We start from the raw sequence: 110,658 nt of genomic DNA on the forward strand, positions 1-110,658 counted from the left end.
CCACGAGCTTTTTCTTCTGGCGCGTTATCGATCTGGTCGAATGCACGAGCAGAACCACCGTAGGTTTTAGCCAGAACGGTAGTGATTGCAGCGGTCAGGGTAGTTTTACCATGGTCAACGTGGCCGATAGTACCAACGTTGACGTGCGGTTTTGTACGTTCAAATTTTTCTTTAGACACGGCTATATTCCTTACTATAGTGCTCTCCCCTCTGGAGAGAGCACGGGACTTAGGTTTTAATCCTGTGGATTACTTACCACGGGCTTCAATAACGGCCTGAGCAACGTTGTTAGGCGCATCATCATACTTCAGGAATTCCATGGTGTATGATGCACGACCTTTGGTCAGAGAACGCAGCTGAGTTGCATATCCGAACATTTCAGACAGCGGAACTTCAGCGTGGATCTTAACGCCAGTTACTTCGGATTCCTGACCACGCAGCATACCGCGACGACGGCTCAAGTCACCGATAACGTCACCGGTGTTCTCTTCAGGAGTTTCTACTTCAACCTTCATGATTGGCTCAAGCAGAACTGGTTTTGCTTTCTTAAAGCCTTCTTTAAAGGCAATAGACGCAGCCAGTTTAAACGCCAGTTCAGAGGAGTCAACGTCGTGGTAAGAACCGAAGTGCAGACGGATACCCATGTCAACAACCGGATAGCCAGCCAGAGGGCCCGCTTTCAGCTGTTCCTGGATGCCTTTATCAACGGCTGGGATGTATTCGCCAGGAATTACACCACCTTTGATGTCGTTGATGAACTCGTAACCTTTCGGGTTAGAGCCCGGCTCCAGTGGGTACATGTCGATCACAACGTGACCGTACTGACCGCGACCACCAGACTGCTTAGCGTGTTTACCTTCAACATCGGTAACTTTCGCGCGAATCGCTTCGCGGTAAGCAACCTGAGGTTTACCCACGTTCGCTTCAACGTTGAATTCACGCTTCATACGGTCAACGATGATGTCCAGGTGCAGTTCACCCATACCAGCGATGATGGTCTGGTTAGATTCTTCATCAGTCCATACGCGGAATGATGGGTCTTCTTTCGCCAGACGGCCCAGAGCCAGACCCATTTTTTCCTGGTCAGCTTTGGTTTTTGGTTCAACCGCGATGGAGATTACCGGCTCAGGGAATTCCATACGCTCCAGAATGATCGGGTGATCCGGGTCACACAGGGTGTCACCAGTGGTCACGTCTTTCAGACCGATAGCTGCAGCGATGTCGCCCGCACGAACTTCTTTGATCTCTTCACGTTTGTTAGCGTGCATCTGTACGATACGGCCAAAACGTTCACGCGCCGCTTTCACGGAGTTCAGGATGGTATCACCAGAGTTAACCACACCAGAGTAAACGCGGAAGAAGGTCAGGTTACCCACGAATGGGTCGGTAGCAATTTTGAACGCCAGTGCAGAGAACGGCTCGTCATCACTTGCGTGACGCTCAGCCGGAGTATCTTTACCGTCGTCCAGGATGCCGTTGATCGCAGGAACGTCAACCGGGGATGGCAGGTAGTCAACTACCGCATCCAGCATCGCCTGAACACCTTTGTTCTTGAACGCAGAACCACAGGTTACCAGGATGATTTCGTTGTTCAGAACGCGCTGACGCAGAGCTTTTTTGATCTCTTCTTCAGACAGTTCTTCACCACCCAGGTATTTCTCCATCAGCTCTTCAGAAGCTTCAGCAGCGGATTCGATCAGGTTCTGGTGCCATTCGTCAGCCAGGTCCTGCATCTCAGCCGGGATATCTTCGTATTCGAAGGTAACGCCCTGGTCTGCATCGTTCCAGTTGATGGCTTTCATTTTCACCAGGTCGATAACGCCGGTGAAGCCTTCTTCAGCACCAATTGCCAGCTGCAGCGGAACAGGGTTCGCGCCCAGACGGGTTTTGATCTGGCCAACAACTTTCAGGAAGTTAGCACCCATACGGTCCATTTTGTTAACGAACGCGATGCGTGGAACTTTATATTTGTTCGCCTGACGCCATACGGTTTCAGACTGTGGCTGAACACCACCAACTGCGCAATAAACCATTACCGCGCCGTCAAGAACACGCATGGAACGTTCTACTTCGATGGTGAAGTCAACGTGGCCCGGGGTGTCGATGATGTTTACGCGATGCGGTTCGTACTGCTTAGCCATACCTGACCAGAATGCAGTAGTCGCTGCGGAGGTGATGGTAATACCACGCTCCTGCTCCTGTTCCATCCAGTCCATGGTGGCTGCGCCGTCATGAACTTCACCGATTTTATGGTTTACACCGGTGTAGAACAGAATACGTTCGGTAGTAGTGGTCTTACCGGCGTCGATGTGCGCACTGATACCGATGTTACGGTAGCGTGCGATGGGTGTTGTACGAGCCATTTGATTCCTCGTTTGTTTCTTTAGGCGTTCAGTTAAGTTACCCAGAGCGGGCAGCTTCTCTGAAGCGCCCGCCTGGTGACTAATACTCCGAAGGGATTACCAACGGTAGTGTGCGAACGCCTTGTTGGCTTCTGCCATACGGTGAACGTCTTCACGTTTCTTAACTGCAGTACCTTTGTTTTCTGCAGCATCAGAAAGTTCGTTCGCCAGACGCAGAGCCATGGATTTATCACCGCGTTTACGAGCAGCTTCAACGATCCAACGCATTGCCAGGGCATTACGACGAACCGGACGAACTTCAACTGGAACCTGATAAGTAGAACCACCAACGCGGCGGGACTTAACTTCTACAGTTGGGCGAACGTTGTCGAGAGCGACTTCGAAAGCTTCCAGTTCATTTTTACCAGAACGCTGAGCCAGGGTCTCCAGCGCGCTGTATACGATTGCTTCTGCAGTAGATTTTTTACCATCTACCATCAGGATATTTACAAATTTTGCCAGCAGTTCTGATCCGAACTTCGGATCTGGAAGAATTTTACGCTGACCAATGACGCGACGACGTGGCATGGGAATACTCCGTTGTTAATTCAGGATTGTCCAAAACTCTACGAGTTTAGTTTGACATTAAGATAAATCAGTTTGGCCTTACTTAACGGAGAACCATTAAGCCTTAGGACGCTTCACGCCGTACTTGGAGCGAGCCTGCTTACGGTCTTTAACACCTGAGCAGTCCAGCGCACCACGAACGGTGTGGTAACGAACACCCGGAAGGTCTTTAACACGACCGCCACGGATCAGGATCACGGAGTGCTCCTGCAGGTTGTGACCTTCACCACCGATGTAGGAAGTCACTTCGAAACCGTTAGTCAAACGCACACGGCATACTTTACGCAGTGCGGAGTTTGGTTTTTTAGGAGTGGTGGTATATACACGAGTACATACGCCACGTTTCTGCGGGCAGGCTTCCAGCGCAGGCACGTTGCTTTTTGCAACTTTGCGTGCACGTGGTTTGCGTACCAGCTGGTTAACTGTTGCCATTAAATAGCTCCTGGTTTTAGCTTTTGCTTCGTAAACACGTAATAAAACGACCTCATACAATATGAGGACGCGAAATTTTAGGGCTACGTCGAAAAGGTGTCAAGAAATATACAGCGATCTCAAATCACCAGTTCATTTGACTGGCGTGCGTCACAGTAAGATTGACGAAATCAGTATAGCCAACCACGTCAATTTTGGCTGAAATTTGACCAGAAAGACCCCGCGCATCCAGATCGTCTTTCAGCGCAGAGACCGTTATGGGGGCGTTCGTGAGAATTTCAACGAAACGTCCACCTTCAAGTGCAGCGAGCACGCCATCCTGAATCAGCAGCAGATCGTCACCTTCGCGCAGCATGCTCAACAGCGTGTCGATATCACATTGCCATGGTGAATGGCTGAGAATATGGAGCATGGAAGCCTCAGAAAGTCAGAATGGTGTCGTAGTGGGATAGTTGTTCACGCAGTGCTGCGGCAGGTAAGGTCGTCACATCCAGCACAAAAGGCGTCTTATCGCTTAAACCGCGCGCCGTTAAAGAGTCGGCACAGACATAGCAGGTTTCGATATCGTAAAGCGGCAGCACTTTGAAGGTGGCGATGTAGTCGCGCGCCAGAATGGCCTGCGGCTGTTGGCCGGCCAGAAGCTGAAGCACGCCGTCCCCCAGAAAGAAGACACCGATATCTTCTGTTAACGCCGATGTTGCAAGCAGCGCATCCAGGCCTTCGCGGCCAGAGGTGCTGCCATGCGGCGCAGAAGTAAAAACAAATGCCACACGCTTCATCAGAATTGCACCACTCTGTCGCAGGTTAACGCCGCCTGAGCCAATGCGCCCAGACCACTCAACGAAAAACCAGGCTGCAGGTTAGCGCCTGAAAACCCCAGGCGCTCGGCTTCGGCTGCATCCGTCACGCCGCGACGCAGCGCCGCCGCCACGCAGATATGCAGCTCAACGCCCTGCTTTTCATTTAACGCCTGCCAGGCGCGGACCAGATCAAACTCGTCGCTCGCCGGCGACGTAAACTGGTTCGCGTTATACACCCCTTCCCGATAGAAGAAGACGCTCGCCAGTTCGTGTCCGGCCGCCAGCAGCGCATGCGCAAACTGCAGCGCGCTGCTGGCCTGTTGAGTCCCATACGCCGGGCCCGTCACCATTAATGCAAAACGCATTACTTATCTTGCCCCACGAAATCGCCGCTTTTGAACTGACGGATGTAGAGGTAAACCGTATGCTTGGAGATGTTCAGACGATCGGCCACCTGGTTGATGGCATCTTTAATGTCGAAAATCCCTTTCTCGTAGAGGTTGAGTACGATCTGGCGATTCTTGGCGTTGTTCGATACGTTGCGGTCAGCATTGACCTCTTCAATGGTGAACTCAAGCGTCTGCGTGACGAGATCTTCAACGGAGGAGGCAAAGTTAACAGAAGAGCCAACGTCTGGCGTTTCTGGCGGAATAAAGGTGCTCATGATCTGCGAGAATGGCACATCAAGGTTCATGTTGATGCACAGCAGCCCAATCACACGATGCTCGCGATTTCGAATCGCGATGGTTTCTGATTTCATCAGCACGCCGCTTTTGGCGCGGGTGAAATAACATTTTGAGACGCTGCTGTCCGCGCCGGTCATGTCATGCAACATACGCAATGCAAGGTCGGTAATTGGCGAACCAATTTTACGGCCGGTATGCTCACCATTAGCAATGCGGATGGCGGAACACTTCAGATCTTGCAGGGAGTGCAATACGATTTCGCAGTGGGAACCAATGAGCATCGCTAACCCGTCCACTACCGCTTCATAGGATTTCAGAATATCGAAGTCGGTCTGGTCAAAAGGACGTTGATCCAGCAAATCAAGTTCACTGGTTTCGTTGGTTAAAAGCGACCTGGACATGAAAAAAACACTCCTTTTCAGGAGCCTGTCGTTAGGTTTTCAGGGCAGGCTCATTATCTACACGGACAACTAAATTAATACAGCGTGCCTAACGCTTTCCAGTGTTAATTATATCTGCCCCACAATAAAAAACCGCCGCCTTAAAAGGCGGCGGTTTGCATCACATTACTTCTTAGCGTCTGTCGCAGCTTTCTGATCTGCCTGCGCTTCCGGTTTCGCATCCGCTTTCGGCGCTGGTTTGATGTCCAGCAGCTCTACGTCGAAGACCAGCGTGGAGTTAGCCGGGATACCCGGAACGCCAGTTTTGCCATAGGCCAGATCCGGTGGGATAACCAGCTTGATTTTGCCGCCTTTTTTGATGTTTTTCAGGCCTTCAGTCCAGCCTGGGATCACACCGTCAAGACGGAAGGAAAGAGGTTCACCACGGGTGTAAGAGTTATCGAACTCTTTACCGTCGATCAGCGTACCTTTGTAGTTCACCACAACGGTGTCGCTGTCTTTAGGCGCATCACCGGTACCTTCTTTCTCAACTTTGTACACCAGACCAGTAGAAGAGGTTTTCACACCCTTCTCTTTAGCAAAGGTGTCGCGGTAGGCTTTGCCTTTCGCTTCGTTGTCTTTAGCGTCCGCTTCCATCTTGGTCTGAGCGGCACCCTTCACGCGCGCTTCGAACGCCTGCAGAGTCTGTTCGATTTCCTGGTCAGACAGTTTGCTCTTATCAGCAAAGGCGTCCTGAACACCCGCGATCAGCTGGGCTTTGTCCAGTTTGATGCCCAGTTTCTCTTGTTCTTTCAGAGAGTTTTCCATGTAGCGGCCCAGAGATGCGCCCAGTGCGTAGGCGGATTTCTGGTCGTCATTTTTGAACGCCGCTTTGCTGTCTGCAGTGGCAGCAGGCTTCGCAGCAGTATCAGCAGCGAATGACAGCGGCGCGTTCAGTGCAACAGCCATCGTCGTCGCCAGCAGCGTTACTTTAAACAGTGATTTCATCCATATCTCCAGGGCCTGGGGACTCTCACCCCAGCGTTAAACGTAAATGAGTGACGTACTATAAAACGTTGCGGAAGAAATCTACAGACAGACACTTCCAATTCTCGCCACTTTTCAGACTATTTTTGTTTAAATAAGTTTCTTGCCAACGGGATAGAGACTGCACTTAAGGATAAACTCAGTTAAACTGCGCCGCCGCTGGGCCAATATGGCGTATCAGATATAAACGAGGTGAATGATGAAGGACACAATGATAGAAGCGAGAATGGCTGAGCTGGAAAGCCGCCTGGCTTTTCAGGACATCACCATCGAAGAGCTTAACCAGACCGTGACCGCGCACGAACTCGAAATGGCGAAACTGCGGGATCATATGCGCCTGCTGACGGAAAAGCTGAAGGCGACGCAGCCGTCAAATATTGCCTCTCAGTCGGAAGAGACGCCACCACCTCATTATTGAGGCGTAAAAAAAGCGGGATTATCCCGCTTTTTTATTTTCCGCATGACGGAATTAGTGGCAACCGCAGCCGCCGTTGCCGCAACCACCTTTACCGTGGCCGTGGTCATGACCATGGTCGTGGCCGTGACCACCGCAGCAGCCGTCGTGGCCGTGATCGTGATCATGGTCGTGACCATGCGCACCGTGAACGTGGCCATGAGCCAGCTCTTCTTCGGTCGCTTCACGGATCGCAACAACTTCTACGTTGAACTTCAGGTTCTGGCCAGCCAGCATGTGGTTGCCGTCAACCACGACGTGGTCGTCTTCAACTTCAGTGATTTCAACAGGAACCGGACCCTGGTCAGTTTCAGCCAGGAAGCGCATGCCAACCTGCAGCTCGTCAACGCCCATGAACACGTCTTTAGGAACGCGCTGAACCAGGTTGTCGTCATACTGACCGTAAGCGTCGTTCGCGCCTACAGCAACGTCGAATTTATCGCCAACTTCATGACCTTCCAGCGCAGTTTCCAGGCCGGAAATCAGGGAACCGTGACCATGCAGGTAGTCCAGCGGCGCACTCACCGGAGACTCATCAACCAACACACCGTCTTCTGTACGTACCTGATAGGCCAGGCTGACCACCAGGTCTTTTGCTACTTTCATGATATCTCCTGAGCGTGGGAAAATTGCTGGCGCAGATTGTAGCGGAAATCTGCACCCGTGTACCCTTAAGCTTAAAAAAACTCAGAGCATATCGCTAGTCTGGATGAAAAATGCCGATCACTTGCTCTTCTTTGCGAACGTGATCGCGTGCTTCTTTGTCGGCCTCACGCATCTGGTGACCGCACTTAACGCACTCAACTATATCAATATTATTTTCGCGCCACATGGCCAGCGTGTCTTGAGCCTGGCAAGACGGGCACTTTGCACCCGCGATAAAGCGTTTACGTACAGCCATCTTTCGTTACCCTTTATTCAAATTCATCCCAGCCGTCGAGCTGGCGTCGTTCCTGTTGCATCTCTCGCTGAAAGATCTCCTCCAGCTCGCGCCGCGCTTCCCGCACGCGGGAGATCTGCGCCGTATCGCTATGTACAGGCATTAATTCGCGCAGCATGCGCATATCCAGCCGGCGGAAGTGCATCTGGGCGCGCTGCGCCTGGTGAGGATGCATCCCCAGGGAGATTAACGCCTTGCGCCCCAGTTCCAGCGCACTGGAGAACGTCTCACGGGAGAAGTGTTTCACACCTGCCTGCAACAATTCGTGAGCTTCAACACGCCCCCGGGCACGCGCCAGAATATTGAGGTGCGGGAAGTGCTGCTGACATAGCTCCACCAGCTTCATTGTATCTTCCGGATCGTTGCAGGTGATGACGATAGACTCCGCGGCTTCCGCCCCGGCCGAGCGCAGAAGCTCAAGCTGAGTGGCATCGCCGTAATAGACCTTGTAGCCATATTTGCGCATCAGGTTGACCGCGCTGATATCGCGCTCCAGCACCGTAATGCGCATTTTGTTCGCCATCAACAGGCGGCCAATCACCTGCCCGAAGCGGCCGAAGCCCACGACGATCACCTGCGGCTTATCGTCTTCTACCCACGGCGCTTCATCTTCATCGTCTGCCGGATTCAGGCGGCGCGACAGGAGTTTATCCACCATCTTCATCAGCAGAGGCGTGGTCATCATCGACAGCGTTACCGTCACCAGCAGCAGCGCCATCTGGTCATCTTTAAACAGCTTCTGGGAGGAGGCGGTGGAGAACAGCACAAACGCAAACTCGCCACCCTGGCTCAACACGCTGGCAAACTGCATGCGTTCCGAACTGCGCAACCCATAGATACGCGCCATGACGTACAGCACCAGCATTTTCACCGCCACCAGGATCGCAACACTCACCGCAACCCAGAGCAGATGGGTATAAAGCACGCCAAGATTGAGCGCCATTCCCACCGAAATAAAGAACAGGCCTAACAGCAGCCCTTTGAAGGGATCGATGGCAATTTCCAGTTCGTGCCGATATTCACTCTCCGCCAGCAGCACGCCGGCAATAAAGGTGCCCAGCGCCATCGACAGCCCCAGCGCGTCCATAAACAGCGCCGAGCCGAGCACCAGCAGCAGCGTCGCGGCGGTAAACACCTCGCGCACGCCCGAGGCGGCAATAAAGCGGAACACCGGACGTAACAGGAAACGTCCGCCAATCAGCATGCCCGCAAAGGCCAGCACCTTCATGGAAATTTTTGCCCAGTCGAAGTGATCGTCGCCCGAGCCTGCCAGCAGCGGCACCAGCGCCAGCGCCGGGATCACCGCTAAATCCTGGAACAGCAGCACCGAAAAGCCCAGCTGTCCGGCCTCATTGCGGTTCATCCCCTTGTCGCGCATCAGCTGCAGCGCCATCGCCGTCGACGACATTGCGAGACCAATCCCGCCAATCACCGCCGCCTGCCAGGAAAAGTTGGTCAGCATTAACAGGCCAGCCAGAATCGCGGCGCTAAACAGCACCTGCGCGGCGCCCACGCCAAAGATAGAGCGTCGAAGCTGCCACAGCTTCGAGGGGTTCAGTTCGAGGCCGATGATGAACATCAGGAACACCACGCCGAGCTCCGAGAAGTGGAGAATTTCATCCACGTCGCTGATGAAACCCAGTCCCCATGGGCCAATGGCGATCCCCGCGAGTAAATACCCCAGCACCGCCCCGATGCCGATACGGGCGGCAAGCGGCACCGCGACGACGGCGGCAAATAAAAACAGCACCCCGGCGAGGAGTAAATTCGATCCTTCCATTAACGACCTCCTGCCGGAATCGGTGATGCCAGCCATTCACCGTAGGCTCTGGCGTGGCTTGCCAGCGCTTTCGGGTCCTGACGCCGTGCCCAGTAAACAATAATCGGGCTCATCCAGTGCATGCGGCACATGGCCGCCGTCAGCTCGAATGGCCTCAGGATGTCGCTCATGGGATAGCGGTTCAGCCCGTCGTGACGGTAAGCGCTTTCGGGTTCACCGGTGGTGATCACGCTGCGCCAGTACTTTCCCGCCAGCTGGTTGCCCCCCACCCCGCTGGAAAAGCCCCGGCTCAGCACGCGGTCCAGCCACTCTTTCAGCAGCGCCGGACAGCTGTAGGTATAGAGCGGATGCTGAAATACAATCACGTCATGCTGACGCAGCAGTTCCTGCTCGTAAGGAATATCGATAAAAAAATCAGGATAGTGCGCGTAGAGATCGTGCACCGTGACGTTACTGAGCTGTGTGGCCGGCTTAAGCAGCACCCGGTTCGCCACCGAGTCCTGAGATTCCGGATGGGCATACAGCAGCAGCACTTTCGCTGTCTGAGACATCACTCCCCTCCCGGTTCTGTTTTTGTGTATTGTTGTCGTTTTGGGCTACCATGGCGGCCCGGTGGGGAAAATGGCCCACACCTTACATTATCATAATGACAAATTAACATAGTCGGAACATACGGCGCTTCTATGATTGTTTTCTCCTCGTTACAAATTCGTCGCGGCGTGCGCGTCCTGCTGGATAACGCCACTGCTACCATCAACCCGGGCCAGAAAGTGGGTCTGGTCGGCAAAAACGGCTGCGGTAAATCCACCCTGCTGGCGCTGCTGAAAAACGAGATTAGCGCGGATGGCGGTAACTTTACCTTCCCGGGGAACTGGCAGCTCGCGTGGGTAAACCAGGAGACGCCAGCCCTGAGCGAACCGGCACTCGACTATGTTATCGACGGCGATCGCGAGTACCGTAAGCTCGAAGCGGAACTTAACGCGGCCAACGAGCGCAACGACGGTCACGCCATCGCTACCGTTCACGGCAAGCTGGACGCCATCGACGCGTGGACCATTCGCTCCCGCGCCTCCAGCCTGCTGCACGGCCTGGGCTTCAGCAATGAACAGCTTGAACGCCCGGTAAGCGACTTCTCCGGCGGCTGGCGCATGCGCCTCAACCTGGCGCAGGCGCTGATCTGCCGCTCAGACCTGCTCCTGCTCGATGAACCGACCAACCACCTCGATCTCGATGCGGTTATTTGGCTCGAGAAGTGGCTCAAGAGCTATCAGGGCACTCTGATTCTCATCTCCCACGACCGCGACTTCCTCGACCCGGTGGTGGATAAAATCATTCATATCGAACAGCAAACCATGTTCGAGTACACCGGCAACTACAGCTCCTTTGAGCGCCAGCGCGCGACGCGCCTTGCCCAGCAGCAGTCGATGTATGAAAGCCAACAGCAGCGCGTGGCGCACCTGCAGAGCTTCGTGGATCGCTTCAAAGCTAAAGCGTCAAAAGCCAAGCAGGCCCAGAGCCGCATTAAAATGCTGGAACGCATGGAGATGATCGCCCCGGCACACGTGGATAACCCGTTCCACTTCAGCTTCCGCGCGCCGGAAAGCCTGCCGAACCCGCTTCTGAAGATGGAAAAGGTCAGCGCGGGTTATGGGGATCGCATCATCCTCGACTCTATCAAGCTTAACCTGGTGCCGGGTTCGCGCATTGGCCTGCTGGGGCGCAACGGCGCCGGTAAATCAACGTTAATTAAGCTGCTCGCGGGCGAGCTTAACCCAACCAGCGGTGAAATCGGCCTGGCGAAGGGCATTAAGCTTGGCTATTTCGCCCAGCATCAGCTGGAATTTTTACGCGCGGATGAATCCCCGATTCAGCATCTGGCGCGTCTTGCGCCGCAGGAGATGGAGCAGAAGCTGCGCGACTACCTCGGCGGCTTCGGCTTCCAGGGCGATAAGGTGACCGAAAACACCGAGCGTTTCTCCGGCGGCGAAAAAGCCCGTCTGGTGCTGGCGCTGATCGTCTGGCAGAGACCCAACCTGCTGCTGCTCGATGAACCGACCAACCACCTGGATCTCGACATGCGTCAGGCGCTGACCGAAGCGCTGATTGAGTTCGAAGGCGCACTGGTTGTCGTGTCGCACGATCGCCACCTGATCCGCTCCACCACCGACGATCTCTACCTGGTACACGGCGGCAAAGTCGAACCGTTCGACGGCGATCTTGAAGACTACCAGCAGTGGCTGACGGACGTACAAAAGCAGGAAAACCAGCCGGAAGAGTCAGCGAAAGACAACGTCAACAGCGCACAGTCGCGTAAAGACCAGAAGCGCCGCGAAGCGGAACTGCGCACCCAGACCCAGCCGCTGCGTAAAGAGATTGCCCGTCTTGAAAAAGAGATGGAAAAGCTCAACGCCACGCTTGCCGACGTCGAAGAGAAGCTGGGCGACAGCGACCTGTACGATCAGAGCCGTAAAGCGGAGCTAACGGATTGTCTGCAAACACAGGCGAAAGCCAAATCCAGCCTCGAAGAGTGCGAAATGGCATGGCTGGATGCCCAGGAACAGCTGGAAGCGATGCTGCAGGCAGACTGAATTTTTACCCCGTTGTGCGAACGGAATCTATCTCTGGTTCGGAAATCCAGGCTAAACGGGGTACAATTCGGAAGGTATAGTGAATTTCTGACAAGAATCAGCATCGTCCTTATGACCCAAATCATTCCATCAGACTTCGACATTACAGCCGAAGACAGCACCGAGTTCGTGCCCATGCGCGGCGTGACCAACTGCCATTTGCAGACCATGCTGCCGCGGCTGATCCGCCGCAAGGTCCAGTTCACTCCGCACTGGCAACGGCTCGATCTGCCGGACGGTGATTTTCTGGATCTCGCCTGGAGCGAAGCGCCGGAACAGGCTCTTCATAAGCCGCGTCTGGTGGTTTTTCACGGTTTAGAAGGCAGCCTGCACAGTCCGTATGCGCATGGGTTAATTGAGGCCGCCAAAGCGCGCGGCTGGCTCGGCGTGGTGATGCATTTTCGCGGCTGTAGCGGCGAGCCGAATCGTCAGAAACGCATTTATCACTCGGGTGAAACCGAAGATGGCACGTGGTTTCTGCACTGGCTGCGGGAAAATTATGGCACCGCGCCAACGGCCGCCGTGGGCTACTCGCTGGGCGGTAATATGCTCGCCTGTCTGCTGGCCAAAGAGGGCGAAAGCGTACCGCTGAATGCGGCAGTGATTGTCTCCGCACCGTTTATGCTGGAGCAGTGCAGCTACCACATGGAAAAAGGCTTTTCTCGCGTCTATCAGCGCTATCTGCTCAACCTGCTGAAAGCCAACGCGGCGCGAAAGCTGAAAGCCTATCCGGATACCCTGCCGGTAAGCCTGCGCCAGCTGAAAAAGGTACGCTGCATCCGCGAATTCGACGATCTGATCACCGCCAAAATTCACGGCTTCGCCGATGCTATCGACTATTACCGACAGTGCAGCGCCATGCCGCTGCTCAGCAAAATCACGCAGCCGACGCTGATTATTCACGCCAAAGATGACCCGTTCATGGATCATCACTCTATTCCCGCGCAGGAATTCCTGCCTGACAACGTTCACTACCAGCTGACCGAACATGGTGGCCACGTGGGGTTCATCGGCGGCACGCTGCGCAGGCCGAAAATGTGGCTGGAAGCGCGCATTCCTGACTGGCTGACTCCTTATCTGGATGGTGCAAAATGATCATTCCCTGGCAGGATCTGGCTCCCGAAACGCTCGATAATCTGATTGAAAGCTTTGTATTACGCGAAGGCACCGATTATGGTGAACATGAGCGTTCGCTTGAGCAAAAGGTCAACGATGTAAAACGCCAGCTGAAAAGCGGCGACGTGGTGCTGGTGTGGTCAGAACTGCATGAGACGGTCAATATCATGCCCCGCAACGCGTTTCACGGCTGATCTTCCAACCTTTTCCGTCAGGGAGTTGCTATGTCTGCCAGACATCCCATTATTGCCGTTACGGGGTCGAGTGGTGCGGGAACCACCACCACCAGCCTCGCTTTTCGCAAGATTTTCGCCCAGCTGAATCTCCGTTCTGCGGAGGTCGAAGGCGACAGCTTTCACCGCTATACGCGGCCTGAGATGGACATGGCGATCCGCAAGGCACGCGATTTGGGTAAACACATCAGCTACTTTGGCCCGGAAGCCAATGATTTCGGCCTGCTGGAGCAAACCTTCCGCGAATACGGTCAGAGCGGTACCGGGCAGTCCCGTAAGTATCTGCACACCTACGACGAAGCCGTACCCTGGAATCAGGTGCCGGGCACCTTTACCCCCTGGCAACCGCTGCCGGAACCCACCGACGTGCTGTTTTATGAAGGATTGCACGGCGGCGTTGTCACACCTCAGCACGACGTGGCGCGCCATGTGGATCTGCTGGTCGGGGTGGTGCCGATCGTTAACCTGGAGTGGATCCAGAAGCTGACGCGCGACATGAGCGAGCGCGGCCATTCGCGCGAGGCGGTAATGGACTCGGTGGTGCGCTCCATGGAAGATTACATCAACTATCTCACGCCGCAGTTCTCCCGCACGCACATTAACTTCCAGCGCGTGCCGACGGTGGACACTTCCAATCCGTTCGCGGCGAAAAGCATCCCGTCGCTGGATGAGAGCTTTGTGGTGATCCACTTCCGCAATCTTGAAGGCATTGATTACCCCTGGCTGCTGGCGATGCTGCAGGGCTCGTTTATTTCCCACATGAATACGTTAGTGGTTCCCGGTGGAAAAATGGGGCTGGCAATGGAGCTGATCATGACGCCGCTGGTGGAGCGACTGATGGAAGGGAAGCAGATCGCGTGAACATGTTCCCTCTCCCCGTGGGAGAGGGTTAGGGTGAGGGCATCAACACGCACGATGCCCCAATAATTAAGCCTCGATCACTTCATACGAATGGGTGATTTTTACCGCTTTCTCCAGCATTAACGCCACAGAGCAGTATTTCTCCGCAGAGAGATCCACCGCGCGTGAGACCGCCGCGTCTTTCAGTTCTTTCCCGGTGACAACAAAGTGCAGATTAATGTGGGTGAACAGGCGTGGCGCCTCTTCGCGACGCTCTGAGGTGAGTTTAACCTCGCAATCCGTCACGTCATGACGGCCTTTTTGCAGAATCGACACCACATCAATCGCGCTGCATCCGCCTGCCGCCATCAGCACCATTTCCATTGGGCTTGGAGCTTTATCGCCGGAGTTACCATCCATCAAAATTTGGTGTCCTGATGCGGACTCGCCCAGGAACGTTAAACCTTCAACCCACTTCACGCGCGCTTGCATATTCATTAACTCCAACGTTGCATTTTTGGTGACAGATTACGCGTGCGTTACATTTCTCGCAATGGAAGGCGACCTGCATCATGCTGAAGCGAGACACCAGGAGACACGCGGCAAAAGCTATGCTAAAACACTCAGGATGCTACAGTAATACATTGACGTTACACATGTATGCAGAGGACATCAAACTTTACTGGCTGCGAAACGTTACGACAGCCGACTTCCCAGGGTATGGGTAAGAATTCGATTGCAACCCCAGAGTCCGGATGCATCTGATGACTCTGGTGACAGCTTATAACAGAGGATAACAGCGCATGGTGCTTGGCAAACCGCAAACAGACCCGACTCTCGAATGGTTCTTGTCTCATTGCCACATTCATAAGTACCCATCGAAGAGCACGCTGATTCACCAGGGTGAAAAAGCGGAAACGTTGTATTACATCGTCAAAGGCTCGGTGGCAGTGCTGATCAAAGATGAGGAAGGCAAAGAGATGATCCTTTCCTATCTGAACCAGGGCGATTTTATCGGTGAACTGGGCCTGTTTGAAGAAGGCCAGGAACGTAGCGCCTGGGTTCGCGCAAAGACAGCATGTGAAGTGGCTGAAATTTCTTATAAGAAATTCCGTCAGCTGATTCAGGTAAACCCTGACATCCTGATGCGTCTTTCTTCCCAGATGGCGCGCCGTCTGCAGGTGACGTCAGAGAAAGTGGGTAACCTCGCCTTCCTGGACGTGACTGGCCGTATCGCGCAGACTCTGCTGAACCTGGCGAAACAGCCAGACGCGATGACCCACCCGGACGGCATGCAAATTAAAATTACCCGTCAGGAAATCGGTCAGATCGTCGGTTGCTCCCGCGAAACGGTGGGCCGTATTCTGAAAATGCTGGAAGATCAAAACCTGATCTCCGCCCACGGTAAAACCATCGTGGTTTACGGAACCCGTTAATCCTGCCTAAACGGCGTGCCATCGCAAGGTGTCACGCCGTTTTTGTCTCTATTCCCCATGTGGCGCAGGCTGATCTATCACCCGGAAGTTAACTACGCACTACGACAAACGCTGGTGCTGTGTCTTCCCGTGGCCGTGGGCCTGATCCTGGGACATCTTCAGCAGGGCCTGCTGTTTTCTCTCGTCCCCGCCTGCTGCAACATTGCCGGTCTGGACACGCCCCATAAACGCTTTTTCAAACGTCTGATAATTGGCGGCTCGCTGTTTGCTGGCTGTAGCCTCGCGGTGCAGCTTCTGCTGGCTCGTGATATTCCCCTGCCGCTGATCCTGACCGTGCTGGCGATGACCCTCGGCGTCACCGCCGAAATCAGCTCGCTCCATGCCCGTCTGCTTCCCGCGTCACTCATTGCGGCCATCTTCACCCTGAGCCTCGCCGGTAATATGCCCGTGTGGGAGCCGCTGCTGATCTACGCCCTCGGCACGCTGTGGTACGGGCTGTTTAACTGGTTCTGGTTCTGGCTGTGGCGGGAGCAGCCGCTGCGCGAATCTCTGAGCCTGCTCTACGTGCAGCTTGCGGATTACTGTGAAGCCAAATACACCCTGCTCACCCAGCATACGGATCCGGAAAAATCCTTACCGCCGCTGCTGACGCGCCAGCAAAAGGTGGTAGATCTGATAAGCCAGTGCTATCAGCAGCTGCATATGCTCGCCGCCAACAAGAACCACGAATATAAACGGCTGTTGCGCACCTTTCAGGTGGGGCTGGATCTTCAGGAGCATATCTCCGTTAGCCTTCACCACCCGCAGGAGGTGCAAAAGCTGGTTGAGCGCAGCCATGCCGAAGCGGTGATCCGCTGGAACGCGCAGACCGTCTCCGCGCGCCTGCGGATGCTGGCCGATGATATTCTCTACCACCGCTACCCCACGCGCTTTAACATGGACAAACAGCTCGGCGCGCTGGAGAAAATCGCCCGTCAGCACCCGGATAACCCGGTCGGCCAGTTTGCCGCCTGGCACTTCAGCCGCATCGCCCGCGTGCTGCGCACCCAGCGCCCGCTTTATTCCCGTGACCTGATGGCGGATAAACAGAAACGTCTGCCGCTGCTGCCGGCGCTGAGAAGCTACCTGTCTCTGAAATCTTCCGCTCTGCGCAACGCTGCAAGGATTAGCGTCATGCTCAGTATCGCCAGCCTGATGGGCATGGCGCTCCACCTGCCGAAACCGTACTGGATCTTAATGACCGTGCTGTTTGTTACCCAGAACGGCTATGGCGCCACGCGGGTGCGCATTCTGCACCGGGCAGGCGGCACGATGGCGGGGCTGATTATTGCGGGCGTGACGCTGCATTTTCACGTGCCCGAAGGCTATACCCTGGCGGGCATGCTGGCGATCACCCTGGTAAGCTATCTAATCATTCGCAAAAACTACGGCTGGGCGATGGTGGGCTTTACGGTGACGGCGGTATATACCCTGCAGTTGCTGACGCTTAACGGCGAACAGTTCATCGTTGCCCGCCTGATCGACACGCTGATTGGCTGCCTGATCGCCTTCGGCGGCATGGTCTGGCTCTGGCCGCAGTGGCAGAGCGGGCTGCTGAGGCAGAACGCCCACGACGCGCTGGAGGCCGATCAGCAGGCCATTCGACTGATCCTGAGCGACGATCCGCAGCCTTCCCCCCTGGCGTATCAGCGGATGAAGGTCAACCAGGCGCACAACGCCCTGTTTAACTCGCTCAACCAGGCGATGCAGGAGCCGGGCTTTAACTCACACTATCTTGCCGATATGAAGCTGTGGGTCACGCACAGCCAGTTTATCGTCGAGCACATTAACGCCATGACCACGCTGGCGCGCGAGCACACCATGCTGACGCCGGATCTGGCGCAGCGCTATTTGCAGTCGTGTGAAATTGCGTTGCAGCGGTGTCAGCAGCGTCTGGAGTATGACGCGCCGGGTGAGTCGGGGGATTCGAACATTCTGGAGGCACCGGAGACGCTGACCCACGGCCCGATGAGCACCCTGGAGCAGCATTTGCAGCGTATTCTCGGGCATCTGAACACCATGCACACCATTTCGTCGGTGGCATGGCGTCAGCGCCCGCATCACGGCATTTGGTTAACCCGGCGGTTAAAGCGAACCGAGTATTAGCCTTTTACGATCTTCTCGACCGCCGCGGCAAAGCGGGTTAACCCGTCTTCAATATCTTTCTCTTCCACCACCAGCGACGGCGCAAAGCGCATCACGTCCGGGCCGGCATTTAGCACCATCACCCCTTCGTGGGCGGCTGCGTGCAGGAAATCGCGCGCGCGGCCTTTGTACTGCGGCTTAAGTTCCGCACCAATCAGCAGCCCCATGCCGCGGATCTCGCTGAAGACGTCGTACTTATTGTTAATCTGCTGAAGATGCTGCACAAACAGCTCGCGCTTCGCGCTAACGCCGTTCAGCACCTCTGGCGTGTTGATGATGTCGAACGCGGCACCTGCCACGGCGCTCGCCAGCGGGTTACCGCCATAGGTCGAGCCGTGAGACCCGACGTGGAACGCAGAGGCAATCTCCTGCGTCGTCAGTACCGCACTCACCGGAAAACCGCCGCCGAGCGCTTTCGCGCTGGTCAGAATATCCGGCGTCACGCCGTAGTGCATGTAGGCAAACAGCTCTCCGGTACGCCCCATCCCGCACTGCACTTCATCAAACACCAGTAGCGCCTGATGTTCGTCGCACAGTTCGCGCAGCCCTTTCAGGAATTTCTGGGTTGCCGCGGTCACGCCCCCTTCGCCCTGAATCGGCTCCACCACCACCGCGCAGGTGTGGTCGTCCATCACCGCTTTCACCGCGTGCAGATCGTTAAACGGCACGTGGATAATGTCGGCTGGTTTCGGACCGAAGCCGTCGGAATACTTCGGCTGGCCGCCAACGGAGACGGTAAAGAAAGAGCGTCCGTGGAAGGCGTTATGGAAGGCGATGATTTTAGTTTTGTACGGGCTGTGGCGCGTGGTGGCGTAGTAGCGCGCCAGCTTAAAGGCGGTTTCGTTAGCTTCGGTGCCGGAGTTCATAAACAGCACGCGCTCGGCAAACGTGGCATCAATGATCTTGCGGCCCAGGCGCAGCGCAGGTTCGTTGGTGAACACGTTGCTGGTGTGCCACAGGGTTTCGCCCTGGGTTTTCAGCGCGTCCACCAGCGCAGGATGGCAGTGGCCCAGCGCCGTGACCGCAATACCGCCCGCGAAATCCACATACTCCTTGCCCTGCTGATCCCAGACGCGGCTGCCTTTCCCCTTCACCGGGATAAATTCAGCCGGTGCATAAATCGGCAGAATAACTTCATCGAATGTCGCGCGGGTAATTGCTGGTTGTTCAGTTGCCATGTCATGCCCATCCATTTTATGTCACATTCATTGTGAAAATATAATCACAAAATATGCATAAAAACTCACAACAAGGCAACAGATATTCAGCGATTGAGGAAATTTGCCAGCAGGGCGTGCCCCTGCTCGCTGAGGATACTTTCAGGGTGGAACTGGACGCCTTCGAGATCCCACTCGCGGTGGCGAATCCCCATGATCTCCTGCGTATCGCTCCAGGCGGTCACGTCAAAGCAGTCGGGCAGCGTCGGTGGGTCAATCACCAGCGAATGGTAGCGCGTCACGGTTAGCGGGTTATTGAGCCCTGTGAATACGCCCGTGCCGGTGTGGGTGACCGGCGAGGTTTTGCCGTGCATCACTTTCGCGGCACGCACGATGGTAGCCCCAAATGCCTGGGCAATCGCCTGATGACCGAGACAGACGCCCAGGATCGGCAGCCTGCCGGCATAGTGGTGAATAACCTCCAGAGAAATGCCCGATTCCGACGGCGTACACGGTCCCGGCGAAATGACGATTTTCTGCGGAGCCAGCGTCTCAATATCAGACAGGCTAAGTTCGTCGTTGCGGCGGACAACCACCTCTGCACCCAGTTCACAAAAATACTGGTAAAGGTTCCAGGTGAAGGAATCGTAGTTATCAATCAGCAGAATCATGGCGGCTCCCGAAAAAAATGCCGCCCTATTCTACTCAGATTCCCGCGCTTCGCTCACTACTTTGGCAAAGATAGCGCTCAGCGCGGTCAAATCGCCCGTGGCACCGCTTCGGTTCGCCGCCACCCACTGCTCGGGATCAATATCCCGCCAGTCCAGCGCGTAATTCGCGTGGATGGCCAGCTGCTCAAAGAAGACGCGCTGAGCAATGCCATTACCGCGCATAAAGGGATGCAGCATGTTGATTTCACAGTAGTAATGGCTCACTTTTTCAACAAACGCCGCTTTATCAAGACCCACAAGATACTTATCACTTTCCAGCGCTGCCATCAGTTCGTTACCCATCGTCTCGATGTACTCAAAATGGCAGAAGGGAATGTCACCCTTAAAAATATCGTCGGTACGGAATTCGCCTGCCTGCTTCATCTCTCTGTGATACAGATGGCGATGAATGAGGCACAGATGCGGTAGCCCGGGCGCTGAAGGCCCAAGCTCCAGCGTCTCAATGCCGGGCTCTGAAGGACCATTACCTTTTTCAAGTAGACAACTGGCCTGAAAATTGACGTTACGCTGTTGCTCCCAGAGACGGGATTTTTGCTTATCGGTGAGTTTTTTCACTTAACGCCTCCCTGAATAGTCCGTTTGCCACAAGTATAAGCAGCAAAACGCGCTTTCGCAGGGAGGGGTCACAACACGGGCGAGGATCGCCCGTGCCAAAGAGGATTACGGCAGAACTTTTGCAGAGATGATAACGACAGGTTTAGACGGCACATTCTGGTATGGACCGACATCGTGGGTCTGAACCTGAGAGATTTTGTCCGCCACGTCCATCCCTTTCACAATTTTACCGAAGACCGCATAGCCGAAGTCGCGCTGGCCGTGGTCGAGGAAAGCGTTATCCGCCACGTTGAGGAAGAACTGGCTGGTGGCGCTGTCTTTATCCGCCGTGCGCGCCATGGAGATGGTGCCGCGCTTGTTCAGCAGGCCGTTGTCCGCTTCGTTTTTGATGGGTGGGTTAGGCTGTTTCTGCTGCATCTGCTCGTTGAAGCCGCCGCCCTGAATCATGAAGCCAGGGATCACGCGGTGGAAGGTGGTGTTGTTATAGAAACCACTGTTCACATAGTCGAGGAAGTTTTTCACAGAAACCGGAGCTTTCTGGCTATTCAGTTCCAGCTCAATGTTCCCGGCAGAGGTGGTCAGCAGAACGTGAGGGTCCCCTTTGGCTGCCAGCGCAGCAGGGGAAACGGCAGAAAGAGCAAACACAGCTGCGCCAGCCGCCAGTGTTGATTTGAGCATGAGAATTCCTTAACAAAGCGCAGTATAAAAAGCGAATGGCTTGATTCTAAAGAGCAGTATGAACCGAGACCAGCCTTTTACCTAATTTTACGAAATTGAAACAATTATTACTGCGCAAACGATTGGTTATACCGCCATTTAGTGTGACTTAGATCACACTAAAACCTGCAATGGCATATTCATTTCCCTTAAAAGATAGGAATAGATCACTTTAGCGACTAAAATCTGCCCGCTCTCAGCGCCCTCCCGGCGCTTTTCTTTTTCTGAACAGGCCAGACATGACTAACAGCAATCGCATCAAGCTCACATGGATAAGCTTCTTCTCCTACGCCCTGACCGGCGCGTTGGTGATCGTCACCGGGATGGTGATGGGAAATATCGCAGACTACTTCCAGCTGCCCGTTTCCAGCATGAGTAACACCTTCACCTTCCTCAACGCGGGGATCCTGATCTCAATCTTCCTGAATGCCTGGCTGATGGAAATCGTCCCGCTGAAAACCCAGCTGCGCTTCGGCTTCGTGCTGATGGTTGCCGCCGTGGCGGGCCTGATGTTGAGCCACAGCATCGCCCTGTTCTCCGCCGCCATGTTCGTGCTGGGCCTGGTCAGCGGGATCACGATGTCGATCGGTACGTTCCTTATTACGCACATGTATGAAGGCCGCCAGCGCGGCGCGCGCCTGCTGTTTACCGACTCCTTCTTCAGCATGGCCGGGATGATTTTCCCGATGGTCGCCGCGTATCTGCTCGCGCGCAGTATTGAATGGTACTGGGTATACGCCTGTATCGGTCTGGTCTATGTCGCGATCTTCATTCTGACCTTCGGCTGTGACTTCCCGGTGCTGGGCAAAAAAGCGCAGACCACCTCAGAACCGGTGGCGAAAGAAAAATGGGGTATCGGCGTGCTGTTCCTCTCCATTGCCGCCCTGTGCTACATCCTCGGTCAGTTGGGCTTTATCTCGTGGGTACCTGAATACGCTAAAGGTCTGGGCATGAGCCTGAACGACGCGGGCAAACTGGTGAGCGATTTCTGGATGTCTTACATGTTCGGCATGTGGGCCTTTAGCTTTATCCTGCGCTTCTTCGACCTGCAACGTATTCTGACCGCCCTGGCGGGTCTGGCGACCGTGCTGATGTATCTGTTCATCAACGGTGCCCCGGAGCATATGCCATGGTTCATCCTGACCCTGGGCTTCTTCTCCAGCGCGATTTACACCTCAATCATCACCCTGGGCTCCCTGCAGACCAAAGTGGCTTCGCCAAAGCTGGTGAACTTCGTGCTGACCTGCGGCACCATCGGCACCATGCTGACCTTCGTGGTCACGGGCCCGATTGTGGCGCACAGCGGCCCGCTGGCCGCGCTGCACACCGCTAACGGTCTGTATGCCGTGGTGTTTATCATGTGTTTCATTCTGGGCTTCGTGACCCGTCACCGCCAGCACAATACGGCAACGACTACCCACTAATCGTCAAAACCCCTTTGCGTTCTGCAAAGGGGTTTTAACCTGCTTACCCGCTCTGACTACCGATTCGTAATAAACCCCTCAAATTTGTGCGAAAAACAAGCAAGCACAAAAATCAAACAATATCCGTTACTTATAAAAAACCTGACAAATCATACATATACCCACTAAGGGGTAGGTGAAGGCGTATTTGATTTGCATCAATAAGTGCCCCTGCTGAATCGTTAAGGTAGGCAGTAATAGAAAAGAAATCGAGGCAAAAATGAGCAAAGTCAGACTCGCTATCATCGGTAACGGCATGGTCGGCCACCGCTTTATTGAGGATCTTCTCGATAAAGCCGATGCTGACCAGTTCGATATTACCGTGTTCTGTGAAGAACCCCGCAAGGCGTACGACCGTGTGCACTTGTCTTCCTACTTCTCTCACCATACCGCCGAAGAGCTCTCTCTGGTGCGCGAAGGGTTCTACGAGAAGCATGGCGTAAAAGTGCTGGTGGGCGAACGCGCTATCACCATCAACCGTCAGGAGAAAGTGATCCACTCCAGCGCCGGGCGTACGGTTTTTTACGATAAGCTGATCATGGCGACTGGCTCGTATCCGTGGATCCCGCCGATTAAAGGGTCGGAAACCCAGGATTGCTTCGTTTACCGTACCATTGAAGACCTCAACGCCATTGAATCCTGCGCACGTCGAAGCAAACGCGGTGCGGTTGTTGGCGGTGGCCTGCTGGGCCTGGAAGCAGCAGGCGCGCTGAAAAACCTCGGCGTTGAAACCCACGTTATCGAATTTGCCCCGATGCTGATGGCGGAACAGCTGGACCACATGGGCGGCGACCAGCTGCGTCGTAAAATCGAAAGCATGGGTGTGAAGGTTCACACCAGCAAGAACACCAAAGAGATCGTGCAGGAAGGCACAGAGGCGCGTAAAACCATGCGCTTTGCCGACGGCAGCGAGCTGGAAGTGGACTTCATCGTCTTCTCCACCGGTATTCGTCCGCGCGACAAGCTCGCCACGCAGTGCGGCCTGGCGGTAGCCCAGCGCGGCGGGATCATGATTAACGATACCTGCCAGACCTCCGATCCGGATATATACGCCATCGGCGAGTGCGCCAGCTGGAATAACCGGGTATACGGTCTGGTGGCGCCAGGATACAAAATGGCGCAGGTCGCCGTGGACCATATCCTCGGCAGCGAAAACGCCTTCACCGGCGCAGACATGAGCGCCAAGCTGAAGCTGCTGGGCGTGGACGTAGGCGGTATCGGCGATGCGCATGGCCGCACCCCGAACTCCCGCAGCTACGTCTATCTGGACGAAAGCAAAGAGGTCTATAAACGCCTTATCGTCAGCCAGGACAACAAAACCCTGCTCGGTGCAGTGCTGGTGGGCGATACCAGCGACTTCGGTAACCTGCTCCAGCTGGTGCTGAACGCCATTGAGCTGCCGGAAAACCCGGACGCGCTGATCCTGCCGGCGCACGCCTCCAGCGGTAAACCATCTATCGGCGTGGATAAACTGCCGGACAGCGCGCAGATTTGCTCCTGCTTCGACGTCACCAAAGGCATGCTGATCTCCGCCATCAACAAAGGCTGCCACACCGTTGCGGCGCTGAAGGCCGAAACCAAAGCCGGTACCGGCTGCGGCGGCTGTATTCCACTGGTGACTCAGGTGCTGAACGCTGAACTGGCGAAACAGGGCATCGAAGTGAACAACAACCTGTGCGAGCACTTCGCCTACTCTCGCCAGGAGCTGTACCATCTGATCCGCGTGGAAGGCATCAAGTCCTTCGACGAACTGCTGGAGAAACACGGCCAGGGTTACGGCTGTGAAGTGTGTAAACCGACCGTCGGCTCACTGCTGGCGTCCTGCTGGAATGAGTACGTGCTCAAACCAGAACATACGCCGCTGCAGGACACCAACGATAACTTCCTGGCGAACATCCAGAAAGACGGTACTTACTCCGTTATTCCGCGTTCCGCCGGTGGCGAAATCACCCCGGAAGGGCTGGTCGCCGTGGGCCGTATCGCACGTGAGTTTAATCTGTACACCAAAATCACCGGTTCCCAGCGTATCGGCCTGTTTGGCGCGCAGAAGGATGACCTGCCGGAAATCTGGCGTCAGTTGATTGAAGCGGGCTTCGAAACCGGTCACGCGTATGCCAAAGCGCTGCGCATGGCGAAAACCTGCGTGGGCAGCACCTGGTGCCGCTACGGCGTGGGCGACAGCGTGGGATTCGGCGTCGAGCTGGAAAACCGCTACAAAGGCATCCGTACCCCGCACAAAATGAAGTTCGGCGTCTCCGGCTGTACCCGTGAATGTGCGGAAGCGCAGGGTAAAGACGTAGGGATCATCGCCACCGAGAAAGGCTGGAACCTGTACGTGTGCGGCAATGGCGGGATGAAACCACGCCACGCCGACCTGCTGGCGGCGGATCTCGATCGCGACACGCTGATCCAGTATCTCGACCGCTTCATGATGTTCTACATCCGTACCGCCGATAAGCTGACCCGTACCGCTTCCTGGCTGGATAATCTCGAAGGCGGTATCGACTACCTGAAGTCGGTCATCATTGATGACAAGCTGGGTCTGAACGAACAGCTGGAATCCGAGATGGCTCGCCTGCGCGAGGCGGTGATCTGCGAGTGGACCGAAACCGTCAACACCCCGGCGGCGCAGACGCGCTTCAAACACTTTATCAACAGCACCCAGCGCGACCCGAACGTGCAGGTAGTGCCGGAGCGCGAACAGCATCGTCCTGCAACCCCGTATGAACGCATTCCGGTGATGCTGGTGGAGGAAAACGCATGAGCCAGTGGGTAAACATCTGCAACATTAACGACATTCTGCCATCAACCGGCGTCTGTGCTTTGCTGGGTAACGAGCAGGTAGCTATTTTCCGCCCTCGCCACGATGAACAGGTCTTTGCCATCAGCAATATCGATCCGTTCTTTGAGGCCAGCGTGCTCTCCCGCGGTCTGATTGCTGAACACCAGGGTGAGCTGTGGGTCGCCAGCCCGCTGAAAAAGCAGCGTTTCCGCTTAACCGACGGGCACTGCATGGAAGATGAAAGCTTCTCGGTGAAGCACTACGACGCCCGCGTGAAGGACGGCAAGGTGCAGCTCAAAGCGTAACCCTCCGCCTTTCCAATAGGAAAGGCTTATGACCCCTTATGGGTAACGGCAGGAAAAACCGTATGTTCTGTACGATTCCTGCTGTTATCCTGACGTCAATTCTTACCCCCTCCTTGAATGCTGTGAGGTAACGTCGTGGACCACCTGCCGATTTTCTGTCAATTACGCCATCGCGACTGCCTGCTTGTGGGCGGCGGCGATGTGGCTGAACGCAAAGCGCGCCTGTTGCTGGATGCTGGAGCCCGACTGACCGTCAATGCCCTCACCTTCGCTCCGCAGTTTGACGTCTGGGCGCAGGAAGGGATGCTCACGCTGGTGCAGGGGGAGTTTGATGAGTCCCTGCTGGATACCTGCTGGCTGACGATTGCCGCGACGGATGACGATGAAGTGAACCAGCGCGTCAGCGACGCCTGCGAAGCGCGCCGGATCTTCTGCAACGTGGTGGATGCGCCGAAAGAGGCCAGCTTTATCATGCCGTCGATTATCGACCGTTCACCGCTGATGATCGCGGTGTCTTCCGGCGGCCGCTCGCCCGTACTTGCCCGCCTGCTGCGGGAAAAACTGGAAGCTATTTTGCCGCAGCATCTCGGCCAGATAGCCCACTACGCCGGGCAGCTTCGCTGCCGCGTGAAGCAAACCTTCTCAACCGTGGGTGAGCGTCGTCGCTTCTGGGAGAAATTTTTCGTTAACGACAGGCTCGCGCAGTCGCTGGCGAATCAGGACGCGAAAGCGGTTGAAGAGACGACCGAGCAGCTGCTGAGCGAGCCGCTGGATCACCGAGGTGAAGTGGTGCTGGTCGGGGCTGGTCCGGGAGATGCGGGTTTACTGACCCTGAAAGGGCTCCAGCAGATCCAGCAGGCGGATATCGTGGTGTATGACCGCCTGGTCTCCGATGACATCATGAACCTGGTGCGCCGCGACGCCGACCGCGTCTTCGTCGGTAAACGGGCAGGCTACCACTGCGTGCCGCAGGAGGAGATTAACCAGATCCTGCTGCGAGAAGCGCAAAAGGGAAAACGCGTGGTGCGCCTTAAGGGCGGCGATCCGTTTATCTTTGGCCGCGGCGGCGAGGAGCTGGAAACCCTGTGCAATGCAGGCATTCCGTTCTCCGTGGTGCCGGGCATAACGGCGGCGTCCGGCTGTTCAGCCTACTCAGGCATTCCGTTGACCCATCGCGACTACGCCCAGAGCGTGCGTCTGGTCACGGGCCACCTGAAAACCGGCAGCGAGCTGGACTGGCATAACCTGGCCGCTGAAAAGCAGACGCTGGTGTTCTACATGGGGCTGAACCAGGCCGCCACTATCCAGGCGAAACTGCTGGAGCACGGCATGGAGGCTGATATGCCCGTTGCGCTGGTGGAAAACGGGACGTCAATCAAGCAGCGCGTGGTGAATGGCGCGCTGACGCAGCTCGGTGAGCTGGCGCAGCAGGTCGAAAGCCCGGCGCTGATTGTGGTGGGTCGCGTGGTTGAACTGCGCGATAAGCTGAACTGGTTCTCGAATCACTAACGCATATTCTCCCTCCTTCGAGTAGTCCTTAAGCGGACTACTCCCTTCATACCTCAGTCGATAACATACCGCTCGCATAGTGGAACTTTTCCATTTATTCCCTCGTGTTACATCCAATTTAAGATTTTTAGACAAGGAATGCGTATGTTCAAGCTGGCAAAAGCCGCCGTTCTGGTTGGCCTGTTATCGACTCTGACCGCCTGCACCGGTCACGTTCAAAATACTAAAAATAACTGCAGCTACGATTACCTGCTGCACCCGGCGATCTCCATTTCGAAGATCATCGGCGGTTGCGGCCCGGCGGCACAGCAGTAAGCGTTTTTCAGGCGTAAAAAAACCGGGGATTTCCCGGTTTTTTTATTGAGTCCGTATTTGTCGGGGGGCGGCTTAAGGTTTCGCCACAAACCCAATCGCCTCGTACACCGCTTTCAGAGTTTCGGACGCGCGCGCGCTGGCTTTTTCTGCGCCCTCTTTCATCACTTTTTGCAGGAAAGCTTCGTCGTTACGGTAACGATGATAACGCTCCTGCAACTCGGTCAGCATACCGGAAACGGCATCAGCCACTTCGCCTTTCAGGTGGCCGTACATCTTGCCTTCGAAGTGTTTTTCCAGCTCAGGGATGCTCTGTCCGGTTACGCCGGAGAGAATGTCCAGCAGGTTGGACACGCCCGCTTTGTTCTGCACGTCGTAGCGCACCACAGGCGGCTCGTCGGAGTCGGTGACCGCGCGCTTGAGCTTTTTCACCACCGATTTCGGATCTTCCAGCAGGCCGATAACGTTGTTGCGGTTATCGTCAGACTTGGACATCTTCTTGGTTGGCTCCAGAAGCGACATCACGCGCGCGCCGGATTTCGGAATAAACGGCTCTGGCACTTTGAATACGTCGCCGTAAAGCGCGTTAAAGCGCTGGGCGATATCACGGCTCAGCTCCAGGTGCTGCTTCTGGTCTTCACCCACCGGCACCTGGTTGGTCTGGTACAGCAGGATGTCGGCCGCCATCAGCACCGGATAGTCGAACAGGCCAGCATTGATGTTTTCAGAGTAGCGGGCAGACTTATCCTTGAACTGGGTCATGCGGCTCAGCTCGCCGAAATAGGTATAGCAATTCAGCGCCCAGCCCAGCTGCGCATGCTCCGGCACGTGAGACTGAACGAAAATGGTGCTCTTTTCAGGATCGATACCGCAGGCCAGATAGAGGGCCAAGGTGTCCAGGGTGGCTTTGCGCAGCTTCTCAGGATCCTGACGCGCGGTGATAGCATGCAAATCTACAATGCAGTAAATGCAATGGTAGTCATCCTGCATGCTGACCCACTGACGCAACGCACCCATGTAGTTACCAATGGTCAGTTCACCTGAAGGCTGTGCGCCACTAAAAACGATGGGCTTAGTCATTATTCAATTCCTGATGTTCACTGTGCGAAAGCCCGAGTGCGGGCAACAAATCTTTGAAGTGGTCGAACACAACATCCGGCTCACTCAGCGTAATGGCCTCACCGTAGTTGTAGCCATAGGTTAAACCGACGGAAGGACACCCCGCCGCTCGGGCAGCCAGAATATCATTACGCGAATCCCCGACAAAGAGCAGCTCCGCAGGCGTTAAGGATAATTTTCCTGCCACCAGCAACAGCGGCTCCGGATGCGGCTTTTTGTTCTGCACGTCATCCCCGCCTACAATCACGGAGAAATATTTCGCGATATTGAGCGCTTCCAGCAGCGGCGCAACAAACGGCGTCGGCTTGTTGGTCACCAGTCCCAGCGGGATGCCTTTTGCGTGCAGCGCGCTCAGGGTTTCCTGGACGTCCGGGAACAGGAAGCTCCCCTCCTCGACGGCCTCTTCGTAGAAGCGATCGAACAGCTTGCGCAGAATACGCAGCTGCTCATCCTGCGGGATATCGGCGTGATCGACGCTTGGTTTCCCCTGCGCGGAACGCTGCGACGCGCGTTCCTGACGAGCCCACGTCAACGCGCGCTCCATCAGGACATCGGCACCGTTGCCAATCCACGTAATCACACGATCTTCGCCCGCAACGGGCAGTTCCAGTGCATACAGCGCCCGATCGACGGCGCTCGTTAAGCCCGGCGCGCTGTCCACCAGCGTGCCGTCGAGGTCGAATGCCACACCCCGAATTGCCTGCAATTTATCCATGACTTACCTTCGCCAGCTCGCGGCGCATTTCATCAATGACTTTTTTGTAATCCGGTTGGTCGAAAATTGCCGAACCTGCAACGAACATATCCGCGCCCGCTGCCGCAATTTCGCCAATATTATTCACTTTCACACCGCCGTCCACTTCCAGACGAATATCATAGCCAGACTCGTCAATGCGACGGCGCACTTCGCGCAGCTTATCCAGCGTGTGAGGGATGAACGACTGGCCGCCAAAGCCCGGGTTGACGGACATCAGCAAAATCACGTCCAGCTTGTCCATCACGTAATCGAGATAGCTCAACGGTGTTGCCGGGTTAAACACCAGCCCCGCCTTACAGCCGTTCTCTTTGATCAGCTGCAGCGTGCGGTCAACGTGCTCGGAGGCTTCCGGATGGAAAGTGATAATGCTGGCGCCCGCTGCGGCAAAGTCAGGCACGATGCGGTCGACAGGCTTCACCATCAGGTGAACGTCGATCGGTGCGGTAATGCCGTAGTTACGCAGGGCCTTGAGCACCATCGGACCGATGGTCAGATTGGGAACGTAGTGGTTATCCATAACGTCGAAATGGACGACATCTGCGCCAGCTGCGAGAGCTTCCGCCGTGTCTTCACCCAGGCGGGCAAAATCGGCCGACAGAATTGAGGGGGCAATCAAAAACTGTTTCATCCGCATCTCCTTGAAATATGTTTACCGGCGGGCAAAACGGCTCAGGGGCGATAAAGAGCCAGGAGTTCGTCCACCTTTTTACGTGTGCCGCCGTTGCTGCTAATGCTACGCCGCACCTTAACCTGAAAATGCTTCGCGGCTTTGTACCATTCGCGCGTATCAGGGGTATCGTGATTTGAAATTAACACCGGAATTCTTTTGCTGACCAGTTTTTCCGCCATCTCCGCCAGGCGGGCCTGTTCGGCCGGGCTGAAGCTATTGGTGTGGTAGGCGGTGAAGTTCGCCGTCGCAGACAGCGGCGCATAAGGCGGATCGCAGTAAACCACCGAGTTTACGCCTGCCAGTTCCATGCACTCTTCATAGGAGAGGCAGTGGAACTCTGCATTCTGCGCTTTCTTCGCAAAATGATACAGCTCGTCCTGCGGGAAGTACGGGCGCTTATAACGACCAAACGGCACGTTAAATTCGCCGCGCAAATTATACCGGCACAGGCCGTTGTAACCATGACGGTTGAGGTAAAGGAACAGCAGCGCGCGGCGGAACGGATCCTGGCTCTGATTAAATTCCGTGCGGAACTGATAGTAAACGTCAGGGCTGTTGTTCTCTGGCGTAAACAGCTTGCGCGCCTCTTCCACATACTCATCGGTACGCAGCTTAACGATGTTATAAAGGCTGATAAGGTCGCTGTTGATATCCGCCAGGATATAACGAGAAAAATCGGTGTTCAGGAACACCGATCCCGCACCCACGAAGGGCTCGATAAGACACTCGCCTTTTGGCAGGTGCTTTTTAATATCATCGAGCAGGGGGTATTTCCCCCCTGCCCATTTCAGAAAAGCGCGATTTTTTTTCATGCTGACTAACTGATTACACCTTCTCCGGCTGTGGAGAAAGCTCCGACAGCATCCTGCGCTTTAAACATTACTTCAGATCGGCCTGCACCTGATGAATCGGCTTCGCCCACGGGTTTTTCGCCTGAACGTCTGCTGGCAGTGTCGCCACGGCGCGCTTCGCTTCATCTTTGGAAGCATACACACCGCTCACCAGCACGTACCACGGCTGTCCGTTACGGGTCGTCTGATAAACCACATAGTTTTTCAGATTCGATTTCTTCGCCCAGCCGTTGAGGTTGTCATAGTTAGACGAACTGCTCAACTGCAGCGTGTAGTTGCTGGACGGTGCAGATTTCAGCGAACCGACGTTGCCAGCTGTTTTACCTGCTGCAGCACTGGAAGCCGTCGCCGTTGCGGCAGGCGCAGCGGTGGCAGCAGGTGCTGTTGTGGTTGCCGTCGCTTTCGGCGCAGTCTGCGTGACTGGCGCTTTGGCCGGCTCGCTCACGGCAGCCGTTTCAGTGCGTTTCGGCTGTGCCGGTGCGGCTTTCACTTCAGGCGCTTTTACCACGGCCTGAGGCTTGGTTTCACGCTTCGGCTCAATGACCGCCTGCTTACGTTCAGGACGCGTCGCAGTTTGCGTCTGGCGCGGTTTAGTTTCCGTTGCTGCCGTCTGCGGCTGCGCGGTAGCACCGTGGATCGGCGCGACGGTTGCAGGTTCAGTTGGCAGCGTAGAGTTAACCACAACGTTATCAACCTGCTGCTGGTTTTGCGGCTGCATCAGCGCATTGTTCAGGTCTCCCTGAACTTCAACACGCTGCTGGCCTTCGGGCGTGACAGGTGCCTGGCCCTGAGCAGGCGTTGATGAAACGGGCGGCAGAGAAACATCCTGCGGCGTCGTTGTGTTGCTGGCAGTCTGCTCAGCGGAAGTGGTGCCCGGCGCTGGCTGTGCACCATTCGCCTGATCCGTCGCATCATTACCGGAGAGGTTGATGCTCTTCTCTGCGGAGGCGGTTTGATCGGTTGAGTTGGTGGACGGTGCTTTCAGCGCGGAGCCAATGCCAACAATCAGCAGCACAAGCACCAGAACGCCAAGTCCCATCATGATGTACTGACGGGAGGCCGGTTTCTGCGCAGCGGCTTTTTTACGTTTACGCGGGCGACGCTCTACAGGCTGTTCGTCCATTGAATCTTCTTCGGACTCATAATCCTCTTCTTCTCGCTCATCACGCGCGTTGCGGCTGCGCGAAGGGCGACGATCGTCTGCATCCAGATCAACATCGTCAAAGTTGATCTGCGGCTCGTTATCACGTTCTGAAGATTGACGAGAACGACCAGTACGACGATCGCTGGGATCGGGTTTCAGCTCGTCTTCTGGTTTGAATTCATCCATTTAACACCCCACTCAAAGGCTTATGCCTACGTCTTTGCATTTCGCCTGAAGCTAAACGACCACCGATAACAGTGGCCTGACCTTTCTAGTTGTTACGCCTGCTGGCAATCAGCAATGGCGCCAAGAACGACATCGTGCGACACTCCGCCGCGCACTTCACTCTTCCCTATTGCAAGCGGGAGTACAAGACGCATCTCACCTGCCAATACTTTTTTATCGCGCATCATGTGGGGTAAATACGCCTGCGCCGACATCTCCTGCGGCCCGGTGACCGGCAAACCTGCACGTTCAAGTAGCGCAATGATACGTGCCGTCTCTTCCGGTTTAAACTGCCCAAGACGTTCAGAGGTGCGGGCTGCCATGACCATGCCAGCCGCGACGGCTTCACCGTGCAGCCAGTTGCCGTAACCCATTTCAGCTTCAATGGCGTGGCCAAACGTATGCCCAAGATTCAGTAAAGCACGTAAGCCGGCTTCACGCTCGTCTGCCGCGACAACTTCTGCTTTCAGCTCACAACAACGACGAATGCAGTATGCCAGTTTCACCTCATCCAGGCGCAGCAGCGCATCCATATTCTCTTCAAGCCAGTTAAAGAACTCGCCATCCAGAATAATGCCGTATTTGATCACTTCAGCCAGGCCAGAGGCCAGCTCGCGTTTCGGCAGGGTTTTCAGACAGTCGAGATCCACCACCACCGACGCAGGCTGGTAGAACGCGCCAATCATGTTTTTGCCAAGAGGATGGTTGACTGCCGTTTTGCCACCGACAGAGGAGTCGACCTGAGACAGCAACGTGGTCGGGATTTGAATAAAACGGACGCCACGCTGATAGCTTGCGGCCGCAAAGCCGGTCAGATCGCCCACAACACCGCCGCCCAGGGCAAGCAGTGTTGTATCGCGACCGTGCGGTTTTTGCAGCAATGCGGTAAAGACGGTATCGAGTACCGTCAGGCTTTTATACTGCTCGCCATCGGGCAGAATCACACTGTCGACTTTTACGCCTGCCTGCTCAAGCAGGTGGCGCACACGGTCGAGATAAAGCGGAGCCAGCGTCTCATTGGTGACCAGCATCGCCTGATCACCCGCTTTTAGTGGTAAAAAGGAAGCTGGGTCGTTAAACAAACCAGCCGCGATGGTGATAGGGTAACTACGTTCCCCGAGAGTAACTGTAATCCTCTCCATGACGCGACATCCACCTTTAATGCTTTTACCCGCAGGCGAGTGTATATAAAGCCAGAATCAGTTGCTTTCCAGCATATGAATAATCTGGTTTGCAACCACTTTAGCGCTCTGATCGTCAGTACGAATGGTCACATCGGCAATCTCTTCATACAGGGGATTGCGTTCGTCGGCCAACGCTTCCAGAACTTCGCGTGGTGGCGTTTCAACCTGCAGCAGCGGGCGCTTTTTATCGCGCTGCGTACGTGCCAGCTGTTTCTCAATGGTCGTCTCAAGATAGACCACTACGCCACGGGCGGAGAGACGGTTGCGGGTTTCGCGAGATTTCACAGAGCCACCGCCTGTTGCCAGTACGATGCCCTGTTTTTCCGTGAGTTCGTTGATCACTTTTTCTTCTCGGTCACGGAAACCTTCTTCGCCTTCTACATCGAAAACCCAGCCCACATCAGCTCCGGTTCGTTTCTCAATCTCTTGATCAGAATCGTAAAATTCCATATTGAGTTGTTGAGCTAACTGACGCCCAATAGTGCTTTTGCCGGCACCCATAGGCCCAACCAGAAAGATATTGCGTTTCTCTGCCATTTTATCGGTACTACTAAGACTATTCGTTAATGGTAATCCCCGCTTCGCAGACACCCGGCGTAGCAGGACATGAACTGAAACCTCATATGCAATAGAGCGAGAGTCAGACTAAAAATTATCTCAATACTCCGGCTTGTTTGGCAACTGATTAAATCACCGCGCCGGACGCATAAGGTAATAAGACGTAAGTCCAACTCAAATCGGTACTCCTTGTATGCTAATTCATGCCCCACGTCAAACATCTGCAACAAACTGAATGCAAAATCATTGCGGGGATCGTTACCCGTTAGTGAATACCGACCAGACGTGGCGTAATAAACACCACTAACTCACGCCGCTCATTATCTTTTCCATCGTGGCGAAAAAGCTGTCCCAGCCAGGGGATGCTCCCAAGCCCGGGCACGCTGTCACTGCCGGTTTTGTTCTTTTGCGAGAAAATTCCCCCCAGCGCCAGCGTTTCTCCACTTTTTACCTCCACCTGGGTTTCTATCTCCTGCTTATCGATGGCAAGCGTTTCGCCATCGGCCTGCTGCAGCACCTGTCCCGGCATGTTTTCACTGATGTGTAGTTTCAGGCGCACGCGCCCACCGGGCAATACTACCGGCGTGACCTCCATTCCTAGTACCGCCTCTTTGAACTCCACCGAGGTCGCCCCGCTTTCACCGCTTGAAACCTGATACGGGATCTCACTCCCCTGCTTAATGCTGGCCGGTTGCATGTGCGAGGCCAGCAGCCGCGGGCTGGCAATGATATCGACCTGCTGTTTTTGCTCCAGCGCAGAGAGCTCCAGATCCAGCAGCCTGCCGTTAATCCGCCCGATGTTAAACCCCAAATGCGTGGTAGCACTGGCCACGGAAAGATCGCTGCCAAGCGTCGTGAGCTGTCCAACCTTGCCCGCCTCAGTGGCCTCGGCAAGATTCCACTTCACCCCCAACTCTCGCAGGCTTTTTTCATTAATGGTGACAATGTGCGCCGCCAGTTCGACCTGCTCGACGGGAATATCCATCTGAGCCGCCCACTGCTGCAGCGCCTCCAGTACCACCTGGTTATCCCAGATGAGCAGACGGTTGGTGCGTTTGTCGACAGATAAACTCCCCTTTGGGCTCAGGAGCTTTTCAGCCGCTTTTTGCAGTTCTCCGGCATCCGCATAAGAAAATGGGATGCTGTGCGAGACCAGCGGAGCATCAAGCTGTCGACGCGCTCGCTCCTGCTCTAAACGTTCCCGCTGTTCACGCTGCCAGGCCGCGGTATGGACATAATAAATACCGCCCTCCTCTCGTAAAACGAGTCCGGCGCTGGTGACTACCGTCTGTAACGCCTGCCGCCAGGGAACGCGCGTCAGGTTAAGCGAGAGCGTGCCGCCGACATCCGGCGATACCACCAGATTACGGTTCTCCTGCGCAACCAGCGCCTGTAGCACCTGAACCACCGGCACGTCATCCACCACCAGCGTGACCGGCTTTGGCGCGACTGCCCACAGCGGGCGGCTGAACGCCAGCAGCAACAGCACTATCCTTAACTTCATTTTTATCCTTTCCTTCTCGTTGCCACGCCCATTCTTCGGGATCGCATGTGTCACCCACATCAACAACCAGTTCCGTTTCATTGATGGCCGTTATCCGCCAGCCCGCCGGGAAACGATCGTGCTCTTTCAAACGATGCCAGCGCCGTTGCCCATCCAGCAAAATACCAACGCGCTGCTGCCCTCCCACCATTCCGCGGTAGTGCCACTGTGCCAGCTCGGCTGTGGCGCAGGGGTCGTCCGGCGGGCGAAACGGATCGCGCATGCCGGTCAACAGCAGCGCCGAGCAAACCAGCAGGTATCTCGCGCTATTTCGCATGTTCCAGCTCCAGCCTCAGGCGTAACGCCGTACTTTGTGGCGCAAGCGTAAAAGCAGCGACCCGCACATCCCGCTGCGCCAGCCGGGAAAAAAGAGGCGGGATCGCCTGCCACTCCGCCTCCAGCGCCAGTTCACCGCCGTTTCGCAACGGCTTCCAGTGAAGGAGCCTTGTGCCCTCCCCCTGAAAATCGAGCGGTGAAAAGGACTTTATCTCCAGTGCCGTCCGGGTTTGCGGGCTAAACGGCACCTGACTGGCGGTGGGCCACAGCGACGCGTTAGTCCTCGCCGCCTGGCTCAACTGCTGCCACAGATCCGCACACTGTCTCTCTGCTGGCCGGAGCAATACACCCCATGCAGTCAGGCCCATCAGGAGAATACCCAGCCCCCCACAGACCAGCCGACACCAGGGACGACTTTCACACCAGCGTTCTAGCAAGGTCTCCACGCATTACCCCTCGCTTTTCAGGTGCAGAGTGAACATCCAGCGCCCCTGGCTATCCTGCCGGAGTTCCCCCTCAGAACCGGGCGTAAAGCCGTCTATGTGCTCCAGCCCATTACGCAAGGCAGAAAGCGCCTGCAGGGTAGTGGCATATCCGATCAACATCAGAGCAGGAGGCTGATAACGCAGCTCTGTCAGCCATACCTGCGCAGGCATGGCCTCAGAAAGTGACTCCAGCACCGGTTGCCATGCGCGGCGTTGCGGCGTGCCCGCAGGGTTCTGCACCTCTGCGGTGGGTCGCTGGCGAGACACAAGACCATGCTGCACGGACTGCGTACCCGCCAGTTGAGCCTGCAGCGCGCGCAGCGTTACCAGATGGTTCATCCTTATGCTAAAAACGGTCACTAGCATGAGCAGCAATGCGCCGACAAATACGCCGCCCCAGAAACGCAGGCATCGCGCGCGCCGCTGCTGACGCCAGGGCAGGAGGTTGGTCACGTTCATTCAGGCACCTCGCTCATGGCCAGCGCCAGCGCGACGGTATAGTCAGCCCCGCGTTCGGGAAGAGGCGCATGCCAGCGCTGCAGCGTTTCCCATGGGGTTCGTTCGGCATCAAAGAGCGCGATGTCATTCTGGTTGAGGGCCAGCAGCGCCGCCAGCTCAGTGACGTTTTCTGCTTCAGTGGTATAACGACGCCCCCACTGATGGCGCATAGCCCACAGCCAGTGATGCGCATCCCGCCAGGCGACGCACTGCGTCGGCGCTAACGCAGGCAGCAGGTTCGCCAGCGCGCTGGCATCCGGGGTGATGGTCGCCAGCCGCAAACGTAGCGTTTTCGCCAGATCAAGAAGCGTTTCAACCTCTTTGTTTTGTGCAGCAGTCACGTGAAACGTATTGCTGAAGGTGTCCTGGGTGTAGTCGAAACAGAGGGACTCTGTCGACATCTCCAGTTCGCGCGAAAGCGCCGCCCCCATCCACGAGAGCTGCTCGCTGTCGCGCAATGCAAGAGACGGTCGGGGCAACGTTTTTTGCAGAGTCCGTGCAGCAGGAAAGGAGAGAAATACCCGGTGGTAGTGCGGGAGCGCTTTTCGCCAGTCGCGTAAGGCATCGGCCAGCGCTTCTGGCTGACAAATTTTGCCGTCACGAATGATGCCTTCGGCCAGAGAAATGGCCCACCAGCGGCGTAAGCACCAGCCGCCTCTCTCCCGGACCAGTGCCGTAATCAGGACCTTATCCTGTTGAATATGAACGCCCGTTTGCCATGTTTTGAAAGCCATGCTTCACGATCTCCTTATCGCCCGTCGCCTTGACGGCTATATCAATGAATCAGGCTTGCCTTTATACTACCGCGCGATTGTTTAGAAACTGCCCAAGTGAAACCAAATGGGAAATCTCCGGTGAAGTTCGTAAAGTATTTATTCATCCTTGCAGTCTGTTGCATTCTGCTGGGAGCAGGCTCGATTTACGGTTTGTACAAATATATTGAGCCACAGCTACCTGATGTCGCCACGCTCCGCGATGTGCGTCTCCAGATCCCAATGCAGGTCTATAGCGCCGATGGCGAGCTGATGGCGCAGTATGGCGAGAAGCGTCGTATCCCGCTGACCTTAAACCAAATTCCCCCCGTGATGGTGAAAGCTTTTATCGCCACGGAGGACAGCCGTTTCTACGAGCACCACGGTGTCGATCCGGTCGGGATTTTCCGTGCCGCAAGCATTGCGTTGTTCTCCGGTCACGCCTCCCAGGGGGCGAGCACCATTACGCAACAGCTGGCGCGTAACTTCTTCCTCAGCCCTGAAAAGACGCTGACGCGTAAGATCAAAGAGGTGTTCCTGGCGATCCGTATTGAGCAACTGCTGAACAAGGACGAGATCCTTGAGCTGTACCTCAATAAAATCTATCTGGGCTACCGTGCCTATGGCGTGGGGGCAGCCGCGCAGGTGTACTTCGGTAAGCCTGTTGAACAGCTCACCCTAAGCGAAATGGCAACCATTGCCGGTCTGCCAAAAGCGCCGTCCACGTTTAACCCGCTTTACTCGCTCGATCGTGCTACCTCACGTCGTAATGTCGTCCTGTCACGTATGCTGAGCGAAGGCTATATCAGCCAGAGCGAGTACGACCAGGCGCGTAACGACGTCATTGACGCCAATTATCACGCCCCTGAGATCGCCTTCTCTGCCCCTTATTTGACCGAAATGGTGCGCCAGGAGATGGTGAGTCGTTATGGCGACAAGGCCTATGAAGATGGCTATCGCGTATACACCACCGTTACCCGTAAAGTGCAGCAGGCGGCTCAGGACGCGGTGCGCAATAACGTGATGGACTACGATATGCGTCACGGCTATCGCGGACCGTCGAACGTGCTCTGGAAAGTGGGCGAAAGCGCATGGGACAGCAAAAAAATCACCAGCACGCTGAAAGCGCTGCCAACCTATGGTCCGCTCCTTCCAGCCGTAGTGACGCAGGCCGATCCTCAGGAAGCCGTTGCGACGCTGGCGGACGGCACGTCCGTCTCCCTGCGCATGGACGGTATTCGCTGGGCGCGTCCATACCGTTCGGACACCCTGCAGGGGCCAACGCCGCGCAAGGTGACCGACGTGGTACAGGCCGGGCAGCAGATTTGGGTGCGCAAGTCAGGCGATGCCTGGTGGCTGGCGCAGGTACCGGATGTGAACTCGGCTCTGGTCTCCATCAACCCACAGAACGGGGCGGTAATGGCGCTGGTCGGCGGGTTCGATTTCAACCAGAGCAAATTTAACCGCGCCACGCAGGCGCTGCGTCAGGTGGGTTCCAACATCAAGCCGTTCCTCTACACGGCAGCGATGGATAAGGGACTGACCCTTGCCAGCATCCTAAACGACGTGCCGATCTCCCGCTGGGATGCCGGTGCCGGTTCCGACTGGCAGCCGAAGAACTCTCCTGCGGAGTATGCCGGTCCTATTCGTCTTCGCCAGGGTCTGGGGCAGTCGAAAAACGTGGTGATGGTGCGTGCCATGCGCGCGATGGGCGTCGACTATGCGGCAGAGTACCTGCAGCGCTTCGGCTTCCCGGCGCAGAACATCGTTCGCACCGAGTCGCTGGCGCTTGGCTCTGCCTCCTTTACGCCGCTTCAGGTCGCCCGCGGATACTCGGTGATGGCCAACGGCGGCTTCCTGGTTGACCCGTACTTCATCAGCAAAATCGAGAACGACCAGGGCGGCGTGCTTTTTGAAGCGAAGCCGAAAATTGCCTGCCCTGAGTGTGATATTCCGGTCATTTACGGCAATACGCCGAAATCCGAGGTGCTCGAAAACAAGGACATGGAAGACCCTGCCGTTTCTCAGGAGCAGCCAAATATCGTCTTGCCGCAGCCGCAGCTGGAGCAGGCTAACCAGTCGCTGGTGGCGCAAACCGGCGCGCAGGAGTACGCACCGCACGTGATCAACACGCCGCTGGCGTTCCTGATCAAGAGCGCGCTGAACACCAACATCTTCGGTGAACCCGGCTGGCAGGGTACCGGCTGGCGAGCAGGGCGCGATCTGCAGCGCCATGATATCGGCGGTAAAACCGGGACAACTAACAGCTCGAAGGATGCGTGGTTCTCCGGCTATGGGCCGGGCGTGGTGACGTCAGTCTGGATCGGTTTCGACGATCATCGCCGTGATTTAGGCCGTACCACGGCATCCGGCGCGATTAAAGATCAGATTTCCGGCTACGAAGGCGGTGCCAAAAGCGCGCAGCCGGCCTGGGATGCCTACATGAAATCCGTTCTTGAAGGCGTGCCGGAGCAGCCGCTGACGCCGCCACCGGGCGTGGTGACGGTCAATATTGACCGCAGCACCGGCCAGCTCGCTAACGGCGGTAATAGCCGTGCCGAGTATTTTATCGAAGGTACGCAGCCAACCACACAGGCGGTGCATGAGGTGGGTACAGAGATTATTGATAACGGCGAGACGCACGAGCTGTTTTAAGCATAAAAATGCCCGGTAAAAACCGGGCAAAGAATTGCAGGCCGGGTAAGGCGAAGCCGCCACCCGGCTTTTTTATGGCCTACAGCCGCCCTTGCCCCTTCAGCCACTCGCGAACCAGGAACAGCGCGCTCACGTTGCGAGCCTCGTTAAAGTCAGGGTCTTCAAGCAGATCCATCAGATGCGCCAGCGGCCAGCGAACCTGCGGCAGCGGCTCTGGTTCATCTCCCTCCAGCGATTCAGGATAGAGATCTTCAGCCACTACAATGTTCATTTTGCTGGAAAAATAGGACGGCGCCATGCTCAGCTTTTTCAGGAATGACAGTTCGTTCGCGCCAAAACCCACCTCTTCTTTCAGCTCGCGGTTTGCTGCTTCAAAGACCGTTTCACCCGGATCGATGAGCCCTTTCGAGAACCCAAGCTCGTAAGATTCCGTCCCCACGGCGTATTCGCGGATCAAAATCAGATGATCGTCGACGATAGGGACAATCATCACCGCTTCGCGCGAAGAGGGGCGCATACGCTCATAAACACGACGCACACCGTTGCTGAACTCCAGATCCACACTCTCGACGTTAAACAGGCGCGATTTGGCGACAGTTTCAACGTGCAGAATAGTGGGTTTTTGTAGTGGTTTGCTCATCTTGATGGGGTCTTAGCAGTGTGAACTGACGTTATTGTGCGATATGCCGCACGGTTTCGGCAATGTCAATTGTTCTTTATTTACATTTATGCAACGTAGCAGGGATCAATCCTCAATTCAAAACAAATGTCAAGAGGTTGAAATGTTTCCAGGAATTTGCTGATATCGCGCCATGACAGGCTTTGCTATCATCACCGGTCACTGGGATGCGCTTTAGAATGCTCAAGTTCGACTCCATACTTGCCGATAGCCAGCCACAGACTCTCATTCAATGTAAAGGTGCTACTGACTACACCTGTAAGATAAGTAAGATGGGGAAAGCATGAGCACCATTTTGATTGTTCTCGCTGCTATGCTGGTCAGCGCATTGATTGCAGGGTGGCTGTACAGGCGACGCATACAGCGCCGTTACCGGCTGCCCTTTTTAAACGCCTTCGCGGGTGCGACAACGCGTAAACTCACGCAAGACGAGCGCGATGCAGTTGAAAACTATCTCGAAACGCTGAACCGTTCTCAGTTAACGCCTGGGCCGACGGGAGCCACGACTGCGCCTGTCGCGCTTAAGCTTAACGCGCAAAGTGACACCGTGCTCTGCGTGACGCGCTCCATCACGCGCTACGGCATTACGACTGACGACCCCAACAAGTGGCGCTACTACCTGGATTCGGTTGAGGTGCATCTGCCTCCGTCCTGGGAGCAGTACATCAACGACGAAAACAGCGTTGAGCTGATTCACACCGATTCGCTGCCGCTGGTGATCTCGCTCAACGGCCATACCCTGAATGACTATCTTCACGAAGCCCCGCGCTTTGCGCTGGAACGCGCGAGTTCAACGCAGGCCTCTATTCGTGGTGAAGAGACCGAGCAGATTGAGCTGCTGAATATTCGTCAGGAGACGCATGAAGAGTACGCCCTGAGCCGTCCGGACGGTATTCGTGAAGCCATCCTGATCGTTGCCGCTTTCCTGCTCTTTTTTGTCTGCCTGCTGACGCCGGACGTCTTTGTCCCATGGCTGGCGGGTGGCGCGGTGTTGCTTCTTGCGGCCGGGCTGTGGGGGCTCTTTGCCCCGCCGGCCAAAACCTCGCTGCGGGAGATCCACTGCCTGCGCGGCACGCCAAAGCGCTGGGGCCTGTTCGGTGAGAACGATCAGGAGCATCTCAACAATATCTCACTCGGGATTATTGACCTGATCTACCCGCGCCACTGGCAACCGTGGATTGCGCAGGATTTAGGGCAGAAAACCGATATTGATATCTATCTTGACCGCCACGTTGTGCGACAGGGGCGCTTCTTATCCCTGCATGATGAAGTAAAAAATTTCCCGCTTCAGCACTGGCTCCGCAGCACGGTCATCGCCGCCGGCGCCGGGCTGGTGTTTATCATGCTGCTGCTTTTCGTGCCGCTGGATATGCCCATCAAATTTACCCTGTCGTGGATCAAAGGCGCGCAGACCATCGAGGCGACCAGCGTCAACCAGCTCGATGAAGCGGGTGTACGGGTGGGCGATACGCTGCGCCTGAAAGGCACCGGAATGTGTAATATCCATACTCCGGGGGCGTGGAACACGCGCCAGAATTCACCGTTCACGCCGTTCGACTGTTCGCAAATTATCTGGAACGACGCCCCGCCGCTGCCGCTGCCGGAATCCGAAGTGGTGAATAAAGCCACGGCGCTGACCCAGACGGTCAACCGCCAGCTGCACCCGAAACCGGACGATGATTCACGCGTCAGCCCCGCGCTGCGTTCCGCCATTCAGAAATCAGGCATGATTCTGCTGGATGATTTTGGCGACATTGTCCTGAAAACCCAGGACTTGTGCTCATCGCAGGATGAGTGCATACGCCTCAAAAACGCGCTGGTTAACCTCGGGAACAGTAAAGACTGGGACTCGCTGGTGAAACGCGCCGAGGCGGGACGACTGGATGGCGTCAACGTGCTGCTGCGTCCGGTCAGCGCGGAATCGCTTGATAACCTGGTCGCCACCTCGACATCGCCGTTTATGATGCGCGAAACCACCCGTGCGGCTCAGGCGCTCAACAGTCCGGCACCGGGCGGCTTTGTGATTGCCAGCGATGAAGGCAGCGACCTGGTCGATCAGCCTTACCCGCAGGTAGCGCTTTATGACTACCCGGCCCAGGAGCAGTGGAGCCAGTTCCAGCGTCTGGCGCAGATGCTGATGCAAACGCCGTTCAGTGCCGAAGGGATTGTCACAAGCATCTACACCGACGCCAACGGCACGCGCCATATCGGCCTGCACCGGATGCCGGACAGCGCAGGATTGTGGCGTTACATTGGCACCTCTCTGCTGATGATCGCCATGCTTATCGCTATTTTCTGGAACGGTTTTATGGCCCTGCGCCGCTACCAGCGCTCCCGCACGCGTCTGGCGGAGATCCAGCAATATTATGAGAATTGCCTCAATCCTAAGCTGATCCCCTCCTCTGAGAGCCTGATCTGATAACGTCGTTGCGCGACAAGATGTGCTACCCTGTCGCGCACGTTTCTTCTGGCTGGAGTTCCCCCCTATGCATCTTGATATCGACTGGCAGCAGGTCGACACCGTTCTGCTGGATATGGACGGCACGCTGCTCGATCTCGCCTTTGATAACTATTTCTGGCAAAAGCTGGTGCCGGAAACCTATGGTGAGCAGCAGGGTATCTCCCCGGCAGAAGCGCAGGCGTTCATTCGTTCGCAATATAGCGCGGTGCAACATACGCTAAACTGGTACTGTCTGGACTACTGGAGCGAGCGCCTCGGTTTGGATATTTGTGCCATGACCACTGCCCAGGGACCACGCGCCGTGCTGCGCGAAGATACGGTTCCCTTCCTGGACGCGCTGAAAGCAAGCGGCAAGCGCCGTATTTTGCTGACTAACGCGCATCCACATAACCTGGCCGTGAAGCTGGAGCATACGGGACTGGCGTCGCACCTTGATTTATTACTTTCCACCCACACATTTGGTTATCCGAAAGAGGATCAGCGGTTGTGGCATGCGGTGAAGGAAGAGACCGGCCTGCAGCCGGAGCGCACGCTGTTCATTGACGACAGCGAGCCTATTCTGGATTCTGCGGCAACGTTTGGCATTCGCTACTGTCTGGGTGTCACTAATCCTGACTCTGGCCTGGCTGAAAAAAGCTATCTGCGCCATCCGGGACTGAACGACTACCGCCAGATGATCCCCTCACTGACCGTGAAGGAGACGCCATGAAAGAAAAGCCCTCAGATGGGGTAAGACTGGATAAATGGCTGTGGGCAGCCCGTTTTTATAAAACGCGCGCCCTTGCCCGTGAAATGGTTGACGGCGGTAAAGTGCATTACAACGGCCAGCGCAGCAAGCCGAGCAAGCTGGTTGAGCTGAACGCCACCTTAACGCTGCGCCAGGGCAACGACGAACGTACGGTAGTGATTAAAGCCATTACCGAACAGCGGCGGCCCGCATCGGAAGCCGTACTGCTTTACGAAGAGACGGCTGAAAGCGTTGAAAAGCGCGAGAAGACCGCGCTGGCGCGCAAAATGAATGCGCTGACCATGCCCCACCCGGACCGGCGACCGGATAAAAAAGAGCGCCGCGATCTGATGAAATTTAAACACGGTGAGAGCGAGTAACCCTCACCCGCACGAGAGATGAAAATGGCCCAACACGACCAATTACACCGCTATCTGTTTGAACAATTCGCCGTGCGCGGCGAGCTGGTCACCGTATCCGAAACCTGGAAACAGATTCTGGAAAACCACAACTACCCGCTGCCGGTGAAGACCCTGTTGGGCGAACTGCTGGTTGCCACCAGCCTGCTGACCGCAACGCTGAAGTTTGCCGGTGATATCACCGTGCAGCTGCAGGGTGACGGCCCGATGACGCTGGCGGTGATCAACGGCAATAACCAGCAGCAGATGCGCGGCGTAGCGCGCGTTCAGGGCGACGTTCCTGAAAATGCGGATCTCAAAACGCTGGTGGGCAATGGCTATCTGGTGATCACCATCTCCCCGGAGGAAGGTGAACGCTATCAGGGCGTGGTCGGTCTGGAAGGCGATACCCTGGCAGCCTGCCTGGAAGATTACTTCATGCGCTCCGAACAGCTGCCGACGCGTCTGTTCATCCGTACCGGTGAAGTGGACGGCCAGCCTGCTGCGGGCGGCATGCTGCTGCAGGTTCTGCCAGCGCAGGACGCGCAGACCAATGACTTTGAGCATCTGGCGACGCTGACCGAAACCATCAAGGCGGAAGAACTGTTCAACCTGTCGGCGACCGACGTGCTGTGGCGTCTGTACCACGAAGAAGAAGTGACCGTGTACGATCCGCAGTCCGTGGAGTTTAAGTGCACCTGCTCGCGCGAGCGCTGCGCTGGCGCACTGAAAACTCTGCCTGATGAAGAGATCGACAGCATCATGGCTGAAGACGGCGAAATTGATATGCACTGTGACTACTGCGGTACGCACTACGTGTTCAATTCAATGGATATCGCTGAAATCCGCAATAACGCCTCTCCGGCAGATCCGCAGGTTCATTAATACGCTACCCCTCACCCTGCCCTCTCCCCCTTGCGGAGAAGGTTAGGGTGAGGAGCAAAAATCCCCCAAAAGCTGAATCGTTTTCCCTGTGTAACTCTTACGTAATTTTCTTACATGTATGCGATTACATTCACATTCTCTCCGATAAAATCACCACCTCTTAACCTTTTCGGAACATTTTCCCCAACCAAAAAGCGATTCCTGCGATAATCCGCCTGCACTGTGACTGGAGTCGCAGCGTTTTCCGTTAGTAAGGGTTTTATCCAGATGCACAAATCTATGAGCCCCGTCGCGGTTAACATCCCCAGAAAAACCCTACAATTTCAGGCAGTACATATTGGCTAAGGAGCAGTGATATGCGTGTTACTGGTTTAACCCCGCAAGATCTCAAGGCTTATGGTATTCACGACGTCCAGGAAATCGTCTACAACCCCGATTACGATACGCTGTATCAGGAAGAGCTCAATCCAGCACTGGAAGGATACGAGCGCGGTGTGTTGACGAACCTTGGTGCTATCGCCGTCGATACCGGTATCTTTACCGGTCGTTCGCCGAAAGATAAGTATATCGTCCGAGACGAAACTACCCGCGATACGCTGTGGTGGGCTGACAAGGGCAAAGGGAAGAACGACAACAAACCGCTCTCCCCGGAAACCTGGCAGCATCTGAAAGGGCTCGTCACCCATCAACTTTCCGGTAAGCGTCTGTTCATTGTCGACGCTTTCTGCGGCGCTAACGCCGACACCCGCCTTTCCGTGCGTTTCATTACCGAAGTGGCCTGGCAGGCGCATTTCGTTAAGAATATGTTTATTCGTCCGACCGACGAAGAGCTGCAGGACTTCACACCTGACTTCATCGTGATGAACGGTGCGAAATGCACTAACCCACAGTGGAAAGAGCAGGGTCTGAACTCCGAAAACTTCATTGCCTTCAACCTGACCGAACGTATTCAGCTGATCGGCGGTACCTGGTATGGCGGCGAAATGAAGAAAGGGATGTTCTCGGTCATGAACTACCTGCTGCCGCTGCGCGGTATTGCCTCTATGCACTGCTCGGCGAACGTCGGCGAGAAAGGCGACGTAGCGGTGTTCTTCGGTCTTTCCGGCACCGGGAAAACCACGCTCTCCACCGATCCAAAACGCCGTCTGATTGGCGATGACGAACACGGCTGGGACGATGACGGGGTGTTTAACTTCGAAGGCGGTTGCTACGCGAAGACCATTCGCCTGTCTGAAGAGGCCGAGCCGGATATCTTCCACGCGATCCGCCGCGACGCGCTGCTGGAAAACGTCACCGTGCGTGCCGACGGCTCTATCGACTTCGACGATGCGTCAAAAACCGAAAACACCCGCGTCTCTTACCCGATCTACCACATCGACAACATCGTGAAGCCGGTGTCAAAAGCGGGCCATGCCACGAAGGTGATTTTCCTGACGGCGGATGCGTTCGGCGTGCTGCCACCGGTGTCTCGCCTGACCGCCAGCCAGACGCAGTACCACTTCCTCTCTGGCTTTACCGCCAAGCTGGCGGGTACCGAGCGTGGCGTCACGGAGCCAACCCCAACCTTCTCCGCCTGCTTCGGTGCAGCCTTCCTGTCGCTGCACCCGACGCAATACGCTGAGGTGCTGGTGAAACGCATGCAGGCATCCGGCGCGCAGGCCTACCTGGTGAATACCGGCTGGAACGGTACCGGCAAACGTATCTCCATCAAAGATACCCGCGCCATTATCGACGCCATTCTGGATGGTTCTCTGGATAACGCCGAAACCTTCACGCTGCCGATGTTCGATCTGGCCATTCCGACGGAACTGCCGGGTGTGGACACGCGTATCCTCGACCCGCGCAATACCTACGGATCGCCGGAACAGTGGCGCGAGAAGGCGGAATCGCTGGCGAAGCTGTTTATCGAGAACTTCGAGAAGTACACCGATACCCCGGCGGGTGCTGCGCTGGTGAGTGCGGGACCGAAGCTGTAGGTAAAAGCAAAAAGGCAACGAAAGTTGCCTTTTTTAATGTTTTCTCCCTCTCCCCGTGGGAGAGGGCCGGTGTGAGGGCATCAGACCGCACTATCCCTCTTTCACCTGCCCCCGCGTCACCGGAACCGGCAACCAGGCGCGAATGCTCAACCCGCCCCGCTCGCTGGTACCAATCTCCAGCAATCCGTTATGGTTATCCACAATACGCTGCACAATCGCCAGGCCTAAGCCCGTACCGCTGGTGCTGCGCGCGCTATCGCCGCGCACAAATGGCTGGAACAGATGCTTACGCTGCTCGGGCTTAATGCCCGGGCCGTCGTCTTCCACCTGGAACCAGGCGCGGTTGAGTTCAGACCCGCTGCTAACCTTAATCCAGCCGTTACCGTAGCGCGCCGCGTTAACCACCATATTGGCCACCGCACGCTTAATGGAAAGCGGGTGCATACGAACCTGAATTTCACCGTCCTGAAGGTCAGTATCAATTTCACGCTCATAACCACTTTCTGCGGCCACCACTTCGCCAAGCACCGCGTTCAGATCGGCCATTTCCATCGGCATCTCCTGACCGGTGCGCAGGTAGTCGATGAACTGCTCGATGATGGCGTTACACTCTTCGATGTCCTTGTTAATAGACTCGGCGAGATAACCGTCCTCTTCACCCATCATCTCCGTCGCCAGACGAATACGCGTTAGCGGGGTGCGCAGGTCATGACTGACGCCGGCCATCAGCAGCGTACGGTCATCCGCCAGCTGCTTAACGCCTGCCGCCATGTGGTTAAACGCGCGCGTTACTGAACGCACTTCAGAGGCACCATATTCGCGCAGTGGAGGAGGAATAATGCCTTTACCGACCTGGAGCGCCGCGTGCTCCAGGTCGACCAGCGGTCGGTTCTGGATACGGATAAACAGCCACGCGCCGCCTATCGCCAGCAGCATAATGGCAAGGGTGTAGCGGAACAGCGGCGAGAAATCGCCCTGATGGATTTCAGTCAGCGGAACGCGTACCCAGATGTTGGGTGACAGCCAGGTTTTCAGCCAGACGACGGGCGAGCTTTTGTTGACCTCAACGCGCACTTCCGTCGGGCCACCCAGCTGCTGCGCCATCTGCTGGCTGAGGAATTCATAGTGCTGCGCCCAGCGCAGGCCAGCATCTTCCGCCGCTTCATTGGAGTAAAGCGAAATACCCAGTTCACGGTAGATTTCACGGCGAAATGCCGGGGGAACAACCAGCTGCGTGCCGTCCTCCAGCTGCAGCTTATCGGTCATCAGCATACGCACTTCGTAGGCCAGGACCTTATTAAACTGCTGGAGGCTCGGCAGAATCGCAAAGTTCAACACCACCAGGTAGGTCGTCACCAGGCTGACGAACAGCAGGGTGACGATCAGTAAGAGGGTGCGGGCAAACGAGCTTCGCGGCGAGAAGCGCATTCGCCTCATGCTTTAGAGCCGTCCGGAACGAACACGTAGCCCAGACCCCATACGGTCTGAATATAACGAGGATGCGCCGGATCTTCTTCCACCATGCGGCGCAGGCGGGAGATCTGCACGTCGATAGAGCGTTCCATTGCGGAGTATTCGCGACCACGCGCCAGGTTCATCAGCTTGTCACGGGAAAGCGGCTCACGCGGGTGGCTGACCAGCGCTTTCAGTACCGCAAACTCGCCGCTGGTGAGCGGCATTGGCTCGTCTTCACGGAACATTTCGCGCGTGCCGAGGTTCAGCTTGAACTTGCCGAAGGCAATGACGGCTTCTTCCTGCGATGGCGCGCCCGGCAGTTCGTTCGCCTGACGACGCAGCACCGCGCGAATGCGCGCCAGCAGTTCACGCGGGTTAAACGGTTTTGGAATGTAGTCGTCGGCGCCGATTTCGAGGCCCACGATACGGTCAACCTCTTCGCCCTTCGCCGTTACCATGATGATCGGCATTGGGTTGCTCTGGCTGCGCAGACGGCGGCAAATAGAAAGCCCGTCTTCGCCAGGCAGCATCAGGTCGAGAACCATCAGATGGAAAGATTCGCGGGTCAGCAGACGGTCCATCTGCTCAGCGTTCGCGACGCTACGAACCTGGAAGCCCTGCTCGGTCAGATAACGCTCAAGCAGCGCGCGCAGGCGCATGTCGTCATCCACGACCAGAATTTTGTAGTTTTCTTGCATTGTGTGTACTCCCAAAGGTTCGGATAGTCTTTGTAACAGCGTATTCTAAAAAAGTGCACGTATTCGACCAGTTAATTCTGGTATAAATTCTAGTCGAAATTGTTACAAAGCATATTTAACAGCAGCTTATCTGTTCATTTCATCACATAAATCATTATTAATCCTGTCTGTTACACTGTGTGGTACGTATTGTGCGCAAAACAGAGAACCGGCAGCAAAGGCAGCACCATGAAAACGCCCCTGATCACCCGCGAAGGGTACGAAAAGCTCAAAAAAGAGATGGATTACCTGTGGCGCGAAGAGCGTCCTGAAGTGACCAAAAAGGTGACCTGGGCCGCCAGCCTGGGCGATCGCAGCGAGAACGCGGACTACCAGTACAACAAAAAGCGGCTGCGCGAAATTGACCGCCGGGTACGCTATCTGACCAAATGTCTTGAGAATCTAAAAATTGTCGATTACTCCCCGCAGCAGGAGGGCAAAGTGTTCTTCGGCGCGTGGGTGGAGATTGAAAACGACGATGGTGACACCCTGCGTTTTCGCATCGTCGGTTACGATGAAATTTTTGGTCGTAAAGATTACATTTCTATCGACTCCCCGATGGCCCGCGCGCTGCTGAAAAAGGAAGTGGGCGATTTAGCCGTCGTTCAGACCCCAGCCGGTGAAGCCAGCTGGTACGTCAATGAGATCGTCTACGTAAAATAGTCCGAGAGCGCCCTCCCCGGCTGGCATTTTGCCGTGTCAGCCCGTATAACTATCCCCTGATTTTTGACCCACAAGATGATAAAGCCATGATGAAAGATTCGCTCTGCCGCATTATTGCGGGTGAACTTCAGGCCAGAGCCGAACAGGTAGAAGCTGCCGTTCGCCTGCTTGATGAAGGGAACACCGTGCCGTTTATTGCACGTTATCGTAAGGAAGTCACAGGCGGTCTGGATGACACGCAGCTGCGTAACCTGGAGACCCGCCTGGGCTATCTGCGCGAGCTGGAAGAACGTCGTCAGGCGATCCTCAAATCCATCGGCGAACAGGGCAAGCTGACCAGCGAGCTGGAAAGCGCCATTAACGGCACCCTGAGCAAAACCGAACTCGAAGATCTCTATCTGCCGTATAAACCGAAGCGCCGTACCCGCGGGCAGATTGCGATTGAGGCGGGGCTTGAGCCGCTGGCAGAGCTGCTGTGGAATGAGCCATCTCACGACCCGGAAACCGAAGCGGCGAAATTCGTCGACACCGACAAAGGTGTCGCTGACACCAAGGCCGCTCTGGACGGCGCGCGCTACATCCTGATGGAGCGCTTCGCGGAAGACGCCGCCCTGCTGGCCAAAGTGCGTGATTATCTGTGGAAGAACGCCCACATCGTCTCTACCGTCGTCGCGGGCAAAGAGGAAGAAGGCGCGAAGTTCCGCGACTACTTCGATCACCACGAACCGATTTCCACCACCCCTTCCCACCGCGCGCTGGCAATGTTCCGCGGCCGCAACGAAGGCGTGCTGCAGCTCTCCCTGAACGCCGACCCGCAGTTTGACGAGCCGCCGAAAGAGAGCCACTGCGAGCAGATTATCATCGACCATCTCGGCCTGCGCCTGAACAACGCCCCGGCGGACAGCTGGCGTAAAGGCGTGGTGAGCTGGACGTGGCGCATCAAGGTGCTGATGCACCTGGAAACCGAGCTGATGGGCACCGTGCGCGAGCGTGCCGAAGACGAAGCGATCAACGTCTTCGCCCGTAACCTGCACGACCTGCTGATGGCTGCCCCTGCCGGCCTACGCGCGACCATGGGTCTCGATCCGGGTCTGCGTACCGGCGTGAAGGTGGCGGTCGTTGACGGCACCGGCAAGCTGGTCGCCACTGATACCATTTACCCGCACACCGGCCAGGCAGCGAAAGCCGCCGTCGTGGTGGCGGCGCTGTGCGAGAAGTACAACGTGGAGCTGGTTGCCATCGGTAACGGCACCGCATCACGCGAAACCGAGCGTTTCTACCTCGACGTGCAGAAGCAGTTCCCGAAAGTGACGGCACAGAAAGTGATCGTCAGCGAAGCGGGCGCATCGGTCTATTCCGCCTCTGAGCTGGCGGCGCAGGAATTCCCTGACCTGGACGTTTCCCTGCGCGGCGCGGTCTCCATCGCCCGTCGTCTGCAGGATCCGCTGGCGGAGCTGGTGAAGATCGATCCGAAATCCATTGGCGTGGGCCAGTATCAGCACGACGTGAGCCAGACGCAGCTGGCGCGCAAGCTGGACGCGGTTGTGGAAGACTGCGTAAACGCCGTCGGCGTGGACCTGAACACCGCCTCCGTTCCCCTGCTGACCCGCGTGGCGGGCTTAACCCGCATGATGGCACAGAACATCGTCGCCTGGCGCGATGAGAACGGCCAGTTCCAGAACCGTCAGCAGCTGCTTAAAGTGAGCCGTCTGGGGCCGAAAGCGTTTGAGCAGTGCGCGGGCTTCCTGCGTATCAACCACGGCGATAACCCGCTGGATGCCTCTACCGTTCACCCGGAAGCGTATCCAGTGGTGGAACGCATCCTGGCCGCCACCCAGCAGGCGCTGAAGGATCTCATGGGCGACAGCAGCGCTCTGCGTAACCTGAAAGCCGTTGATTTCACCGACGACAAATTTGGTGTACCAACCGTTACCGACATTATCAAAGAGCTGGAAAAACCGGGCCGCGATCCGCGTCCTGAGTTCAAAACGGCGACCTTTGCTGACGGCATCGAGACCATGAACGATCTCCTGCCGGGCATGGTGCTGGAAGGCGCGGTGACCAACGTCACCAACTTCGGCGCGTTTGTGGATATCGGCGTGCACCAGGACGGTCTGGTGCATATCTCTTCCCTTGCCGACAAGTTCGTTGAAGACCCGCACACCGTGGTCAAAGCGGGCGACATCGTGAAGGTGAAAGTGCTGGAGGTGGATCTGCAGCGCAAGCGTATCGCCCTGACCATGCGTCTGGATGAGCAGCCGGGCGACACCAGCGCGCGCCGTGGCGGCAACGGCGGAGGCCGCGAGCAGCAGCGTCCGGCCACGAAAGCCACAAAACCGCGCGGGCGTGACGCGCAGCCTGCGGGCAACAGCGCGATGATGGACGCGCTGGCGGCGGCGATGGGTAAGAAACGCTAGGGTAACCCCTCCTCACCCTAACCCTCTCCCCAAAAGGGAGAGGGGAATAAAATCCTCTCGAAATATATGAAACCGATTGCACACCCATATTTAAACCGCTATTTATCACTCCATTAACAAATACGCTTTTTATTCCTTCCCGGGTAATTCTGCAAATATTGAGCAAGGTCAATCAGACCGCAAATTAATACGATTAACAACATCCCGTCACATTTTTATTATTGCTGATAAAAACTATTCTCATTATCATCGCAGTGTAGATTATTTAACCTCTCGTGGAATCAGGCATTATGCAATTCACTCCAGACAGTGCATGGAAAATTACCGGTTTTACCCGCGAAATTAGCCCGGCCTATCGGCAGAAGCTGCTGTCACTTGGCATGCTGCCCGGCTCATCCTTCCAGGTCGTGCGTGTGGCGCCGTTGGGCGATCCAGTTCATATCGAAACCCGGCGCGTAAATCTGGTTCTGCGCAAAAAAGACCTCGCATTAATTGAAGTTGAATCTTTATCCCGTTAACAAGCCAGCGGTTTCGGTGGGTCTAATACAATGAAAAAATTAACTATTGGCTTAATTGGCAATCCTAATTCCGGCAAGACAACCTTATTTAATCAGTTAACCGGCGCGCGCCAGCGCGTGGGAAATTGGGCAGGCGTAACGGTTGAACGTAAAGAAGGCCAGTTCGCGACAACGGACAATCAGGTCACCCTGGTTGACCTTCCCGGCACCTACTCCTTAACCACGATTTCATCCCAGACTTCGCTCGATGAGCAAATTGCCTGCCACTACATTCTAGGCGGCGACGCGGATCTGCTGATCAACGTGGTCGACGCTTCGAACCTCGAGCGAAACCTTTACCTGACGCTACAGCTGCTGGAACTGGGGATCCCCTGCATCGTGGCGCTCAACATGCTCGACATTGCGGAAAAACAAAAGCTGCGCATCGACGTCGATGCGCTCTCCGCGCGCCTGGGCTGTCCGGTGGTTCCGCTGGTCTCGACCCGCGCTCGCGGTATCGACGCCCTGAAGCTGGCGATTGACCGCCACGCGGGAAACCGCGACGTTGAGCTGGTGCACTACGCCCAGCCGCTGCTGCGCGAAGCCGAACTGCTGGCGCAGGTGATGGACAGCAGCATGCCTGCAAAACAGCGCCTGTGGCTCGGCCTGCAGATGCTGGAAGGGGATATCTACAGCCGCGCCTATGCCGGACATGCGGCGGATAAGCTGGACATGGCCCTCGCCCGTCTTAGCGACGAGCTGGACGACCCGGCGCTGCACATCGCGGATGCCCGTTACCAGGCCATCGCCTCGATTTGCGACGTGGTCAGCAACGCGCTGACGGCGGAACCCAGCCGCTTTACGGCGGCGGTGGATAGGATTGTGCTTAACCGCTTCCTCGGTTTGCCGATCTTCCTGCTGGTGATGTACGTGATGTTCCTGCTCGCGATTAACATCGGAGGCGCACTGCAGCCGATTTTTGACGCCGGCTCCGTCGCGGTCTTCGTCCACGGCATTCAATGGGTGGGCTACACCCTGCACTTCCCGGAATGGCTCACCATCTTCCTCGCGCAGGGGATCGGCGGCGGTATCAATACCGTTCTGCCGCTGGTGCCGCAGATCGGCATGATGTACCTGTTCCTCTCGTTCCTGGAAGATTCCGGCTACATGGCGCGCGCGGCGTTCGTGATGGATCGTCTGATGCAGGCGCTGGGCCTGCCGGGCAAATCCTTCGTCCCGCTGATCGTCGGCTTCGGCTGTAACGTGCCGTCGGTAATGGGCGCGCGCACCCTGGATGCACCGCGTGAACGACTGATGACCATTATGATGGCGCCGTTTATGTCCTGCGGCGCGCGTCTGGCAATCTTTGCCGTCTTCGCGGCAGCCTTCTTTGGCCAGCAGGGCGCGCTGGCGGTCTTCTCGCTGTACGTGCTGGGCATCGTGATGGCGATCCTGACCGGCTTAATGCTCAAGCACACCATCATGCGCGGTGAAGCGTCACCGTTTGTAATGGAGCTTCCGGTCTATCACGTCCCGCATCTGAAAAGCCTGGCGATCCAGACCTGGCAGCGCCTGAAAGGCTTTGTGCTGCGCGCCGGTAAGGTGATTGTTATTGTCAGTATTTTCCTGAGCGCGCTGAACAGCTTCACCCTCACCGGTCAGGCGGCAGATAACATCAACGACTCTGCCCTCGCCTCCGTCAGCCGCGTCATCACGCCGGTCTTCAAACCGATTGGCGTGCAGGAGGATAACTGGCAGGCGACCGTGGGCCTGTTCACCGGTGCGATGGCGAAAGAGGTGGTCGTCGGGACCCTGAACACGCTCTACACCGCAGAGAACATTCAGGAGCAGGAATTTAACCCGGCGGAGTTCCACCTCGGTGACGAACTGCTGGGGGCCGTAGAGGAGACCTGGCAGAGCCTGAAAGACACCTTCAGCCTGAGCGTGCTGGCTAACCCGATTGAGGCCAGCAAAGGCGATGGCGAAATGGCGACCGGTGCCATGGGCGTGATGGGCGAGAAGTTTGGCAGCGCGTCAGCGGCCTACAGCTATCTCATCTTCGTTCTGCTCTATATTCCGTGCATCTCGGTGATGGGGGCGATTGCCCGTGAGTCCAGCCGCGGCTGGATGGGCTTCTCCATTCTGTGGGGGCTGAATATCGCCTACTCGCTGGCGACGCTGTTTTACCAGACCGTTAACTTCAGCCAGCACCCGCGCTACAGCCTGGTCTGCATTCTCGCGGTTGTGCTGTTCAACGTGGTTGTTCTGGGTCTGCTGCGGCGGGCACGCAGCCGCGTCGACATCAACCTGCTGGCAAACCGTAAGACCGCCGCGACCTGCTGCAACAGCCCGGCTGGCGACTGTCACTAAGGGGAAAAACAGATGGCATCGTTGATTCAGGTTCGTGACTTACTGGCATTGCAGGGACGGATGGAGGCGAAACAGCTCAGCCTCAGCCTGCATACCCCGCAGCCGATGATCGATGCCATGCTGGAGCGCCTGGAAGCCATGGGTAAAGCCGTGCGGATTCAGGAAGAAGCGGAGGGTTGCCTCTCCGGCAGTTGTAAAAGCTGTCCGGAAGGAAAGGCCTGTCTCAGGGAGTGGTGGGCACTGCGCTAATAAAGCCGGGCATGGGTGCCCGGCTTTATCGTATTACTTATAGACGTCCGCAGTAGCGCGTACGTTTTTGGTATATTTCTCAGCGCTGGTAATCACGTAGTAAGTGCCGCCAAGCTCATCCGCTTTCTTAGACAGCTCACGTTTCGCGTCCATCGGCGCAGTGGTGTCAGACGTAGAAATCTCACCAATTTTCGTCAGATTCATCCCGGCAACCTTATCTTTTTCCAGCTCTTTTGCCGCAAAGGCGCCAAATGACAATGACCCAATAACCAGAGAAGTGACAATACCTGTAACAAGTTTCATAGCCTGACTCTCCATAGGATTGTTGTTTTGATTATCGTAGGCAGAACAACCGCAACGACATCTGGAGTATGGTTGCGGTGTGTAACTTTTTCCAGGCTGGATAGAAAATAATCAGTCTAAACGTTGACTTAACGCAACCAACGCTGAACAAAACTCCGTCGGATGAGAGATAAACGGCGCATGCGCGGCTTTTGCTATGACCTGTGATTCGCTGTCCGGCCAGAGGGAATCCAGAAGTGGGACCACTTTGCGCGGCACCAGCCCGTCGAGATAGCCATAGATGCGCAGGTGCGGCATGCTCAGCCCGGCCAGCGGCTCGCGCAGATCGGCCGTTTTCAGGATCTCCAGACCGCCGTTAAGCACCTCAACGTCCGGCATCGGCAGGGAGAGCACCACCTGCTTTAACGCTCTGGCATCCTGACGCGCGGTTTCGGTGCCCATCGTCTGCAAGGCGAGGAATCGCTCGACGGTCCGCTGGAAATCGTCGCTCAGCTGCTGCTGGAAGCCCGCCAGAACATCAGGTTTGATGCCGGGCCACGCCTCTTTTGCGCTAAAGCATGGCGACGAGGCCACGGTGACCAGCGCCCTAACGCGCTCGGGCCAGGAGAGCGCAATCTGGCTTGCCACCAGCCCGCCCAGACTCCAGCCCAGCCAGATGGCATTTTGCGGCGCGGCGTCTACAACGTGCTGCGCCATTTCATCAAGCGACATCGCGCCAAAGCCACGGCTGCGACCATAGCCCGGCAGATCAACCAGATGTAACGTAAATTGCGAGGCAAGTTCCTCGCTTATGCAATGCCACACTTCCGCATTCAGGCCCCATCCGTGCAGCAGCACAAGATGGCAATTTCCTGTCCCTACGGTCTGCCACCACAGCGTCTTCATCAGTTACTGTTCTCTTTTTTCACATGGAGGTTGCACATGCTAACAGTGCCTGGCTTGTGCTGGCTATGCAAAATGCCGCTTGCCCTCAGCGCGTGGGGCGTCTGTTCCGTCTGCACGCGTTCGCTGGAAAGGCGTATCACAACCTGCCCGCAATGTGGTTTACCGACGGCGAACCGCGATTTGCCCTGCGGCCGCTGCCTGAAAAAATCCCCGCCGTGGAGCGCGCTGGTGGCCGTGGATGATTATGTTCCGCCGCTGAGCGGGCTTATTCACGCCCTGAAGTTTTCCGGCCAGAGTTCGCTGGCGCAGCCCCTTGCCCGCCTGCTTTTGCTGGCCGTTTTACAGGCGCGACGAACCCGCGCTTTGCCGAAAATCGACATGGTGGTGAATGTCCCCTTATACCGACGCCGGCACTGGCGGCGCGGCTATAATCAAAGCGACCTGCTCTGCCGCCCGCTCGCCCGGTGGCTGGGCTGTCGCTACGATGCCAGCGCGATTACCCGCGTTCATGCCACCGCCATCCAGCATCAGCTCAACGCCCGGCTTCGCAAAAGGAACCTGAAAAACGCCTTTCGCCTTGAATTGCCGGTCCACGGCCTCCATATCGCCATCGTGGATGACGTCGTCACCACAGGCAGTACCGTTGCTGAACTTTCCCGACTGCTTTTGCAAAGCGGCGCCGCGTCGGTTCAGGTATGGTGTCTGTGCCGTACCTTGTAGCCCTTCTTCAATGGGCGTATGATTATACCCAGGTAATTTAGTCAACTATTAGGCCAAAGCTATGATCCGTATTTCCGATTCTGCACAAGCGCACTTTGCCAAACTGCTGGCAAATCAGGAAGAAGGGACGCAGATCCGCGTGTTTGTGATCAATCCAGGCACTCCGAATGCAGAATGTGGTGTCTCTTATTGTCCTCCGGACGCTGTGGAAGCAACTGACACTGCCCTTAAATTTGAACAGCTCACCGCTTACGTCGATGAACTGAGCGCGCCGTATCTTGAAGATGCGGAAATCGACTTTGTCACCGACCAGCTGGGTTCTCAGCTGACCCTGAAAGCGCCAAATGCCAAAATGCGTAAAGTCTCTGACGATGCGCCACTGATGGAGCGCGTTGAGTATCTGCTGCAGTCCCAGATCAACCCACAACTGGCCGGCCACGGCGGTCGCGTTTCCCTGATGGAAATCACGGAAGACGGCCTGGCGATCCTGCAGTTCGGCGGCGGCTGTAACGGTTGCTCCATGGTCGACGTGACCCTGAAAGAAGGGATCGAGAAGCAGCTGCTGAACGAATTCCCGGAACTGAAAGGCGTGCGCGACCTGACAGAGCACCAGCGCGGCGAGCACTCTTACTACTAATTCAGTACCCGTCTGTATTGCCCGGTGGCGCTGCGCTTACCGGGCCTGACTCCCTTGCCTTCCCCCTCTATATGTTGACCTGCGTCTCATAATTCAAATTTTGCCTCACCGGGTGATTCTCAACCACGATATGTTACCCGTATCATTCTCGTGGGCACTCAACACCCTTATAACAGCCGACTAAACTTAACTGTTTCGCAGGCATCAGTATGAGTGCCGTTAACCACTCTGTTCCCAGTTGGGACAACCGGAATTTGTCGTTGAAACAATGACGTTACCCATAACAATTCAAAGGCCAGGTAAATCATGCCATTAGTCATCGTTGCTATCGGTGTTGTGTTATTACTGCTCTTGATGATCCGCTTCAAAATGAACGGATTTATCGCTCTGGTTCTGGTGGCACTTGCAGTCGGTCTGATGCAGGGGATGCCGCTGGTTAAAGTTATCAGCTCTATCAAAGCCGGTGTCGGCGGCACGCTCGGCAGCCTGGCGCTGATCATGGGCTTCGGCGCCATGCTCGGTAAAATGCTGGCGGACTGCGGTGGCGCCCAGCGTATTGCCACCACGCTTATCGACAAATTTGGTAAGAAGAACATCCAGTGGGCGGTGGTGTTAACCGGTTTTACCGTCGGTTTCGCGCTGTTCTATGAAGTGGGCTTCGTGCTGATGCTGCCGCTGGTGTTCACCATCGCCGCCGCGGCCAACATCCCGCTGCTGTTCGTGGGTGTGCCAATGGCTGCTGCGCTGTCCGTGACCCACGGCTTCCTGCCGCCGCACCCGGGTCCAACCGCCATCGCCACCATCTTCCACGCCGATATGGGTAAAACCCTGCTGTTCGGTACGATTCTGGCGATCCCGACCGTAATTCTGGCAGGCCCGGTGTATGCCCGCTTCCTGAAAGGCATTGATAAGCCTATTCCGGAAGGTCTGTACAGCGCCAAAACCTTCACTGAAGAAGAGATGCCAGGCTTTGGCGTCAGCGTCTGGACCTCGCTGGTACCGGTGATCCTGATGGCAATGCGCGCCGTGGCGGAGATGATCCTGCCGAAAGGCCACGCTTTCCTGGCCGTTGCCGAGTTCCTCGGCGACCCGGTGATGGCAACGCTGATTGCGGTATTGATTGCGATGTTCACCTTCGGCCTGAACCGTGGCCGCTCCATGGATCAGATCAACGACACGCTGACCTCGTCCATCAAAATCATTGCCATGATGCTGCTGATTATCGGCGGTGGCGGTGCGTTCAAGCAGGTGCTGGTCGACAGCGGCGTGGATAAATACATCGCTGCCATGATGCACGAAACCAACGTCTCCCCGCTGCTGATGGCGTGGTCTATCGCCGCCGTTCTGCGTATTGCGCTGGGTTCTGCGACCGTTGCGGCGATCACCGCGGGCGGCATCGTTGCACCGCTGATTGCCACCACGGGCGTGAGCCCGGAGCTGATGGTTATCGCCGTCGGTTCCGGTAGCGTGATTTTCTCTCACGTTAACGACCCGGGCTTCTGGCTGTTCAAGGAGTACTTCAACCTGACTATCGGTGAAACCATCAAGTCCTGGTCCGCGCTGGAAACCATTATTTCGGTGTGCGGTCTGGTCGGGGTGCTGCTGCTCAATATGGTGGTCTGACGCCCCAAGTCGGGTGGCGGCTACGCCTTACCCGACCTACATGAGCACTACCTGATAATAAAAAACCCGCCACTGGCGGGTTTTTTATCACTTCTTCCCGGCAGCTTTTCGCCGCTTATCCAAATCCTTAATCAGCCTGTTCACCCCGTCATCGGCAAACATCGCCTCAAGCGTGGTGGACAGCTTGCGGCGCCAGTTTTTGTACTGATAGCTGGTGCCCGGAACGTTCACCGGCTCCGCCATATCAATCCAGTCTTCCGGCTGCAGGCCCAGCAGCGCGCTGTTGCTGTCGGCAATATAGCGCTGCAGGCCACGGTTGAGCGTTGGGGTCATTGCCATCAGCGACGCCTTATGTCCGGCACGCTTCGGCAGACAGCCATGCTTATGCAGCGCATCCAGCAGCCCCTGCTTCGCCAGCTCGCGGTCCTGATACAGCCCGCGCAGAACCTCTTCATCTGGATAGAGGCCCAGCGTTTTGCCGAGGGTCAGATCGCCGCTTTCCCAGTAGCCTCTGAGCGTAGGAAGATCATGCGTCGTCGCGACTGCCATTGACTGTTCAGGGTACGCTTTCGGCGCGCGGAAGGTTTTCTCATGGTCGTTTTCAAAATAGAGCACTTTGTAGGAATAAACCCCGCTGTCGCGGAGCTTGCTGACAATTTCCACCGGTACGGTACCGAGATCTTCACCGATCACCATGCACTGATGACGTTTACTCTCCAGCGCCAGGATCGACAGCAGATCGTCCACCGGATACTGCACGTACGCCCCGTGATCCGCCGTTTCACCGTACGGGATCCACCACAGGCGCAGCACGGACATCACGTGGTCGATGCGCAGCGCCCCGCAGTTCTGCATGTTCGCGCGCAGCAGGTCGATAAACGGCTCGTAGGCGCGCGCCGCCATCACGTGCGGATCCATCGGCGGCAGGCCCCAGTTCTGACCGAGCGGGCCGAGGATATCTGGCGGCGCGCCGACGGATGCTTTCAAGCAGTAAAGCTCACGGTCACACCAGGTTTCCGCGCCGCCTTCCGCCACGCCCACGGCCAGATCGCGATACAGGCCGATCGGCATCTTATAGCCCTGGCTCACCTGCCAGCAGGCGGCAAACTGGCTATACGCCAGCCACTGCAGCCACAGGTAGAAGTCCACCTCGTCGGCATGATTTTTACAGAAGGCTTTGACTTCAGGGGTATCCACGGTCTGATACGCTTCCGGCCAGACCGGCCAGCCCCAGCGCATTTCGTCCTCTTTCACCTGATACGCGTGCAGCGCATCAAATGCCGCCTGCCAGTAGAGGCTTTCACCTTCCTGCATCACGAACTGGCGGAAGGCCGCCATCTGCTCGTCGTCGCGCTTCGCAAAGCCTTTCCACGCCAGGCGCAGAGCCGCCATTTTCAGCGCGGTCACGGAGGCATAATCTACCCAGTCCGCATCGCGGGCCTGCTTCAGCAGCTGCTGGGTGGTCTCAAGCTTCCACCACGCCTGCGCCTCTTTGCTGTTTTTGAAATCGTCTAACGCGTTAACGTCGATGTAAATCACGTTCAGCCAGCGTCGGGAAGACGGGCTGTACGGGCTCGCGCTTTCCGGGTTGGCCGGATAGAGCGCGTGGATCGGGTTGAGGCCGATAAACGCGCCGCCGCGCTCGCCTACGGATGCCAGCATCTTTTTCAGATCGCCAAAATCGCCGATGCCCCAGTTGCTGTCTGAACGCAGCGTATAGAGCTGCACGCAGGCGCCCCACAGCTTTTTGCCTTCGAGCAATGCCTGCGGCTCATAGCAGCGTTTTGGCGCGACGATCACCCGGCAGTGAAAACGCTGTTCGTCCTGGGTGAGCGTCAGGCTGTGATAGCCCTCCGGCAGCTTTGCCGGAAGGTTTAACGTTTTGCCGCCGGTGGCGTGGCCTTTATGCTGATGCCCCTCTTCGGTGGTGAGCAGCCAGCTATACTCGCCGCGCCCCTCCACCGCAAGCGGCATCTTTTTGCCTGCGGTAAAGACCTTCACGTTTGGCACCGGCGCAGCCGACGCGTTCGCGTCGGTTTTATGCATGGCATCCAGCAAACGTCTTTTGGTGTCCGCACCAATAGACTGCGGTTTGCCGTGCGCATTGATGTAACTGAGGCTAATTCCCGCCGCCTGCGCGGCACTGTCCAGACGTTTACTCTCCATCGCGCTTCCTTAGCGTTTTGCCTGCCAGATACGGGCCTGATAATCACGGATTGAGCGGTCAGAGCTGAACATGCCGCAGCGCGCGGTGTTCAGAATGCACGCCCGGGTCCACGCCTCCTGGTCGCGGTACAGCACGTCGACCTGTTTCTGCGCTTCAACGTAGGCCGTGAAGTCCGCCATCACCAGGTACGGGTCGCCGCCGTGTTTGTCCATGCTGTGCAGCATCTGGTCAAACGCGTGCTTGTCGCCATCGCTGTATTTGCCGCTTTCCAGCTCCTTCAGCACCGCATCCAGCACTTTGTCTTTTTTACGCCATTTCACCGGGTCGTAGCCTTTGGCCTTGATGGCTTTCACTTCTTCAACAGTATGGCCGAAGATAAAGATGTTCTCTTCACCGACCTTCTCGGCGATTTCGACGTTCGCACCGTCCAGCGTGCCGACGGTCAGCGCGCCGTTGAGCGCCAGCTTCATGTTGCCGGTACCGGACGCTTCTTTCCCTGCGGTCGAGATCTGCTCGGAGATATCCGCCGCCGGGATCAGCATTTCCGCCGCCGAGACGCAGTAATCCGGCAGGAACACGACCTTCAGCTTGTCGCCCACTTTCGGATCGCTGTTGATCGCCGCCGCCACTTTATTGATGGCGAGGATAATGTTTTTCGCCAGGTAGTAGCCCGGCGCCGCCTTCGCACCGAACAGGAACACGCGCGGCACGCGGTCGGCCTGCGGGTTCTCGCGGATCTCTTTGTACAGCGCCAGAATGTGCAGCAGGTTCAGGTGCTGGCGCTTGTACTCGTGCAGGCGTTTGATCTGGATATCGAAAATCGCGTTCGGGTTGATCTCAATCCCGGTACGCATTTTCACAAACTCCGCCAGGCGAACCTTGTTCTCCAGCTTGATCGCGCGGTACTGCTCGCGGAATTTCGCATCGTCGGCGTATTTTTCCAGGTTAATAAGCTGGTCCAGATCGTTGGCCCACTCTTTCTTCAGGGTCTTGTCCAGCAGGCCGGCCAGCAGCGGATTGCACTGCTTGATCCAGCGACGCGGCGTAATGCCGTTGGTCACGTTGTGGAATTTGGTCGGCCACAGCTGGTGATATTCCGGGAACAGATCTTTCACCACCAGATCGGAGTGCAGCGCCGCCACGCCGTTAACGGCAAAGCCGCTCACCACGCACATGTTCGCCATACGCACCTGTTTGTCGTGCACCACCGCCAGCTTCGCCCAGACGGCTTTGTCGCCCGGCCAGGTTTTCTCCACCAGCGTTTTGAACTGGTCGTTAATCTTGTTGATGATCTGCATGTGGCGCGGCAGCAGCGTTTTCACCAGCTTCTCATCCCAGCACTCCAGCGCTTCCGGCATCAGGGTGTGGTTGGTATAGGCAAAGGTGCGGCTGGTGATGGCCCAGGCGTCGTCCCAGCTCAGCTGATGTTCGTCAATCAGCACGCGCAGCAGTTCCGGGATGGCAATAGTCGGGTGCGTATCGTTAAGCTGAATGACTTCGAAGTCCGGCAGTTGCGCCAGCTTGCGGCCCGCCAGGTGATGGCGACGCAGAATATCCGCCACGGAGCAGGCGCACTGGAAGTACTGCTGCATCAGGCGCAGCTTTTTGCCCGCCAGATGGTTGTCGTTCGGATAGAGCACTTTCGTCAGCTTCTCGGCGTCGATCCCCTGCTGCTCAGCGCGCAGGAAATCGCCGTCGTTGAATTTGGTCAGGTTGAACGGATGCGCGTGCTTCGCCTGCCACAGACGCAGCGGCTGCGCCACGCCGTTACGGTAGCCGAGCACCGGCAGATCCCAGGCTTCACCGGTAATAGTGAACGCCGGTTCCCAGAGCCCCTGCTTCGTCACTTTCCCGCCGATGCCGACCTGCACGTCCAGCTGCGCGTTGTGGCGGAACCACGGGTAGGTATTGCGATGCCAGTCGTCCGGCGCTTCCATCTGGTGGCCGTCGGCAAACGACTGACGGAACAGGCCGTACTGGTAGTTCAGGCCATAGCCAATCGCCGACTGGCCGACCGTTGCCATAGAGTCAAGGAAACAGGCCGCCAGACGCCCCAGTCCGCCGTTGCCTAGCGCCGGGTCGATCTCTTCTTCCAGCAGGTCGGTCAGGTTAATGTCGTGCTCTTTCAGCACATCACCCACCTCCTGATACCAGCCAAGGTTCAGCAGGTTGTTGCCGGTCAGGCGGCCAATCAGGAACTCCATCGAGATATAGTTAACGTGACGCTGGCCTTTGACGGGCTTCGCCACGGGCTGAGCATCCAGCTGCTCTGCGAGCGCCCCGCTCACCGCCTGCCACCACTGGTGAGGCGTCATCTCGTTTGCAGCATGAAGGCCAAAACGCTGCCACTGACGCGTCAGGGCAGCCTGGAATTGAGCTTTGTTGAAGGTAGGCTGTGACATAGGGGATCGGCATCCTTTAGAAAGAAAACACAAGTTGGCGCTAGTGTGCCTGGCTCATTTCACCTCTTCCTCCTCCCGTGGGGGATTAGACAGGGAGGAGTAGCGGGGATGAGCGTAAAAGTGTGATCGAGGCCACTCTGAGAGCATAGCTTGAGTGTGCCCGGAAGATAAAAAAGTAACAGGGGAGAATGTCAAAGAAATGAAATGCGGTTTTGGATGAAATTAATCTACGCGGAAATGATTGCTTACGGAGAATAATATTTCAGCAATCGGGTTCTGCCTAAGGAGATTATTAATCTCACTCAACTTTACCCGAAGTTTATTAAATTCGACGTCATTATACCTTTCTGAAACCAGTTTCAGCCCAGCCTCGTGACATCCATACAAGCCAGCATTGACGCGGCATCAAAGCCTTTTCAAAAAAGTTCCAGTACTGGCCGGAATGTTTTGTGACAGAGTGCAAATTCAGAGCCACAAAAGCCAGACATAACTTGCAATAGTTCTCTTTCTGACCGACCTTATAGCTATTAATTACGAAGCGCAAAAAAAATAAATTCTCTCGTTCCCCACAGTGAAGTGAAACCTATGTTGATTCCGTCAAAATTAAGTCGCCCGGTTCGTCTTGACCATACAGTGGTCCGCGAGCGTCTGCTGGCTAAACTTTCCGGCGCGCATAATTTCCGACTGGCGCTGGTTACGAGCCCTGCAGGTTATGGAAAAACAACGCTCATTTCACAATGGGCCGCAGGTAAGAGCGATCTTGGCTGGTACTCCCTCGACGAGGGCGATAACCAGCAAGAGCGTTTTGCCAGCTATCTGATTGCCGCTATTCAACAGGCAACCAACGGACACTGCGTCGCCAGCGAGGCAATGGTGCAAAAGCGCCAGTACGCCAGCCTGTCCTCCCTTTTTTCTCAGCTGTTTATCGAACTGGCCGAATGGCATCGCCCGCTGTACGTGGTAATTGATGACTATCATCTGATCACGAACCCGGTTATCCATGAGTCGATGCGCTTCTTCCTGCGCCACCAGCCGGAAAACCTGACCCTGGTCGTGCTGTCACGCAACCTGCCGCAGCTCGGTATTGCCAACCTGCGCGTGCGCGATCAGCTTCTGGAAGTGGGCAGCCAGCAGCTGGCCTTTACCCACCAGGAAGCGAAACAGTTCTTTGACTGCCGCCTGACCTCACCCATTGAGGCCTCCGAAAGCAGCCGCTTGTGTGATGATGTCGCAGGCTGGGCCACGGCGCTACAGCTGATTGCCCTTTCTGCCCGGCAAAACAACAGCCCGACGCACCAGTCTGCGCGCCGTCTGGCCGGCATCAACGCCAGCCATCTTTCTGATTACCTGGTGGATGAGGTGCTGAACAGCGTCGATCCCTCCACCCGCAATTTCCTGCTGAAAAGCTCCCTGCTGCGCTCCATGAACGACGCGCTGATTGTGCGCGTAACAGGCTGTGAGAACGGTCAGCTGCAGCTGGAAGAGATTGAACGTCAGGGCCTGTTCCTGACGCGCATGGACGACCCCGGCGAGTGGTTCAGCTATCACCCGCTGTTTGGCAGCTTCCTGCGCCAGCGCTGCCAGTGGGAGCTGGCAACGGAATTGCCGGAAATTCACCGCGCCGCCGCTGAAAGCTGGATGGCGCAAGGCTTCCCGAGCGAGGCCATTCACCACGCGCTTGCCGCCGGTGACGCCAGCATGCTGCGCGATATCCTGCTTAACCACGCGTGGGGGCTGTTTAACCACAGCGAACTGACGCTGCTGGAAGAGTCGTTGAAAGCCCTGCCGTGGGAGAGCCTGCTGGAGAACCCGCGCCTGGTGCTGCTCCAGGCCTGGCTGATGCAGAGCCAGCATCGCTACAGCGAAGTGAATACCCTGCTGGCGCGCGCCGAGCAGGAGATGGAAAGCGAAATGGATATCACCCTGCACGGCGAATTTAACGCCCTGCGGGCGCAGGTCGCGATTAACGACGGCGATGCGGATGAAGCGGAACGGCTGGCGATGGTCGCGCTGGATGAACTGCCGCTGGCGAATTTCTACAGCCGGATTGTGGCTACCTCGGTGCACGGCGAAGTGCTGCACTGCAAGGGCGAACTGACGCGCTCCCTTTCGCTGATGCAGCAAACCGAGCAGATGGCGCGCCGCCATGATGTGTGGCACTACGCCCTGTGGAGCCTGATCCAGCAAAGCGAGATTTTATTCGCACAGGGGTTCCTGCAGGCCGCCTGGGAAAATCAGGAAAAAGCGTTCCAGCTGATCCGTGAACAGCACCTGGAACAACTGCCGATGCACGAGTTCCTGTTGCGTATTCGCGCTCAACTGCTGTGGGCATGGTCGCGTCTGGATGAAGCAGAAAGCTGCGCCCGTCAGGGTGTGAACGTGCTCTCCGGCTTCCAGCCTCAGCAGCAATTGCAGTGTCTGGCCCTGCTGGTGCAGTGCTCGCTGGCGCGTGGCGATCTGGATAACGCCCGCAATCACCTTAACCGTCTGGAAAACCTGCTCGGCAACGGTCAGTACCACAGCGACTGGGTATCGAACGCCGACAAGGTTCGGGTGATTTACTGGCAGATGACGGGGGACAAAAAATCCGCCGCCAACTGGCTGCGCCAGACGCCTAAACCGGAATTTGCCAATAACCACTTCCTGCAAAGCCAGTGGCGCAACATCGCCCGCGTGCAGATCCTGCTGGGTGACTTTGAGCCTGCCGAAATTGTGCTGGAAGAGTTAAACGAAAACGCCCGCAGCCTGCGTCTGATGAGCGATCTGAACCGCAACCTGCTGCTGCTCAACCAGCTTTACTGGCAGGCGGGCCGCAAAAATGACGCCCAGCGCGTGCTGCTGGAAGCCTTGCAGCTGGCGAACCGCACCGGGTTTATTAGCCACTTCGTGATTGAAGGTGAAGTGATGGCGCAGCAGCTGCGCCAGCTGATTCAGCTCAACACGCTGCCGGAGCTGGATCAGCATCGCGCCCAGCGCATTCTGCGCGAAATTAATCAGCATCATCGCCACAAGTTTGCGCATTTCGACGAGAACTTTGTTGAACGCCTGCTGAACCACCCGGAAGTGCCGGAGCTTATTCGCACCAGCCCGCTCACCCAGCGCGAATGGCAGGTGCTGGGGCTGATCTATTCAGGCTATAGCAACGAGCAGATTGCCGGTGAGCTGGCGGTGGCGGCAACCACCATCAAAACGCACATCCGCAATCTGTATCAGAAGCTGGGCGTGGCGCACCGTCAGGACGCGGTGCAGCATGCGCAGCAGCTGTTGAAGATGATGGGGTACGGAGTTTAGTTTTGTGCGGCCTGATGCCCTCACCCCGGCCCTCTCCCACAGGGAGAGGGAGAACGGCTTTTCAACACAACTCTAACTGCAAATTATTATCCTTAATCACCTGCATCACGCCCGCAGGTGGCATCACGTCGGTGTAGACCGCATTCACCATGCTGATGCTGCCCATGTTCACCATCGCGTTACGGCCAAACTTCGAATGGTCCACCACCAGCATTACGTGGCGCGAGTTTTCAATGATTGCGCGCTTGGTGCGCACCTCGTGGTAATCAAACTCCAGCAGCGAGCCATCGCTGTCGATGCCGCTGATCCCCAGAATGCCAAAGTCGAGGCGGAATTGAGAGATAAAATCGAGCGTCGCTTCGCCGATAATCCCGCCGTCGCGGCTGCGCAGTTCGCCACCCGCGAGGATGATGCGGAAATCATCTTTCTGCATCAACGTGTTGGCGACGTTCAGGTTGTTGGTCACCACGCGCAGGTTCTCGTGATCCAGCAGCGCATGGGCTACCGCTTCCGGCGTGGTGCCGATGTCAATAAACAGCGTCGCACCGTTCGGGATTTGGCTCGCCACTTTACGCGCTATACGCTCTTTTTCTGCCGTCTGCGTGGCTTTACGGTCGTGCCAGGAGGTGTTGACCGAGCTGGAAGGCAGCGCCGCGCCGCCGTGGTGGCGCAAAATACGGTTCTGATCGGCCAGATCGTTCAGGTCACGACGGATGGTTTGCGGGCTGACGGCAAACTGCTCGACCAGCTCTTCGGTGCTGACGTATCCCTGTTTTTTGACCAGTTCGATAATGGCGTCATGACGTTGTGTTTGTTTCATCAATTATCCCTGAGAATTATGTTCGTTTTCGCGCATGGAGCGTGTCGGCAAGCGCCATTGCAAGACCGACGGCGAGGCCGGTGACGTGCGCACCATTGGCGATAGACATACCAAACAGATCAAACCATCCGGCAATTAGCCATATTAACGCAAAGGCTATTAATCCGCGTTGTAAATAGATGCCGCTTTCCGGGTCGCGCTCCCCGCGAAGCCAGACGTAGCCCATCAAAGCGTAGACGACACCCGACAGCCCGCCGAACCACGGGCCGCTGAATTTATGCTGTACATAGCCGCTCAGCAGGGCGCTGATTACGGTGATGACAATCAGCTTGCCGCTGCCGAGCCGCTTCTCAACGATACCGCCGAGATACCACCACCACAGCAGGTTAAAGAGGATATGCATCACCGAGAAATGCATCAGCGCGTGGGTAAAGTAGCGCCAGACGTCAAAATCCAGCGACGGATCATACGGCCACGCCAGCGCGATCATCACGCTCTGGTCGCCCACCACGTTCATAATAATGAAGACGATAATGCAGGCTGCCATCAGCAGCAGCGTAAACGGGCCCGCGCGCTCGCGAATCGTGGCAAGGAAGGGAAAGCGGCTGTAATGCAGTCCGCTGCCGGTCTGCCCGGATTGCCAGCTGGCCGCCAGATAGCGCGGGTCGCCGGGGTTCTCAAGGAAACGCGCCAGCTCCTCGTTGACCCGCCCTGCCTGGCTCTCATCGGCCAGCCAGACGTCGGTCTGAGTATGTTGCTGAATGGTCAGAATAACGCCCTGCGTCGCCATATAGTCGACAAACGCCTGGGCGACGCGCGGGTTGGTAAAAGAGGTGATCATCAACATGGGCAGCGGTCGCTTATTTCCACACAAAAGGGGACAGTATAGCGGGATTAGCGCTCAAACGCGTATTCCACTTCTGCCGGGAAATGACGATGCCAGGCATCGAAGCCGCCGTCGACGCTGTATACCGCGTCATAGCCTTGCTGAATCAGATACTGCGCCGCGCCTTTGCTGCTGTTGCCGTGGTAGCACATGACCATAACGGGCGTTTCGAAGTCGTTATCGCGCATAAACGCGCCCAGCGTGTCGTTGGTCAGATGAAACGCGCCCGGCGTGTGGCCCATCGCAAAACTCTGCGGGTCGCGGATGTCCACCAGCACCGCTTTTCCCTGGTGCATCTTCTGGTGGGCTTCTTCTACGTTAATACATTCAAACTGATCCATGGTGTTCTCTTTACAGTGGTCAACGACAAGATTTTACCCCGTAGTGTACGTCCTGGCGGCGGGTAAACGCCATTATGTTATCCATATCACTCTAAATTGTTTTTTTGATGTTACCAAAAGCGCGTTCCTTTGCTATTATGAGCGATATCGAACATTTTTGAGCTTTAACGAAAGTGCATGAGGGTGTTATGGAAACCAAAGATCTGATTGTGATAGGCGGTGGCATCAACGGTGCCGGTATTGCGGTTGATGCCGCAGGACGCGGTTTATCCGTGCTGATGCTGGAAGCTAACGATCTCGCCTGCGCGACGTCGTCCGCCAGCTCCAAGCTGATCCACGGTGGCCTGCGCTACCTGGAACACTACGAATTCCGCCTGGTCAGCGAAGCGCTGGCCGAACGCGAAGTGCTGCTGAAAATGGCCCCGCATCTGGCGATCCCGATGCGCTTCCGCCTGCCGCACCGTCCGCACCTTCGTCCGGCGTGGATGATCCGCATCGGCCTGTTTATGTACGATCATCTGGGCAAACGCACCAGCCTGCCGGGTTCGAACGGTTTGCGTTTTGGCTCAGAATCGGTCCTTAAGCCGGAAATCGTGCGCGGTTTCGAATATTCAGACTGCTGGGTGGACGATGCGCGCCTGGTTCTGGCGAATGCGCAGATGGTCGAGAAGAAAGGCGGCGAGGTGAAAACCCGCACCCGCGCGACCGCCGCCCGCCGCGAAAACGGCCTGTGGATTGTGGAAGCGGAAGACGTGGATACCGGCGAGAAGTTCAGCTGGAAGGCGCGCGGCCTGGTGAACGCCACCGGCCCGTGGGTGAAGCAGTTCTTCGACGACGGCATGCACCTGCCTTCCCCGTACGGCATCCGCCTGATCAAAGGCAGCCACATTGTGGTGCCGCGCGTGCATACCCAGAAGCAGGCCTACATTCTGCAGAACGAAGACAAACGCATCGTGTTTGTGATCCCGTGGATGGACGAATTCTCGATCATCGGCACCACCGACGTGGAGTACAAGGGCGATCCGAAGAACGTCGAGATCGACGAGAGCGAAGTGAACTACCTGTTGAAAGTGTATAACGCGCACTTTAAGAAACAGCTGTCGCGCGACGACGTGGTCTGGACCTACTCTGGCGTGCGTCCGCTGTGCGATGACGAGTCTGACTCACCGCAGGCCATCACCCGCGACTACACGCTTGATATCCACGACGTAGACGGTCAGGCACCGCTGCTGTCGGTGTTTGGCGGCAAGCTGACTACCTACCGCAAGCTGGCCGAGCACGCGCTGGAAAAACTGGCGCCGTACTACAAAGGTATTGGCCCGGCGTGGACCAAAGAGGCAGTGCTGCCCGGCGGAGATATTGGCGGAAACCGCGACGATTACGCCGCGAAGCTGCGCCGTCGCTTCCCGTTCATTACCGAAGGGATGGCGCGCCACTACGCCCGCACCTACGGCAGCAATACCGAGCTGTTCCTGGGCGACGCGAAATCGCTTGCCGATCTGGGTGAACATTTCGGCCACGAGCTGTACGAGGCCGAGCTGCGCTACCTGGTTGAGCACGAGTGGGTTCGCCGCCTTGAAGATGCCATCTGGCGTCGTACCAAAGAAGGGATGTGGCTTAACGCCGAGCAGCAGTCTCGCGTGGCGCAGTGGCTGCAGCAGCATGCGGGGAAGCGTGAGCTGTCGCTGGCGTCGTGATGTAAAAAGCCCGGTGGCGCCACCGGGCTTTGTTTTTACAACCGCACCGGATCAATATGCCAGATGTTCTCGGCATACTCCTTGATGGTCCTGTCAGACGAGAAATACCCCATGTTGGCGATGTTGTGCATCGCCGCGCTGGTCCACTTCTCCTGCTGACGGTACAGCTCGTCAACTTTATCCTGGCAGTCCACGTAGCTGCGATAATCCGCCAGCACCTGATAGTGGTCGCCAAAGTTAATCAGCGAATCCACCAGATCGCGATAGCGGCCCGGCTCGTCGGGGCTGAACACACCGGTCGCAATCTGCGTCAGGACCTGACGTAGCTCTTCATCCCCTTCATAGAACTCACGCGGGGAGTAGCCTTTCCTGCGCAGCGCCTCCACTTCTTCGGTGGTATTGCCGAAGATAAAGATATTCTCTTCCCCTACGTGCTCCAGCATCTCGACGTTCGCCCCGTCCAGGGTGCCGATGGTCAGCGCGCCGTTGAGGGCAAACTTCATGTTGCTGGTGCCGGACGCTTCCGTCCCCGCCGTGGAGATCTGCTCGGAGAGATCTGCCGCCGGGATGATCAGCTGCGCCAGGCTGACGCTGTAGTTCGGGATGAATACCACCTTCAGCTTGTCGCCAATCTCCGGATCCTGGTTCACCACCTTCGCCACATCGTTGATCAGGTGAATAATGTGCTTCGCCATGTAGTAGGCGGAAGCCGCCTTACCGGCGAAGATCTTCACGCGCGGCACCCACTCTGCGGTTGGATCGGCCTTAATGCGGTTGTAGTGAGTGATCACGTGTAGCACGTTCATCAGCTGACGCTTGTATTCGTGGATGCGCTTGATCTGCACGTCAAACAGCGCTTTTGGGTTTGCGACCACGTTGAGGTGCATCGCCAGCCAGACCGCCAGACGTTTCTTGTTCAGCAGCTTGGCTTCCCGCACTGCCTTGTTCACCGTCGGGAAATCAATATGCTGCTTAAGCTCGCTCAGCTGGCTCAAATCGGTGCGCCAGGTGCGGCCGATATTCTCATCCAGCACGTCAGAGAGCGGCTGGTTGGCCAGCGCCAGCCAGCGGCGCGGCGTAACGCCGTTGGTGACGTTGCAGAAGCGCGTCGGGAAGATCTTCGCGAAGTCCGCAAACAGGGACTGCACCATCAGGTTCGAGTGCAGCTCGGACACGCCGTTGACCTTGTGGCTGATGACAACCGCCAGCCAGGCCATGCGCACGCGACGACCGTTGGATTCATCAATGATCGAGGCACGGCTCAGCAGCCCGGTATCGTTCGGGTACTGCTCCTGCAGCGTCTTGAGGAAGTAGTCGTTGATCTCGAAGATGATTTGCAGGTGGCGCGGCAGAATTTTGCCGAGCATGTCCACCGGCCAGGTCTCCAGCGCTTCGCTCATCAGGGTGTGGTTGGTGTAGGAGAACACCTGGCACGTCACCTCAAACGCGTCGTCCCAACTGAACTTGTGCTCGTCGATCAGCAGGCGCATCAGCTCGGGAATGGAGAGCACCGGATGGGTGTCGTTAAGGTGAATCGCGGTTTTCTCCGCCAGGTTGGCGTAGGTTTTGTGCAGCTGATGGTGGCGGCTGAGGATGTCCTGAATCGTCGCGGAGACGAGGAAATACTCCTGACGCAGGCGCAGCTCGCGCCCGGAGTAGGTTGAGTCATCCGGATACAGCACGCGGGAGACGTTCTCGGAGTGGTTTTTATCTTCCACCGCGGCAAAGTAGTCGCCCTGGTTAAATTTACCGAGGTTGATTTCGCTACTCGCCTGGGCGTTCCACAGGCGCAGCGTATTGGTCGCATCGGTGTCATAGCCGGGGATGATCTGATCATAGGCCACGGCGAGGATCTCTTCGGTTTCCACCCAGCGGGACTTTTTCCCTTCCTGCTGAATGCGTCCGCCAAAGCGCACCTTGTAGCGCGTGTTGTGGCGCTTGAACTCCCACGGGTTGCCGTATTCCAGCCAGTAGTCCGGGGACTCTTTCTGGCGGCCGTCAACGATGTTCTGCTTGAACATGCCGTAGTCGTAGCGAATACCGTAGCCGCGCCCCGGCAGCGCCAGCGTTGCCAGCGAGTCAAGGAAGCAGGCGGCAAGACGCCCGAGACCACCGTTACCCAGCCCCGGGTCGTTCTCTTCGTCAATCAGCTCTTCTAAATCCAGCCCCATCTCTTCCAGCGCGGTTTTGACGTCGTCGTAGATACCGAGCGACAGCAGCGCGTTGGAGAGGGTGCGGCCAATCAAAAATTCCATCGACAGGTAGTAAACCTGCCGCGTCTCCTGCGAAAGCTGGGCGCGGTTAGAGCGCAGCCAGCGTTCGACCATGCGGTCACGCACCGCAAAAAGGGTGGCGTTCAGCCACTCGTGCTTGTTGGCGATGACCGGATCTTTCCCGATGGTAAACATCAGCTTGTAGGCGATGGAGTGCTTTAACGCCTCAACGCTGAGCGTGGGGGAAGAGTAGCTAAATGGAGCGTTCATATCAGTAACTTCGCCTCGTTACATCAAGCGTTGATAAAGGTCGCGGTACGACTGCGCCGCAACGTGCCAGCTAAAGTCCATGGACATCGCCTGACGCTGAACGTAACGCCACAGGGATGGACGGGACCACAAGACGAACGCACGCCGAATCGCCCGAAGCAGCGACCAGGCATTACTGTCTTCAAAGACAAACCCGCTGGCGATACCGTCCGCCAGGTTTTCCAGAGAACTATCCGACACCGTATCCGCCAGCCCGCCCGTGCGGCGCACCAGCGGCAGCGTGCCGTATTTCAGACCGTAGAGCTGCGTCAGGCCACAGGGTTCGAAACGGCTCGGCACCAGAATCACGTCCGCGCCGCCCATAATGCGGTGCGAGAACGCTTCGTGATAGCCAATCTGCACGCCCACCTGCCCCGGATGTTCCGCGGCGGCGGCGAGGAAACCTTCCTGCAGCACCGGGTCGCCCGCGCCGAGCAGCGCCAGCTGTCCACCCTGCTCCAGTAAACCGGGCAGCGCCTCCAGCACCAGATCCAGCCCTTTCTGGCTGGTCAGGCGGCTGACCACCGCAAACAGCGGCACCTTGTCGTTGACCTTCAGCCCCATCGCAATTTGCAGCTGGCGTTTGTTTTCAGCTTTATCTTCCACCGAGTCGCGGCCATAGCGCGCGGCCAGCAGGAGATCGGTTTCAGGGCTCCAGATCTGCTCATCCACGCCGTTCAGAATGCCCGACAGGCGGCCTTCACGATGGCGCTGCTGCAGCAGCCCTTCCAGACCGTAGCCAAACTCCGGCTGGGTAATTTCACGCGCGTAGGTGGGGCTCACCGCCGTGATGTGGTCGGCGTAGTACAGCCCGGCCTTCAGGAACGAAATTTGCCCGTTGAACTCCAGCCCGTGCATGTTATAGAACGACCATGGCAGATCGATGTCATTCATATGATGCGCATAGTACATGCCCTGATACGCCAGGTTGTGCACCGTAAACACCGATTTTGCCGGATGCCCTTTTGCCGCCAGATACGCTGGCGTCAGCCCGGCGTGCCAGTCGTGCGCGTGGACCACATCCGGACGCCAGAATGGATCCAGCCCGACGGCCATCTCCGCCCCCACCCAGCCGAGCAGCGCAAAGCGCAGCACGTTGTCGGTATAGGCGAACAGGTTGGTATCGTGATACGGGCTGCCCGGACGGTCGTACAGATGCGGCGCGTCGATCAGGTAGATCCCTACGCCGTTGTAATGCCCAAACAGCAGGGTGATGCGTCCGGCAAACGTTTCACGGCGGGTCACCACCTTTGCATCAGGTATGCCGCGCCGGATATCCGGAAAGGCGGGCAGCAGGACGCGGGTATCGACTCCACCGGCGATTTGCGCCGCCGGTAATGCACCAAGAACATCCGCCAGGCCGCCCGTTTTTAACAACGGGAACATCTCAGAACATACGTGTAAAACCTGCATCATCGCTCCTGTTTGATCTGCAGCTTCCGCAACATTTCCCGTGTGACTAACACGATCCCCTCTTCAGAACGGTAGAAGCGACGCGCATCTTCTTCCGCGTTTTCACCAATCACCATTCCCTCTGGAATGACGCAGGCGCGGTCGATCACGCAGCGACGCAGACGACACGAACGCCCTACCCAGACATCCGGCAGCAGAACCGCCGAATCGATATTACAGAATGAGTTTATACGCACGCGCGGGAACAGCACGGACTGCACCACCACCGAACCGGAGATGATGCACCCGCCGGAGACCAGCGAGTTCAGGGTCATGCCGTGGCTGCCGGAGCGGTCCTGCACGAACTTCGCCGGCGGCAGGGATTCCATGTGGGTACGAATCGGCCAGTTCTGGTCGTACATATCCAGCTCAGGCGTCACGGACGCCAGATCGAGGTTGGCTTTCCAGTACGCTTCCAGGGTTCCCACATCGCGCCAGTAAGGCTCCGCATTCGGGTCGGACTGCACGCAGGACAATGGGAAGGGATGTGCATAGGCCATGCCAGCTTTGGTAATTTTCGGGATGATGTCTTTACCGAAGTCGTGGCTGGAGCTTTCGTCTTTGTCGTCTTCTTCGAGCAGCTCATAAAGATAATCTGCATCAAAGACATAGATCCCCATGCTGGCGAGCGATTTGGTGTCATCGCCCGGCATGGTTGGCGGGTTCGCCGGTTTTTCAACGAAGTCGATAATCTTGTCGTCCGCATCCACGTGCATCACGCCAAACGCCGTCGCCTCGGCAACGGGCACCGGCAGACACGCCACGGTGCAGCGCGCCCCTTTTTCGACGTGGTCGATCAGCATGTGCGAGTAATCCTGCTTGTAGATGTGGTCACCCGCGAGGATCACGATGTATTCCGCGCTGTAGCGGCGAATAATGTCGAGGTTTTGGGTCACCGCATCCGCCGTGCCGCGGTACCAGTTTTCCCCGTGTACGCGCTGCTGCGCCGGGAGCAGATCGACAAACTCGTTCATCTCTTCGCTGAAGAATGACCAGCCGCGCTGAATGTGCTGCACCAGGGTGTGCGACTGATACTGAGTAATGACGCCAATGCGGCGAATGCCCGAGTTCAGGCAGTTTGAGAGCGCAAAGTCGATAATGCGGAACTTACCACCAAAGTGAACGGCCGGCTTGGCGCGCTTGATGGTCAAATCTTTCAGACGGGTACCACGCCCGCCCGCAAGTATCAGGGCAACGGTTTTTAATGGTAGCTGGCGCGCCAACATTAACGGATCGTTCTTCTCTAATCTAACCATGACTAACTCCTTTTTTATCATCTTTGGAATACGCACACTCCGTGCGCAGGCCCGTGCCAGACAGCCATTACTACCGGATTATCCGCTCCGGCAAAGGGGGGAACAGCTCGCCACTCCCCGTCAGGTAAAACAATCTCTGCGATGTCGTCCGTCGCGTTCAGCGTCACCAGCCACTTATCCGAAAGCAGGATTTGCAGGCAGGTGATGCCGTGTTGCCACTCTTGCGCGCTCAACGGCTGCGCGTCTTTATTCAGCCAGCTAACGTTGCCGTCGCCCTCTTCCCACCAGCTGTCGGCGGTAAGGGCGGGGATCTGCTGGCGAAGGTGGATCAGCGCCGCGGTGAAATGGGTCAACCCGCTGTTCGCCTCCCCCCAGTCGAGCCAGGTTAAGGTATTGTCCTGGCAATAGGCGTTGTTATTGCCGTGCTGGCTGTGGCCGTGCTCGTCGCCCGCCAGCAGCATCGGCGTGCCCTGAGACAGCAAAAGCGTCGTCAGCAGCGCATGAACGCTGGCGCGTCGCCGCTCGATCACATCCAGACTTCCGCCTAACCCTTCTATACCATGATTGAAGCTATGGTTATTGTTAGTACCATCGCGATTCTCTTCGCCGTTGGCCTCATTGTGTTTCTGATTGAAACAAACGCAGTCGCGCAGCGTAAAACCGTCATGCGCCGTCACCAGGTTGATGGTGGCCGACGGACGTTTTCCGTCGCGCTTAAAGAGATCGCTGGAGCCGGCAAAGCGTCCGGCGAACTCGCCCAGCGACAAATCGCGCGCCAGCCAGAAGCGGCGGATGGCATCGCGGTAGTGGTCGTTCCACTCGGCAAATAGCGGCGGGAAGTTCCCCACCTGATAACCGCCTTCACCGATGTCCCACGGCTCTGCGATGAGCTTCACCGTTGAGAGCACCGGGCAGTTTTTTATCGCCTCAAACAGCGGTGCCTGCTGGCTAAATGCTGGAGTGCGCCCCATCACCGGCGCCAGGTCGAAACGAAAACCGTCCACGTGGAACGTTTCAACCCAGTATTTCAGGCATTCATACGCGTAATGCGTAACGGCCGGATGGCTGAGGTTGAGGGTGTTACCGCACCCGGTCCAGTTCTCGTAATCGCCATCTTCCCTGATCCAATAATAGCTACGGTTATCGATTCCGCGCTGTGAGAGCGTCGGGCCGTCAAGATCGCTTTCCGCACTGTGGTTCAGCACCACGTCCAGAATGACCTCAATGCCCGCGGCGTGGAGTGCCTTCACCGCGTCGCGAAACTCGTCCCGCGCTTTCTCCGGATGCACCGCGTAGCGCGGGTCGAGAGCGAACATCGCCAGCGGGTTGTAGCCCCAGTAGTTGCTTAACCCAAGACGCTGAAGACGCGGCTCGCTGGCGAAATGCGCCACCGGAAGCAGCTCCAGCGCGGTGATGCCCAAATGCTTCAGGTAAGCGACCATGGTCGGATGCCCCAGCGCTTTGTAGGTGCCGCGCATCTCTTTGGGGATCGACGGGTGCAGGTAGGTCAGCCCTTTGACGTGCGCTTCATAGATGACGGTGTTACCCCACGGCGTGCGCGGCGGGGCATCGTCTTCCCAGTCGTAGAGATCGTGCACCACCGCGCTTTTCGGCGCGACGGGCGCGCTGTCGCGGTGGTCCGGCTCGCCGTAGCCGACGTGGAACAGCGGGTCGTCTTTAAACTCGCCGTCCACGCGGCGCGCGCACGGGTCAATCAGCAGCTTCGCCGGGTTAAACCAGTGCCCCTGAGAAGGCTCCCACGGGCCGTGTACGCGAAAACCGTAGTGCATTCCCGGACGCCCGCCGGACAGGTAACCGTGCCAGATGTCTCCCGTGCGGGACGGTAAATCGTAACGGTGCTCGTTACCCTCCCCGTCAAACACGCAGAGCTCCACCCGCTCCGCGTGAGCAGAAAAGAGCGTGAAGTTCACCCCCTTTCCGTCAAAACTCGCGCCGAGCGGTTCGGGTTTACCTGCCGTAAGCTGCGTCATTCTCCCTCCCGCATCAGCCAGATGGTGCCAAGCGGCGGCAGCGTCAGGCTCAGGGAGTTTGGACGCCCGTGGCTTTCAATCGCATCGCTCTGCACCAGCCCGCCGTTACCGGCGTTACTGCCGTGGTAATGCATGGAATCGGTATTCAGGATCTCGCGCCATTTGCCCGGCTGGTTAATGCCGAAGCGGTAGTGTTCGCGCGGCACCGGCGTGAAGTTGCTGGCGACGATAATCTCGTTACCCGCTTTGTCACGACGTACAAAGACAAACACCGAGCGCTCGTGGTCGTCCACCACCAACCACTCAAAGCCGTACGGGTCGAAGTCCAGCTCGTGCAGCGCTTTATGGTGGCGGTAGGTCAGGTTCAGGTCGCGCACCAGACGCTGTACGCCGTGGTGCCAGTTGTCGCCGCCCTCCAGCAGATGCCAGTCGAGGCTGGTGTCGTGGTTCCACTCGCGACCCTGGGCGAACTCATTGCCCATAAACAGTAGCTTTTTGCCCGGGAAGGCAAACATCCAGCCGTAGTAGGCGCGCAGGTTGGCAAACTTCTGCCACGCGTCGCCCGGCATGCGGTCGAGAATGGATTTTTTGCCGTGCACCACTTCATCGTGCGACAGCGGCAGCATGAAGTTTTCGGTGTAGTTGTAGAGCAGCCCGAAGGTGAGCTTATCGTGGTGATACTGACGATAAACCGGGTCGAGCTTCATGTAGTCGAGCGTATCGTGCATCCAGCCCAGGTTCCACTTGTACCAGAACCCCAGGCCGCCTGATGACGGAGGGCGGGAGACGCCCGCAAAGTCCGTCGACTCTTCCGCCATGGTCACGGCGCCTTCCACCTGCTCGCCGATGATGCGGTTGGTGTTGCGCAGAAATTCAATCGCTTCGAGGTTTTCACGGCCGCCATACTCGTTCGGGATCCACTCTCCCTCTTTGCGGCTGTAGTCGCGGTAGATCATCGACGCCACCGCATCCACGCGCAGGGCATCAATGCCGAAGCGTTCGATCCAGTACAGCGCATTCCCCACCAGGTAATTCGACACTTCACGGCGACCGTAGTTGTAGATCAGCGTGTTCCAGTCCTGGTGATAGCCTTCGCGCGGGTCGCTGTGCTCGTACAGCTTCGTGCCGTCGAACTCTGCCAGCGCAAAATCGTCCGACGGGAAATGGCCCGGCACCCAGTCGAGGATCACGTTCAGCCCGGCGGCGTGCGCAGCATCAATGAAATAACGGAAATCATCGCGCGTGCCGAAGCGCCGCGTGGGCGCATACAGCCCGGTGGGCTGATAGCCCCAGCTGCCGTCGAACGGGTGCTCGTTAACCGGCAGCAGTTCGAGGTGGGTAAAGCCCATCCATTTGGCGTACGGCACCAGCTGGTCGGCGAGCTCCCGGTAGCTGAGCCAGAAGTTGTTGTCCGTGTGGCGGCGCCAGGAGCCGAGATGCACTTCGTAAACGGAGATCGGCGCATCAAAGCGGTTGGCCTGCTTGCGCTCCTCGGTCTGGACGACCTTCTCCGGCAGGCCGCAGATCAGCGATGCGGTATCCGGGCGCATCTGCGCCTCAAAGGCGTACGGGTCGGCTTTAATGCGTAGCTTGCCGTGCGCGTCGATCATCTCAAATTTGTAGAGCTGGCCATTATGCGCCCCGGGGATAAACAGCTCCCAGATGCCCGTCTCACGGCGCAGGCGCATCGGGTGGCGGCGACCGTCCCAGTAGTTGAACTGCCCAACGACGGAAACGCGCTGGGCGTTTGGCGCCCATACGGCAAAGCGCGTGCCGGTGATACCGTCCATGGTATCCGCATGGGCACCCAGCGTTTCGTAGGGGCGTAAATGGGTCCCTTCGGACAGCAGCCAGGCATCCATCTCTTTTAAGAGCGGCCCAAAGCTGTAGGGATCGTCAATCAGGTTTTGCTGGCCGTGCCAGATAACGGCAAGCTGATAGCGAAAGGGGTTTTTACGGCGGGGCATGACGCCCGAGAAAAAGCCGCGCGAGTCGAGGCATTCCAGATTACCCACCTTGCGGCCGGTTTTGGGTTCGATAACCCACACTTCTGTCGCATCCGGCAACAGCGCCCGAACTTCCAGTCCGGCCTCTGTACGGTGCATCCCTAGCACAGAAAAGGGGTCGGCAAAATGACCCGCAATAAGCGCATTAATCACGTCTCTCGAAATACGATCGGACATGGTATTCATCCTGTTTTTTTATGTCGCCCTTTTTACGCGCTCCGGGACGACTTTTAATGTGACCTAAACGGTGCAGTTGATCCTCTCTGCTCCGCCCTACCCTCAGGTGAGAAATAAATCTTCCTTAAAGCATAGCCAACGTCGTGGTTCCTCCTGATAAAAAATAAGACATCTGCGTTTTACTCCATGTAGTACGCAAAAAAAGGGGGTGACAATCACCCCCCGTGTTTAACAAATTATTACGCCAGCTGGCGCAGCATGCGGCGCAGCGGCTCGGCGGCCCCCCACAACAGCTGGTCGCCGACGGTGAACGCGGAGAGATACTCCGGCCCCATGTTCAGCTTGCGCAGGCGGCCAACCGGCGTGGTCAGCGTGCCGGTAACGGCAGCCGGGGTCAGTTCACGCATGGTGATATCGCGATCGTTTGGTACCACTTTCGCCCACGGGTTGTGCGCGGCCAGCAGCTCTTCCACGGTCGGAATAGACACATCTTTTTTCAGTTTAATGGTGAAGGCCTGGCTGTGGCAGCGCAGCGCGCCGATACGCACGCACAGACCGTCAACCGGAATGGTATTCGCGGTGGCGAGAATTTTGTTGGTCTCCGCCTGGCCCTTCCACTCTTCGCGGGTCTGGCCGTTATCCAGCTGTTTGTCGATCCACGGGATCAGACCGCCGGCCAGCGGTACGCCGAAGTTATCCACCGGCAGCTCGCCGCTGCGGGTCAGCTGAGTGACTTTGCGCTCGATGTCGAGGATGGCGGACGCCGGGTTTGCCAGCTCGGTCGCGACGCTTTGGTGCAGCTGGCCCATCTGGGTCAGCAGCTCGCGCATGTGTCGCGCGCCGCCGCCGGACGCGGCCTGGTAGGTCGCCACGGAGACCCACTCCACCAGGTCCTGCGCGAACAGGCCGCCGAGTGACATCAGCATCAGGCTGACGGTGCAGTTACCGCCAACAAAGGTTTTCACGCCGTTGTTCAGGCCGTCGGTGATGACGTCCTGGTTAACCGGGTCGAGAATAATGATGGCATCGTCTTTCATGCGCAGTGAAGAGGCCGCGTCAATCCAGTAGCCCTGCCAGCCGCTTTCACGCAGCTTTGGATAGATTTCGTTGGTATAATCGCCGCCCTGGCAGGTCACAATAATGTCGAGTGCCTTCAGCGCTTCCAGATCGTAAGCGTCCTGCAACGTGCCTGTGGTACCACCAAAGGACGGAGCAGCCTGGCCGAGCTGGGAAGTGGAGAAGAAGACCGGGCGGATAGCGTCGAAATCGCGCTCTTCAACCATGCGTTGCATGAGTACAGAGCCGACCATACCGCGCCAGCCGATGAAACCAACGTTTTTCATAGCATTTTTTTCCTGCTGAGGGTGTGTGCTGATTGTGCAAGCCAGTATTGAACTGGGATATGCTTCACATTACAAAATGCTGCCAAAGTCGCAAGCGAAATTAATCGATGATTGCCCGGCAATCAGAAATACAGCTAATTATCATAATAACCATAGAGAGTTTCAGGGATAATTTACATGAGTGAAATCATTTCAGCAGCGGTTTTATTGATCCTGATAATGGATCCACTGGGCAACCTGCCCATCTTCATGTCGGTGCTGAAGCACACCGAGCCGAAGCGCCGCCGGGCGATCATGATCCGCGAGCTGCTTATTGCCCTGCTGGTGATGTTTATCTTCCTGTTTGCCGGTGAAAAAATCCTTGCGTTCCTGAACCTGCGCGCCGAAACGGTCTCCATTTCCGGTGGGATTATTCTGTTCCTGATTGCCATCAAGATGATCTTCCCGAGCGCCGAAGGCAGCAGCAGCGGCCTGCCCGCAGGCGAAGAGCCGTTTATCGTGCCGCTGGCGATTCCCCTCGTCGCGGGGCCAACCATTCTGGCGACGCTGATGCTGCTGTCGCATCAGTATCCGAATCAGATGAGCCATCTGGTCATTGCCCTGCTGATTGCCTGGGGCGGAACATTTATTATTCTGCTGCAGTCGTCGCTGTTCCTGCGCCTGCTGGGCGAAAAAGGGGTGAACGCGCTGGAGCGTCTGATGGGGCTGATTCTGGTAATGATGGCGACGCAGATGTTCCTGGACGGCATCCGGGCGTGGATGAAAGGATGACTTTCTCCCTCTCCCCGTGGGAGAGGGCCGGGGTGAGGGCATCAGGCCGCAGAGGACAGCCCCACCTACCCCTTACGAATCAAATACCGGTACGGCAGCGCCTCGGTCTGCTGCGCCACCAGCTCATGCTCCATAAAGGTACAAAAACCGGGAATATCGCGCGTGGTGGCCGGATCGTCGGCAATAATCAGCAGCGTTTCACCGGTCTGCATGTTACGCACGGTCTTACGTACCATCATTACCGGCTCCGGGCAGCGAAGGCCCTGGGCATCAAGGGTGTGGTCTGGGCTGGAAAACAGGTCGGTCATGATCTTCTCGGTCAGATAAAAACGGCAGTAGTTTACGCCCCGGCGCGGGCAATGCAAACCAGGTTAACGATTGCGCAAAAACTAACCATTGCAATGTCCAGCCAAAGCAGTATCATGCTGCGGTTTTTATTGGGTTCCCTCACCCCAACGTATAAAAAGGTCACAATATGACGCAGTTCTCTGAATCACAGCGCGTAAAAGCGTTGTTCTGGCTTTCGCTTTTCCATTTGCTGGTGATCACCTCCAGCAACTACCTGGTGCAGCTCCCGATCTCCATTTTTGGTTTTCATACCACCTGGGGCGCGTTCAGCTTTCCGTTTATTTTCCTCGCCACCGATCTGACCGTGCGTATCTTCGGCGCACCGCTGGCGCGCCGCATTATCTTTGCGGTCATGCTTCCGGCGCTGTTCATCTCGTACGTGATCTCCTCCCTGTTTTACATGGGTAGCTGGCAGGGCTTTGAGGCGCTGACACACTTCAACCTGTTTGTCGCCCGTATCGCCGCGGCAAGCTTTATGGCCTACGCGCTGGGGCAGATCCTCGACGTGCACGTGTTTAACCGCCTGCGTCAGAATCACCGCTGGTGGATGGCGCCGACCGCGTCCACGCTGTTCGGCAACGTGAGCGATACGCTGGCCTTCTTCTTCATCGCCTTCTGGCGCAGCCCGGATGCCTTTATGGCCGAGCACTGGATGGAGATCGCGCTGGTGGACTACTGCTTCAAGGTGCTCATCAGCATTGTTTTCTTCCTGCCGATGTACGGCGTGCTGCTGAATATGCTGCTGAAAAGGCTGGCAGATAAATCTGAAATCACGGCATTGCAGGCTGGTTAAGGGTTCGCTTTATCAGTTGTGATAAGATGGGTGAATGAGCCGCTATGGCCGTTTATCGAAAGGAAGAAGTCAATGCGCAATCTGGTTAAATATGTCGGGATTGGCCTGCTGGTTGTGGGTCTTGCAGCCTGTGATAACAGCGACACAAAAACGCCTGCTCAGGGCGCATCCGCAGAAAGCAACGCGACCGGTCAACCGGTGAATCTGATGGATGGCAAACTCAGTTTCTCTCTGCCAGCCGATATGACTGACCAGAGCGGCAAGCTGGGCACCCAGGCGAATAACATGCACGTTTACTCCGACGCAACCGGCCAGAAAGCGGTCATTGTGATTGTGGGCGACGACACCAGCGAAGACCTGGCCGTCCTGTCCAAACGTCTGGAAGACCAGCAGCGCGGCCGCGACCCGCAGCTGCAGGTCGTGACCAATAAATCCATTGAGCTGAAAGGCCATAAGCTGCAGCAGCTGGACAGCATCATCTCCGCAAAAGGCCAGACCGCCTGGTCTTCTGTGGTGCTGGGCAAGGTTGATAACAAACTGCTGACCCTGCAGATCACCCTGCCAGCGGAAGATCAGCAGAAAGCGCAGACGGCTGCTGAAAACATCATTAACACCATCGTGATCCAGTAACCCTTCATGACGATGACGTGGCCTCCGGTGCCTGCACCGGGGGCCATTTTTTTAGCCGCCACGTCAGCAGCAGGGCCATTATCACCAGACCCGCCGCGGCAAGATAGATCACCGGTACCCCCGCCCAGGCCATCACCAGCCCCGCCAGCGGCCCGGTAATGCCTAAAGACATATCCATAAATACCGTATAGGTCGCCAGCGCCGCCCCCTGGTTCTGCTGCGGCACCGCTTTAACCGCCACCACGCCCAGCGCCGGGAAGACCAGCGAGAAACCGGCTCCCGCCAGGAAGACGCCAATTTTCGCCATCCAGGGCGCGCTGGCGATGCCGGTTAACAGCAGCCCGACAATCTCTACCGCAAAGCAGATCATCGCTACGTTCAGCCCGCCCAGACGGTTGATACCGTTCGGGAAAAGCAGGCGTGCGCCAACAAACGCACCGCTGAAGAGGGTTAACGCAAAGGCCGCGCCCTCCCAGCCTTTGGCGTCATAAAACAGGGTAATGAAGGTCGCAATGACGCCGAAGCCGGTGGTCGCCAGGGCCAGCGCCATGCCGTACGGCCAGACGCGCCCCAGCACGGCCCGAAACGGCAGCGGCTTGCCCTTGCTGGCCTTCACCTTCGGGCGCGGCAGCGCAAACAGTATCGCCACAAGCGCGACCGCTATAATGGTCAGCGACAGTCCATACAGACCGCCAAAAGCGTAACAGGCCACGCCAAGCGGCGCGCCGAGCGCCATCGCCCCGTAGGTGACGATCCCGTTCCACGAGATAACCCGGCCAATGTGTGATGCACCGACAACCCCCACACCCCATAGCGTCGAGCCGGTTCCTGCCAGGCTTTGCCCAATCCCGAGAATGACGCGGCCCAGGCAAAGCAGCGCCAGGCTGACCAGCGGCCAGTGGCTGGTAGCGGCAGCGAGCAGGTAGCTCAGACCACTGAGGAAACAGCCGCACAATCCCACTACCACAATGCTTTTGGGACCGAACAGGTCGGCGTAGCGCCCGGCGTGCGGGCGGCTAAGGAGCGTGGCGAAATACTGGAGGCTGATGACCAGCCCCGCCCAGAACGCGCTAAAACCCATCACGTCATGGACGTAGCCCGGCAGAACCGCCAGCGGCAGGCCGATCGTTAAATAGCTGGCAAAGTTGAAGATAACGACGGAAACAATGCGCAGATTGAGGCGCAATCCGCTCAGCGCCGGTTCGGCGGCAGGTTCTGGCATGGGGTTCTACCTGAATTTTTTGCAACAGTGTTTCACTATTACCACGGAGCAATAAGAAAATCAGCCCCGACTTTCAGATTATCGGTGCCAGACGAAGCGGCCCTAAGGCACTACACTTATCGGGTCATCTTATTAAGGAACGCGCATGTTAGCTCCCCAGCCTGATAAAGCAGGACTCCACATCTTATTAAAACTCGCCTGTCTGGTGGTTATCCTTGCGGGTATACATGCTGCCGCTGACATTATCGTCCAGCTCCTGTTGGCGCTCTTTTTTGCCATTGTCCTCAATCCGCTGGTGACCTGGTTTTTACGCCGGGGCGTGAGCCGCCCGGTGGCCATCACCATCGTAGTTATCGTGATGCTGATTGGCCTGACGGCGCTCTTCGGCGTACTGGCGGCATCGCTGAGCGAATTCTCCACCATGTTGCCGCAGTACAATAAAGAGCTGACACGTAAAATCGTCGCGCTGCAGGAGATGATGCCCTTTCTTAACCTGCATATTTCGCCAGAACGGATGCTGCGCAGGATGGATTCCGAGAAGGTCATGACCTACGCCACCACGCTGATGACCGGCCTTTCCGGCGCGATGGCCAGCATTTTGCTGCTGGTCATGACGGTGGTGTTTATGCTGTTCGAAGTGCGCCATGTTCCGTATAAGCTGCGCTTTGCTTTAAATAACCCGCAAATACACATTGCCGGCCTACACCGCGCCTTAAAGGGCGTCTCCAAATATCTGGCGCTGAAAACGCTGCTGAGCGTCTGGACCGGGATTATTGTCTGGCTGGGGCTGATGCTGATGGATGTTCAATTCGCGCTGATGTGGGGGGTGCTGGCGTTTCTGCTGAACTACGTGCCGAATATTGGCGCGGTGCTTTCCGCCGTGCCGCCGATGATTCAGGCGTTTCTGTTTAACGGTTTCTACGAATGTATGCTGGTCGGAGCGCTGTTCCTCGTCGTGCATATGGTGCTGGGCAACATTCTTGAACCGCGCATGATGGGGCACCGGCTGGGCATGTCGACGCTGGTGGTGTTTTTATCCTTGCTGATTTGGGGATGGCTGCTGGGCCCTGTCGGCATGCTGCTGTCGGTCCCGCTGACCAGCGTATGTAAAATCTGGATGGAAACCACCAAAGGGGGCAGCAAGCTGGCGATCCTGCTTGGGCCGGGGCGGCCGAAAAGCCGGTTGCCGGGGTAACGTATCTGTCTGTGTAAACGGGTTTATACCGTCAAATACCGCGACGCTCACCGTCGCGGTATTTTTATTTGCGTTAAGGCTTATTCCTTCCTTTTTTTTATCAACTCACCCAGATTTCGCTTAAATGCCCTCCCCCCTTAAAGCAAATTAAAAAAAACGGAATGATTAATTATTTTGCGTGATATTATACCCCGCCTTAGCGACGACGTAATGTAAACATTAATATTGATTAAAAACACACCTGACTTAATCCCTAAGCCTGGTGATGCTTATTTGTAAAAAACACTACCTTTAATTGTTATTATTGATATGGAGTTGTTGATGAAAAAGCTCGTTAAATGGTGCACTGCCGCCGTATTCGTTGGCGCACTGGCTGGCTGTGCGCGTACCGCCCCTATCGCTCAGGTTCACTCTGTCGTGAGCGCCGGTCATACTGCCGATCAGGTGAAAACAGCCATTTTGAAAGCAGGCCAGAAGCGTGACTGGATCATGACGGAAGCGGGCCCGGGCGTGATTAACGGCCGTCTGCAGGCACGCGATCACTCGGTCCAGGTGCGTATTCCCTACTCTGCGACAAGTTATTCAATTAATTACGAAAGCAGCCTGAACCTGAAAGCGGCAGACGGTAAAATTCACAAAAATTATAACCGCTGGGTGAACAACCTCGACCACGATATTCAGCTGAACCTTTCTGCGGGTGCCGCGCTGTAATATTTTCCTAAAGTCGGGCCGGACATGGCCCGATAACCTCATTTCTTACCCTGAAAGGTTACGCAACAATGTACGAAAAGGACACGCTCAGCGCGCTGGATGCCATTACCGAAGCGCAACGCATCGCTTTTGCGCCGATGTTATTTCAGACCGCGCTTTGTCTGCGTAACTCGGGCGTTCTCGCCTGGCTCGATAAACAGGGTAATAAGGGGGCGAGCCTCGACGAAATAACCGAAAACAGTACCCTGAGCAGTTATGCCGTCAGCGTATTGTTAGACATGGGATTAAGCGGGCGGATAATTACTTATAAAGAAGGTCGTTATTTCCTGGCGAAAGTGGGCCATTTCTTACTCCACGATCCCATGACCCGCGTTAATATGGATTTCACGCAGGACGTCTGTTACCAGGGGTTATTTCATCTGGCCGATGCCCTGCAGAAAGAAAAACCGGCTGGATTATCCGTGTTTGGCGACTGGCCAACCATCTATCCGGCTTTATCCCAGCTTCCTGCCCCGGCAAAAGAGAGCTGGTTTGCCTTCGATCATTACTATTCCGACGCCGCTTTTGACGCTGCGTTGCCATATATATTCGCAAGCTCGCCGACAAAATTGTACGATGTGGGCGGAAATACAGGTAAATGGTCGTTACGCTGCTGCCGCTATGACGACAATGTTGCCGTGACGATCCTCGATCTCCCGCAGCAGATAGCGCTGGCGCAGGAAAACATCGAAAAAGCAGGTTTTTCTCATCGTATTGGATTCCATGCTGTCGATATGCTTAGTCCGTCGGCATTGCCGGGAGATGCCGACGTCTGGTGGATGAGCCAGTTCCTCGACTGTTTCTCTCCGGATCAGATTGTCGCCATGCTGACGCGCGTCGCAGAGGTCATGAAGCCTGGCGCACGGTTGTGCATCATGGAGCTTTTCTGGGATGCCCAGAAATATGAAGCGGCGGCTTTCAGCCTGAATGCCACCTCGCTCTATTTCACCTGTATGGCGAATGGCAATAGCCGGTTTTACAGCGTAGAGAAGTTTTATCACTACCTGGAAAGGGCGGGCTTCAGCATAGCACAGCGGCTGGATAACCTTGGGGTAGGTCATACCCTGTTAATTTGCACCAAACGTGAACAATAGCGCAGCCTGGCTGCCCTTTGAATACGGTATTCCGCGGACGCGCGTAGATGAAATTTTCACTGAACATTATTGACTGGCAGGCAAGAGCGCCAGGACTAAGCGATGCCGCAGAGTGGCAGGCGTGGTCGCGCCTGCAGTCGACCATCGACCCGACGGCTCCTCTACCCCGCCTGACCGCGTTACCCATGATGACCGCGCGCCGCCTTAACTCAGGCAGTAAGCTGGCGGTGGATATTGGTCTTGCCATGCTGCAAAGCCACGCCATAGACGCCGTCGTCTATTCCAGCCGCCACGGCGAACTGGAGCGCAATTACCGTATTCTGCATACGCTGGCGACCGGGCAGGCCGTCTCGCCTACCGACTTCGCCATGTCCGTGCACAATTCCGCGGTGGGCAATCTCACGATCGCCGCTCGCCAGCCTGTTGTCTCATCATCCATTTCCGCCGGGCTGGACACCTTCCAGCAGGCCCTGTGTGAAGTGCTGAGCCTGCTGCATGCGGGCTACTCCCGCGTCCTGCTGGTGGATTTTGACGGCGCGCTGCCGGAATTTTACCATCCGGCGTTACCGCCGCAGATGCCTACCTGGCCGTACGCGGTGGCGCTGGTGATTGAAGCCGGCAGCGAATGGCAGTGCGAAACCCGCAGCGGCAGCACGGGCGAGGAAGCCGCCCTGCCGCAAAGCCTGATGTTCCTGCAACGCTATCTCCGTGAGGAACGGCAGTTTGTGGTGCCCGGCGAACGTTTGCTGTGGCAGTGGGCGCGCCAATGAACCGCCTGACCGCCCGGATCAACTGGCTATGGCGTCTGGCCATGACCGGATTCTGCTTCGTGCTGTTTGGCGCGGGCGGGCTGCTGTTGTCGCTGGTCTGGTTCAACCTGCTGCTGATTGCCCAGCGCGATCGCGCCAAACGCCGTCGCCTGGCGCGCCGCAGCATCGCGGCCAGCTTCCGCTTCTTCTTAACCGTTGCCCGCGGCACCGGGGTGCTGGACTATCGCATCCACAATCTTGATGCCCTGCGCGGCGATCGGGGCTGCCTGGTGGTGGCTAACCACCCTACGTTAATTGACTACGTGATTCTGGCGTCGGTAATGCCCGAAACCGACTGTCTGGTGAAAAGCGCGCTGCTGCGCAATCCGTTTGTCAGCGGCGTTATCCGCGCGGCAGATTATCTGATTAACAGCGAAGCCGAGCCCCTGCTCACCGCCAGCCAGCAGCGTCTGGCCCAGGGCGACACGCTGTTAATCTTCCCGGAAGGGACGCGTACCCGCCCAGGTGAGGCGATGTCCCTCCAGCGCGGCGCGGCAAATATCGCCGTGCGCTGCGGCAGCGATCTGCGGATCGTACTCATCCACTGCAGCGAGCACCTGCTGGATAAAAAAAGCCGCTGGTATGATGTACCGCCCGCAAAACCTGTCTTTACCGTCGATGTGCGCGATCGCGTGAACATCGACGAATTTTACGATGCAAGGCAACAAGAACCGGCACTGGCGGCAAGGCAGTTAAACCGGCACCTGCAGCATCGATTAACATCAGGCCTTCAATCTTTGTCAGGAATTAATGATGCAAGCGCTTTATCTTGAAATTAAGAATCTCATTATCACCACGCTGAATCTGGACGAGCTTACCGCAGAGGATATTGATACCGATGCCGCGCTGTTTGGCGACGGGCTGGGTCTCGACTCTATCGACGCGCTGGAGCTGGGTCTGGCGGTGAAAAACCAGTATGGCGTGGTGCTTTCTGCCGAAAGCGAAGAGATGCGCCAGCACTTCTTTTCCGTCGCCACCCTGGCGTCCTTTATCCACGCCCAACGCGCCTGAGATGTGAACTATGACCGAACAAGAAACCATTTATCAGGAAGTCTGCGGCCTTCTGACCAAACTCTTTGAAATCGACCCGCAGGACATTACGCCCGAAGCCCGTCTTTACGAAGACCTGGAGCTGGACAGCATTGACGCGGTGGACATGATTGTCCATCTGCAGAAGAAAACCGGTAAGAAAATCAAGCCGGAAACCTTCAAATCGGTTCGTACCGTTCAGGATGTGGTAGACGCCGTCGAACAGCTGCTGCGCGAAGAGTAAGACACCGTGCGTGATGGACGGACGTTCCCGGTCATCCCACTTCTGACGGGGCTGATGCTGCTGGCGTGGCCCTTCCTGATTGGATTTGGGCTGACGCATAACAGCCTGCCGTGGCTGCTGCCGGTGATGGCGCTGCTGTTGCTGCTGCGGCTGCGTCAGGCGCGGCGTAACACCGGCCCGATGCGGTATGTGGTGCAGTGCGTGGCGCTGGCGGGGATCGCGCTCTGCGCGGCAAGCTACCTGCTGAAAACCCACCAGTGGCTGCTGTTTTACCCTGTGGTCGTTAATCTTGTAATGCTCGCCGTCTTCGGCGGTTCGCTCTGGACAGCGATGCCGCTGGTCGAACGCCTGGCGCGCCTGCGTGAGCCAAATTTGCCGCCGGAGGGCGTTCGCTATACCCGCAGGGTGACCCTCGTCTGGTGCGGATTTTTCATCGGCAACGGGGCGATGGCGCTGTATACCGTCCTGCACGGCGACATGCACCTGTGGACGCTGTGGAACGGTATGGTGGCTTACATCCTGATGGGGACGCTGATGGCGGCAGAGTGGCTGGTGCGCCAGCGGGTGATAAAAAAAGAGATGCAGAATGACTAACCCCCTTCCGCTGGGCCAGTGGTTAAACGCGCCCCGCCCTGACGACACGCCCGTCGCCTGGCTCGACGATCGTACCTGGACGCTGGGCCAGCTGCGCCACGACGTGACGTTACTGGTCGACACCCTGCGTCAGCAGGAAGGCGATCGCTGGGCGCTGTGCTTTGAAAACAGCTACCTGTTTATCGTTGCGCTGCTGGCCTCGCTGCATGCTGGTAAAACGCCGGTCATTCCTGGCCATAGCCGCGTTTCGCTGCTTGAGGAGCAGCAGCCGCTGTTTAGCGGCGTCCTGAGCGATCGGTCCCTCGATATTGACGGGCAACTGATTGTGGTAGCCTCCCGCCGCCAGACGATCGCCCGCTGGGTCCCCCTGCCGGAGATTAACGAAAACCGCTTCGTCGAGCTGTTCACCTCCGGCTCCACGGGAACGCCGCGCCGGGTGGTTAAGCACATCGTCAGCCTGGATCGCGAAGCCCGCCTGCTGGCTGACCGCTTCGGTGAACGTCTGGCTGGCTGTAGCGTTGTGGCCTCCGTCGTCCCGCAACATCTCTACGGCCTGACATTTCGTATCGTACTGCCGATGGCGATGGGCCTGCCGTTGCATGCCGCGATGCTCTACTACGCAGAGCAGCTGGCCGCCCTTCCTCATGACCGGCATTACCTGTTCATCAGCAGCCCGGCGTTCCTGAAGCGCCTGGATACCGAACTGGCCGCGCCGCCCGTCAGGATGCTGATTTCCGCGGGCGGAATGCTGCCCTGGCGTGACGTCTCCACCACGGTTGGCTGGCTTAACATCTGGCCGGACGAAATTTATGGCAGCACCGAAACCGGGATCCTCGCCTGGCGCCATCGCGTGGAAGATAACCTGCCGTGGCGACCCTTCCCCGGCGTAAACTTCCATCAGGAAGATGACGCCTGCCGCGTCACTTCGCCGCTTATCCATGAGGCTGAAGGACTCCAGCTGGACGATATCCTCCACTTCGACAGTGCGGGGCTTTTCAGCATCGCCGGTCGTCGCGGGCGGGTGGTCAAAATTGAAGAAAAGCGCATCTCGCTTAACGAGATTGAGCGTCGCCTGCTGGAGCTCGACGGCGTTTGCGAGGCGGCTGCGCTGCCGGTTACGCGCGGGGGCCGTCAGGGGATTGGCGTCCTGCTGGTGCTGGATGAGGCGGTTCGTCAGCGCTGGCATCTGCAGGATAAAAAAGCGCAGGAGTTCGCCTGGCGACGCGCCCTGCTGCCGTGGCTTGAGCCGGTCGCCGTTCCACGCTACTGGCGCATTGTCGATGAGATGCCGGTAAACAGTATGAACAAGCGTGTCTATGCGCAGTTAGAGGAGTTATTTCATGAAAATTCATGAAATCGAGCGCCATCAGGCACAACCGGAGAAGCTGGAGATCGTGTTGCATCTCGACGCCTCTCTGTTCTGGTTTCAGGGCCATTTTGCCGTACAGCCGCTGCTGCCCGGCGTTGCGCAGCTTGACTGGGTGATGCACTACGCAACGACCTTACTGGCACCGGGCTACCGCTTTCACAGCATTCAAAACGTGAAGTTCCAGGCGCCTCTGCTGCCGGAAACCACGGTGACGCTGGTGCTTGAGTGGCATGCCGGACGCAAACTGCTGACCTTCAGCTACCTGCGTCATGACGGGGCTGAACGCCATACCGCCAGCAGCGGGAAAATTCGTCTATGTCAGTAACCTTCCGCCCCTGCGTGCTGATCCCGTGCTACAACCACGGCGCCACGATGTCCAGCGTGCTGTCGCGCCTCTCGCCGTTTGGCCTGCCGTGCCTGGTGGTGGATGACGGCAGCGAAGCCGCCACCCGCCAGGAGCTTGAGCGGCTGGCGGCGGAGCAGCCGCAGATGACGCTGGTCCGTCTGGCGCAAAACGCCGGCAAAGGTGCCGCGGTCATCAGGGGGCTGGAGGAGTGCGCGCGTGCGGGCTATACCCACGCCCTGCAGGTGGACGCGGACGGCCAGCATGCCATCGAAGATATTCCCAAAATGCTGGCGCTGGCGGAGCGCCACCCGGACGCGCTGATTTCCGGCCAGCCTGTTTATGATGATTCCATCCCGCGCTCGCGGCTCTACGGGCGCTGGGTCACCCACGTCTGGGTATGGATTGAGACCTTATCCCTGCAGCTTAAAGACAGCATGTGCGGCTTTCGAGTCTACCCGGTCTCGCCCACGCTGCGGCTCGCCGCGCGTGAAACGCTCGGTAAACGGATGGACTTTGACACCGAAGTAATGGTCCGTCTCTACTGGCAGGGCAACACCAGCGTCTTTCTTCCCACCCGCGTGACCTATCCGCAGGACGGGTTGTCCCACTTCGACGCGTTGAAAGATAACGTGCGGATCTCCCTGATGCATACCCGGCTGTTCTTCGGCATGCTGCCCCGCATTCCCGGCCTGCTCTTCCGTCGACGCGGCCAGCACTGGGCGCAGCAGGACGAGGTTAAAGGCCTGTGGGGCATGCGCCTGATGCTGCGCGTCTGGCAGCTGCTGGGGCGGCGGGCGTTTACCGTGCTGCTGTGGCCGGTGATCGGCGTCTACTGGCTGATCGCGCGTCCGGCGCGGCAGGCTTCGCGGCAGTGGATTGCACGGGTGAAGCAGGTGCTGATGCAGCGGAACATGCCTGTTCCAGCACGTCTCAACAGCTTTTTCCATTTCATGCGCTTCGGCAACGCGATGCTGGACAAAGTCGCCAGCTGGCGCGGCGAGCTGAAGTTTAAGCGCGACGTGGTCTTTGCTCCCGGCGCGAGCGAAACGCTTAATATCGCGGCGCCGCAGGGCAAGCTGCTGCTGGCCTCGCATCTTGGCGACGTAGAAGCCTGCCGGGCGCTGGCCCAGCTGGACGGCAGCAAAACCATCAACGCCCTGGTCTTCAGCGAGAACGCCCGGCGCTTTAAGCAAATTATGAGCGAAATGGCGCCCCAGGCCGGCGTGAATTTGATGTCGGTCACCGACATCGGCCCGGACACCGCCATTGCCATCAAAGAGAAGCTTGAGCGCGGAGAATGGGTTGCGATCGTGGGCGATCGCATCGCCGTCAACCCGCAGCGTGGCGGCGAGTGGCGGGTGATCTGGAGCCAGTTTATGGGCCAGCCCGCACCGTTCCCTCAGGGGCCGTTTATCCTGGCCTCCATCCTGCGCTGTCCGGTGGTGTTGATTTTCGCCCTGCGCCAGCAGGGGAAGCTCGTCCTGCACAGCGAGCCGTTTGCCGACCCGCTGATCCTGCCGCGCGGGGAACGCCAGCAGGCGCTGCAGGCTACCGTCGATCGCTACGCGCAGCGGCTGGAGCATTACGCCCTGATGTCGCCGCTCGACTGGTTTAATTTTTTCGATTTCTGGCATCTGCCAGAGTCCCGAGAGAAGGAGTAAAGGGTGCTGACCGATCCCCGATTTACGACTGAAGTTGAGATCACCGTTCCGTTCCACGACGTCGATATGATGGGCGTGGTCTGGCACGGCAACTATTTCCGCTACTTTGAGATCGCCCGCGAGGCGCTGCTCAATCAGTTTGACTATGGCTATCGCCAGATGAAAGCCTCCGGCTACGTCTGGCCCGTTGTCGACACGCGGGTGAAATACCGCGATGCGGTGACCTTTGAGCAGCGCATTCGCGTTCGCGCGCAGATTGAAGAGTATGAAAACCGCCTGCGCATTGCCTATCAAATTTTCGATGCGCAAACCGGCAAACGCACCACCACCGGATACACCATCCAGGTGGCGGTGGAAGAAGCCACCCGCGAAATGTGCTTTGTCAGTCCGGCAGTACTGTTTGAACGTATGGGAGTCACGCCATGAAATGGTTGCCTTTGCTGGCGCTGCTCGTCAGCCCGCTGGTCAGCGCCGTGACGCTGGATGAACTGCAGCAGCGTTTCACCGAGCAGCCCGTGGTGCGCGCGCACTTCGAACAGGTCCGCACGATAAAAGATATGCCACAGCCGCTGCGCTCGCAGGGCGAGATGCTGATCGCCCGCGACAGCGGCCTGCTGTGGGATCAAAAAGCGCCGTTTCCGATGACGCTGCTGCTGGACGACAAGCGGATGGTTCAGGCGATCAACGGCCAGCCGCCGCAGACCATCACCGCCGACAATAATCCGCAGATGTTCCAGTTCAACCACCTGCTGCGGGCCCTGTTCCAGGCCGACCGCAAGGTGCTGGAAGAGAACTTCCGCATCGATTTTAAAGACCTGGGCGCGGGCCGCTGGTCGCTGGTGCTTACCCCAAAAACGACGCCGCTGGACAAGATTTTCGCCACCCTCGATCTGGGCGGCGCGACCTATCTTGAGACGATCCGCCTGAACGACAGGCAGGGCGACCGTACCGATATCGCCCTTTCAAACCACCAACTGACGCCCGCCAGCCTGACCGATGACGAACGCCAACGCTTTGCCGCACCGTAAATCCCTGCGCCCGGCGCTGCTGTGGGCCACGGTATGTCTGGTTATGCTGGGCGTGCTGCTGTCGCTGCTGCCCGGCGCGCGGCTGAACAGCAGCGTGCTGGCCATGCTGCCGAAGCAGACGCTGGGGGCGATCCCTCCGGCGCTCAACGACGGGTTTATGCAGCGTCTCGACCGCCAGCTGGTCTGGCTGGTCAGCCCCGGCAAAGAACCCGATCCGCGCGTGGCGCAGCAGTGGCTTGAACTGCTGCACAGCAGCGACGCGCTCCGCGATGTCAAAGGCCCGATGGACGCCGCCGGGCAAAAGGCCTGGGGAGAGTTCTTCTGGCAGCACCGCAACGGGCTGATTGATCCGGCCACCCGTGCCCGCCTGCAAAACGGCGGAGAAGCGCAGGCGCAGTGGATTTTATCCCAGCTCTACTCCGCCTTCTCCGGCGTCAGCGGTAAAGAGCTGCAAAACGATCCGCTGATGCTGATGCGCGGCTCGCAGCTCGCCCTGGCGCAAAACGGCCAGAAGCTGCGGCTGATGGACGGCTGGCTGGTCACGCAAGATGAAGCGGGAAACTACTGGTATCTGCTGCACGGCGAACTGGCGGGCTCATCATTTGATATGCAGCAGACCCACCGGCTCGTGACGACGCTTAATGCGCTGCAACAGACGCTGAAAGCGCGTTACCCGCAGGCGCAGCTGCTTTCGCGCGGGACGGTGTTCTACAGCGATTATGCCAGCCAGCAGGCTAAACGCGACGTCTCAACGCTGGGCATCGCCACCCTGCTTGGGGTGTTCCTGCTGATCGTGGCGGTGTTCCGCTCTCTGCGCCCGCTGCTGCTGAGCGTGCTCTCCATTGCCATCGGCGCGCTGGCGGGCACGGTGGTGACGCTGCTGCTCTTTGGCGAACTGCACCTGATGACGCTGGTGATGAGCATGAGCATCATCGGTATTTCGGCCGACTATACGCTTTACTACCTGACCGAACGGATGGTGCACGGCGCGGAGCTCTCTCCCTGGCAAAGCCTGGCCAAAGTGCGCAATGCGCTGCTGCTGGCGCTGCTGACGACCGTCGCCGCCTACCTGATTATGATGCTGGCCCCCTTCCCCGGGATCCGCCAGATGGCGGTATTTGCCGCGACGGGGCTGAGCGCCTCCTGCCTGACGGTGATTTTCTGGCATCCGTGGCTGTGCCGGGGTTTGCCGGTGCGCCCGGTTCCCTTTATGGTCCTGATGTTGCGCTGGCTGGCCGCCTGGCGACGCAGTAAAAAACTGTCCGTTGGTCTGCCCGTCGCGCTGGCGCTGCTCTCCGCCGTGGGAATGAGCACCCTGAAGGTGGACGACGACATCGCCCAACTGCAGGCGCTGCCGAAAGATATTCTGGCGCAGGAGAAAACCATTACCGCCCTGACCGGCCAAAGCGTCGATCAGAAATGGTTTGTGGTGCATGGCGCTTCGCCCCAGCAAACGCTGGAGCGGCTGGAAGCCTTTACTCCCGCGCTGGCCGAGGCGCAAGCGGCGGGGGATCTCACCCGCTGGCGCACCCTGCCGCTGAACTCGCTGGCCCGCCAGAAAAGCGACCTTGCGCTGCTGCGGGACGCCGCGCCTGCGGTGACGAACGTGCTGAAAAGCGCAGGGCTCAACGCCGTTTCCCCCAATCTGGACGCCATGCCGGTCAGCGTGGACGCGTGGCTTGAAAGTCCGGCCAGCGAGGGCTGGCGCCTGCTCTGGCTGACCCTGCCCGATGGGGAAAGCGGCGTGCTCGTGCCGGTGGACGGTGCAAAAAACAGCGCGGCGCTCGGTGAGCTGGCCGCGCGCCATGACGGCGTCGTCTGGGTGGACCGCAAGGCCAGCTTTGACAGCCTGTTTGCCCTCTACCGCACGCTGCTGACGGGGCTACTGTTTGCGGCGCTGGCGGTGATTGCCTGCGGGGCGATGCTGCGCCTCGGCTGGCGCAAAGGGCTGATAAGCCTGGTGCCGTCCATACTGTCGCTGAGCTGCGGGCTGGCCGCGCTGGCCGCAACGGGCCACCCGGTAAATCTGTTTTCACTGCTGGCGCTGGTACTGGTGCTCGGCATTGGCATTAACTACACGCTGTTCTTCAGCAACCCGCGCGGTACGCCGCTGACTTCGATGCTGGCGATTACCCTGGCCATGATGACCACCCTGCTGACGCTGGGCATGCTCGTCTTCAGCGCCACCCAGGCCATCAGCAGCTTTGGTATTGTGCTGGTGAGCGGTATTTTCACCGCCTTCCTGCTGGCACCGCTGGCGATGCCGGATAAGAAAGAGAGAAAACGTAAATGAACGCTGTTTATCGCGCCGTCGCGCTGGCCGCGGCGCTGCTGCTGGCAGGCTGCAGCCATTCGACCGATACCAAAGAGACGCGGCCTCAGGCCTGGCTTCAGCCTGGCACCAAAGTCACTCTGCCGCCGCCCGGCATCAGCCCGGCAGTAAGCTCCCAGCAGCTGCTGACCGGCAGCTTTAACGGGCAAACGCAGTCCCTGCTGGTGATGCTCAACGCGGATGCGCATAAGGTCACGCTGGCCGGCCTCTCTTCCGTGGGCATTCGCCTGTTCCTGGCAACGTACGACGAGAGCGGTATTCATACCGAGCAGTCTATCGTCGTGCCGCAGCTGCCGCCCGCCAGCCAGGTGCTGGCCGACGTAATGCTCAGCCACTGGCCGATTAGCGCCTGGCAGCCGCAGTTGCCGAAGGGCTGGACGTTAACGGACAATGGCGATCGGCGCGAGCTGCGCAACGCCAGCGGCAAGCTGGTGACGGAGATTGTCTACCTCCAGCGCAAAGGCAAGCGTGAGCCGATCAGCATCGAGCAACACGTATTCAAATACCACATCACCATTCAATATCTGGGTGACTGAGATGATTTATATATCCGCTGTTGGCATGGTCAACGCGCTGGGCAACTCGCCTGATGAAATTGCCGCCAACCTGGCTGCGGGCGTGGCGCCGGGCATGCACGCCCGGGCCGGCTGGCTGCAGGGAATGCCCGAAGCGGTACTGGGCGGGGTGGAAGGCGAACTGCCGCTCATCCCGGACACCTTCTCTGCACACCGCACCCGCAACAACCAGCTGCTGCTGGCCGCGCTGGCGCAGATTCAGCCCGCCGTTGACGAGGCCATCGCCCGCGTTGGTCGCGACCGCGTGGCCGTGGTGCTGGGAACCAGCACCTCCGGGCTGGATGAAGGCGATGAGCACGTGCGTCTCATGACCGACGGCGAGACCAGCACGCGCTGGCAGTATCCGCAGCAGGAGCTGGGCGATCCGTCCCGCTTTCTCGCCAACTGGCTGCAGCTTGAAGGCCCGGCCTATACGATCTCCACCGCCTGCTCCTCCAGCGCGCGGGCGATGATCGGCGGCAAACGCCTGATCGAAGCCGGGTTGGTGGATATCGCCATTGTCGGCGGAGCAGACACCCTGAGCCGGATGCCCGTTAACGGCTTTAACAGTCTTGAATCCTTCTCCCCCACGCTCTGCGAGCCGTTTGGCCGGGACCGCCGGGGGATCACCATCGGTGAAGCGGCGGCGCTGATGGTATTAAGCCGGGAGCCCGCGGACGTGGCGCTGCTCGGCACGGGCGAATCCAGCGATGCGTACCATATTTCCGCCCCGCATCCGCAGGGCGACGGGGCGATAAGGGCTATCACTCAGGCGCTCAGCGAAGCGGGCATGCAGCCGGACGACATCGGCTACATCAACCTGCACGGCACGGCCACGCCGCTCAACGATCAGATTGAATCACAGGTGGTTCACGATCTCTTCGGAGAAAGCGTGCCGTGCAGTTCAACCAAACACCTTACCGGCCACACGCTGGGCGCTGCCGGCATTACCGAAGCGGCTTTGAGCTGGCTTATCCTGACGCGCGATCTGCCCTTGCCGCCGCAGGATTTTTCCCGCTACGCTCCGGACGAGACGCTGGTGTCGTGCGGCCTGCTGCACCAGAGCACCGCCCTGAAAAAGCCGGTGATTTTGTCTAACTCGTTCGCGTTTGGCGGCAATAACGCCAGCATTCTGCTGGGGAGAACGTCATGAGCTATCTATCACCCGAAGCCTATTTGCCGCACGATGCGCCCATGATGCTGCTGGGGTCCGTTGAAAATGTGACGGATGACATGGCGGTCTGCCGCCTAGCGGTTGACAGGCAAAGCGTGCTGGCGCCGTTTCTCAATGCCGATGGCGACCTGCCGGGCTGGTACGCGCTCGAGCTAATGGCGCAGACCGTTGGCGTCTGGTCGGGCTGGCATCGTCAGCAGCAGGGGCAGGAACATATCGCGCTGGGCATGGTGCTCGGCGCGCGCGAGCTGGTCTGCGCCAGCGGGCGTTTCGCCAAAGGCTTAACGCTGGACATTACCGTTAAGCTGCTGATGCAGGACGAACGCTTCGGCAGTTTTGAATGCACGATTTGCGCAGGTGAAGAGACGCTGGCCACGGGCCGGGTCAATTCCTTCCAGCCGACTGCAGAAGAATTAACATCGCTTTTTAATCAGGGATCCCACGCATGAGTCGTTCCGTACTGGTCACAGGGGCCAGCAAAGGCATTGGTCGCGCCATCGCCCGCCAGCTTGCCGCTGACGGGTTCACCGTCGGCGTGCATTACCATCGTGATGCCGCAGGCGCGCAGGAGACGCTGGACGCCATCACGCAGGCGGGCGGCAGCGGCCGTTTACTCTCGTTTGACGTAGGCAACCGCGATCAGTGCCGTGAAGTGCTTGAGCAGGAAATTGATGCCCATGGCGCATGGTATGGCGTGGTCAGCAACGCCGGAATTACCCGCGACGGCGCTTTTCCGGCACTGAGTGAAGACGACTGGGACAGCGTGATCCACACCAATCTCGACAGCTTTTATAACGTCATACACCCCTGCATTATGCCCATGATCGGCACCCGTCAGGGCGGGCGCATTATTACCTTATCCTCCGTCTCCGGTGTGATGGGCAACCGCGGCCAGGTGAACTACAGCGCGGCCAAAGCGGGCATTATCGGCGCCACCAAAGCGCTGGCGATCGAGCTGGCAAAACGCAAAATCACCGTGAACTGCATTGCGCCAGGGCTGATAGATACCGGCATGATTGAGATGGAGGAGGCCGCGCTTAAGGAAGCGATGTCCATCATCCCAATGAAACGTATGGGCCAGGCTGAGGAGGTCGCCGGGCTGGCAAGCTATCTGATGTCGGATATTGCGGGCTACGTCACCCGCCAGGTCATTTCGATTAATGGAGGAATGCTATGACGCGTCGCGTGGTGATTACGGGCATGGGCGGCGTCACCGCCTTTGGCGAGAACTGGCAGTCCGTTTCCAGCCGGCTGCTGGCGTATGAAAACGCCGTGCGTAAAATGCCGGAATGGCAGGTTTATGATGGCCTGCACACCCTGCTGGGCGCGCCGATCGACGATTTCGCGCTGCCGGAACACTATACCCGCAAGCGTATTCGCGCCATGGGCCGCGTGTCGCTGATGTCTACCCGCGCCACCGAGCTGGCGCTGGAGCAGGCGGGGCTGATTGGCGAAGCGGTGCTCACCAACGGGCAAACCGGCATCGCCTACGGTTCTTCGACAGGCAGCACCGGCCCGGTCAGCGAATTCGCGACCATGCTTACCGAAAAGCACACCAATAACATCACCGGGACAACCTACGTCCAGATGATGCCGCACACCACCGCGGTGAATACCGGCCTGTTCTTTGGACTACGTGGCCGCGTGATCCCAACGTCGAGCGCCTGTACCTCCGGCAGCCAGGCGATTGGCTACGCCTGGGAGGCAATTCGCCACGGGTATCAGACCGTGATGGTCGCGGGGGGCGCGGAAGAGCTTTGTCCGTCTGAAGCGGCGGTGTTTGACACGCTGTTTGCCACCAGCCAGCGCAACGACGAACCCAAAACCACCCCCTCGCCGTTCGATACGCAGCGCGATGGTCTGGTGATTGGGGAAGGCGCAGGCACCCTCATTCTAGAGGAGCTGGAGCACGCCAGAGCGCGCGGGGCCACCATCTACGGTGAGATCGTGGGCTTTGCCACCAACTGTGACGCGGCCCATATCACCCAGCCGCAGCGTGACACCATGCAGATTTGCATGGAGCAGTCGCTGGCGATGGCGGGGTTAAGCGCCCGGGATATGGGGTATATCTCCGCGCACGGTACCGCCACCGACCGCGGCGATATCGCCGAAAGCCAGGCCACGGCCGCCATTTACGGTGACAGCGTGCCGGTTTCCTCGCTGAAGAGCTATTTTGGCCACACGCTGGGGGCCTGCGGCGCGCTGGAAGCGTGGATGAGCCTGCAGATGATGCGCGAAGGCTGGTTTGCCCCGACGCTCAATTTAACGCAGCCGGATGAGCAATGCGGGGCTTTAGATTATATTATGGGAGAAGCCCGTCAGATTGACTGCGAGTATCTACAGAGCAATAACTTCGCGTTTGGCGGCATCAATACCTCGATTATCATTAAACGCTGGGCGTAACTATGTACCGGTTTGTACTGGGAAAAATTTCCACCCTTTGCGCGGACCCGCTGGCGTCAACGCTTGCAGATAAGGCACCTCAGGGTGCACGACAGGCCTCCTGGCTGGCGGGCCGGACGCTGCTCGCCAGAACATTATCCCCTCACCCGCTCCCCGACATCATTTACGGCGAGCAGGGGAAGCCGGCATTTGCGAAGGGGGATCCGCTGTGGTTCAACCTGAGCCATAGCGGTGATGATATCGCCCTGCTGATGAGCGATGAAGGCGAAGTGGGCTGCGATATCGAAGTGATTCGCCCCCGCAAGAACTGGCAGGCGCTGGCCAACGCCGTTTTCAGCCTGACAGAGCATGACGAGCTGGAGCGTGAAGCGCCCGAGGAACAGCTTTCTGCCTTCTGGCGTATCTGGACGCGCAAAGAAGCGATTGTGAAACAGCGCGGCGGCAGCGCCTGGCAGATTGTCAGCATCGACAGCACGGCGCAGTCGCACTCGGTCAGCCAGCTGCAGCTCGGTTCTCTGAGCCTTGCCGTCTGTACCTCGACCCCTTACACCCTGACCGCCGAGTCGATTATTCACGTCGGGGCAGGAAAATCACCAGTACACCCAGCATAATCAACGCGACGCCCAGCAGCCCATGCCAGGAGAAGTGCTCCCCCCAGCCGGGCAGCAGGATTGCCGCGCCCCACACCAGGATATAGCTGAGGCTCAGCAAGGCATACGCTTTGCTGAGCGCCATGCGATGCAGCGCCAGATACCAGCAGCCCATGGAGGCAACGTATCCCGTTAACCCCAGCAGCAGCGCGCCCGTGCCGGACGAAACGTGCCACAGCGAGGAGATAAACGTCAGAAAATCGCTGACCGGCGGCAGAGCCTGCATGGCATCGCGCAGCAACAGCTGTGCGGCGCTGACTAACAGCACGCTGCATAACGCCCAGAACGCGCCTTTCACAGGCTTCCTCCCAGCACGATAATCCCCATGATAATGAACCCGACCCCCAGCCAGTGGTGCACAGCAACGTGCTCGCGCCAGAAGACCTTCGCCGCCAGCGTCACCCAGACAAAATTGAGGCTCAGCATAGGGTAAGCTACGCCGACGGGCAGGCGCTGCAGCACCACCAGCCAGACCAGCATTCCGCAGCCCAGCGCCAGCATCGCCAGGCCAAGCCACCGCATGATGTGCGCGCCACGCCGTCCGCCTTTCGCCGGACGGGTAGCCTGTTTCTGGCACAGCTGTCCCGCGCAGCTCAGCAGGCTTGCCAGTATGAGCCAGGTCCAGGTCATCACTTCGGCAGATACTCCAGCAGGGCCAGACGCCCCTGGATATAGAGATTGTCCGGCTGCGGTAAATTCGCCTCTGCAATATCGTCACGTTTAGACAGCAGCATCACCAGCGACACGCCTCCCTGCTTACGATGCGTTGCCAGCCACTGCGCGAAGTCGTCTTCACTGACAAAGCGATCTTTCGCATCGGGATAATCCAGCCCGTAGCGCAGCTCGCCGCTCTGAGCAAACAGCGTGATGTCACTGCGCTTGAGCTCCCACGCCAGGCCCGCGGCCACGCCAACGTTATTGGTCAGCACAAAGCGGCTGCCCTGAAGCGGCTCGCGCACGGTATCCACCAGCGACTGCGGCTGCTTCGAATCCACCACCAGGTTCGGAATGGCAAAACCAATCAACAACGCCAGACCCGCAGGACACAGCGCCGCCAGCCACCAGCGCCGCTGGCTCTGCCGCAGCGTAAACCAGCCTACCGCGCCCCAGATGAGGAACGCCACCACCGCGCAGAAGACTTTATACAGTTCGACCGACGTCCAGACCGGATGCTTAGCCAGCCCCCACGGCGAGACCGCCAGCGCCGCCACCACGCCGATAGCGCCAAACGCCAGGTTAATGCCGCCGTTAATGCGCAACGCTCTGGCCCCTTTTTCCGCCGCGAGGCAGGCATAGCGCGCCATCAGGATAGCCAGCGGGGCAAAACAGGGCAGGATATAGGTCGGCAGCTTGCCTTTAGCGATGCTGAAAAACAGCAGCGGCATCACCACCCACCCCAGCAGGTAGAACCCGCCGCCCGCGTTTTGTCTGTCATTCCAGCCAAGACGCAGCGCGCCTGGCAGCAGCGCCAGCCACGGCAGGCTGCCCGCGAGCAGGAACGGCAGGTAATACCAGAACGGAGCTTTATGCTGCGCGTCGCTCTGGGCAAAACGCTGAATATGCTCAACCCAGAAGAAGTAGCGCCAGAAATCAGGCTCGCGGTGCGCAATGGCCAGCCCCCACGGCAGAACAATCAGCACGCAGCTCAGGACCGCGAGCCAGCCAAAAATCAGCACCTCTTTCCAGCGCTTTTGGGCAATCACCCACGGCAGCACGCCGATCACCGGTACCGCCAGCGCCAGGAAGCCTTTGGTCATCACCCCCATCCCGCAGGCCAGCCCAAGCAGCACATAGCCGCCCGCTTTTCCGGCCACGGTGCGCGCCTGTGAGGCGAGCCAGAAGCTGCACATCGCCGCCACCAGCCACAGAGTGACGATGGGGTCCAGCACCGCATAGGTGCCGATGCCATACACCAGGAACAGGGTCAGGAAGATCAGGCCGGAGAAAATGGCCGTACGCTTATCCCGCCAGAGACGCCAGGCCATCCAGATCACCAGCAGCGCCGCGAGCCCGGTGGAGAAGATCGACCCGGCGCGTACGGCAAAGTTCGTGTGCCCGAACAGCCATTGTCCGATAGTGTTGATCCAGTAGCCGGCAATCGGCTTTTCAAAGTAGCGCAGCCCCAGGAAATGCGGGACAACCCAGTCACCCGATGCCAGCATTTCGCGGCTGATTTCCGCATAGCGCGTTTCATCAGGCTGCCACAGCAGGCGAATATCGACCGGAATGAAGTAATAAACGATAAACAGTGCGAAAAGCGCTACGCCATAACGGGCTGTTTTCATGGGACCGGACTCACGGTTTGTTGATAGCCAAGCCAGCCTTCCCGGCCAGCCAGTTCATTACGGACGACTTTACCCACGGGCAGGGTGCTGAGGTCGTCCGGCAGCAGCTCGCTCATCGGACAGAACGCAATGCCTTCCTGAGCGGCCATCGTCAGCAGTTCATCGAAATCATGCTGCCAGGCAATCCCTTCCACTTCGGCATGGATGGTATAGACCGGCGTTCCGGCGTCACGATGGATGCGGTCCAGAATGTAGCGATTAAATGCTTCCGCCTTCACCTCGCGCCCCACCACTTCATCCCACGTAGGAAGCGTGACCGGAATTTGCACCGTACCGTAGCGATTTTCGCCCAACAGCGGCAAAAACGGCCCGGTTCCACGACAGTCACTATTGTAGCGAAACGCGAAATGCTCTTTGGCTTTGACCACCCGCTGGTCGGCACGCCATCCCGCCACGGCGGAACAACGCACGGGCTGACCGATGATGGCCTCAAGCTCAAGCATTCCACGCTCGACCTCACGGGACAGGCGCGGGATATCCCAGACGCCCGCCCACGCCTGCCAGGCGTGATGATCCCAGGCATGCAGGCCGACCTCGTGTTGCTGCGCCGCCGCGCGGATAACCGCTTCATTACCCGCGCCGATGCGTCTGCCAGGCCAGGCGGTGCCGGCCAGCAAAATATCCCAGCCGTAGAGGGATGCCGCGCGCGAGCGCAGCATTTTGAACAGAAATGCCGGTTTAACCAGACGCCATAAATGGCGTCCCATGTTGTCAGGCCCCACGCTGAAGAAAATGCTGGCACGCACGCCGTGCCTGCTCAGCAGTTCCAGCAGTCTGGGCACGCCGTCACGCGTTCCCCTGAAGGTGTCGACATCAATGCGTAAACCGACTTTTTTCATGAGGCCTGTTCCGATAGCTCCACGGTGCGCAGGAAGAAGTCGAGCGTTTCATCAATGGTCTGCTCCATCTTCACCGTCGGCGTCCAGTTCAGGCAGCGCTTCGCGTTGCGGATGCTTGGCTTACGGTGCTCGACGTCCTGGTAGCCTTTACCGTAGTAGCTGCTGCTTTCCACTTCGCGGAAACCGGCAAACGGCGGGAAGCGATCGCGCAGCGGGTGGCGCTCAAAGCTGGCCAGCAGCATCTCTGCCAGCTCGCGAATGCTCGCCTCGTTTTCCGGGTTACCGATGTTGATGATCTCACCGTTGCAGCGGTTATCTTTGTTCTCAATGATGCGGAACAGGGCTTCGATACCGTCGCTGATGTCCGTAAAGCAGCGTTTCTGGCTCCCGCCTTCAATCAGCTTGATAGGCGAGCCTTCGACCAGGTTCAGGATCAGCTGAGTGATCGCGCGGGAGCTGCCGATTCGCGCCGCGTTCAGGTTATCCAGACGCGGGCCCATCCAGTTAAACGGACGGAACAGGGTAAAGCGCAGACCCTCTTTCTCGCCGTAGGCCCAAATTACGCGATCCAGCAGCTGCTTGGAGACAGAGTAGATCCAGCGCTGCTTGTTGATCGGCCCGACCACCAGGCTGGAGGCATCCTCATCGAAGTTTTTGTCGGTACACATGCCGTACACTTCAGAGGTGGACGGGAAGATGATGCGCTTGTCGTATTTCACGCAGTCGCGGATGATCTTCAGGTTCTCTTCGAAATCCAGCTCGAACACGCGCAGCGGGTTACGGGTGTACTCGATTGGCGTGGCGATGGCGACCAGCGGCAGCACCACGTCGCATTTTTTAATGTGATATTCGATCCACTCGGAGTGAATGCTGATATCCCCTTCCACAAAGTGGAAGCGCGGGTTGTTGAGGAAACGGCTGATGGCGTCAGAGCCGATATCCAAACCGTAAATCTCGTAGTTATCGTCTTTGAGCAGACGTTCGGTCAGGTGGTTCCCGATAAAGCCGTTCACGCCGAGGATCAGCACGCGCGTGCGGCGCTTGATGGCAACCACCGGCGCGCTGGTGATCAGCGCCCCAGCCACCAGCCCCAGAGACTGCGCCAGCTGCGTGCCCTGAACGTACAGGCCGTTGTCGGTCTGCCCGGTGACGATCTCCAGCGCCTGCTCGCCGCAGCTCACAATCAGCGGGGAGACGGAGACGACGGTGCCCGGCTTAGCGGCCGGGATATCGTCACGCACGCGGGATTTCCAGACGATAAATTTGCTTACGCCCGCAAAGCTGTACGCGCCCGGCCACGGGTCGGTCACGGCGCGCACCAGGTTGTGCAGCTGGCGGGCGGGTTTATTCCAGTCCAGGCGACCATCTTCCGGCGCGCGGCGGCCAAAGCAGCTGGCCTTGCTTTCGTCCTGCTCGGTCTCGCTGAAGGTGCCGTTGAGGATGGCTGGCAGCGCGTCACGCAGCAGGCTTTGCGCCGCGGTGCAGAGTTTATGATGCAGCTCAAGCGCGGTTTCATCCGCGTCGATTGCCACGCGCTGCTGGGCGACGATGGCCCCGGCATCTGCGCGGCGCACCATGCGGTGCAGCGTCACGCCCGTTTCCGTTTCGCCGTTGACCAGCACCCAGTTCAGCGGCGCGCGGCCACGGTAGGCGGGCAGCAGAGAGCCGTGAAGGTTAAACGCCCCTTTTGCGGCCAGGCCTAAGATCTCGTCGCAGATCAGGTTGCGATAGTAGAACGAGAAGATGACATCAGGTGCGAGCGCGCGGATGCGATCCACCCACAGCGGGTGGTTGACGTCGTCCGGAGCATACACCGGAATACCGCGCTCGGCGGCGATACGCGCCACGGAGCCGAAGAAGTGATTCTCTCCCGCCGCGTCCGGATGGGTAAAGATTGCAGCAATGTCATAGCCCGCTTCCAGCATGGCCAGCGTGCCCGCGCACCCCATATCGTGATAGGCAAATACAACGGCTTTCATGGGTGGTTTTCCTCTTGAGATGCTTTGTGTTCCTGACGGACAACACGTTGAATAAAGTAGCGCGGACGTGCGCGAACGTCGTTATAGATACGGCCTATGTATTCACCGAGCAGGCCCATTCCGACGAACTGGGCGCCGATGAACATAAACAGCACGGCAAAAAGCATGAAGACCCCTTCCGCCGCCCACTGCGGGCCAAAGACCAGCCGCAGCACCACCAGCAGGACGGACAGCGTAAAGCCGGCCAGGGCGATGATGCTGCCGAACACGCTCAGCAGGCGCAGCGGCGTGGTGGTCAGGCAGGTGACGAGGTCGTACATCAGATTGATGAGACGCATAAAGCTGTACTTCGATTCCCCGTGCTCGCGCTCGGCGTGCAGGACCGGAATTTCCGTTGCCTTGCGGGCAAAGGTGTTGGCGAGAATCGGAATAAAGGTGCTGCGCTCATGGCAGTGCAGCATGGCGTCGACAATATGGCGGCGGTAGGCGCGCAGCATGCAGCCGTAATCGCCCATTGCTTTACCGGTGGTGCGCTGAATAAGGCGGTTTATGGTGCGCGAGGCCAGCTTGCGGAACAGGCTGTCCTGGCGGTTCTGACGCACCGTGCCCACCACGTCATAGCCTTCATCGGCTTTCGCCACCAGGCGCGGGATCTCCTCCGGCGGGTTTTGCAGATCCGCGTCCAGGGTGATAATCAGATCGCCCGTAACGTGGCTGAACCCGGCCATAATGGCGGAGTGCTGGCCATAGTTACGGTTGAGCAGCACGGCGACAATATGGCTGCCTTCGGCCTGGGCGGCTTCGGTCAGCATCAGCGCGGAATCATCACTGCTGCCGTCGTCCACCAGCAGAATTTCATAGGCTTTGCCCAGCGTATCGCAGGCTGCCGTGGTGCGGCGGATCAGCTCGGGCAGGCTCTCCTGCTCGTTATAAACTGGGATGACCACAGAAACTTTTTGTACAGGCGGTGCGCTGAACATGTCAATGTCCTGCAAGCTGATGGAGCGCGGTAATGACGCGGGTTGTGTCGTCATGAGTCATGTCCGGGAAAAGAGGGAGAGAACAAATACGCGCGCTGTTCCATTCCGAATTCGGAAGCGATACATCAGGAAAACGCTCGCGGTAGTATTTTTGAGTGTGTGCCGCGCGGAAATGAAGGCCGGTGCCGATGCCTTGCTCCTTCAGCGCCGCCATCAGGTTGTCGCGTGAGATCCCGCAGCGCGCTTCATCAACGCGAATAATAAACAGGTGCCAGGCGTGAACGTGTGGCCATGACGGAATGCTCAGCGGCTGGAACGGCGTATCGGCAAGCTCGCGCAGGTAGCGTTGCGCGATTGCCTCGCGGCGTAGGTTGGCCTCTTTCAGCTTACCCAGCTGTACCAGCGCCAGCGCGGCGTTGATATCTGCGAGGTTGTACTTAAAGCCCGGGGAGATCACTTCGGCCTGCGGCGCGCGGCCGTGCGTCTGGCGGTCATAGGCATCCACGCCCAGGCCGTGGAATTTCAGGCTGCGGATCCGCGCAGCAAGCCGGGCGTTATCCGTGACGACTAAACCACCTTCCGCGCAGGTCATGTTTTTGATGGCGTGGAAGGAAAAAATCGCCGTGCCTTTCCAGCCCACGTGACGGTTCTTGTAGTACGTTCCGGCGGCATGGGCCGCGTCTTCAATCACCGGAATACCGTGACGCTCACCGACGGCATGAATGGCGTCGATATCACACGGCGCGCCGGCGTAATGCACGGGAATAATCGCTTTGGTACGCGGGGTAATGGCGGCTTCAACCGCTTCCGGTGTCACCATCAATGTCTCGTTGTCCACATCGATCATGACCGGCGTGGCGCCCAGCAGCACGATCATATTCAGCGTGGAGACCCAGGTTTGGGAGGGGGTAATGACCTCATCGCCCGGACCAATATCCAGCGCCATCAGCGTGACGTGCATGCCCGCCGTCGCCGAGCAGACGGCAATCGCGTGCTGGTTCCCCGTCAGCTGACAAAATGCCGCTTCAAGTTCCTGATTTTTAGGCCCGGTGGTGATCCAGCCGGAGGTTAAAACCTCCTGCAACGCCGCTAATTCCTCACTACCCATCGACGGGCGGGAAAAAGGCAAAAAATCACTCATCATTAATTTCCTTGCAATAAGAATGGCACGCGCTTGATATTAACCAATTACTTTTTCGTTTATTTCAACGAACCATAAACTCATATCAAGGTAGCGTTCATTTCTTAGGGAAAAATTAAGATGCGTAATTTAGTTGTAACAAAATCAATATTAATTCATTTATAAACAATAGC

General features: G+C 57.5%; 106 protein-coding genes. 51 read left to right on the plus strand and 55 right to left on the minus strand.

What is annotated here, in order from left to right; all coding sequences use genetic code 11:
* From IM273_RS18705 to fkpA, 9 genes are all read right to left on the minus strand, one after another.
* Positions 1-179 (minus strand): GTP-binding protein (locus IM273_RS18705; RefSeq protein WP_010287081.1); only part of this gene is annotated, 179 nt, incomplete at its 3' end.
* Positions 180-248: 69 nt separating this feature from the next.
* The gene (fusA, locus tag IM273_RS18710) at positions 249-2,363 is read right to left on the minus strand and encodes an elongation factor G (protein WP_028014637.1); all 2,115 of its coding nucleotides are present in this window, start codon (positions 2,361-2,363) and stop codon (positions 249-251) included.
* A 96-nt stretch (positions 2,364-2,459) separates the two neighbouring features.
* On the minus strand, positions 2,460-2,930 hold the full coding sequence (gene rpsG / locus IM273_RS18715) for a 30S ribosomal protein S7 (protein WP_003861706.1): 471 nt from the start codon (positions 2,928-2,930) through the stop codon (positions 2,460-2,462).
* Between the two features lie 96 nt (positions 2,931-3,026).
* A complete protein-coding gene (gene rpsL, locus IM273_RS18720) occupies positions 3,027-3,401 on the minus strand; it encodes a 30S ribosomal protein S12 (protein WP_000246815.1) in 375 nt (124 codons plus the stop codon).
* A 124-nt stretch (positions 3,402-3,525) separates the two neighbouring features.
* On the minus strand, positions 3,526-3,813 hold the full coding sequence (tusB, locus tag IM273_RS18725) for a sulfurtransferase complex subunit TusB (protein ID WP_041911943.1): 288 nt from the start codon (positions 3,811-3,813) through the stop codon (positions 3,526-3,528).
* 7 nt (positions 3,814-3,820) lie between these two features.
* Positions 3,821-4,180 (minus strand): sulfurtransferase complex subunit TusC, encoded by a 360-nt coding sequence (tusC, locus tag IM273_RS18730; RefSeq protein WP_028014639.1) that lies wholly within the window; start codon positions 4,178-4,180, stop codon positions 3,821-3,823.
* A complete protein-coding gene (gene tusD, locus IM273_RS18735) occupies positions 4,180-4,566 on the minus strand; it encodes a sulfurtransferase complex subunit TusD (protein ID WP_063438500.1) in 387 nt (128 codons plus the stop codon). Before tusD ends, tusC begins: the two co-directional genes overlap by 1 nt.
* The gene (locus IM273_RS18740) at positions 4,566-5,288 is read right to left on the minus strand and encodes a transcriptional regulator (protein WP_014885489.1); all 723 of its coding nucleotides are present in this window, start codon (positions 5,286-5,288) and stop codon (positions 4,566-4,568) included. The genes tusD and IM273_RS18740 overlap by 1 nt, the downstream gene beginning before the upstream one ends.
* Positions 5,289-5,453: 165 nt before the next feature.
* The gene (fkpA, locus tag IM273_RS18745; RefSeq protein WP_023331457.1) at positions 5,454-6,275 is read right to left on the minus strand and encodes an FKBP-type peptidyl-prolyl cis-trans isomerase; all 822 of its coding nucleotides are present in this window, start codon (positions 6,273-6,275) and stop codon (positions 5,454-5,456) included.
* A gap of 238 nt (positions 6,276-6,513) precedes the next feature.
* Here fkpA and IM273_RS18750 point away from each other — a divergent pair, with 238 nt between their 5' ends.
* Complete coding sequence (locus IM273_RS18750) at positions 6,514-6,732, plus strand: protein SlyX (protein WP_028014642.1); 219 nt, start codon at positions 6,514-6,516, stop codon at positions 6,730-6,732.
* A 51-nt stretch (positions 6,733-6,783) separates the two neighbouring features.
* Here IM273_RS18750 and slyD read toward each other — a convergent pair whose 3' ends face one another.
* The 4 genes from slyD to kefG all read right to left on the minus strand — a co-directional run bounded on the left by slyD (position 6,784) and on the right by kefG (position 10,039).
* Entirely contained in the window at positions 6,784-7,374 is a 591-nt protein-coding gene (slyD, locus tag IM273_RS18755) for a peptidylprolyl isomerase (RefSeq protein ID WP_003861691.1), read from the minus strand.
* A 94-nt stretch (positions 7,375-7,468) separates the two neighbouring features.
* The gene (locus IM273_RS18760; RefSeq protein ID WP_003861689.1) at positions 7,469-7,669 is read right to left on the minus strand and encodes a YheV family putative zinc ribbon protein; all 201 of its coding nucleotides are present in this window, start codon (positions 7,667-7,669) and stop codon (positions 7,469-7,471) included.
* A gap of 13 nt (positions 7,670-7,682) precedes the next feature.
* Entirely contained in the window at positions 7,683-9,488 is a 1,806-nt protein-coding gene (kefB, locus tag IM273_RS18765) for a glutathione-regulated potassium-efflux system protein KefB (protein ID WP_028014643.1), read from the minus strand.
* A complete protein-coding gene (kefG, locus tag IM273_RS18770) occupies positions 9,488-10,039 on the minus strand; it encodes a glutathione-regulated potassium-efflux system ancillary protein KefG (protein WP_006812200.1) in 552 nt (183 codons plus the stop codon). Before kefG ends, kefB begins: the two co-directional genes overlap by 1 nt.
* Before the next feature lie 132 nt (positions 10,040-10,171).
* On the opposite strand from kefG, the gene IM273_RS18775 reads away from it, so the two are divergent.
* The 4 genes from IM273_RS18775 to IM273_RS18790 all read left to right on the plus strand — a co-directional run bounded on the left by IM273_RS18775 (position 10,172) and on the right by IM273_RS18790 (position 14,325).
* A complete protein-coding gene (locus IM273_RS18775; protein WP_193050624.1) occupies positions 10,172-12,076 on the plus strand; it encodes an ABC transporter ATP-binding protein in 1,905 nt (634 codons plus the stop codon).
* Between the two features lie 111 nt (positions 12,077-12,187).
* Complete coding sequence (locus IM273_RS18780; protein WP_063438499.1) at positions 12,188-13,210, plus strand: hydrolase; 1,023 nt, start codon at positions 12,188-12,190, stop codon at positions 13,208-13,210.
* Positions 13,207-13,425 carry a YheU family protein gene (locus tag IM273_RS18785; protein WP_013099053.1) on the plus strand — a complete coding sequence of 73 codons (219 nt, stop codon included), beginning with the start codon at positions 13,207-13,209 and terminating at the stop codon, positions 13,423-13,425. The genes IM273_RS18780 and IM273_RS18785 overlap by 4 nt, the downstream gene beginning before the upstream one ends.
* Positions 13,426-13,455: 30 nt before the next feature.
* On the plus strand, positions 13,456-14,325 hold the full coding sequence (locus tag IM273_RS18790; protein ID WP_028014646.1) for a phosphoribulokinase: 870 nt from the start codon (positions 13,456-13,458) through the stop codon (positions 14,323-14,325).
* A gap of 66 nt (positions 14,326-14,391) precedes the next feature.
* On the opposite strand, the gene IM273_RS18795 is transcribed toward IM273_RS18790, so the two are convergent.
* Complete coding sequence (locus IM273_RS18795; protein WP_008503018.1) at positions 14,392-14,796, minus strand: OsmC family protein; 405 nt, start codon at positions 14,794-14,796, stop codon at positions 14,392-14,394.
* A 311-nt stretch (positions 14,797-15,107) separates the two neighbouring features.
* Between IM273_RS18795 and crp the strand changes: the two genes are divergently transcribed.
* Complete coding sequence (gene crp, locus IM273_RS18800) at positions 15,108-15,740, plus strand: cAMP-activated global transcriptional regulator CRP (protein WP_000242758.1); 633 nt, start codon at positions 15,108-15,110, stop codon at positions 15,738-15,740.
* 57 nt (positions 15,741-15,797) lie between these two features.
* On the plus strand, positions 15,798-17,885 hold the full coding sequence (locus tag IM273_RS18805; RefSeq protein WP_193050700.1) for a YccS/YhfK family putative transporter: 2,088 nt from the start codon (positions 15,798-15,800) through the stop codon (positions 17,883-17,885).
* On the opposite strand, the gene IM273_RS18810 is transcribed toward IM273_RS18805, so the two are convergent.
* The 4 genes from IM273_RS18810 to ppiA form a co-directional block, all read right to left on the minus strand.
* A complete protein-coding gene (locus IM273_RS18810) occupies positions 17,882-19,102 on the minus strand; it encodes an aspartate aminotransferase family protein (RefSeq protein WP_193050626.1) in 1,221 nt (406 codons plus the stop codon). The genes IM273_RS18805 and IM273_RS18810 overlap by 4 nt on opposite strands.
* 86 nt (positions 19,103-19,188) lie before the next feature.
* Positions 19,189-19,752, minus strand: a complete 564-nt coding sequence (gene pabA / locus IM273_RS18815; protein ID WP_028014649.1) for an aminodeoxychorismate synthase component 2 — start codon at positions 19,750-19,752, stop codon at positions 19,189-19,191.
* 30 nt (positions 19,753-19,782) lie between these two features.
* Positions 19,783-20,367: a putative adenosine monophosphate-protein transferase Fic gene (locus IM273_RS18820; RefSeq protein WP_059357228.1), complete on the minus strand. Its 585-nt coding sequence runs from the start codon at positions 20,365-20,367 to the stop codon at positions 19,783-19,785.
* A 105-nt stretch (positions 20,368-20,472) separates the two neighbouring features.
* A complete protein-coding gene (gene ppiA, locus IM273_RS18825; protein ID WP_193050628.1) occupies positions 20,473-21,045 on the minus strand; it encodes a peptidylprolyl isomerase A in 573 nt (190 codons plus the stop codon).
* A gap of 278 nt (positions 21,046-21,323) precedes the next feature.
* Here ppiA and tsgA point away from each other — a divergent pair, with 278 nt between their 5' ends.
* The 5 genes from tsgA to IM273_RS18850 all read left to right on the plus strand — a co-directional run bounded on the left by tsgA (position 21,324) and on the right by IM273_RS18850 (position 27,458).
* Positions 21,324-22,508: an MFS transporter TsgA gene (gene tsgA / locus IM273_RS18830; protein WP_059357229.1), complete on the plus strand. Its 1,185-nt coding sequence runs from the start codon at positions 21,324-21,326 to the stop codon at positions 22,506-22,508.
* 259 nt (positions 22,509-22,767) lie between these two features.
* Positions 22,768-25,311 (plus strand): nitrite reductase large subunit NirB, encoded by a 2,544-nt coding sequence (gene nirB, locus IM273_RS18835; protein ID WP_028014653.1) that lies wholly within the window; start codon positions 22,768-22,770, stop codon positions 25,309-25,311.
* Positions 25,308-25,634, plus strand: a complete 327-nt coding sequence (gene nirD, locus IM273_RS18840) for a nitrite reductase small subunit NirD (RefSeq protein WP_028014654.1) — start codon at positions 25,308-25,310, stop codon at positions 25,632-25,634. The genes nirB and nirD overlap by 4 nt, the downstream gene beginning before the upstream one ends.
* Before the next feature lie 135 nt (positions 25,635-25,769).
* A complete protein-coding gene (cysG, locus tag IM273_RS18845) occupies positions 25,770-27,143 on the plus strand; it encodes a siroheme synthase CysG (protein ID WP_193050630.1) in 1,374 nt (457 codons plus the stop codon).
* 144 nt (positions 27,144-27,287) lie between these two features.
* Positions 27,288-27,458 carry a YhfL family protein gene (locus IM273_RS18850; RefSeq protein WP_008503029.1) on the plus strand — a complete coding sequence of 57 codons (171 nt, stop codon included), beginning with the start codon at positions 27,288-27,290 and terminating at the stop codon, positions 27,456-27,458.
* Between the two features lie 72 nt (positions 27,459-27,530).
* Here the strand turns inward: IM273_RS18850 and trpS are convergent, their stop codons facing one another.
* From trpS to IM273_RS18910, 12 genes are all read right to left on the minus strand, one after another.
* Positions 27,531-28,535 carry a tryptophan--tRNA ligase gene (trpS, locus tag IM273_RS18855; protein ID WP_023298773.1) on the minus strand — a complete coding sequence of 335 codons (1,005 nt, stop codon included), beginning with the start codon at positions 28,533-28,535 and terminating at the stop codon, positions 27,531-27,533.
* Positions 28,528-29,289, minus strand: a complete 762-nt coding sequence (gph, locus tag IM273_RS18860; RefSeq protein WP_193050632.1) for a phosphoglycolate phosphatase — start codon at positions 29,287-29,289, stop codon at positions 28,528-28,530. Before gph ends, trpS begins: the two co-directional genes overlap by 8 nt.
* Positions 29,282-29,959: a ribulose-phosphate 3-epimerase gene (gene rpe, locus IM273_RS18865; RefSeq protein WP_023333698.1), complete on the minus strand. Its 678-nt coding sequence runs from the start codon at positions 29,957-29,959 to the stop codon at positions 29,282-29,284. Before rpe ends, gph begins: the two co-directional genes overlap by 8 nt.
* Before the next feature lie 41 nt (positions 29,960-30,000).
* The gene (dam, locus tag IM273_RS18870) at positions 30,001-30,813 is read right to left on the minus strand and encodes an adenine-specific DNA-methyltransferase (RefSeq protein ID WP_028014659.1); all 813 of its coding nucleotides are present in this window, start codon (positions 30,811-30,813) and stop codon (positions 30,001-30,003) included.
* Positions 30,814-30,880: 67 nt separating this feature from the next.
* Positions 30,881-32,182 (minus strand): cell division protein DamX, encoded by a 1,302-nt coding sequence (damX, locus tag IM273_RS18875; protein WP_028014660.1) that lies wholly within the window; start codon positions 32,180-32,182, stop codon positions 30,881-30,883.
* Positions 32,183-32,274: 92 nt separating this feature from the next.
* Positions 32,275-33,363, minus strand: coding sequence for a 3-dehydroquinate synthase (aroB, locus tag IM273_RS18880; protein ID WP_193050634.1), 1,089 nt, complete (start codon positions 33,361-33,363; stop codon positions 32,275-32,277).
* 57 nt (positions 33,364-33,420) lie between these two features.
* Positions 33,421-33,942, minus strand: a complete 522-nt coding sequence (gene aroK / locus IM273_RS18885; protein WP_003861630.1) for a shikimate kinase AroK — start codon at positions 33,940-33,942, stop codon at positions 33,421-33,423.
* 286 nt (positions 33,943-34,228) lie between these two features.
* Complete coding sequence (gene hofQ / locus IM273_RS18890) at positions 34,229-35,467, minus strand: DNA uptake porin HofQ (protein ID WP_193050636.1); 1,239 nt, start codon at positions 35,465-35,467, stop codon at positions 34,229-34,231.
* On the minus strand, positions 35,379-35,783 hold the full coding sequence (locus IM273_RS18895) for a HofP DNA utilization family protein (protein ID WP_045259352.1): 405 nt from the start codon (positions 35,781-35,783) through the stop codon (positions 35,379-35,381). Before IM273_RS18895 ends, hofQ begins: the two co-directional genes overlap by 89 nt.
* Positions 35,773-36,228: a HofO gene (locus tag IM273_RS18900; protein WP_193050638.1), complete on the minus strand. Its 456-nt coding sequence runs from the start codon at positions 36,226-36,228 to the stop codon at positions 35,773-35,775. Before IM273_RS18900 ends, IM273_RS18895 begins: the two co-directional genes overlap by 11 nt.
* 3 nt (positions 36,229-36,231) lie before the next feature.
* On the minus strand, positions 36,232-36,726 hold the full coding sequence (locus IM273_RS18905; RefSeq protein ID WP_193050640.1) for a PilN domain-containing protein: 495 nt from the start codon (positions 36,724-36,726) through the stop codon (positions 36,232-36,234).
* Positions 36,723-37,499 (minus strand): DNA utilization protein HofM, encoded by a 777-nt coding sequence (locus IM273_RS18910; RefSeq protein ID WP_193050642.1) that lies wholly within the window; start codon positions 37,497-37,499, stop codon positions 36,723-36,725. Before IM273_RS18910 ends, IM273_RS18905 begins: the two co-directional genes overlap by 4 nt.
* Positions 37,500-37,619: 120 nt before the next feature.
* Between IM273_RS18910 and mrcA the strand changes: the two genes are divergently transcribed.
* A complete protein-coding gene (gene mrcA, locus IM273_RS18915; RefSeq protein ID WP_028014665.1) occupies positions 37,620-40,172 on the plus strand; it encodes a peptidoglycan glycosyltransferase/peptidoglycan DD-transpeptidase MrcA in 2,553 nt (850 codons plus the stop codon).
* Between the two features lie 79 nt (positions 40,173-40,251).
* Here mrcA and nudE read toward each other — a convergent pair whose 3' ends face one another.
* Positions 40,252-40,812, minus strand: a complete 561-nt coding sequence (gene nudE, locus IM273_RS18920) for an ADP compounds hydrolase NudE (protein WP_028014666.1) — start codon at positions 40,810-40,812, stop codon at positions 40,252-40,254.
* Between the two features lie 322 nt (positions 40,813-41,134).
* Here nudE and IM273_RS18925 point away from each other — a divergent pair, with 322 nt between their 5' ends.
* The 5 genes from IM273_RS18925 (at position 41,135) to pckA (ending at position 47,298) form a co-directional block, all read left to right on the plus strand.
* Positions 41,135-43,270, plus strand: coding sequence for an intracellular growth attenuator family protein (locus tag IM273_RS18925; protein WP_028014667.1), 2,136 nt, complete (start codon positions 41,135-41,137; stop codon positions 43,268-43,270).
* A 67-nt stretch (positions 43,271-43,337) separates the two neighbouring features.
* The gene (gene yrfG / locus IM273_RS18930; RefSeq protein WP_028014668.1) at positions 43,338-44,021 is read left to right on the plus strand and encodes a GMP/IMP nucleotidase; all 684 of its coding nucleotides are present in this window, start codon (positions 43,338-43,340) and stop codon (positions 44,019-44,021) included.
* Complete coding sequence (gene hslR, locus IM273_RS18935; RefSeq protein ID WP_028014669.1) at positions 44,018-44,419, plus strand: ribosome-associated heat shock protein Hsp15; 402 nt, start codon at positions 44,018-44,020, stop codon at positions 44,417-44,419. Before yrfG ends, hslR begins: the two co-directional genes overlap by 4 nt.
* Before the next feature lie 18 nt (positions 44,420-44,437).
* Positions 44,438-45,322 carry an Hsp33 family molecular chaperone HslO gene (hslO, locus tag IM273_RS18940; protein WP_161495995.1) on the plus strand — a complete coding sequence of 295 codons (885 nt, stop codon included), beginning with the start codon at positions 44,438-44,440 and terminating at the stop codon, positions 45,320-45,322.
* Between the two features lie 356 nt (positions 45,323-45,678).
* Positions 45,679-47,298 carry a phosphoenolpyruvate carboxykinase (ATP) gene (gene pckA, locus IM273_RS18945; RefSeq protein ID WP_041911911.1) on the plus strand — a complete coding sequence of 540 codons (1,620 nt, stop codon included), beginning with the start codon at positions 45,679-45,681 and terminating at the stop codon, positions 47,296-47,298.
* A gap of 90 nt (positions 47,299-47,388) precedes the next feature.
* Here pckA and envZ read toward each other — a convergent pair whose 3' ends face one another.
* Together envZ and ompR are read right to left on the minus strand one after the other, a co-directional pair.
* The gene (gene envZ / locus IM273_RS18950; protein WP_028014672.1) at positions 47,389-48,735 is read right to left on the minus strand and encodes a two-component system sensor histidine kinase EnvZ; all 1,347 of its coding nucleotides are present in this window, start codon (positions 48,733-48,735) and stop codon (positions 47,389-47,391) included.
* Positions 48,732-49,451, minus strand: a complete 720-nt coding sequence (gene ompR / locus IM273_RS18955) for a two-component system response regulator OmpR (protein ID WP_001157751.1) — start codon at positions 49,449-49,451, stop codon at positions 48,732-48,734. The genes envZ and ompR overlap by 4 nt, the downstream gene beginning before the upstream one ends.
* Before the next feature lie 228 nt (positions 49,452-49,679).
* Between ompR and greB the strand changes: the two genes are divergently transcribed.
* The 5 genes from greB to feoC all read left to right on the plus strand — a co-directional run bounded on the left by greB (position 49,680) and on the right by feoC (position 55,686).
* Positions 49,680-50,153 (plus strand): transcription elongation factor GreB, encoded by a 474-nt coding sequence (gene greB, locus IM273_RS18960; protein WP_014885539.1) that lies wholly within the window; start codon positions 49,680-49,682, stop codon positions 50,151-50,153.
* Between the two features lie 86 nt (positions 50,154-50,239).
* Complete coding sequence (locus tag IM273_RS18965; RefSeq protein WP_193050644.1) at positions 50,240-52,570, plus strand: Tex family protein; 2,331 nt, start codon at positions 50,240-50,242, stop codon at positions 52,568-52,570.
* 290 nt (positions 52,571-52,860) lie between these two features.
* Positions 52,861-53,088 (plus strand): ferrous iron transporter A, encoded by a 228-nt coding sequence (gene feoA / locus IM273_RS18970; protein ID WP_006177893.1) that lies wholly within the window; start codon positions 52,861-52,863, stop codon positions 53,086-53,088.
* 30 nt (positions 53,089-53,118) lie between these two features.
* Positions 53,119-55,437, plus strand: a complete 2,319-nt coding sequence (gene feoB / locus IM273_RS18975) for a Fe(2+) transporter permease subunit FeoB (RefSeq protein ID WP_193050646.1) — start codon at positions 53,119-53,121, stop codon at positions 55,435-55,437.
* A 12-nt stretch (positions 55,438-55,449) separates the two neighbouring features.
* Positions 55,450-55,686: a [Fe-S]-dependent transcriptional repressor FeoC gene (gene feoC / locus IM273_RS18980; RefSeq protein WP_041911908.1), complete on the plus strand. Its 237-nt coding sequence runs from the start codon at positions 55,450-55,452 to the stop codon at positions 55,684-55,686.
* Positions 55,687-55,719: 33 nt separating this feature from the next.
* On the opposite strand, the gene IM273_RS18985 is transcribed toward feoC, so the two are convergent.
* Entirely contained in the window at positions 55,720-55,989 is a 270-nt protein-coding gene (locus IM273_RS18985; protein ID WP_045259364.1) for a YdgH/BhsA/McbA-like domain containing protein, read from the minus strand.
* Between the two features lie 111 nt (positions 55,990-56,100).
* Positions 56,101-56,874 (minus strand): pimeloyl-ACP methyl ester esterase BioH, encoded by a 774-nt coding sequence (gene bioH / locus IM273_RS18990; protein ID WP_048960504.1) that lies wholly within the window; start codon positions 56,872-56,874, stop codon positions 56,101-56,103.
* Positions 56,875-56,910: 36 nt separating this feature from the next.
* Here bioH and gntX point away from each other — a divergent pair, with 36 nt between their 5' ends.
* The 3 genes from gntX to gntT all read left to right on the plus strand — a co-directional run bounded on the left by gntX (position 56,911) and on the right by gntT (position 59,854).
* Positions 56,911-57,594 (plus strand): DNA utilization protein GntX, encoded by a 684-nt coding sequence (gene gntX / locus IM273_RS18995; protein WP_193050648.1) that lies wholly within the window; start codon positions 56,911-56,913, stop codon positions 57,592-57,594.
* Between the two features lie 61 nt (positions 57,595-57,655).
* A complete protein-coding gene (nfuA, locus tag IM273_RS19000; RefSeq protein WP_003861601.1) occupies positions 57,656-58,231 on the plus strand; it encodes a Fe-S biogenesis protein NfuA in 576 nt (191 codons plus the stop codon).
* Positions 58,232-58,537: 306 nt separating this feature from the next.
* Positions 58,538-59,854: a gluconate transporter gene (gntT, locus tag IM273_RS19005; RefSeq protein ID WP_193050651.1), complete on the plus strand. Its 1,317-nt coding sequence runs from the start codon at positions 58,538-58,540 to the stop codon at positions 59,852-59,854.
* Between the two features lie 87 nt (positions 59,855-59,941).
* On the opposite strand, the gene malQ is transcribed toward gntT, so the two are convergent.
* Both malQ and malP read right to left on the minus strand, forming a co-directional pair.
* The gene (malQ, locus tag IM273_RS19010; protein WP_193050653.1) at positions 59,942-62,020 is read right to left on the minus strand and encodes a 4-alpha-glucanotransferase; all 2,079 of its coding nucleotides are present in this window, start codon (positions 62,018-62,020) and stop codon (positions 59,942-59,944) included.
* Positions 62,021-62,029: 9 nt separating this feature from the next.
* Positions 62,030-64,423, minus strand: a complete 2,394-nt coding sequence (malP, locus tag IM273_RS19015; protein ID WP_028014682.1) for a maltodextrin phosphorylase — start codon at positions 64,421-64,423, stop codon at positions 62,030-62,032.
* 585 nt (positions 64,424-65,008) lie between these two features.
* Between malP and malT the strand changes: the two genes are divergently transcribed.
* Complete coding sequence (gene malT, locus IM273_RS19020; protein ID WP_047367202.1) at positions 65,009-67,714, plus strand: HTH-type transcriptional regulator MalT; 2,706 nt, start codon at positions 65,009-65,011, stop codon at positions 67,712-67,714.
* 61 nt (positions 67,715-67,775) lie between these two features.
* Here the strand turns inward: malT and IM273_RS19025 are convergent, their stop codons facing one another.
* The 3 genes from IM273_RS19025 to glpE are packed head-to-tail and all read right to left on the minus strand — an operon-like array spanning position 67,776 to position 69,761.
* A complete protein-coding gene (locus IM273_RS19025) occupies positions 67,776-68,534 on the minus strand; it encodes a DeoR/GlpR family transcriptional regulator (RefSeq protein ID WP_080329054.1) in 759 nt (252 codons plus the stop codon).
* A 16-nt stretch (positions 68,535-68,550) separates the two neighbouring features.
* Positions 68,551-69,381 (minus strand): rhomboid family intramembrane serine protease GlpG, encoded by an 831-nt coding sequence (gene glpG, locus IM273_RS19030; RefSeq protein ID WP_045259371.1) that lies wholly within the window; start codon positions 69,379-69,381, stop codon positions 68,551-68,553.
* A gap of 47 nt (positions 69,382-69,428) precedes the next feature.
* Positions 69,429-69,761: a thiosulfate sulfurtransferase GlpE gene (glpE, locus tag IM273_RS19035; RefSeq protein ID WP_028014686.1), complete on the minus strand. Its 333-nt coding sequence runs from the start codon at positions 69,759-69,761 to the stop codon at positions 69,429-69,431.
* Positions 69,762-69,949: 188 nt separating this feature from the next.
* On the opposite strand from glpE, the gene glpD reads away from it, so the two are divergent.
* Complete coding sequence (gene glpD, locus IM273_RS19040; protein ID WP_041911900.1) at positions 69,950-71,458, plus strand: glycerol-3-phosphate dehydrogenase; 1,509 nt, start codon at positions 69,950-69,952, stop codon at positions 71,456-71,458.
* 35 nt (positions 71,459-71,493) lie between these two features.
* Here the strand turns inward: glpD and glgP are convergent, their stop codons facing one another.
* The 6 genes from glgP to asd form a co-directional block, all read right to left on the minus strand.
* Positions 71,494-73,941, minus strand: a complete 2,448-nt coding sequence (gene glgP / locus IM273_RS19045; RefSeq protein ID WP_041911899.1) for a glycogen phosphorylase — start codon at positions 73,939-73,941, stop codon at positions 71,494-71,496.
* An 18-nt stretch (positions 73,942-73,959) separates the two neighbouring features.
* Positions 73,960-75,393 carry a glycogen synthase GlgA gene (gene glgA, locus IM273_RS19050; RefSeq protein WP_041911898.1) on the minus strand — a complete coding sequence of 478 codons (1,434 nt, stop codon included), beginning with the start codon at positions 75,391-75,393 and terminating at the stop codon, positions 73,960-73,962.
* Positions 75,393-76,688 (minus strand): glucose-1-phosphate adenylyltransferase, encoded by a 1,296-nt coding sequence (gene glgC / locus IM273_RS19055; protein WP_028014690.1) that lies wholly within the window; start codon positions 76,686-76,688, stop codon positions 75,393-75,395. The genes glgA and glgC overlap by 1 nt, the downstream gene beginning before the upstream one ends.
* 17 nt (positions 76,689-76,705) lie before the next feature.
* On the minus strand, positions 76,706-78,679 hold the full coding sequence (gene glgX, locus IM273_RS19060) for a glycogen debranching protein GlgX (RefSeq protein ID WP_193050655.1): 1,974 nt from the start codon (positions 78,677-78,679) through the stop codon (positions 76,706-76,708).
* Positions 78,676-80,862: a 1,4-alpha-glucan branching enzyme gene (gene glgB, locus IM273_RS19065; RefSeq protein WP_045259374.1), complete on the minus strand. Its 2,187-nt coding sequence runs from the start codon at positions 80,860-80,862 to the stop codon at positions 78,676-78,678. Before glgB ends, glgX begins: the two co-directional genes overlap by 4 nt.
* Before the next feature lie 239 nt (positions 80,863-81,101).
* On the minus strand, positions 81,102-82,205 hold the full coding sequence (gene asd, locus IM273_RS19070) for an aspartate-semialdehyde dehydrogenase (protein ID WP_022649649.1): 1,104 nt from the start codon (positions 82,203-82,205) through the stop codon (positions 81,102-81,104).
* 177 nt (positions 82,206-82,382) lie between these two features.
* Here asd and yhgN point away from each other — a divergent pair, with 177 nt between their 5' ends.
* Entirely contained in the window at positions 82,383-82,976 is a 594-nt protein-coding gene (yhgN, locus tag IM273_RS19075; RefSeq protein ID WP_003861574.1) for an NAAT family transporter YhgN, read from the plus strand.
* 65 nt (positions 82,977-83,041) lie between these two features.
* On the opposite strand, the gene tusA is transcribed toward yhgN, so the two are convergent.
* Positions 83,042-83,284: a sulfurtransferase TusA gene (gene tusA, locus IM273_RS19080; RefSeq protein ID WP_008503071.1), complete on the minus strand. Its 243-nt coding sequence runs from the start codon at positions 83,282-83,284 to the stop codon at positions 83,042-83,044.
* A 167-nt stretch (positions 83,285-83,451) separates the two neighbouring features.
* Between tusA and IM273_RS19085 the strand changes: the two genes are divergently transcribed.
* Together IM273_RS19085 and IM273_RS19090 are read left to right on the plus strand one after the other, a co-directional pair.
* Complete coding sequence (locus IM273_RS19085) at positions 83,452-84,117, plus strand: 7-cyano-7-deazaguanine/7-aminomethyl-7-deazaguanine transporter (protein WP_028014693.1); 666 nt, start codon at positions 83,452-83,454, stop codon at positions 84,115-84,117.
* Between the two features lie 72 nt (positions 84,118-84,189).
* The gene (locus IM273_RS19090; RefSeq protein ID WP_028014694.1) at positions 84,190-84,747 is read left to right on the plus strand and encodes a DcrB family lipoprotein; all 558 of its coding nucleotides are present in this window, start codon (positions 84,190-84,192) and stop codon (positions 84,745-84,747) included.
* Positions 84,748-84,751: 4 nt separating this feature from the next.
* On the opposite strand, the gene IM273_RS19095 is transcribed toward IM273_RS19090, so the two are convergent.
* The gene (locus IM273_RS19095; protein WP_193050657.1) at positions 84,752-85,969 is read right to left on the minus strand and encodes an MFS transporter; all 1,218 of its coding nucleotides are present in this window, start codon (positions 85,967-85,969) and stop codon (positions 84,752-84,754) included.
* Positions 85,970-86,114: 145 nt separating this feature from the next.
* Here IM273_RS19095 and IM273_RS19100 point away from each other — a divergent pair, with 145 nt between their 5' ends.
* The 20 genes from IM273_RS19100 (at position 86,115) to acpT (ending at position 103,162) form a co-directional block, all read left to right on the plus strand.
* A complete protein-coding gene (locus tag IM273_RS19100; RefSeq protein ID WP_041911893.1) occupies positions 86,115-87,164 on the plus strand; it encodes an AI-2E family transporter in 1,050 nt (349 codons plus the stop codon).
* Between the two features lie 321 nt (positions 87,165-87,485).
* On the plus strand, positions 87,486-87,875 hold the full coding sequence (locus tag IM273_RS19105) for a hypothetical protein (RefSeq protein ID WP_193050659.1): 390 nt from the start codon (positions 87,486-87,488) through the stop codon (positions 87,873-87,875).
* A 68-nt stretch (positions 87,876-87,943) separates the two neighbouring features.
* Complete coding sequence (locus IM273_RS19110; protein WP_150145209.1) at positions 87,944-89,008, plus strand: class I SAM-dependent methyltransferase; 1,065 nt, start codon at positions 87,944-87,946, stop codon at positions 89,006-89,008.
* A 47-nt stretch (positions 89,009-89,055) separates the two neighbouring features.
* Complete coding sequence (locus tag IM273_RS19115) at positions 89,056-89,778, plus strand: beta-ketoacyl synthase chain length factor (RefSeq protein ID WP_041911891.1); 723 nt, start codon at positions 89,056-89,058, stop codon at positions 89,776-89,778.
* A complete protein-coding gene (locus IM273_RS19120) occupies positions 89,775-90,590 on the plus strand; it encodes a 1-acyl-sn-glycerol-3-phosphate acyltransferase (RefSeq protein WP_193050661.1) in 816 nt (271 codons plus the stop codon). The genes IM273_RS19115 and IM273_RS19120 overlap by 4 nt, the downstream gene beginning before the upstream one ends.
* Positions 90,571-90,828, plus strand: a complete 258-nt coding sequence (locus tag IM273_RS19125; RefSeq protein WP_028014701.1) for a phosphopantetheine-binding protein — start codon at positions 90,571-90,573, stop codon at positions 90,826-90,828. The genes IM273_RS19120 and IM273_RS19125 overlap by 20 nt, the downstream gene beginning before the upstream one ends.
* Positions 90,829-90,838: 10 nt before the next feature.
* The gene (locus tag IM273_RS19130; RefSeq protein ID WP_024908875.1) at positions 90,839-91,090 is read left to right on the plus strand and encodes an acyl carrier protein; all 252 of its coding nucleotides are present in this window, start codon (positions 90,839-90,841) and stop codon (positions 91,088-91,090) included.
* 54 nt (positions 91,091-91,144) lie between these two features.
* Positions 91,145-91,684 carry a hypothetical protein gene (locus IM273_RS19135; RefSeq protein WP_206689398.1) on the plus strand — a complete coding sequence of 180 codons (540 nt, stop codon included), beginning with the start codon at positions 91,145-91,147 and terminating at the stop codon, positions 91,682-91,684.
* The gene (locus IM273_RS19140; protein WP_193050663.1) at positions 91,677-93,038 is read left to right on the plus strand and encodes an acyl-CoA synthetase; all 1,362 of its coding nucleotides are present in this window, start codon (positions 91,677-91,679) and stop codon (positions 93,036-93,038) included. Before IM273_RS19135 ends, IM273_RS19140 begins: the two co-directional genes overlap by 8 nt.
* Entirely contained in the window at positions 93,025-93,378 is a 354-nt protein-coding gene (locus IM273_RS19145) for a hydroxymyristoyl-ACP dehydratase (protein WP_028014704.1), read from the plus strand. The genes IM273_RS19140 and IM273_RS19145 overlap by 14 nt, the downstream gene beginning before the upstream one ends.
* Positions 93,369-95,060 (plus strand): glycosyltransferase, encoded by a 1,692-nt coding sequence (locus IM273_RS19150; RefSeq protein WP_193050665.1) that lies wholly within the window; start codon positions 93,369-93,371, stop codon positions 95,058-95,060. Before IM273_RS19145 ends, IM273_RS19150 begins: the two co-directional genes overlap by 10 nt.
* 3 nt (positions 95,061-95,063) lie before the next feature.
* Positions 95,064-95,486 carry a thioesterase family protein gene (locus IM273_RS19155; RefSeq protein WP_028014706.1) on the plus strand — a complete coding sequence of 141 codons (423 nt, stop codon included), beginning with the start codon at positions 95,064-95,066 and terminating at the stop codon, positions 95,484-95,486.
* The gene (locus tag IM273_RS19160; RefSeq protein WP_047367214.1) at positions 95,483-96,088 is read left to right on the plus strand and encodes an outer membrane lipoprotein carrier protein LolA; all 606 of its coding nucleotides are present in this window, start codon (positions 95,483-95,485) and stop codon (positions 96,086-96,088) included. Before IM273_RS19155 ends, IM273_RS19160 begins: the two co-directional genes overlap by 4 nt.
* Complete coding sequence (locus IM273_RS19165; RefSeq protein ID WP_193050667.1) at positions 96,057-98,381, plus strand: MMPL family transporter; 2,325 nt, start codon at positions 96,057-96,059, stop codon at positions 98,379-98,381. Before IM273_RS19160 ends, IM273_RS19165 begins: the two co-directional genes overlap by 32 nt.
* Entirely contained in the window at positions 98,378-98,956 is a 579-nt protein-coding gene (locus IM273_RS19170; RefSeq protein ID WP_028014709.1) for a DUF3261 domain-containing protein, read from the plus strand. Before IM273_RS19165 ends, IM273_RS19170 begins: the two co-directional genes overlap by 4 nt.
* A 1-nt stretch (position 98,957) precedes the next feature.
* Positions 98,958-100,127 carry a beta-ketoacyl-[acyl-carrier-protein] synthase family protein gene (locus IM273_RS19175; RefSeq protein WP_193050669.1) on the plus strand — a complete coding sequence of 390 codons (1,170 nt, stop codon included), beginning with the start codon at positions 98,958-98,960 and terminating at the stop codon, positions 100,125-100,127.
* A complete protein-coding gene (locus IM273_RS19180; protein WP_193050671.1) occupies positions 100,124-100,597 on the plus strand; it encodes a 3-hydroxy-fatty acyl-ACP dehydratase in 474 nt (157 codons plus the stop codon). Before IM273_RS19175 ends, IM273_RS19180 begins: the two co-directional genes overlap by 4 nt.
* The gene (locus IM273_RS19185) at positions 100,594-101,325 is read left to right on the plus strand and encodes a 3-ketoacyl-ACP reductase FabG2 (RefSeq protein ID WP_136344109.1); all 732 of its coding nucleotides are present in this window, start codon (positions 100,594-100,596) and stop codon (positions 101,323-101,325) included. Before IM273_RS19180 ends, IM273_RS19185 begins: the two co-directional genes overlap by 4 nt.
* Positions 101,322-102,551, plus strand: coding sequence for a beta-ketoacyl-ACP synthase (locus tag IM273_RS19190; RefSeq protein WP_028014713.1), 1,230 nt, complete (start codon positions 101,322-101,324; stop codon positions 102,549-102,551). The genes IM273_RS19185 and IM273_RS19190 overlap by 4 nt, the downstream gene beginning before the upstream one ends.
* Positions 102,552-102,553: 2 nt before the next feature.
* Positions 102,554-103,162 carry a 4'-phosphopantetheinyl transferase AcpT gene (acpT, locus tag IM273_RS19195; RefSeq protein ID WP_193050673.1) on the plus strand — a complete coding sequence of 203 codons (609 nt, stop codon included), beginning with the start codon at positions 102,554-102,556 and terminating at the stop codon, positions 103,160-103,162.
* Here acpT and arnF read toward each other — a convergent pair.
* From arnF to arnB, 7 genes are read right to left on the minus strand one after another with little or no spacing between them, the layout of a single operon-like run.
* Entirely contained in the window at positions 103,119-103,499 is a 381-nt protein-coding gene (gene arnF / locus IM273_RS19200) for a 4-amino-4-deoxy-L-arabinose-phosphoundecaprenol flippase subunit ArnF (protein ID WP_163333526.1), read from the minus strand. The genes acpT and arnF overlap by 44 nt on opposite strands.
* Entirely contained in the window at positions 103,496-103,831 is a 336-nt protein-coding gene (gene arnE / locus IM273_RS19205) for a 4-amino-4-deoxy-L-arabinose-phosphoundecaprenol flippase subunit ArnE (protein ID WP_041911880.1), read from the minus strand. Before arnE ends, arnF begins: the two co-directional genes overlap by 4 nt.
* Positions 103,831-105,486 carry a lipid IV(A) 4-amino-4-deoxy-L-arabinosyltransferase gene (arnT, locus tag IM273_RS19210; RefSeq protein WP_193050674.1) on the minus strand — a complete coding sequence of 552 codons (1,656 nt, stop codon included), beginning with the start codon at positions 105,484-105,486 and terminating at the stop codon, positions 103,831-103,833. Before arnT ends, arnE begins: the two co-directional genes overlap by 1 nt.
* Positions 105,483-106,385 (minus strand): 4-deoxy-4-formamido-L-arabinose-phosphoundecaprenol deformylase, encoded by a 903-nt coding sequence (gene arnD / locus IM273_RS19215; RefSeq protein ID WP_045259391.1) that lies wholly within the window; start codon positions 106,383-106,385, stop codon positions 105,483-105,485. The genes arnT and arnD overlap by 4 nt, the downstream gene beginning before the upstream one ends.
* Complete coding sequence (arnA, locus tag IM273_RS19220; protein WP_193050675.1) at positions 106,382-108,364, minus strand: bifunctional UDP-4-amino-4-deoxy-L-arabinose formyltransferase/UDP-glucuronic acid oxidase ArnA; 1,983 nt, start codon at positions 108,362-108,364, stop codon at positions 106,382-106,384. Before arnA ends, arnD begins: the two co-directional genes overlap by 4 nt.
* Positions 108,361-109,344, minus strand: a complete 984-nt coding sequence (arnC, locus tag IM273_RS19225; RefSeq protein ID WP_041911876.1) for an undecaprenyl-phosphate 4-deoxy-4-formamido-L-arabinose transferase — start codon at positions 109,342-109,344, stop codon at positions 108,361-108,363. The genes arnA and arnC overlap by 4 nt, the downstream gene beginning before the upstream one ends.
* Position 109,345: 1 nt before the next feature.
* On the minus strand, positions 109,346-110,485 hold the full coding sequence (gene arnB / locus IM273_RS19230; RefSeq protein WP_059355356.1) for a UDP-4-amino-4-deoxy-L-arabinose aminotransferase: 1,140 nt from the start codon (positions 110,483-110,485) through the stop codon (positions 109,346-109,348).
* Between the last annotated feature and the right edge of the window lie 173 nt (positions 110,486-110,658).

Origin of the sequence: Enterobacter cloacae complex sp. P13B (assembly GCF_014895915.1) — a bacterium.
Taxonomy (GTDB): Bacteria; Pseudomonadota; Gammaproteobacteria; order Enterobacterales; family Enterobacteriaceae; genus Enterobacter; species Enterobacter bugandensis.

Coding starts and splice junctions, on each gene's coding strand:
- fusA (WP_028014637.1), bottom strand. CDS start 2,363: ATGGCTCGTACAACACCCATCGCACGCTACCGTAACATCGGTATCAGT.
- rpsG (WP_003861706.1), bottom strand. CDS start 2,930: ATGCCACGTCGTCGCGTCATTGGTCAGCGTAAAATTCTTCCAGATCCG.
- rpsL (WP_000246815.1), bottom strand. CDS start 3,401: ATGGCAACAGTTAACCAGCTGGTACGCAAACCACGTGCACGCAAAGTT.
- tusB (WP_041911943.1), bottom strand. CDS start 3,813: ATGCTCCATATTCTCAGCCATTCACCATGGCAATGTGATATCGACACG.
- tusC (WP_028014639.1), bottom strand. CDS start 4,180: ATGAAGCGTGTGGCATTTGTTTTTACTTCTGCGCCGCATGGCAGCACC.
- tusD (WP_063438500.1), bottom strand. CDS start 4,566: ATGCGTTTTGCATTAATGGTGACGGGCCCGGCGTATGGGACTCAACAG.
- IM273_RS18740 (WP_014885489.1), bottom strand. CDS start 5,288: ATGTCCAGGTCGCTTTTAACCAACGAAACCAGTGAACTTGATTTGCTG.
- fkpA (WP_023331457.1), bottom strand. CDS start 6,275: ATGAAATCACTGTTTAAAGTAACGCTGCTGGCGACGACGATGGCTGTT.
- IM273_RS18750 (WP_028014642.1), top strand. CDS start 6,514: ATGAAGGACACAATGATAGAAGCGAGAATGGCTGAGCTGGAAAGCCGC.
- slyD (WP_003861691.1), bottom strand. CDS start 7,374: ATGAAAGTAGCAAAAGACCTGGTGGTCAGCCTGGCCTATCAGGTACGT.
- IM273_RS18760 (WP_003861689.1), bottom strand. CDS start 7,669: ATGGCTGTACGTAAACGCTTTATCGCGGGTGCAAAGTGCCCGTCTTGC.
- kefB (WP_028014643.1), bottom strand. CDS start 9,488: ATGGAAGGATCGAATTTACTCCTCGCCGGGGTGCTGTTTTTATTTGCC.
- kefG (WP_006812200.1), bottom strand. CDS start 10,039: ATGTCTCAGACAGCGAAAGTGCTGCTGCTGTATGCCCATCCGGAATCT.
- IM273_RS18775 (WP_193050624.1), top strand. CDS start 10,172: ATGATTGTTTTCTCCTCGTTACAAATTCGTCGCGGCGTGCGCGTCCTG.
- IM273_RS18780 (WP_063438499.1), top strand. CDS start 12,188: ATGACCCAAATCATTCCATCAGACTTCGACATTACAGCCGAAGACAGC.
- IM273_RS18785 (WP_013099053.1), top strand. CDS start 13,207: ATGATCATTCCCTGGCAGGATCTGGCTCCCGAAACGCTCGATAATCTG.
- IM273_RS18790 (WP_028014646.1), top strand. CDS start 13,456: ATGTCTGCCAGACATCCCATTATTGCCGTTACGGGGTCGAGTGGTGCG.
- IM273_RS18795 (WP_008503018.1), bottom strand. CDS start 14,796: ATGCAAGCGCGCGTGAAGTGGGTTGAAGGTTTAACGTTCCTGGGCGAG.
- crp (WP_000242758.1), top strand. CDS start 15,108: ATGGTGCTTGGCAAACCGCAAACAGACCCGACTCTCGAATGGTTCTTG.
- IM273_RS18805 (WP_193050700.1), top strand. CDS start 15,798: ATGTGGCGCAGGCTGATCTATCACCCGGAAGTTAACTACGCACTACGA.
- IM273_RS18810 (WP_193050626.1), bottom strand. CDS start 19,102: ATGGCAACTGAACAACCAGCAATTACCCGCGCGACATTCGATGAAGTT.
- pabA (WP_028014649.1), bottom strand. CDS start 19,752: ATGATTCTGCTGATTGATAACTACGATTCCTTCACCTGGAACCTTTAC.
- ppiA (WP_193050628.1), bottom strand. CDS start 21,045: ATGCTCAAATCAACACTGGCGGCTGGCGCAGCTGTGTTTGCTCTTTCT.
- tsgA (WP_059357229.1), top strand. CDS start 21,324: ATGACTAACAGCAATCGCATCAAGCTCACATGGATAAGCTTCTTCTCC.
- nirB (WP_028014653.1), top strand. CDS start 22,768: ATGAGCAAAGTCAGACTCGCTATCATCGGTAACGGCATGGTCGGCCAC.
- nirD (WP_028014654.1), top strand. CDS start 25,308: ATGAGCCAGTGGGTAAACATCTGCAACATTAACGACATTCTGCCATCA.
- IM273_RS18850 (WP_008503029.1), top strand. CDS start 27,288: ATGTTCAAGCTGGCAAAAGCCGCCGTTCTGGTTGGCCTGTTATCGACT.
- trpS (WP_023298773.1), bottom strand. CDS start 28,535: ATGACTAAGCCCATCGTTTTTAGTGGCGCACAGCCTTCAGGTGAACTG.
- gph (WP_193050632.1), bottom strand. CDS start 29,289: ATGGATAAATTGCAGGCAATTCGGGGTGTGGCATTCGACCTCGACGGC.
- rpe (WP_023333698.1), bottom strand. CDS start 29,959: ATGAAACAGTTTTTGATTGCCCCCTCAATTCTGTCGGCCGATTTTGCC.
- dam (WP_028014659.1), bottom strand. CDS start 30,813: ATGAAAAAAAATCGCGCTTTTCTGAAATGGGCAGGGGGGAAATACCCC.
- damX (WP_028014660.1), bottom strand. CDS start 32,182: ATGGATGAATTCAAACCAGAAGACGAGCTGAAACCCGATCCCAGCGAT.
- aroB (WP_193050634.1), bottom strand. CDS start 33,363: ATGGAGAGGATTACAGTTACTCTCGGGGAACGTAGTTACCCTATCACC.
- aroK (WP_003861630.1), bottom strand. CDS start 33,942: ATGGCAGAGAAACGCAATATCTTTCTGGTTGGGCCTATGGGTGCCGGC.
- hofQ (WP_193050636.1), bottom strand. CDS start 35,467: ATGAAGTTAAGGATAGTGCTGTTGCTGCTGGCGTTCAGCCGCCCGCTG.
- IM273_RS18895 (WP_045259352.1), bottom strand. CDS start 35,783: ATGCGAAATAGCGCGAGATACCTGCTGGTTTGCTCGGCGCTGCTGTTG.
- IM273_RS18905 (WP_193050640.1), bottom strand. CDS start 36,726: ATGAACGTGACCAACCTCCTGCCCTGGCGTCAGCAGCGGCGCGCGCGA.
- IM273_RS18910 (WP_193050642.1), bottom strand. CDS start 37,499: ATGGCTTTCAAAACATGGCAAACGGGCGTTCATATTCAACAGGATAAG.
- nudE (WP_028014666.1), bottom strand. CDS start 40,812: ATGAGCAAACCACTACAAAAACCCACTATTCTGCACGTTGAAACTGTC.
- IM273_RS18925 (WP_028014667.1), top strand. CDS start 41,135: ATGAGCACCATTTTGATTGTTCTCGCTGCTATGCTGGTCAGCGCATTG.
- yrfG (WP_028014668.1), top strand. CDS start 43,338: ATGCATCTTGATATCGACTGGCAGCAGGTCGACACCGTTCTGCTGGAT.
- hslR (WP_028014669.1), top strand. CDS start 44,018: ATGAAAGAAAAGCCCTCAGATGGGGTAAGACTGGATAAATGGCTGTGG.
- hslO (WP_161495995.1), top strand. CDS start 44,438: ATGAAAATGGCCCAACACGACCAATTACACCGCTATCTGTTTGAACAA.
- pckA (WP_041911911.1), top strand. CDS start 45,679: ATGCGTGTTACTGGTTTAACCCCGCAAGATCTCAAGGCTTATGGTATT.
- envZ (WP_028014672.1), bottom strand. CDS start 48,735: ATGAGGCGAATGCGCTTCTCGCCGCGAAGCTCGTTTGCCCGCACCCTC.
- ompR (WP_001157751.1), bottom strand. CDS start 49,451: ATGCAAGAAAACTACAAAATTCTGGTCGTGGATGACGACATGCGCCTG.
- greB (WP_014885539.1), top strand. CDS start 49,680: ATGAAAACGCCCCTGATCACCCGCGAAGGGTACGAAAAGCTCAAAAAA.
- IM273_RS18965 (WP_193050644.1), top strand. CDS start 50,240: ATGATGAAAGATTCGCTCTGCCGCATTATTGCGGGTGAACTTCAGGCC.
- feoA (WP_006177893.1), top strand. CDS start 52,861: ATGCAATTCACTCCAGACAGTGCATGGAAAATTACCGGTTTTACCCGC.
- feoB (WP_193050646.1), top strand. CDS start 53,119: ATGAAAAAATTAACTATTGGCTTAATTGGCAATCCTAATTCCGGCAAG.
- feoC (WP_041911908.1), top strand. CDS start 55,450: ATGGCATCGTTGATTCAGGTTCGTGACTTACTGGCATTGCAGGGACGG.
- IM273_RS18985 (WP_045259364.1), bottom strand. CDS start 55,989: ATGAAACTTGTTACAGGTATTGTCACTTCTCTGGTTATTGGGTCATTG.
- bioH (WP_048960504.1), bottom strand. CDS start 56,874: ATGAAGACGCTGTGGTGGCAGACCGTAGGGACAGGAAATTGCCATCTT.
- gntX (WP_193050648.1), top strand. CDS start 56,911: ATGCTAACAGTGCCTGGCTTGTGCTGGCTATGCAAAATGCCGCTTGCC.
- nfuA (WP_003861601.1), top strand. CDS start 57,656: ATGATCCGTATTTCCGATTCTGCACAAGCGCACTTTGCCAAACTGCTG.
- gntT (WP_193050651.1), top strand. CDS start 58,538: ATGCCATTAGTCATCGTTGCTATCGGTGTTGTGTTATTACTGCTCTTG.
- malQ (WP_193050653.1), bottom strand. CDS start 62,020: ATGGAGAGTAAACGTCTGGACAGTGCCGCGCAGGCGGCGGGAATTAGC.
- malP (WP_028014682.1), bottom strand. CDS start 64,423: ATGTCACAGCCTACCTTCAACAAAGCTCAATTCCAGGCTGCCCTGACG.
- malT (WP_047367202.1), top strand. CDS start 65,009: ATGTTGATTCCGTCAAAATTAAGTCGCCCGGTTCGTCTTGACCATACA.
- IM273_RS19025 (WP_080329054.1), bottom strand. CDS start 68,534: ATGAAACAAACACAACGTCATGACGCCATTATCGAACTGGTCAAAAAA.
- glpG (WP_045259371.1), bottom strand. CDS start 69,381: ATGTTGATGATCACCTCTTTTACCAACCCGCGCGTCGCCCAGGCGTTT.
- glpE (WP_028014686.1), bottom strand. CDS start 69,761: ATGGATCAGTTTGAATGTATTAACGTAGAAGAAGCCCACCAGAAGATG.
- glpD (WP_041911900.1), top strand. CDS start 69,950: ATGGAAACCAAAGATCTGATTGTGATAGGCGGTGGCATCAACGGTGCC.
- glgP (WP_041911899.1), bottom strand. CDS start 73,941: ATGAACGCTCCATTTAGCTACTCTTCCCCCACGCTCAGCGTTGAGGCG.
- glgA (WP_041911898.1), bottom strand. CDS start 75,393: ATGCAGGTTTTACACGTATGTTCTGAGATGTTCCCGTTGTTAAAAACG.
- glgC (WP_028014690.1), bottom strand. CDS start 76,688: ATGGTTAGATTAGAGAAGAACGATCCGTTAATGTTGGCGCGCCAGCTA.
- glgX (WP_193050655.1), bottom strand. CDS start 78,679: ATGACGCAGCTTACGGCAGGTAAACCCGAACCGCTCGGCGCGAGTTTT.
- glgB (WP_045259374.1), bottom strand. CDS start 80,862: ATGTCCGATCGTATTTCGAGAGACGTGATTAATGCGCTTATTGCGGGT.
- asd (WP_022649649.1), bottom strand. CDS start 82,205: ATGAAAAACGTTGGTTTCATCGGCTGGCGCGGTATGGTCGGCTCTGTA.
- yhgN (WP_003861574.1), top strand. CDS start 82,383: ATGAGTGAAATCATTTCAGCAGCGGTTTTATTGATCCTGATAATGGAT.
- tusA (WP_008503071.1), bottom strand. CDS start 83,284: ATGACCGACCTGTTTTCCAGCCCAGACCACACCCTTGATGCCCAGGGC.
- IM273_RS19085 (WP_028014693.1), top strand. CDS start 83,452: ATGACGCAGTTCTCTGAATCACAGCGCGTAAAAGCGTTGTTCTGGCTT.
- IM273_RS19090 (WP_028014694.1), top strand. CDS start 84,190: ATGCGCAATCTGGTTAAATATGTCGGGATTGGCCTGCTGGTTGTGGGT.
- IM273_RS19095 (WP_193050657.1), bottom strand. CDS start 85,969: ATGCCAGAACCTGCCGCCGAACCGGCGCTGAGCGGATTGCGCCTCAAT.
- IM273_RS19100 (WP_041911893.1), top strand. CDS start 86,115: ATGTTAGCTCCCCAGCCTGATAAAGCAGGACTCCACATCTTATTAAAA.
- IM273_RS19105 (WP_193050659.1), top strand. CDS start 87,486: ATGAAAAAGCTCGTTAAATGGTGCACTGCCGCCGTATTCGTTGGCGCA.
- IM273_RS19110 (WP_150145209.1), top strand. CDS start 87,944: ATGTACGAAAAGGACACGCTCAGCGCGCTGGATGCCATTACCGAAGCG.
- IM273_RS19115 (WP_041911891.1), top strand. CDS start 89,056: ATGAAATTTTCACTGAACATTATTGACTGGCAGGCAAGAGCGCCAGGA.
- IM273_RS19120 (WP_193050661.1), top strand. CDS start 89,775: ATGAACCGCCTGACCGCCCGGATCAACTGGCTATGGCGTCTGGCCATG.
- IM273_RS19125 (WP_028014701.1), top strand. CDS start 90,571: ATGCAAGCGCTTTATCTTGAAATTAAGAATCTCATTATCACCACGCTG.
- IM273_RS19130 (WP_024908875.1), top strand. CDS start 90,839: ATGACCGAACAAGAAACCATTTATCAGGAAGTCTGCGGCCTTCTGACC.
- IM273_RS19135 (WP_206689398.1), top strand. CDS start 91,145: ATGCTGCTGGCGTGGCCCTTCCTGATTGGATTTGGGCTGACGCATAAC.
- IM273_RS19140 (WP_193050663.1), top strand. CDS start 91,677: ATGACTAACCCCCTTCCGCTGGGCCAGTGGTTAAACGCGCCCCGCCCT.
- IM273_RS19145 (WP_028014704.1), top strand. CDS start 93,025: ATGAAAATTCATGAAATCGAGCGCCATCAGGCACAACCGGAGAAGCTG.
- IM273_RS19150 (WP_193050665.1), top strand. CDS start 93,369: ATGTCAGTAACCTTCCGCCCCTGCGTGCTGATCCCGTGCTACAACCAC.
- IM273_RS19160 (WP_047367214.1), top strand. CDS start 95,483: ATGAAATGGTTGCCTTTGCTGGCGCTGCTCGTCAGCCCGCTGGTCAGC.
- IM273_RS19165 (WP_193050667.1), top strand. CDS start 96,057: ATGACGAACGCCAACGCTTTGCCGCACCGTAAATCCCTGCGCCCGGCG.
- IM273_RS19170 (WP_028014709.1), top strand. CDS start 98,378: ATGAACGCTGTTTATCGCGCCGTCGCGCTGGCCGCGGCGCTGCTGCTG.
- IM273_RS19175 (WP_193050669.1), top strand. CDS start 98,958: ATGATTTATATATCCGCTGTTGGCATGGTCAACGCGCTGGGCAACTCG.
- IM273_RS19180 (WP_193050671.1), top strand. CDS start 100,124: ATGAGCTATCTATCACCCGAAGCCTATTTGCCGCACGATGCGCCCATG.
- IM273_RS19185 (WP_136344109.1), top strand. CDS start 100,594: ATGAGTCGTTCCGTACTGGTCACAGGGGCCAGCAAAGGCATTGGTCGC.
- IM273_RS19190 (WP_028014713.1), top strand. CDS start 101,322: ATGACGCGTCGCGTGGTGATTACGGGCATGGGCGGCGTCACCGCCTTT.
- acpT (WP_193050673.1), top strand. CDS start 102,554: ATGTACCGGTTTGTACTGGGAAAAATTTCCACCCTTTGCGCGGACCCG.
- arnE (WP_041911880.1), bottom strand. CDS start 103,831: ATGACCTGGACCTGGCTCATACTGGCAAGCCTGCTGAGCTGCGCGGGA.
- arnT (WP_193050674.1), bottom strand. CDS start 105,486: ATGAAAACAGCCCGTTATGGCGTAGCGCTTTTCGCACTGTTTATCGTT.
- arnD (WP_045259391.1), bottom strand. CDS start 106,385: ATGAAAAAAGTCGGTTTACGCATTGATGTCGACACCTTCAGGGGAACG.
- arnA (WP_193050675.1), bottom strand. CDS start 108,364: ATGAAAGCCGTTGTATTTGCCTATCACGATATGGGGTGCGCGGGCACG.
- arnC (WP_041911876.1), bottom strand. CDS start 109,344: ATGTTCAGCGCACCGCCTGTACAAAAAGTTTCTGTGGTCATCCCAGTT.
- arnB (WP_059355356.1), bottom strand. CDS start 110,485: ATGAGTGATTTTTTGCCTTTTTCCCGCCCGTCGATGGGTAGTGAGGAA.